Genomic DNA, 103,000 nt, shown 5'->3' on the forward strand with positions numbered 1-103,000 from the left:
TGCTCGGTGGTGACTTCGGCGGTCAGCATGTTTTCGCTGCGCGTCAACGCGAGGACCTGCAGGTGCGCGCCCGTAGAGCCTGCCAGCAACAACGTGTCGCCATTGACACTGGCGCTGACGTGCTCCAGCGCCCGCGCCTGCTCATCCAGCACGAAAGGCTGTTCGCCATAGGGGTAGTCGATGGCCGGCGTAATGGTTTTCTTGTTGCCGGGGTAGGTGATCTTGTAGGTATGGGTGAACACCAACGCCTGGCCATTGGACAACCCCAGCATCACCATCGGGCTGCCTGGCTGATCGGTACCGATCGAAGACACCTGTACGCCGGCAGGGATGGGCAAGTCGACGCGTTCGAGCGCTGCGCCGGTCTTGGTATCGAAGAACAGCACCTGGCCCTTGTCCGAAACCCGCATGCCAACCAGGTTCTGCTCCTCGAGGGCGATCATCAACGGCTTGCCCGCCTCCTCTTTGAGCCAGGCAGGCTGCAATGCCTGCCTGCTGGTCAGCTCGGCGCCCTGGAACAACGGCAGTACCACGTACGCCAGGTAAAAGAAGATCAAGGTGATCGCAGCCAGCACTGCCAGCCCGCCTACCAGCACGTACCAGCGCGTCAGGCGGTCCTTGAGCGCACGCAGGCGGCGCTTGCGCTGCAACTGCGGGGTATTGAAATCGATGCGTGCAGGCTGGGAATCTTGGGTCATTGTGGAGTTGGCCAGATCATTCATGGGGCACACCCTAGCGGTCCCGTATGACAAAAACATGACAATGCAGTGACGCACGAAAGCCCGAAGCACAGTAAGGCTGGCCCCGGGCTGGGAGTGCTGAAGAGGCTAGCCCAACGGCTTGCCCCTGCAGGGTTCGATTACTGCTTGGCGACGTTGCCGGCGTGGGACAGGCCCAGGTCGGCCAGGGTCTTGTCGACGACTTTGGCAGGCAGCGGGATGTAGCCATCCTTGACGACCACCTGCTGGCCGGCCTGCGACAGTACCAGCTTCACGAATTCGGCCTCCAGCGGGGCCAGCGGCTTGTTCGGTGCCTTGTTGACGTAAACGTACAGGAAGCGCGAAAGCGGGTAGCTGCCGTTCAGGGCGTTGGTCTCGTTGTCCTCGACGAACTCGCCGCCGTCTTTCTTGGCCAGCGGCACGGTCCTGACGCTGGCCGTCTTGTAGCCGATGCCCGAGTAGCCAATGCCATTGAGCGACGAGCTGATGGACTGCACCACGGAGGCGGAACCGGGTTGCTCATTGACGTTGGGCTTGAAGTCCCCTTTGCACAGGGCTTCTTCCTTGAAGTACCCATAAGTGCCGGACACCGAGTTGCGGCCGAACAGCTGGATCGGCTTGTTGGCGAGGTCGCCGGTTACTCCGGCATCGCCCCAAGTCTTGATCTCGGCCTTGCCACCACACAAACGAGTCGAGGAGAAGATGGCATCGACCTGGGCCATGGTCAGGCCCTTGATCGGGTTGTCCTTGTGCACGAACACCGCCAGGGCGTCGACCGCAACCGGGATGGCGGTCGGTTTATAGCCGTACTTCTGCTCGAACGCCTGCAATTCGACGTCCTTCATCTTGCGGCTCATGGGGCCGAGGTTGGCGGTGCCTTCGGTCAGCGCCGGTGGCGCCGTGGAAGAGCCCGCTGCCTGAATCTGGATGTTGACGTTCGGGTATTCCTTTTTGTAAGCCTCGGCCCACAGGGTCATCAGGTTCGCGAGGGTATCGGAGCCGACGCTGGAGAGGTTGCCCGAAACACCCGTGGTCTTGGTGTAGGTCGGGATAGCAGGATCGACAGCGGCCACTGCGTTGGCGGTTGCAACGCCAGCGGCGGCAAAGGTAAGGGCCGCCATCAAACGCTTCAATTTCATGCCTTGCTCCTAGCTGGAATGGGGGTGCTGAGAGGGAACGGGGGCCAGTATCTGCAGCGCGCATGAACACGATATGACTTGATTGTGACAATTGGATGAAATGCCATCATCGTGTCGAAGCGCTGCCTGCAGGGAGCAAGTGTCAGTGGGCAAGGCGATTCAACGCTTTTTGGCGAGCAAGTACAGACCTACCGAAAAGCCGACCACGCACAGTACAGCCACATAGTAAGCAGGCGCCATGGGGCTGACTTTCAGAAGCCCGGTTACCGCCATCGGCGTCAGGCCGCCGAAGATGGCATAGGCGACGTTGTAGGAAAACGACAAGCCGCTGAAGCGCACCGCAGCCGGGAATGCCTTTACCATCACATAGGGCACTGCGCCGATCACACCCACGCACAAGCCGGTCACCGCATACAACGGGAACAACAGCTCCGGCCGCGTTGGCAAGCTGTGGTAGAACGCCCAGGAACTGACCAGCAACATCAGGCTACCGATGACGAACACACGGCCTGCACCGAAGCGATCGGCCAGGCTACCGGCGCCAATGCAACCCAGGCTCAACAGCACGATCGCCAGGCTGTTGGCCTTGAGCGAGTCGGTAGGGCTGATGTGATAGATGCTCTGCAGCAAGGCTGGTGTCATGAGGATCACCACCACGATGCCTGCCGACAACACCCAGGTCAGCAACATGGACAGCACGATGGGCCCGCGATGATCGCGCAGCACGGCCCGAAGCGGCAGCCCTTCGGCCAGGGCCTTGCGTTGCTGCATTTCTGCGAATACCGGGGTTTCATGCAGCCAACGGCGCAGGTAAACCGAAAACAGACCGAACACGCCGCCCAGCAGGAACGGGATTCGCCAGGCATAGCTGGCCACTTCTTCAGCGCTGTAGACGCTGTTGATCAAGGTCGCGACCAGCGAGCCCAGCAAAATACCGGCAGTCAAACCGGCAGTGAGCGTGCCGCAGGCATAACCGGTATTGCGCGCCGGCACATGCTCCGAGACGAATACCCAGGCGCCTGGCACTTCCCCGCCGATGGCCGCCCCCTGGATCACCCGCATCAACAGCAACAGGATCGGCGACCACAGGCCAATCTGCGCGTAGGTCGGCAACAGGCCCATGATCAAGGTGGGCAGGGCCATCATGAAGATGCTCAGGGTGAACATCTTCTTGCGGCCCAGCAGGTCGCCAAAATGCGCCATGATGATGCCGCCCAGGGGCCGTGCCAGATAGCCTGCGGCGAAAATGCCGAACGTCTGCATCAACCGCAGCCACTCGGGCATGTCGGCCGGAAAGAACAGCTTGCCAACCACGGTGGCGAAGAACACAAAAATGATGAAGTCGTAGAACTCCAGCGCACCGCCCAGTGCAGATAGTGAAAGGGTCTTGTAGTCACTGCGGGTCAGCGGCCGCGGGGCCTGCTCGATACTGCTCGGCGCGGAAGTCATCACGGTTATTCTCTTTATAGGGCAAGGCCACACGGGATGCGGCTTGTTCAAGGCGAAGGCGAAGATAGCAAATTGCCGGACACGGCTGAAAGCGACACGCAATCCTTACCGACCTGCAAGAACGCATGGTCGTCGCTCGCGTAGATGCTCTATATACTGGCGTTTCGTACGAAATGTGTCTTGCTAGCGTGGGATATTGTGCGAAAACACCGGTCACTATACTCAGACGGTTTCGAAGCATTTCCCACGGCCGTCCCGTCATACGAATCGGCGTAGTATGTTGTCAGCTGAATCGTTTACCGGCCTAAGCGCCGCATCCAAGAAAAGCGTCACGGGTCAGAGGCCCCCACCGCATGATTGAGCTCGAACAAGAAGATCCAATTCCGCAGGGCGACCTTGCTCTGCAGATCACCGCACTGCCACGGGAAACAAACGGCTTTGGCGATATCTTCGGCGGCTGGCTGGTCGCCCAGATGGACCTGGCAGGTACCGCCATGGCCAGCCGTGTTGCCGGTGGCCGCGTTGCCACCGTGGCGATAGATCGCATGGCGTTTCTGGTACCGGTGGCCGTGGGCGCACAGTTGTCTTTCTATACGCAGACGCTGGAGATCGGACGCAGCTCCATCCAGATGATGGTCGAAGTATGGAGCGACGATCCACTGTCCAGCGAATGGCGCAAGGTGACCGAAGCCGTCTTCGTCTTCGTCGCCATCGATGGCAGCGGCCGTACCCGTTCCGTCCCTCGTCGCTGAGGCCTGCCGGCGGTAAACTCATTGCCTGCGACCGGGTCCAAGGCCCACTGGCAACTAATGAGATGACGCAATGGCCACCTTCCAGGTATCGACCGAGCAACATGGCGAGCTTCACTGCTGGCGTATCCGCAGCAGCTTCGCCGAACTACTGATCGCCCGCCAGGGTGCGCAGGTCCTCAGCTATCAGCGCACTGGCGAGCCGCCATTGCTCTGGTTGAGCGACGAGGCCATTTTCCGCCAGGGGAAGTCGGTTCGGGCAGGGGCGCCTGTGTGCTGGCCCTGGTTCGGCAACCTGCAGCGCAACCCCGAAACCGTGCAGTCCATGTACCACGCTGAACACGCGCCAGCCCATGGGCTTGTCCGGACGCGTGACTGGCAATTGCTGGGCGTTGAGGAAGTGGGCGAAAGCCTGCGGATCGAGTTCGAAATGGCCGAAGCGCAAGGTGGGTTGCCCGGGTGGCCGCACACTGTGGAGCTCAAGCTGGTGGTCGTGCTGGACGCGGCGTTGACGCTGCAACTGACCAGCCGCAACCTTGGCCATAGCCCGGTCACCCTCAGCCAGGCCTTGCACAGTTACTTTGCAGTCAGTGATGTGCGCCAGGCCGAGGTCCACGGTGTCGAAGGTTTGTCTTACATCGAAACCCTGTCCGACTGGCAACAGCGCCATCAGGAGGGCGCGCTGGTGTTTAGCGGCGAGACGGACCGGATCTATCTGAATACGCCGCAAACGTTGACCATCGTCGACCCGTCCTGGGGCAGGCGGATCATCCTGACCAGCAGCCGATCCCGTTCAGCGGTGATCTGGAACCCCTGGACCGCACGGGCCAAGGAATTACCGGACATGGCCGATGACGGCTGGCAGCGCATGCTGTGCATCGAGACGGCGAACGTATGGGATGACGTGGTGCAGTTGCAGCCCGGGGCCAGCAGCTCGCTGGGGGTCAGGATCGATTGTGAAGTGATCTCAAAGGCCTAGTCCCACACACGCCTCAAAGATCGGCGTCCACCACTACCCGCACCTTCGCGGCGTCCAAGGCATAGGCCGCGTCGGCCAGGTCGTTGCTGACCTTTTCCACCTTCAGCGTGCCGCTGACCCACACCGGTGTGTAGATGTCATCGATCTTCAGCCCTTTTGGGTAGCGCACCAACACCAGCTGGTTAGGTGGTGGTGGCGGGACGTGGATGCACGCACCAGGGTAGGGCACCAGAAAGAACAGGGTGCTGTTGCCCTTTGCATCGCTTTCAAGCGGCACAGGGTAGCCGCCCAGGCGAATGTCCTTGCCGTTGAGGGCAGGCACGGTTTTGGTCGAGTACATGACCGCAGGCAACCCCTTGCTCTGCTTCAAGCCGCCTTTGGCGGTGAAGGTACCCATGGCTTCAGGGGAGTTGTGGTCGATTTCAGGCATCTGCTCGAGTGCCTTTTGGTCCGACTTGGGCATCAATTCCAGCCAGTCGGTCTCGGGCAGTTCGGCATGGGCCAGGGAACTGGCCGACAACAGGAGGGCAATGAAGAAGGCACGCATGGAATGCTCGGCAACTCGGGATGAATTGCCGGCATTCTAACCAGTATTCAGCGTTTCTTGATGAATCCGTAGATCACCAGGAGGATGATGGCGCCTACCAGTGCACCAAAGAAGCCGGCTGCCTGACCTGCCTGATAGATACCAAGCGCCTGACCGCCATAGGTGGCCAACAGCGAGCCAGCGATACCGAGCAGGATGGTCATGATCCAGCCCATGCTGTCGTCGCCCGGTTTGATGAAACGAGCCAGCAAGCCGACGATGAGGCCGATGAAAATGGTTCCGATGATACCCATGGCAATCCCCTTGCAGTAAAGATGGAACACGCCAAAGCCTAGGCTGCGCTTTGGCGTGTTGCCACTTCAGAGGGCCCGCCGGATGCAGAAGTTCGAATTGACGCTCGATCAGTTGCCGATCAGCGCCTGCACTTGCGCAATCTTGTGCTCGAGCGTGGCCATGTCCTGGCACCGCAATGTGGCATGTCCGACCTTGCGCCCGGCCTTGAACGCCTTGCCATAGTGGTGCAGGTGGCAGTCGTCGATGGCCACGACCTGCTCCACTGGGGGAACTTCACCGATGAAGTTGAGCATGGCGCTCTCGCCGACCTTGGCCGTGGAACCCAATGGCAAACCGGCGATGGCACGCACGTGGTTTTCGAACTGGCTGCACTCGGCGCCTTCGATGGTCCAGTGCCCGGAGTTGTGCACGCGCGGTGCAATTTCATTGGCCTTGAGCCCGCCGTCGACCTCGAAGAATTCGAACGCCATGACCCCGACATAATCGAGTTGTTGCAACACGCGACCGACGTAGTCTTCAGCCAGCGCTTGCAGCGGGTGCGCCTGACTGGCGACCGACAGGTGCAGGATGCCGCTGTTGTGCGTGTTGTGCACCAGCGGGTAGAACCGTGTTTCGCCATCGCGGGCCCGGACAGCGACCAGCGATACTTCACCGGTAAAGGGTACGAAGCCTTCGAGCAGGCACGGCACGTTGCCCAGTTCGGCAAAGGTGCCTACCACGTCCTGCGCGGTGCGCAGGACTTTCTGGCCCTTGCCGTCGTAGCCCAACGTCCGGGTCTTGAGCACCGCTGGCAGACCGATGCTCGCCACTGCGGCGTCTAGGTCTGCCTGCGACAGGATGTCGGCGAACGCAGGGGTGGGGATCCCCAGGTCACGGAACATGCTTTTCTCGAACAAACGGTCGCGGGCGATGCGCAGGGCCTCGGCACTTGGGTACACCGGCACGAACTGCGAAAGAAAAGCCACGGTCTCGGCCGGAACGCTCTCGAACTCGAAGGTAACCAGGTCAACCTGGTCGGCCAGCTGGCGCAGCTGCTCCTGGTCGCTATAGCCTGCGCGCAGGTGCTCGCCCAGAGAGGCGGCACAGGCATCAGGCGCCGGGTCGAGGAAGGCGAAGTTCATGCCCAGCGGAGTACCCGCCAGTGCTAGCATGCGACCCAGCTGGCCGCCTCCGATTACACCGATTTTCATGGGTTGAACCTCAAGCCTGACGCGGATCTGGGTTATCCAGCACGGTGTCGGTCTGTTCCGTGCGGAACTGCTTCAACGCCGCGTGGTACTGAGGGTGCTTGGCGCCGAGGATGCTGGCCGACAACAGCGCGGCATTGATCGCGCCCGCGCGGCCGATGGCCAGCGTGGCAACCGGCACGCCGGCCGGCATCTGCACGATCGACAGCAGCGAATCAACACCTGAAAGCATCGACGACTGCACGGGCACGCCCAGCACCGGCAGGTGGGTCTTGGCCGCGCACATGCCAGGCAAGTGGGCCGCACCACCGGCACCGGCGATGATCACCTCGATGCCCCGGCCGTCAGCTTCTTCGGCGTACTGGAACAGCAGATCCGGCGTACGGTGGGCGGAAACCACCTTCACCTCGTAGGGAATGCCGAGTCTTTCCAGCATATCGGCGGTGTGGCTAAGGGTGGACCAATCGGACTTGGAGCCCATGATCACGCCAACCAGTGCACTCATCGTCGAGCCTCTCCTGCAAGCGCCTTCTGGCGCGCTAAAAGCAACAAGCCACGCAGGTGGACCGGCGTGGCTTGTCATACGGATTATGAATCGACCAGGTCGGCCGAAGGCGCAGGATTGTAGCGTATTCATGAAGGGAGCGCCCACCCCCATAAGCACATGCCGGATCAAAGGGCAAGCTGTCTCGCGGGACAAGTTTTTCCCGCTGCTGCCTGGGCGCTGCACGCTGAATGCTAGGGCCTTCAATCAATGACCCAGGCAGGTGCACATGACTATTCCACGCCTCTCAACGATCTCGCTTGCCCTTCTGTTCAGTGTGCAGGCATTGAACGCTTCGGCAGCCCGTTCACTGACCGTCAACGTCTATATTCATGACGACTTGGCCGACATGCAGGACGCTCAACTGCACAACGACTACTTTGAGCATTGGCTTAAGGAAATGCGCCGTTTTACCGATCACCCCATTGAAGTGATCTTTCAGCGAAACGTACCTCTTATCACCGATATTGCGTATGCAGGCATGCCATCGTCGCAAATACTGGAAGTGTTTACCGACGGCATCCATGAAAAAACGCGGCATAGCCCTTTTTCATTCGTGGACAAACACCTGCTGCTAACCCGCGACAGTTACGATCGAAGCGGTTGGAACTACACCGCTGGACTTGCCTACACGAAGCAGAACACGGCTATCTCATCAATCGCCGCGTATGGCGCTCCCGCCCATGAAATCGGCCACATGCTGGGCGCTACCCACGAAGATGCCGAACTTAAGTTCAACGGCTGGGTATGCGAAACCTACACTCACCCACGGGTAACCGCTCGCTCGAACTGCTATCGCTACAGCGACAAGAACCGCGCAACCATCGCGGATTATCTGAAATACAATTCAAAATGATGCCTCGCCTTGGACGCTGGTCGACTCCAGTTTGCGCCACAGCAAGCGCACGTTGGCCTTGCGGACCAAGGCGCAGCGATACAGGCGAATTTCCAGCGGCACGTGCCACTGGCTGCCACCGCAGATCGCAAGTTCCCCACGCTCCAGTTCACCGCGCATGGACAGTCGCGGTACCCATGCCACCCCCATCCCCTCCAGGGCCATGCTCTTGAGGCTGTCAGCCATGGCGGTTTCATAGACGGTGGTGTAGCGCAGATTGCGCTGGCGCAGCAGCAGGTTCACCGAACGGCCAAGGAAGGCGCCGGCGCTGTAGGCCAACAATGGCACGCTGGTTTCACCCTCCAGGGTGAACAACGGTTTGCCTGCGGCATCCACGGCACAAACGGGCAACATCTCGGTGGTGCCCATGTGCAGCGAGGGAAAGATTTCGGCGTCCATCTGCAAGGCTGCATCAGGGTCGTAGAACGCTAGCATCAGGTCGCAGCCGCCTTCCCTCAAGGCATGCACTGCATCGCCGACGTTGGTGGCAACAAGCCGGGTGGCGATGTTCAGCCCATCGTTGCGCAGCTGGGCCACCCAGCGCGGGAAGAAGCCCGACGCGAGCGAGTGCGCGGCCGCCACTTGAATCACTTCGCCCTGGCCACCCTCGAGATGATGCAAATGGCGAAGAATTTCGCTCAGTTGGTCGACAACCGTACGGGCTGTTACCAAAAACAGCTGGCCCGCCTCTGTCAGCTCGATAGGGGTGCGGGAACGGTTGACCAGGGTAAGCCCCAAGGCTGCCTCCAGGCTACGAATCCGGCGGCTGAAGGCCGGCTGCGTCACGAAGCGCCGCTCCGCCGCCTGGGAAAAACTGCGGGTTGAGGCCAGGGCACTAAAGTCCTCCAGCCATTTGCTTTCAAGGTTCATTGGGCCGCTCCCCTGCCGTGCACCAAAATGGAACACGCTCGAAAATCAATCGGCGTCACATCTATCACTATGCCGTTTGTGCATAGGTTAGCGTGCAACAGCATTGGCCGCAAAAACACCTTAGGGCCTAGGATTGGCGCCATTCCGGCATGTGCCGGGTCAAACTCGAGATGATATTTATCATGTCCGCTGCTGCATCGTTCCGCGTCGAAAAAGATCTGTTGGGCACCCTTGAAGTTCCTGCCGATGCCTACTACGGCATCCAGACCCTGCGCGCTGCCAACAACTTCCACCTCTCTGGCGTCCCCCTATCGCACTACCCCAAGCTGGTCGTGGCCTTGGCCATGGTCAAGCAGGCGGCTGCCGATGCCAACCGTGAGCTGGGCCACCTGAGCGATGCAAAGCACGCTGCCATCAGTGCAGCCTGCGCCCGTCTGATCAAGGGCGACTACCACGAGCAGTTCGTGGTCGACATGATTCAAGGGGGTGCCGGTACCTCCACCAATATGAACGCCAACGAAGTCATCGCCAACGTTGCGTTGGAGGCCATGGGTCACCAGAAGGGTGAATACCAGTACCTGCACCCCAACAACGATGTGAACATGGCGCAGTCGACCAACGACGCCTACCCCACCGCTATTCGCCTGGGCTTGCTGCTGGGCCACGACGCCCTGCTGGCCAGCCTCGACAGCCTGATCCAGGCCTTTGCTGCCAAAGGTAAAGAGTTCGACCACGTACTAAAGATGGGTCGTACCCAGCTGCAGGACGCCGTGCCGATGACTCTGGGCCAGGAATTCCGCGCCTTTGCCACCACCATGACCGAAGACCTCAACCGTCTGCGCTCGCTGGCACCTGAGCTGCTCACCGAGATCAACCTGGGTGGCACCGCGATTGGCACCGGCATCAACGCCGACCCGGGCTATCAAGCTCTGGCCGTACAGCGTCTGGCAACCATCAGTGGCCAGCCACTGGTACCGGCTGCCGACCTGATCGAAGCCACCTCCGACATGGGCGCCTTCGTACTGTTCTCCGGCATGCTCAAGCGCACCGCGGTCAAGTTGTCGAAGATCTGCAACGACCTGCGCCTGCTGTCCAGCGGCCCGCGTACCGGCATCAACGAGATCAACCTGCCGGCTCGTCAGCCAGGCAGCTCGATCATGCCAGGCAAGGTAAACCCGGTGATTCCTGAAGCCGTGAACCAAGTGGCCTTCGCCATCATGGGCAACGACCTGGCCCTGACCGTCGCGGCCGAAGGCGGCCAGCTTCAGTTGAACGTGATGGAGCCGTTGATCGCCTACAAGATCTTCGACTCGATTCGCCTGCTGCAACGCGCCATGGACATGCTGCGCGAGCATTGCATCGTCGGCATCACCGCCAACGAACAGCGCTGCCGTGAACTGGTCGAGCATTCGATTGGCCTGGTCACTGCCCTGAACCCTTATATCGGCTACGAAAACGCCACCCGTATCGCTCGCGTTGCCCTGGAAACCGGCCGCGGTGTGCTTGAACTGGTGCGCGAAGAGAAGCTGCTGGACGACGCGATGCTCGACGACATCCTGCGCCCGGAAAACATGATTGCCCCGCGTCTGGTTCCGCTCAAGGCCTGACCAGCACGTTGTAACCGTCTCACCAGGTCGAGGGACTAGACACCTCTCAACCTTTCCTAAGCCCGGGCGCATGCTTCGGGCTTTTTTTTGCCCGCCCGGTGCCGGTTGGCAGGCATTGACGGCACTCGGCATACAACTTGCTCGGTAATGCGTCCCAGACCTACGGGACCACCCAGCATGCTGCACAGCCACCTGACCACCCTCAACGCGGTTTCGCTGATTCTCAACGTCTTCCAGGCTCAAGGCTGCGAAGCCTCGGAGCTGCTGGCCGGGAGCGGCATAGGCCCAGCGGACCTTGGCCATGCCGATGCACGCATCACGACCCAGCAGGAACTGCAGGTCTGTGCCAATGCCGTGGCACGTCGGGAGGATATTGGCCTGGAGTTGGGCCAGCGCATGCGCGTGTCTTCCTACGGCATGCTGGGGTACGCGCTGCTGTCCAGTGCCACTTTGGGTGACGCCCTGAGCCTGGCATTGGAGTATCCGGCACTGCTGGGAACAGTTTTTACCTTGCGTCTGGTCGACGACGGCCACCGTGTCTGGCTCAGCGCCAGCGATTATCGGGACAGCCCTGCGCTCAGCGCTTTCAACGCCGAATTCTGCATGGTGTCGTTGAAGGTTATCTGCGACGACTTGCTAGGCCTCGATCTGCCGCTGCTCGGGGCTCGCTTCGAGCACCTGCGCCCGGATTACCACGCGTGCTACAGGCGCATGTTCCAGTGCCCGACCACCTTCGCCTCCCATGACAATGCCTTTGCCTTCGAGCGGCACTGGCTAGACGCGCCACTTCCCCTGGCCGATCCGATCACCCACAAGGCCATGAAAGAGCGATGCCGACGCCTGAACCTCGAGTTCACCGGCCGGCAGGCATGGCTGGGGCGCGTCCGCCAACTGCTTGTCAATCAACTGGAAGCGGCGCCGGGCCTGGAGGGCCTGGCACGGCAGATGAACTGCTCGTCCCGTACGCTTCGCCGTCATTTGCAGGCGCTGGGCAGCAGCTATCAGCAATTGCTCGATGAGTTGAAGTTCGAACGGGCCAAGGAACTGCTCGCCGACGGGCACATGCCGATCCACCGCATTGCCGAAACGCTTGGGTACAGCGAGACGGCCAGTTTCCGTCATGCCTTTGTGCGCTGGAGTGGCGTGGCGCCGACTCGGTTTCGTGGCTGACCCTGCTGCTAGGCCCAGGGAAACTGCCGCGAAGATGAAGGTGGTCGACGTTGGCCATATCTATCCTCTTTTGGCCGATTCGGACGTTCTCGCTAAGCGGCCCCGTTCGTGACAATGGATGCACGCCAGTACCCACCGGAGAACAACAATGCTGACGATCTATTCCGATGATCACCGTCTGCACCATGGCCGCTGCGAGCTGATCGACGGCAAGCTCATGCCTTGCTTCGAAATGCCCTCGCGTGCCGATCACGTCCTGGCCCAGGTACGCAAACGCGAGCTGGGTGAGGTCAGAGGCCCTGACGATTTTGGCCGTGCGCCGTTGCTGCGCGTACACAGTGCCGACTACCTCGACTTCTTCGAAGGTGCCTGGGCGCGCTGGGCAGCCATGGGCCAGGAGGGCGATCTGCTTCCCTATACCTGGCCTGCTCGCACGTTGCGGGCGGTCAAGCCCACCGGGTTGCACGGTGAGCTGGGTTACTACAGTTTCGATGCAGGGGCGCCCATCACGGCAGGCACCTGGCAGGCCGCCTACAGCGCAGCCCAGGTCGCGCTCACGGCGCAAGCGGCCATCGAGCAGGGTGCCCACGCCGCGTTCGCATTGTGTCGTCCACCGGGGCACCACGCGGCAGGCGACGTCATGGGGGGCTACTGCTACCTGAACAATGCAGCCATCGCTGCCCAGGCCTTCCTCGACCAAGGGCGAGCAAAGGTGGCCATCCTCGACGTGGACTACCACCACGGCAATGGTACCCAGGACATTTTCTATAGCCGCGCCGATGTTTTCTTCGCCTCCATTCACGGTGATCCTCAGGATGAGTTCCCCTTCTTCCTGGGCTATGTCGACGAAACCGGAGCGGGTGCCGGCGAGGGCTGCAACGTGAATTATCCGCTACCGGCAGGCAGTGACTGGTCGACCTGGCGGGCAGCTCTGGAAGACGCTTGCGAGCGCATCGCCGCGTATGAGCCGGAGGTAGTGGTGGTATCGCTGGGGGTGGACACGTTCAAGGACGATCCGATCTCCCAGTTCAAGCTCGACAGCCCTGATTACCTGGAGATGGGCAAGCGCATCGCGCAGCTCGGCAAGCCCACCCTGTTCGTGATGGAAGGTGGCTATGCCGTGGAAGAAATCGGCATCAACGCCGTCAACGTGCTCGAAGGCTTCCAACGCGCACAACCCGGAGCTCGATAATGGCCACCCTCAAACAGCTACTCGCCCCTCTCGTTGCTGCAGTACTGTGCGCGGGTACCCTGCCCGCCCAGGCCGAACAGCGCACGCTGCGCGTGTACAACTGGTTCGATTACATCACCCCGCAGACGCTAACCGACTTCCAGAAGGACAGCGGTGTGAAGCTGGTGTATGACATCTTCGATACCAATGAAGCGCTGGAAGCCAAGTTGCTGACCGGCAACTCTGGTTACGATGTGGTGGTGCCATCTAACGTGTTTCTGGCCAAGCAGATCGAGGCCGGCGTGTTCCAGCCGCTCGATCGCAGCAAGCTGCCGAACTGGCAACACCTGGACCCGGCCCTGATGAAGCTGATCGAGGCCAACGACCCCGGCAACCGCTTCGCCGTGCCGTACATGTACGGCACCATACTGATCGGCTTCAACCCGGCCAAGGTCAAGGCTGCCCTCGGCGACAATGCGCCGGTGGACAGCTGGGACCTGATCTTCAAGGAAGAGAACATTGCCAAGCTCAAGCAATGTGGCGTGGCCCTGCTCGACTCGCCTTCGGAAATTCTGCCGCTGGCCCTGCAGTACCTGGGCTTGCCACCCAACAGTGACAAACCGGCCGACTACAAGAAGGCCGAGGCGCTGATGCTGAAGATTCGCCCGTCTATCACCTACTTCCACTCCTCGAAGTACATGGCAGACATCGCCAATGGCGACATCTGCGTAGCAGTGGGCTACAGCGGCAGCTTTTCTCAGGCCGCCAACCGCGCCCGCGAAGCCAAGAACGACGTGGTGGTGGACATGCGCCTGCCCAAGGAGGGCGCACCGATCTGGTTCGACATGCTGGCGATACCGAAAAACGCAGCCAACCCGGAAGACGCCTATAAGTTCATCAATTACCTCCTGCGGCCGGAGGTGATTGCGCCGATCAGCGACTTTGTCGGGTACCCCAACCCGAACAAGGATGCGACCGACAAGGTGAACCCAGCGATTCGCAACAATCCCAACCTGTACCCGACGGCAGAGGCAATGACCAAGCTGTACACCCTCAAGCCATTGGCGCGAGATGCAGAGCGTGCGCGGACCCGCGCATGGACCAGAATCAAGTCCGGGACCTGAGTCGCCTGCTTCGCGGGTAAACCCGCTCCCACAGGTACAGCGCTGACCTTGAGTGCTGTGCAGATCCTGTTGGAGCGGGTTTACCCGCGAAGTGGCCGCCAAGCCTTGCGCAGTTTCATCAAGGCCTCGGCAATTTCCCCTTCCGGCACCGCTGCAAACCCCAGCACCAGCCCTGCCCGCTTATCCACAGGCACCTCGCTGTCCGCCAACCAGAAATTGCTTAGCGCCGTCACCTCTATACCCACCGCCTCAGCCTTGGCTACCAGTTCCTGCTCACGCGCAAAGTTATCCACATCCACCTTCACATGCAGCCCGGCCGCCACTGCCGGCATGGCACCCAACCCGGGAATATCCACAGGCCAGCCGGCCTTGAGCACATTGCGCCGGCTCAACGCCGCCTTGCGCATGCGCCGGATATGCCGCTGAAAGTGCCCACGGGCCATGAACTCGGCCATCACGCACTGGCTGCTGAGCTCGGAATGCCGCACCGCCAACGCCTTGCCCTGGCTGAACGCTTGGGCCAGCGGCGGCGGTAGCACCAGGTAACCCAGGCGCAGCGCCGGGAAGGCGATTTTGCCGAAGGTGCCGACATACAGCACCCGCCCGTGAAGGTCGAGCGCTGCAAGCGGGGCCAAGGGCGCGCCACGGTATCGGTACTCACCGTCATAGTCGTCCTCGATAATCCAGGCGTCGTTACGCTCGGCCCAGGCCAGCAGTGACAGGCGACGCGCCAGGCTCATGGTCACCCCGGTCGGGTACTGATGAGCAGGCGTCACGTAGGCCAGCCGGCAATCCTCCAATTGCGCTAGCCGAGTGCAATCCATCCCCTCTTCATCCACCGCTACACCACGCACCCGGCCACCCGCCAGTACGAAGGCATGACCGGCTGCCCGATAGCCCGGGTTTTCCACAGCCACACCGTCGCCTGGTTGCAGCAGCAACTGTGCACAAAGGCTGATGGCCTGTTGTGCACCACTGGTGATCACAATTTGTTCAGCCATGCAACTCAGCCCACGCGAGCCTCGCAAGTAGGCAGCGATGAGTTCGCGCAGCATCGGCTCGCCCGCCGGGTCGCCATAACCCAGTTGAGCGGGGCTCGGATGACGCCAGAAACCCGCCTGCAGCTTGGCCCAGACGTCAAACGGGAACAGGTCGAATGCGGGAATACCGACGCGGAAAGCACGCGGCTGACCGCTTCTTGGCGGCGGCAAGTGGTTGGTTTTCAACCGCTGAAAAGCGTCACTGAAACACCGTTTGCTGGATAAATCCTCAGTATCATTTACTGAAAATGTGGATAAGTCTGTTGATAACCCATGGGATAAGCCTGTGGATACTCGTGTGGATAGTTTTGGTAGCCGACTTACGTAAGTACCATCACCCACCCGGCTTTCGATGTAGCCCTCGGCGTACAACTGGTCATAGGCTCGCACCACACTGTTGCGTGATAGCCCCAGCATGGTGGCCAACTCACGGGTGGCCGGCAGCCGGGTTCCGCTGCTCAGGCGCCCATCCAGCACCCGCGCTCGCAGCGCCTGGTACAGCTGCTGGCTAAGCCCGCGGCGGTGATCCAAGGCGATCCCGGAAGGGTCGAAAGGCAAAACGAGGGGGCTATCACTCATGGTATTGGACCTATCAAAACAGGCAGTAATGGCTCTTACCCAGAACCAATAGCCTGCTTAGGATGGCACCATTGCACAAGGAAACCGAGCATGTACAACAGCAAACCTCACCAGGAAGACGACCTCGGCCGCCTGCATCAGCATATGCTCGATACCCGCCTGGCCGTGCTGGTCAGCCAAGGAGAACAAGGCTTGTTGGCCACACACCTGCCGGTGCTGGTCGATACCGGCGAAGGCAAGCTAGGGACCGTCTATGCGCACCTGGCACGGGCCAACCGCCAATGGGAGGACCTGGCACAAGGTGGCGAAGCCCTGCTGGTCTTCCCCGGCGCCGATGCCTATGTCAGCCCCGGGTACTACCCAAGCAAAGCCGATAACCCCAAGGTCGTGCCGACCTGGAACTACCTGGCAGTACACGCTTATGGTCCGGCCGAGATAATCCAAGACCCAGCAGCGTTGCTGACTATCGTCAGCCGCCTGACCGAGCGCCACGAACAAGGCCGCAACGAGCCATGGAGCGTCACCGACGCCCCGGCTGACTACCTCGACGGCATGCTCCGCGCCATCGTCGGTATCCGCCTGCCCATCGCCCGCCTGCAAGGTGCGCGCAAGCTCAGCCAGAACCGCTCCAAACAAGACATCGCCGGCGTGCGCGAAGGCCTGACCGCCAGCCCCGATCAACTGGATAACCAACTCGCAGCGCACATGCGCCAGCTTTGAAGGAATAGCCCATGCCCAGCGTTACCCTGCGCCCTGTCACCGCTCAAGATCACGCCGCCTGGCACGCCCTGTGGCAAGCCTACCTGCACTTCTACGAAACCGAGTTGGCAGATGACGTCAGCCTGAGCACCTGGCAGCGCCTGCTCGACCCGAGTGAGCCGACCCATTCGGCACTGGCCTGGGTGGATGGCAAGGCGGTGGGGATGGTCAACTTCATCTACCATCGTTCCAACTGGAGCATCGAGAACTCCTGCTACCTACAGGACCTGTACGTCGACAGCGCGCAGCGTGGTCTGGGCGTTGGTCGCCAGCTGATCGAGCACGTCTACACCACAGCCAAGGGCGATAACTGCATTAAGGTGCACTGGCTGACCCACGAAACCAACGCCACCGCCGTCAGCCTGTATCAGCAGGTTGCCGAGCGCTCGGGCTTTATCCAATTTCGCAAAGGCTTGTAGGCTGAACATGACAGACGCATTGAACTGGAAACCCGCCGCAACGCCCCAGGCCGAGCCCATCAAGGGCCGCTTCATCCGCCTGGAAAAGCTCCACCCTGCGCGCCATGGCGACGACCTCTGGGAAGTGCTGCAGGGCCCAACCGCCGACCCGGTGCTATGGGACTACCTGCCTTATGGCCCGTTCACCGAGCGTGCCGCCTTCGACCGCTGGCTGGACGGCAACGCCGCAGGCCGCGACCCGCTGTTCTACGCCGTCATCGACCGTACCACCGGCCAGGCTCAGGGCATTCTCAGCCTGATGTCGATTGTGCCCGACCACGGCCGGATCGAAATCGGCCACATCGCCTTCGGCGCCGCCATGCAGCGCACCCCTAAGGGCACCGAGGCGGTGTACCTGCTGGGTAAGCTGAGCTTCGAACTGGGCAACCGCCGGCTGGAGTGGAAGTGCAACAACGCCAACGCCCGCTCCAAGCGCGCGGCAGAGCGCTTTGGTTTCACCTTCGAAGGGGTGTTCCGCAAGCACTTGGTGGTGAAGGACCACAACCGCGATACGGCCTGGTATTCGATTACCGATGATGAGTGGCCGCAGGTGGCTACCGGGTTTGAGCGGTGGTTGAGTGATGAGAATCAACAGCCAGAGGGCCAAGTAGAAACCCTCGAGGCTTGCCGCAAAGACTGATTTTTGCGCTGGCTTCACCGGCCCTATCGCCGGCAAGCCAGCTTCCACAGGATTAACTCGATGTCGGAACCTGCGGCGATCCTATGGGAGCGGGTTACCCGCGAAGAGGCCGGTGAATCCAGCAAAGAAAAAGGGGAGCATCCGCTCCCCCGAGGTAAACCGCTTATAGATTAGGGTCTGAATCAGCCCTGGATCTCGATCAGGATCTCACCCGGCGTGACACGGTCGCCCTTGGCCACGTGGATTGCCACGACCTTGCCGGCTATGGCCGCCTGCACTTCGGTCTCCATCTTCATGGCTTCGGTGATCAGCACGGCCTGGCCGGCCTTGACCATGTCACCCTCCTTGACCAGCACATCGACGATGTTGCCGGGCATGTTGGTACTCACGTGACCCGGCTCGCTAGCCTGCTTGCGCTTGCTGCCGCCGCCGCCAACGAACTCGTTAAGGGGTTCGAACACCACTTCTTCCGGCATGCCGTCGATCGACAGGTAGAAGTGGCGCTTGCCTTCGGCTTTCACACCAACGCCAGTGATGTCGACGCGGTAGGTTTCACCGTGCACGTCGATGACGAACTCGGTCGGGACGCCTTCACCGCCTGGCGCAGAAACGGCGCCAGCCTCCGGAATTGGCAACAACGCTTCCGGGGTAAGGGTGCCGGCTTCGCGTTCTTCGAGGAACTTGCGACCAATGTCCGGGAACATGGCAAAGGTCAGCACGTCCTCTTCGCAACGGGCCAAGGCACCGATGTCGGCACGCAGCTTGGTCATCTCTGGCTTGAGCAGGTCGGCCGGGCGCACGTCGATCACTTCTTCGCTGCCGATCGCCTGGCGGCGCAGCTGCTCGTTGACCACGCCAGGGGCTTTACCGTAACCGCCTTGCAGGTACAGCTTCACTTCGTTGGTGATGGTCTTGTAGCGCTCGCCGGCCAGCACGTTGAAGAACGCCTGGGTGCCAACGATTTGCGAGGTCGGCGTCACCAGCGGCGGGAAGCCGAGGTCTTCACGCACACGCGGGATCTCTGCCAGCACTTCGTTCATGCGGTTGAGCGCGCCCTGCTCTTTCAGCTGGTTGGCCAAGTTGGAAATCATGCCACCCGGCACCTGGTTGACCTGCACGCGGGTATCCACGGCGGTGAACTCGCTTTCGAACTGGTGGTACTTCTTGCGCACGGCGTAGAAGTACAAGCCGATTTCCTGCAGCAGTTCCAGGTCCAGGCCGGTGTCGAACTCGCTACCCTTGAGCGCAGCAACCATCGACTCGGTACCCGGGTGGCTGGTGCCCCAGGCGAAGCTGGAGATGGCGGTATCGATGTGGTCGGCGCCGTTTTCCACAGCCTTGAGCTGACACATGGCGGCCAGGCCGGCGGTGTCGTGCGAGTGAATGAAGACAGGCAGCGATTGCTCGGCTTTGAGCGCCTTGACCAACTCGCCCGTGGCAAACGGGGTCAACAGGCCGGCCATGTCCTTGATGGCGATCGAGTCGCAACCCATGGCCTCCATTTGCTTGGCCTGGTTCACGAACGCCTCGATGGTGTGCACCGGGCTGGTGGTGTAGGCGATGGTCCCCTGGGCGTGCTTGCCCGAGGCTTTGACCGCCTCGATGGCCACACGCAGGTTACGCACATCGTTCATGGCGTCGAAGATGCGGAATACGTCGATGCCATTGACGGCGGCCTTGGCGACGAATGCCCTGACCACATCGTCGCTGTAGTGACGGTAACCCAGCAGGTTCTGGCCGCGCAGCAGCATTTGCAGGCGCGTGTTGGGCAGTGCTGCACGCAGTTTGCGCAGGCGCTCCCACGGGTCTTCCTTCAGAAAGCGCACGCAGGCATCGAAGGTGGCGCCCCCCCAGACTTCCAGCGACCAATAACCGACCTTGTCGAGTTTCTCGCAGATCGGCAGCATGTCTTCGGTGCGCATACGGGTGGCCAGCAGAGACTGGTGGGCGTCGCGCAGGATCGTATCGGTTACGTGAATCTTCTTGGACATTGTTATCTCCTCGTCGCGGCAAGCTTCACGCCTCAGCCGGCCTGCACAGACGCGTTGGCGCTGGCTGGCAATCTGGGTTTCGCAGCTTGCTGCTGTATTCAAATGCCTGCGTGGGCGGCGATGGCGGCAGCGATGGCCAGGGCCAGCTCTTCGGGTTTGCGCTTGATCGAATAGTTGGTCAGTTCCGGGTGGGTCTCAACGAAGCTGGTATTGAACTGACCGCTACGAAATTCCGGGTTACGCAGGATTTCCTGGTAATACGCCGCAGTGGTCTTGACCCCTTGTACACGCATGTCATCCAAGGCCCGCAGGCCCCGATCCATGGCCTCTTCCCACGTCAATGCCCACACCACCAGCTTCAGGCACATCGAGTCGTAGAACGGTGGAATGGTGTAGCCGGTGTAAATGGCGGTATCGGTACGCACACCGGGGCCACCTGGCGCGTAATAACGAGTGATCTTGCCAAAGCTGGGCAGGAAGTTGTTCTTCGGGTCTTCGGCATTGATGCGAAACTGCAGGGCGTAACCACGGTGCTGGATATCTTCCTGCTTCACCGACAAAGGCAGGCCCGATGCGATGCGGATCTGCTCACGCACGATATCGATACCGGTAATTTCCTCGGTGATGGTGTGCTCGACCTGCACGCGTGTGTTCATTTCCATGAAATACACTTCGCCATCGGCCAGCAGAAACTCAACGGTACCGGCGTTCTCGTAGTCCACCGCCTTGGCTGCACGTACTGCCAAGTCGCCGATGTACGCGCGTTGCTCTGGGGTAAGTTGCGGGCTCGGTGCAATTTCGATGAGCTTCTGGTTACGGCGTTGGATGGAGCAGTCGCGCTCGAACAAGTGCACGACATTGCCGAAGCTGTCGCCGAGAATCTGCGCCTCGATGTGCTTAGGGTTGACGATGCACTTTTCCAGGAACACTTCCGCCGAACCGAATGCCTTGGTGGCCTCGGAAATCACGCGCGGGAAGTTCTGCTCCAACTCTTCGCGACTGTTGCAGCGGCGAATACCACGGCCGCCACCACCCGACGTCGCCTTGAGCATTACTGGGTAACCAATACGATCACCTTCACTGAGCGCCTCGTGAATGTCGGCGACGTTGCCCTCTGTGCCTGGGGTGACCGGAACGCCCGCGGCGATCATGGTGCGGCGCGCTTCGGTCTTGTCGCCCATGCGGCGAATGACGTCGGCAGCAGGCCCGATGAACTTGACCCCGCGCTCGGCGCAGATCTCGGCCAACTCCGCATTTTCCGAGAGAAAGCCATAGCCCGGGTGCAAGGCATCGCAGCCCGTTTCCACTGCCAGGTTCACCAACTTGCGAGGATTCAAATACCCGGCCAGTGGCTCTGCGCCAATGCTGTAGGCTTCGTCTGCACGCTTCACATGCAGCGCATGCCGGTCGGCGTAGGAAAAGATCGCTACCGAGCGGATGCCCATTTCGGCGCAAGCGCGCACGATCCGAACTGCAATTTCACCTCGGTTGGCGATCAGGATTTTTTTTATCACTGGATTCTTCCCAAAGCCGTATGAACAGTCGACACGGTTCTACCGGTCGGCGCGTGGCCTGTTGTTGTTTGGCCAGTCGCAGATTCACCCTAGCGCTGTAGGTCGATAAACAAAAATCAATATTTGTTAGGGGCAGTATTAGCAAAAGCTTATAGTGAAGTTACAAGGTATTGCCGACGAGTCGAATAAAATGCGTAAGTCCTTGATGCGTATGACATTGCGTCAATTGCAGGTCTTCAATGAGGTGTGTGATCTTCGCTCATATAGCCGCGCGGCCGAAGAGATGGCGCTCACGCAACCCGCCGTTAGTCTACAGATCCGTCAACTCGAAGAGCTGATTGGCCAGCCGTTGTTCGAATACGTGGGCAAGAAGTTGTACCTCACGGAAGCCGCCGAAGCGCTGCAACGTGCCAGTCACGACATCTTCGGGCGGCTGGAGAGCCTGGATATGCAGTTGTCGGACATGCAGGGGTCATTGCAAGGGCAGTTGAAGCTGGCGATCGAGTCCAGCGCCAAGTATTTCGTGCCGCATCTGTTCGCGGCATTCAAGCGGCGGCACCCGGAAGTCAACCTGACCTTGACCGTCGTCAACCGGGCACAGGCCATCAGGCGACTGTCCGATAACCGTGATGACCTGATCATCATGTCCATGGTGCCGCAGGACATGGGGCTGGACTTCCTGCCGTTCCTGAATAACCCGATCATCGCCGTCGCGCCGCCTGAGCATGCCCTGTGTAGGCTGCCGCGGCTGCGCCTGCAAGACCTCGAGCCCCATACGCTGCTGATACGCGAACAAGGCTCAGGCACCCGCAAGGCTTGCGAGGAGTATTTCAAGGAAAAGCGCGTGCATTTCACCCAAACCCTCGAAGTGGCTTCGGCCGATGCCCAGCGTGAATGCGTGATAGCCGGGTTGGGTATCGCATTGTTGACCCGCCATGCCGTGAACATGGAGCTGGCCACGGGAAACCTGGTAGAACTGCCTGTCGAGGAGTTGCCGCTGTACCGCAGCTGGTGCGTGGTTCAATCCAAGGCCAAGCGACAATCGCCGGTCGCACTCGCCTTTCAGGCCTTCATACGCAGCGAGCGGTCATTGATCAGCGCATTGGTCGAGCGTTTTTCGGGTCAGTCGTCGCTGCTGCCTGCCAGGCAGTGAGCCCTTCGAAGTCAGGATAATCAGCGACATCACGCAAGAGTTGCCGTTGGTCACAGTAACTTTCGATAGCGCGGCGGTACTCCATGCGTCGCTGGTCCTTTTCCTGCTGTTTGCGAGCCTTGGCGTTGGGTTGGTAGATGCCGTCGTGGTCACGAGCCATTGCCTGATTCCCGGGAAGGATGCGGAAGGCTCAGAATGACCCGATGGTTTTACCGTTTGAAGGCGCGATGATGACAGCGTCGTGAACGATGATGGCGCCGTCCCGTGGAACCGAAGCAGGCTTCAGTCGTCATGGGCTTTGATCGACTTGGGCGACAGTCGCAGGCTACGCAGGCTGCGCTTGACGCTCTTGAGGTGATTGACCAAGCTTGGACCGCGCGCCATGGCAACGCCCATGGCCAGCACGTCGATGACCACCAGGTGAGCAATGCGCGAGGTCAGAGGCGTATAGATCTCGGTGTCTTCATGAACGTCGATGGCCAGGTTGACCGTGGACAGCTCGGCCAGCGGGGTCTGGCTGGGGCACAACGTGATCAGGTTGGCGCCGCTTTCACGGACCAGGTTGGCCGTGATCAGCAAGTCCTTCGAGCGGCCTGATTGCGAAATGCACACCGCTACGTCGCCAGGCTTGAGCGTCACGGCGGACATCGCCTGCATGTGCGGGTCAGAGTACGCCGCCGCGCTGAGCAGCAAACGGAAGAACTTGTGCTGGGCATCGGCTGCCACGGCCCCGGACGCGCCGAAACCATAGAACTCCACACGCTGCGCCTGCGCCATGGCGCTGACGGCCTGCTGAAGCGCCTGTGGGTCAAGGTGCTCGCGCACCTCCATCAAGGTATGCAGGGTCGTGTCGAAGATCTTGAGGCTGTAATCGGCGACGGAGTCGTCTTCATGAATAGCAAACTGACCAAAACTAGCCCCGGCGGCCAGGCTCTGCGCCAGTTTCAACTTCAGGTCTTGAAACCCCGAGCACCCGATAGCCCTGCAGAAACGAACGATGGTCGGTTCACTGATACCGACGCTATGTGCCAGGTCAGCCATCGAACTGTGCATGACGGCGGCCGGGTCCAGCAGCACGTGATCGGCCACTTTCAGTTCCGATTTGCGCAGCAGGTGGCGCGATTGGGCGATATGTTGCAACAGATTCACGGGCTGGACTCGGTTATGATCGGCTGGCCGGGTTGTAGCTTTCTTGTAGTTATACTACATGGACGGCAACCCGCCCAGTTAAACGAACGTGGAGCGTGGTGGTTTGACTATTCCTTGCGACATTCTGGTCTTTGGCGGCACGGGCGACCTGGCCCTGCACAAGTTGCTGCCCGCGCTCTACCACTTGTTTCGTGACAATCGCCTCGACCCTGCCGTGCGGGTAATCGCCCTGGCTCGGCGCCCTCTGCCGCGCAGTGACTACCTCAAGCTTGCAGAGCGGCATTGCCGGGCACAGATCGCTCTTCGCGACTTTGACGAAGACATCTGGCGACGCTTTTGTGCCCGGGTCGACTACTTCGCGATGGATGCGACCCAGAGTGCTGATTTCGTTCGGCTGGCACGCTACCTGGGCGAGCCCGGGGGCTTGATGCGCGTGTTCTATCTCGCCACCGCGCCTTCGCTGTTCGCGCCCATTGCCAGCCATTTGCATACCGCAGGGCTGGCCGACAGCGAAGCGCGTATTGTGCTCGAGAAACCGATCGGGCACTCCTTGTTGTCGGCCACTGCCATCAATGAAGCGATCGGAGCGGTGTTCGAAGAGCGGCAGGTGTTCCGTATCGATCACTACTTGGGCAAGGAAGCCGTCCAGAACCTTATGGCCTTGCGCTTTGCCAACGCACTCCTTGAGCCGGTGTGGCGCAATGGGCAGGTCGATCACGTGCAGATCAGTGTCGGTGAGACCTTGGGCGTGGAGAACCGTGGTGGCTACTACGACCGAGCAGGGGCCATGCGCGACATGCTGCAGAACCATCTGCTCCAGCTGCTCTGCCTGGTGGCCATGGAGCCGCCTGCGCAGTTCGAAGCCGAGGCCGTGCGTGATGAGAAAGTGCGAATTCTCCGAGCGCTTCAGCCGATTACCGGACAAGACGTCCAGGAGAAAACTGTTCGTGGCCAGTACGGGGCCGGATATATCGGCGGTCAGGAGGTAGGCGCGTATTACTTTGAAAAGGACGTCGATAACGACAGTGATACCGAAACCTTCGTCGCCATCGAAGTGCACATCGACAACTGGCGCTGGGCTGGCGTGCCCTTCTACTTGCGCACGGGCAAGCGCATGGCCCGGCGCTCCTCGCAGATCGTCATCCAGTTCAAACCTGTACCGCATGCGCTGTTCGAGGGTGGCCAGGTCAACCAGCTGTTGATTCAGTTACAGCCAGACGAGCGCATCAGCCTGCGCATGATGACCAAGATCCCCGGCAAGGGCATGCGCCTGGAGCCGGTCGACCTGGACCTGAACCTGGCCCAGGTCTTCAGCAAGACACGTCGCTGGGAAGCCTACGAACGTTTGTTGCTGGACGTGCTGGAAGGCGACTCGACCCTGTTCATGCGACGCGATGAGGTCGAAGCCGCCTGGGCGTGGGTGGATCCCATCATCAAGGGCTGGGAAGCGCATTTCCAGACTCCGCGCTCGTACCCTGCCGGGAGCAATGGTCCTGAGCAGGCCAACAGCCTGCTCGCCCGCCATGGCAGAAACTGGCACGGGTGAAGCGTTGCCCAATCGTAGCCCAGCTTTGATACGGAGACAGTAGCGATGCGCATATGCGCTACTTTCACCATCAAGGAGGCTCCCATGAGCACACTCAAAGACTTCGTTGCTTACAACCAGACCGCAGGCGGTCAGAAATCCTTCCGGGTTCACGGTGTCGTCACCGTGCCAAGTCCGGCGTTCGAGCCGGTACTAGTCGAGCCGGCAATTCGCCACCGGGGCGGCTGGGAGGTTCTGCAACTCAAGCTGGTGGACACTGGGGTCATCGCCAATGCTGTATTGACCGAGAAGACTGTCGAATACCTGCGTGAAGGGCCGTGTGTTTTCAAGATGCTGGAGATCATCCATGCAGATGGCAGCCTGCGCATCGCAATCGAAGACCTCCAGGCGCTCGACTGATGTAGCCAGCCAGTGCGCCAAAGATGGCGCCCTGGTGTGACCCAGGCGCCCTTGTCGCGATGAACGGCAGGGGCCCAAGGTGAATATTCATACAGTAGATGTTTGCCCCTGGCTCAGCGTCCCCCTAGAATGGCGAGATGAGCACAGATGACCTTTCCCTCCTGCTGAATTCCCTCAATGATGCCCAACGCCAGGCTGTAGCGGCTTCGGTCGGGCGTCAACTGGTGCTTGCTGGCGCCGGTTCCGGTAAAACCCGTGTGCTGGTGCATCGCATCGCCTGGCTAATCCAGGTGGAGCAGGCATCCCCGCACTCGATCCTGTCGGTGACCTTCACCAACAAGGCTGCTGCTGAAATGCGCCACCGGATCGAGCAATTGTTGGGCATCAACCCTGCAGGGATGTGGGTGGGGACATTCCACGGTCTGGCGCATCGGCTGTTGCGTGCCCACTGGCAGGAAGCGGGGCTAGTGCAGAACTTCCAGATTCTCGACAGCGACGATCAGCAGCGCCTGGTTAAACGGGTGATGCGCGAGCTAGGGCTGGACGAACAGAAGTGGCCGGCACGCCAGGCCCAATGGTTCATCAACGGCCAGAAAGACGAAGGCCTGCGCCCGCAGCACATTCAGCCAGGTGGCGACCTGTTCCTGACCACCATGCGCGATGTCTACACCGCGTACGAGCAGGCCTGCGAGCGCGCCGGTGTCATCGATTTTTCCGAGTTGCTGCTGCGCGCCCTGGATTTGTGGCGCGATCACCCAGGCCTGTTGGCCCACTACCAACGCCGCTTCCGTCACGTGCTGGTCGATGAGTTCCAGGATACCAACGCCGTGCAGTACGCCTGGCTGCGTCTGCTGGCCCGTGGGGGCGACAGCCTGATGGCGGTGGGGGACGACGATCAGTCGATTTACGGCTGGCGCGGCGCCAAGATCGAGAACATCCACCAGTACACGGCCGACTTCCCAGATGCCGAGTTGATCCGCCTGGAGCAGAACTACCGCTCCACCGGGGGCATCCTCAAGGCTGCCAACGCCCTGATTGCCAATAACAGCGGGCGCCTGGGCAAGGAATTGTGGACTGACATGGGTGAAGGTGAACCCATTACGCTGTACGCCGCCTACAACGAACACGACGAAGCACGCTATGTGGTCGAGACCATTGAAAGCCTGATCAAGCAAGGCAACGCGCGTGACGAAATCGCTATTCTGTATCGCTCGAACGCCCAGTCACGGGTGCTCGAGGAAGCCTTGCTGCGCGAGCGGATTCCCTACCGTATCTATGGTGGCCAACGCTTCTTCGAGCGTGCAGAGATCAAGAATGCAATGGCCTACCTGCGACTGATTGAAGGCCGCGGCAACGATGCGGCGCTGGAACGCGTGATCAACGTGCCGCCGCGCGGCATTGGCGAGAAAACCGTCGAGGCCATTCGCGAGCATGCACGTCACAGCCAGGTCTCGATGTGGCAGGCGATGTGCCAGCTCATCGCCGCAAAAGCGCTCAAGGGCCGGGCTGCCAGCGCGCTGGGTGCGTTCATCGAGTTGATCGACGGGCTTGCGGCCAAGGTCGAAGACATGCCGCTGCATACCATGACGCAGACCACCATCGAACAGTCCGGGCTGATCATCTATCACCAGGAAGAAAAAGGTGAAAAGGGTCAGGCACGGGTGGAAAACCTTGAGGAACTGGTTAGCGCAGCGCGCAACTTCGAATCGACCGAAGAGGACGCCGACCTCTCCCCACTGTCCGCCTTCCTTGGTCACGCCTCGCTCGAAGCCGGCGACACGCAAGCTGACGAGCACGAGGACAGTGTGCAGCTGATGACCTTGCACAGTGCCAAAGGTCTGGAGTTCCCCTACGTGTTCCTGGTGGGCATGGAGGAAGGACTGTTCCCGCACAAGATGAGCCTGGAGGAGCCAGGTCGTCTTGAGGAAGAACGCCGCCTGGCCTACGTGGGCATTACCCGCGCCATGCGTCAGTTGGTCATGACGTATGCCGAGACAAGACGGCTCTACGGTAGTGAGACCTACAACAAGGTGTCTCGCTTCGTACGCGAGATTCCGGCTGGTCTGGTGCAGGAAGTACGTTTGTCGAACAGTGTCAGCCGCCCGTTCGGCACTCCGAAGACAGCCCTCAACAGCCACCTGTTTGCCAATGCGGATATCCCCGAAACCGCATTCAACCTCGGCCAGCGCGTGCAGCACTCCGTTTTCGGTGAAGGGGTCATCCTGAACTTCGAAGGCTCCGGGGCCCAGGCTCGTGTACAGGTCAACTTTGCCGAAGGCAGCAAATGGTTGATGGTGGGCTACGCCAAGCTTGAAGCAATCTGAGGACAGGCCGTCAGTCCAGGGGCGAACTCAAGTAGGAACGCCTGCGTCGTTGCCTGCTCAAATAAGTCATATCAAGCAAAAGCTCGAAACATTATGTCGCTGGTCATATGCCTTGGAACATGTGCACCATGACGCGCGTGCAATCCACAACAGGGGATATCCCATTTATGCAACGTTTTCTTAGCATCGCACTGGCGCTCTGCGTCGGCCTGACGCTGAGCCTGGACGCCAACGCCAAGCGATTTGGCGGCGGCAAGAGCGCTGGCTCCGCGCCTATTCACCAGACCCGTCAAGCTACGCCGAACACGCCTGCTGCCGCGCCGACCGCTCCTGGCCGCGCACCGGCCGCCGCCAGTGGTGCTTCGCGCTGGCTGGGCCCCCTGGCGGGCTTGGCCGCCGGTGGTCTGCTGGCATCCATGTTCATGGGTGACGGCTTCGAAGGCTTCCAGATCATGGACTTCCTGATCATCGCGCTCATCGCCTTCCTGGTGTTCCGCTTCATCGCCGCACGGCGACGTCAGCAGCAGCCGCACATGGCCATGCCTGGCAATGCCCCCATGCAACGTGAAGTGCATGGTCAGGCCGCACAGCCAAACATCTTCGGCGGTTCGGCTGCACCGGCGGCAGCGCCATCGCCTGTCATCAACGCGCCAGCCTGGTTCAACGAACAAAGCTTCCTGGCAGCTGCCCGTAACCACTTCCAGTCGCTGCAGCAGCACTGGGACGCCAATGAAATGGACAAGATCGCCGAGTTCGTGACCCCGCAGATGCTCGAGTTCCTTAAGCGCGAGCGTGCCGAGCTGGGTGATGGCTTCCAGTCCACTTACATCGACAACCTTGATGTACAGCTGGACGGCGTGGATGAGCGTGACGACCGTACTGACGCTACCCTCACCTTCCGTGGCGTATCGAAGAATTCGCGCTTCGACCAAGGTGAACAGTTCAGCGAGAGCTGGCACATGGTACGCGCCAAGGGCGAGAACCAGCCTTGGCTGGTCGCGGGTATCCGTCAGAACGGGTAATCCAGCCCTGCTATTCAAAGCAGTTGTTACGTGGGGCCGCTTCGCGGCCCCAACAATTCTGGCTCGCCGCAAGTATTCTTCAAAACAGTTAACCCTGTCCTGCTGTCCAAAAAAAACCTCGGGTTTGCCCCGTGATGCTGCTCACTTGGCGCTGCCCTGCGGCCCGACGATTACAAGTGAACAGTGTTCCGGGCCTCCCCGGGGTTTTTGCTTTTGCCATAGCGCACTACTAGGGTATAACCCGCAGCGTTGTCATCTAGGTCAGAGGAAGTGAATCGTGGAAGAAGTGATCGAACAACTCCGTGAAGCCAACGAGCCAGTACCGGTCCCCCTTGAGCTTCCAGACGAGGATCAGTTGGTTGAAATCGAAGAGCAGCTGTTCATCAACATTCCGTTCGTGTTCAAGGAATTTCTGCTGAACGTCAGCGACGTCGTCTATGGCTCGCTGGAACCTGTCACAGTGACTGACCCGCAGTCGCACACCTACCTTCCGGACGTTGCAGCAAATGCCTGGGACGCCGGGGTGCCTCGGGAACTGATTCCGCTGTGCCAGGACGGCGACAACTACTATTGCGTCGAGGAAGATGGCACCGTGGTGCTGTGGGATGCCGATGAGGAACTTGTCGGTGAGGACAGCTGGGAATCGGTTTGGCATTGGGCACGGGACGTCTGGCTAGAGAGCTGATCAGGCTCACCCTCACCTCGGTCTAAGGACCTTGCGGGCCGTGAGCACGGCCCGCCTGCAGCGTTCGCCACAGGGTCAGTGGCCGTTGTCCCGGTTGTTCTCCAGCGTTTCCAGCAACGCAATCTGCATGCGTGTATGCACCCGGATGAACCAACGCCACAGCAAGGCGACCACCACCGCTGCCACTATGGCAATGATCAGCAGCAGTTCATTAGTGGGAAGAATGCTCGCCGACAACGCCGACAGCAGCAAAAAGATCACCAGCAGCGAAATCAGCGGAATGACTTCTGCAATCACGCGCCGTACGCGCTGAGTATGGCGCCCGGCCATTTCCGGTTTGACGCCCATCTCAGCCAGCAGCATCGATAGGGCCTTGAGTTTGCGGTAAGCCGCGATCAGAAATGGTAGCGAGAGCAGTAGCGCAGCCCCCCAGATCACCGCCTTCTGCTGGCTCACATCGCTCACCCACTGACTGAGCCAAGTGCCAAGCCGCCCTGCGAAGTAACCGCCGCTGAAGAATATGGCGATGACCAATGCCAGGTTCACACCTACCTGCAACAGTATGCGCCGTATCATCGCCGCTACCATGGCACTCTGGCCCTGGGGTTGGATATTGCGCAGCCATTCCCCGTACAAGGACAGCACACGAGCCAGCCGCCCAGGCACTACGTTGCCCAGTTTTATCGACAGCGGATCAGCGGCGCGAATCAGATAGGGCGTCAGTAGCGTGGTGATGGCCGAGACGGCGACTGCCACCGGGTAGAGAAAGTCGCTGGTCACCTGCAGGGTCATCCCCAAGGCCGCAATGATGAAGGAAAACTCGCCAATCTGAGACAGGCCCATACCTACCCGCAACGACGTGCGCCCGTCGTTGCCCGCGATGAAAGCGCCCATTCCACAGGACAGCATCTTGCCCAATACAACGGCCAAGGTGATGACCAAAATCGGCCAGGCGTAGTCGACCAATACCTGCGGATCAATCATCAAACCGATCGCGACGAAGAATATAGCGCTGAACAAGTCCCTGACGGGTTCGATCAAACGCTCGATCTTCAGCAACTGCCGCGACTCGGCCATGATGGCACCAATCAGGAAGGCCCCCAGGACCATGCTGTATTCGAGTTTCACGACCAGCAGGCAAAAACCGAAGCACAGACCCAGCACTGTGATCAGCAGCATCTCGTTGCTTTCGAACTTGGCCACATAAGCCAGTACGCGCGGTACCAACAGAATGCCAATCACCAAGGCAACAATCATGAACAGCGACAGCTTGCCGACGGTTGAAAATACCTCTCCCGAACTGACGGTGCCGCTGACGGCGATACCCGAAAGCAATGCGATGATGCCGATACCCAGTATGTCTTCGACAATCAACACGCCGAATATCAGCTGTGCAAACCGTTCGTTCTTCATCTTCAGGTCATTGAGAGCCTTGACGATGATCGTGGTCGAGGAAATGGCGAGAATGGCGCCCAGAAACAAGGAGTCCATGGTGTTCCAGCCGAACCAACGCCCAATCTCGAAGCCGATCCAGATCATCAGCACAATTTCCAGAAAGGCGGCTATGAAGGCCGTGGCGCCCACTTTGAACAGCTTACGCAGACTGAACTCAAGGCCTAGGCAAAACATCAGGAAGATCACGCCGAGCTCGGCGAGGGTTTTGATGGTGTCTTCGTCGTGAATGAGACCGAAGGGGGGCGTGTGAGGGCCTATGATGAAACCGGCGACGATATAGCCGAGGACCACTGGCTGCTTGAAACGATGAAAAACAATGGTGACCACGCCTGCAACCAGCATGATGACCGCCAGGTCCTGAATGAAGCTGATGGCATGCATGACGTGATTCTCCTTCTCTCGTCTTGGGCTGTTCTACCAGGCAGACCGCGCCTGCGCCGAGGCGGGCCCAAGCAAGCAGCGAGTACACACTGTATTCATTGAAAGACTGCCCATGTTGCATGGGCGTACTCAGATTAACATCGCGTCTTCCCATGAACCGTCGATGCAATATGATGAAACAGATCGGCTGCTATAAGGCCGTCACTGGCGTAAACAGCGTGACGCCTCAAAGCATGGGAGCGTCCCGTTAAACGCAGGCTGCCGCCTCATCAGAACAGAGCCCCTGCTAGCCTTTGGCGCGATTGCGCGCAATCTTACCGTGAGCATTTTATGGAACCTGGAAACGCCCAACTGAGCATGACCGTCTTGATGACACCCGACATGGCGAATTTCTCTGGCAACGTACATGGCGGCACGCTGCTCAAGTACCTCGACGAAGTCGCGTATGCGTGTGCCAGCCGCTATGCAGGCTCCTATGTAGTCACGCTGTCAGTCGACCAGGTCATCTTTCGCGAGCCGGTGCATGTGGGCGAGTTGGTAACTTTCCTGGCGTCGGTGAACTACACCGGCAATACCTCCATGGAGGTCGGTATCAAGGTTGTTACCGAGAACATTCGTGAACGCTCGGTGCGCCATTCCAACAGCTGCTTTTTCACCATGGTGGCCGTGGACGATAATCGACGGCCAGTCTCGGTCCCGCCGCGCCAACCGCAGAGTAGCGAGGAGAAACGCCGATTCCTGCAAGGCCAGCAGCGACGGCAGATTCGCCAGGAACTGGAAAAACGCTACCAGAACCTGAAAACCGACGGCGTCTAAGCGCTCAACAGCCTCGCTTCAAAACGCACGCGCGGGTGGGCTATGCGGTCCTGGGCACGTATCAGCTGTAGCTCGTAACTGGCGCAGGCTTGAGTTTCCAGCAGTACTTCGTGTACGGCGGAGGCTGCAAACTCGAATGCCTGCTCCCAGCTGTCGCCAAGCAGTACCCGCGCCATGAACAGACCGGAAGTCAGGTCACCCACGCCCACCGGTTGCTTCGGGAAGGCCAGCAGTGGGCGGCGCAGGTGCCAGCTGTGTTCGGCAGTCACCAACAGCATCTCGAACTGGTCCTCTGCGCGTCCTGGGTAAGCCAGATGCTTGACCAGCACAACCTTGGGCCCTTTGAGCAAAAGACTGCGCGCCATGCCTACGCAATCCTCCAGTGATGCGGCGCGCCGGCCACAGAAGCTGTCTAGCTCCAGCTGGTTGGGGCACAGAATGTCAGCCTTGGTGATCGCTTGCTCCAGCAGAAACTGGCTGACCTGCGGCGATACGATGCACCCTTTCTCAGGATGACCCATGACCGGATCGCACAAGTATAAGGCCCGCGGGTTGACGGCCTTGATTCGCGCCACGCCTTCCAAAATCGCGCGCCCCTGTTCGGCACTGCCGAGGTAGCCCGAGAGCACGGCATCACACTCCCCCAGCTCACCGATGTTGGAAATGCCTTCCACCAACGCAGGAATTTGCGTTGGAGCAAGCACGTCTCCGCTCCACTGGCCATACTGGGTGTGATTGGAGAATTGCACCGTGTTGAGCGGCCACACATTGATGCCGACACGCTGCATGGGAAATACCGCAGCGCTGTTGCCGGCATGGCCGAAGACCACATGAGACTGGATGGCGAGCAGGTGCGGGGTACGTTTCATGCGAGTCATTTCCAAAGCTGTTCAAGAATCATGCAACGCGCAGTATGAACGTGATTGCCACCTGTACGACAGGCCAAGGACGCAGTTAAGCTGGATCGATCTGTTTGGAGCCTACGCACATGTTGACCCTGGAGAATCTGTTTGTCCTGATGGTGATGGCCACGGCAGGCGCTTGGTTGTGGCACAACCACGGTCTGCGCGAGAAGGCCTTGGAAAGGGTCAAACAACATTGCGCAAAGCTTGACCTTCAGTTGCTGGATGACGCCGTCGCGCTCAAACGTATTGCCTTCGTGCGTGATGCCAACGGTCGCAAGCGTCTGGCACGCATTTACGGCTTCGAATTTACCGTGACGGGAGAGCAACGTCACCCTGGTACCGTGACTCAGTTCGGCGCGCACAGCGTGCAGATAGAGCTTGCACCCTACCCCTTCGAAATCAAGACGCCCCCACGCGCAGACAATGTGATCGAAATGCAGCAGTGGCGCCAACAACATGACCGTTGGCACAACTGATCAAGGCATAAGGCACTCCTGCACGCGGGCTTGCAGCTCGTCCACAGGCTGAGGCCTTTCGAAAATCAACTCCAGGCGACTGTCGGCTGCCCATTCACTGGGCTGCCAAGGTGCCAACTCACCTTCTAGTGCATTGAAGGAGCGCCTTCCTTGTGCAGTGTGGATAACACCCTTGGCACGTCGCCACGCCAACGTCTTCAGCAGCTCATCTACTGCCTGTGGATAAAACTGCTGTGCGGGGTGCCAGCGCCAGCCTATGCTCCACCCATCCTCTCCTTGAAATACCTGGCGTATCGGCTCACGCCGGTTCGTCCAAAGAGCCAGCGGTGCCTTTGGCAGATTGTCGACAATCCCGATATTGGTGTTAGGGCTGTCAACAATCTGGTTTTGATAAACAGGTAGGCATTTGAAAGGAAGCCGACCCTGCGTCGTCCATATCAACCTTTTGCCTAAAAATTCTTGATTTATCAACAGCTTGAAATCTTTATCCACAGCCTCGGATTTATTGATAACTAGCGTCTCACAGGCTTCCAATGCCGCTGATTGGGCAGTTGATAGTTGCTTGCCAATACACAGAGACGCGGGTGTAGCAACGACTACCAACGGCTGAACTGTCAGCACATCGTGCCAAGGCGCCTGGGCCAATTGATCAAGCAATTGAAGGGGATGGCCCAGACCGGATGGTTCTATGAACAGCCTGTGCGGCTCGCACTGGCGCAGAAGCCTGCCCAGGCCTACCTGGAACGGCACCCCATTGACACAGCACAAACAGCCCCCTGCCACTTCGGCTATCGCGATGCCGTTCCGGCTTGTGGACAAAAGTGCCGCATCCAGCCCTACTGCCCCGAATTCGTTGACCAATACGGCCCAGCGTTCGTGATCAGGCTTCTGCTGAAGCAGGTGATGAATCAGTGTGGTCTTGCCGGCCCCCAGCGGGCCAGCAATGACATGGGTGGGAATATTGCGGAGCATGAGGGTTCTTCAAGCGAACGGTTTGCTCAACTATGCGCTGTCAGGCTAGCCAGTCAAGCGTCAGCAACAGCCGGGGTGGCCCTGAAGGGGAACGATGTACGACGCCTGCGCCTTCATTGCCCTCCCAGCGCTCGCCCTTGAATAACGCCACGTCACCAGCATTCAGGCGCATCACCTTATCCACAGCGGCATAGCCTGTGGACAATGCAGTTCGCGCCACTTCCTGCTCCGGCACATACTCACTACCCGGTCCCGCATACGTTGTAATCAGTCTCAGCGGAACGTTATCCACATGGAAGCATGGGCACATCGGACTGGTCAGTGCACGTACGCGCAAACCCACGCGGCGCGCGCCAAGCAAGCAGCTATAAGCCGACACGAGCCATGTGACATCCGCGACGAAAGCGTCATAGCCGTAGATATCCACAGCCTCCTGCAGCAGCGCGTCGATCACTGGGACCTGATGCTCATCGACCTCGAGCACCCGCTGATCCGCTAACGATCCACTAAGCCCCGCCACAACTTCTGCAAAGTCGTGAAGCTGAGGCGGAAGTTGTCGCTGCCAGACAGCGAGATTGACACCGTCCTGCAGGACTTGCGCCATTGCCTGGGGAGTCTGGCCAAACACCTGACGGATATCCACAGCCTCTGGCTTACTCACGCTGCCACCTGCTCGTCCCAGGGGCCGAATGGATCGGGAAAACGCAACCAGCCCATGGGCTCGAGTGCCATTTCTTCATCCGTCAACAGGCACTGATCAAGAGCTGTGGATAATTGAGCCACATCCAGATCTTGACCTATGAACACCAACTCCTGCCGGCAGTCGCCAGTATCTGGCAACCAATGTTCAAGAATGGCTGCAACGTTATCCACATCCTCCGGCCACTGTTCGCGGGGTACGAAACACCACCAGCGACCAGCCAGACCATGGCGCATCATGCCGCCTGCCTGAGACCAACTGCCCGCTTCTTTATATTTGCTCGCCAACCAAAAGAACCCTTTAGAACGTAGTAACCGGCCATTACTCCAGGGCGTGTGGACAAAGTCATGGAACCGCTGCGGATGAAAAGGCCGCCGTGCGGTCCAGGTGGTCGCTTGGATGCCATATTCTTCTGTTTCCGGTGTGTGTTCACCGCGAAGCTCCTTCAACCAGCCGGGCGCTTGCGCTGCCTGGTCGAAGTCGAACAAGCCGGTGTTCAGAATCCTGGCAAGGGGAACCTGACCCATGACCATTGGAATGATCTGAGCTCGGCGGTTCAAGCTACGGAGGATGGCTGAAAGCTCTTCCCGTTCGGCCTGACTGACCAGATCGATTTTGCTCAACAGCAATACGTCAGCAAACTCTACCTGCTCAATCAGCAAGTCGCTGATCGAGCGTTCATCGTCTTCTCCCAATGTCTGGCCACTGCTTTCCAGGCTCTGCGCGGCTTGATAATCACGCATGAAATTCAAGGCATCCACTACGGTGACCATGGTGTCGAGACGCGCCAGATCCGACAGGCTGCGGCCTTGCTCATCACGGAAGGTAAAGGTTTCAGCCACAGGCAGAGGTTCTGAGATACCAGTCGATTCAATCAGCAGGTAATCGAAGCGCCCCGCCTCGGCCAGGCGTGCAACCTCTTCAAGCAGATCTTCACGCAGCGTGCAGCAGATGCAGCCATTGCTCATCTCCACCAGCTTTTCTTCGGCCCGGTTAAGGGTGATATTGCGCTGGACTTCGCTGGCGTCAATGTTGATCTCACTCATGTCATTGACGATGACCGCGACACGAAGATCTTCGCGATTGCGCAGAACATGGTTGAGAAGCGTGCTTTTCCCTGCGCCCAAAAACCCGGAGAGCACAGTGACAGGAAGACGATTGGACATGGCAAAACCTCATCACACAGGCGCATTCGAAACGATGCATTGCATAATGTTATAAAGTAACAATACAATTTAGCCAAGTGGTTCCTGACGAGAGCTCTGTGTAATGAATAGAAAACGACCAGCCCATTTCACGGCGCATTGCTGACGACTCAGCCGCTACCTCACTGCGCCCATCCGCAGTGGACCCAATGTTCCACATACACGCATAGCCTTGGAAATCCCATGTCCCATCCCCCGCTTCCCGACGTCGCTGCACAGCATCTGAATTCCACCACACCATTGGACTGGGTAGGGATGTGCGGTATAGCCATGCCGATGCAGATCGGGGGTCGTCTGGTAGCAGCTACGGTAGATGCGGGTGTGGACCTTGTGGATGGCAGCTCACGCGGCATACACATGTCGCGTCTGTACCTGGCGCTTGAAGATCTTGAACAGGAGCCGCTGCGTCCGCTGCTGCTGCGTCGGCTTTTAGCGAGTTTTCTCAACAGTCATGATGGGCAATCGTCTGCGGCATACGTGCGATTGAGCTATCAGCATTTGCTTAAACGGCCTGCCTTGGTTAGTCCTCTTGCCGGGTGGAAAAGCTATGACGTCGAGATCCATGCACGGATCGAACATGAAATGTTCCACGTGGAACTATCCGTTTCGATACCCTACTCGTCTACATGCCCTTGTTCAGCGGCGCTGGCTCGACAGCTTATTCAGCGACAGTTTCAAGTGCGATTTGGCACAGGAAACGTGGATAGTGATGAGGCCGTTGCGTGGCTGGGCACTTCGGAAGGCATCGTGGCAACGCCTCACAGCCAGAGGAGCATGGCGAAGATAAGTGTCAGGCTCGAGGATAATCATCCTGATCTCCCCATAACCGAGGTGGTAGACAAGGCCGAGCAAGCCTTGGGCACTGCGGTACAAACCGCCGTGAAGCGCGCCGATGAGCAAGCATTCGCCCTGGCAAATGGACAAAATTTGATGTTTTGCGAGGACGCAGCCAGGCGAGTTTATGCGGCGCTAAGGGCTATGGAATGGAGTAAAGCGTTCAAAGTGCGCGTGGAACATGCTGAAAGCCTGCATGCCCACGACGCCGTAGCAACTGCCCAGTGGCAGTGGAACATCACGTCCGAGGCTTGACCGTACCGCAGTCATTGCCCAGCCATACCGCACGTGTATTCATGCTGCCCTGCTGCTGAACACCCGACGCATTGAAAGTGCCACTTACTTGAGTAGTGAATTCCTTGTCACTCAGGAAGGTAGCCTGGCCATTGCCCTGGGCCTTGGGGCAGCTGAACTGAAACTTCCAAACGTTGCCGGTGCGATCGGTAATCTTCTGAGTACAGCCGGACTTTGGATCCTGCAGGGGAATGTCATTGGTTGCCACCTGCTGAGGGGTAAGACAGGAACGCACCCCTTTACCACCCACAGTGACACCTTGCTTGGCAAGCATGCCTTCCATCATCGCCCTTTGATCGGGCGGTAGGTTCTTCAACTGGCTGAGCATGAAATCCATATCAGGTAGCGGCTTGCCATCGACCTGCATATTGCTGGTAGTCAGCTCCCACAAGCCGGGTTGAAGCATTTGAGCCTGGGCCGTGACGCTACTTGCGCACAAGGCCAGCGCCAGCAACGGCATACGAATTTTCATGGAAAACACACTCCTGGAAATGCCGGTCACCCCGACGATGTTTGAGTTAGACGTTGAAACGAACCGCTTGTTGCAGGCGAACCACGTTCGTGTTCTGTTACCTAAGGTGTATTCGACAAGCAGGATGCATATGGATTACCACAGCCCCCTTTTTTTTGGCTATCTACTTGGCGTGATTCATCTGCTAGGTATTATCGCCGCGCTCCATGCGTTGTTCACAGTCCGTACTGCTCAAGGCGCCATCGCTTGGGCCATGCCGCTTTTCTTCATTCCTTACCTGACGCTCATTCCTTACCTGATATTCGGTGCGCGCTCCTTCAATGCCTACATAAAGGCCAGGCGCCAGGCCAATCAGGAAATGCATGTCGCCATGGCCAGCCTGAATTGGCGCCCTTGGGTCGAAGAAGCTCTCGCCGCTCGCGCATCGGACAGCTACGCTGCCTTGCGCGCAATGCCCAAACTCAGCCGAATGCCGTGCCTGGCCAATAATCAGGTCGAGCTGTTGATTGATGGCAAGCGCACCTTCGAGGCGGTGTTCGAAGCCATCGAGAAAGCGACGCGCGTTGTACTGGTGCAGTTTTTCATCATCCATGACGATGAACTTGGGCGGGCCTTGCAACAGATACTGCTACGCAAGGCGGCCGAAGGCGTTCAGGTGTTTGTGCTTTATGACGGTGTCGGCAGCCATTCCCTGCCCCGCCGCTACAGCCAGCGGCTTCGTGCAGGAGGTGTGCAGATACATGCATTCGCTACCCGTCGAGGCTTGTTCAATCGCCTCCAAGTCAACTTTCGCAATCATCGCAAGATCGTCGTGGTTGATGGCTTGGTCGGCTTTGTGGGTGGTCACAATGTCGGCGACGAGTACCTGGGCGCTAACCCCAAGCTTTCCCCCTGGCGTGATACTCATGTGCAAATCAGTGGGCCAGTGCTAGCGTGCCTGCAGGAATCGTTCGCTGAAGATTGGTACTGGGTAACTCGGCAGTTGCCTCCCCTGATCCTCCAGGACAACTATCCGGATGACGGCGTTCTGTGCCAGGCATTGGCCAGTGGCCCTGCAGACTCCAAGGAAACCTGCTCGCTGTTCTTTCTGGAGGCTATCCACTCGGCCAAGCATCGCGTCTGGGTAACGAGCCCGTATTTCGTTCCCGATGAAGCGGTATTCGCTGCCCTGCGGCTAGCAGCCCTACGCGGGGTAGATGTGCGTGTCCTGATTCCGTCTCGACCAGACCACAAGATCGTGTACGCCGCCTCCAGCCTGTTCGCATTCGAAGCGGTAAGCGCCGGTGTACGCATGTTCCGCTATCAGCCTGGGTTCCTGCACCAGAAGGTCGTGTTGGTGGATGACGACATCAGCGCTGTCGGCAGCGCCAACCTGGATAATCGATCGTTCCGTCTGAACTTCGAGATCACCTTGCTCACCATCGACAAGGCATTCGCCGATACGGTCGAACGCATGCTCAACGAAGACTTTGCCAATGCGCGAGAGATAACGGTTGAGGAAACCGAGGCCACCCATCGGCTACAGCAGGTGGGCATGCGCATCGCAAGGTTGATTTCACCGGTGTTGTAAAACGCGCCAAGCTTCACCGACCTCACTCCTGGAGCGAGTTCGGTGAAGCTTGGCACACAGGAGGTGAGCGCTAACGGTAGAGATGCTCACGCGTCCAAGGTAGATCATGATGGCCATCCGCGTAGGGCTTGACCGCCAGTATCTGATGCAGATTGATCCAGCCTTTCTCGAACGCATAGGCGCAACCTGCCAAATAAAGACGCCAGATACGCAGTGTCTTTTCCGGCACTAAAGCAGCCGCATTGTGCAGCTGGTTTTCCAGGTTCTCGCTCCAGTGGTGCAGAGTCTTGGCGTAGTGCATGCGCAGGCTTTCCACGTCGACCACTTCCAATCCAGCCTCACAGACAGCGGCGCTGATCATCGACAAGTGGGGCAACTCACCGTGCGGGAATACGTAGCGGTCGATGAATTCTCCAGCGCCTCGACCCACCGGGCGGCCATCCACATGCTTGGCCGTGATGCCATGGTTCATGACGAGGCCGCCTTCGCGCACTGCGCCGAATAGCGTCTTACAATACAGCGGGAGGTTGGCATGACCGACATGCTCGAACATGCCCACGCTGACGACCTTATCGAAGCGCCCGTCTTGTGGCAGGTCGCGGTAATCAAGAATCTGCAGGTCTACACTGTCGCCCAGGCCTTCGGCCTCCACACGCTCCCGGCCGAGCTTGAGCTGCTCTTTGCTCAACGTGATGCCAAAGACTTTCGCCCCATATTCACGTGCAGCGAAGCGCGCCAGACCTCCCCATCCACATCCCACATCCAGCAAATAGTCACCGGTCGCCAGGCGCAGCTTGCGGCACAGGTGATCGAACTTGTCTTGCTGGGCCTGTTGCAGTGTGTTGTCCGGCTCACGGAAATAGGCGCAGGAATAAACCATGTCCTGGTCCAGCCATAACCGGTAAAAGTCGTTGGACACATCGTAGTGGTAGGAAATGGCTTCGGCGTCGGTTCGCTTGTCATGGGCCAGGCGCTGGGGAGCGTGATCGCGATCGTCGGGCAGCAGTGCTTCGCTGAGCTCGTCGCAAACACGGATAGCCTCGCCGATGTCGCCTTCGAGCTCGAGCTTGCCTTCCACGAAAGCGGTACCCAGCTCATCCATGCTGGGATGGGTGAGCTGGGAAATGAGCTGAGGCTCCTTGACCAGAATGGTCACTTGCGGGCTGGGGCCCAAGTCGAAATGGTTGCCGTCCCACAATTTCAAACGCAACGGCAGGTGTAGACTCTGCAAAGCCGGCGGAAGCTGATCAAGCATGTAACCCTTCCTTCCCATGTACGGGGCAAGACCCAAGACATTTCGAAAGCCACCGGTTCAGCGTAGACCATCTGTAGGAACTGTCTGTAAAACGAACGTTGCAAGCGGGGTCTACAGTTTCAGATTCAGGGAAACGAATGCTGATCGACCAGGTGCCGGCGAGAACATCGCCTGGTCCTCACCGCCCCAGAAGAAGTTGTCGTACCAAACGTATTCGTATTTGCGATCCAGCAGGTTCTTGACCTGCACATCGACGCTGGCAGCGGACGTGATGCGGTAGCTGACGCTGGCGTCCGCGACGACAAACCCACCGTATTTGCCTTGCTCGTTGAGCTCGTCTATGTAGTAGCTCCCCTGTGCCCTGCCCTGCAGACCGAACTTCCAGTCATCGTTATAACGATAATCGACACCCACGGTGCTCACGTACCGAGGCGTGGAGAACACCTCCTTACCCGAGAGTGATTGCCCGGCAGCAGAAAACGCCTTGATCACTTTGGCTTCCTGGATGGCGTGGGAGGCATAGACAGTCCACTGATCATCCAGCTGGGCATTGATCTGCAAATCCACACCGCGGCGGCGCGTTTCACCCAGCCCGACCGTGGTCCCGGTACTGGGCATGTTTGCTACTTCATCGGTAGCATCCTGCTGCCAGATCGCGACCCGCGCTTGGGCGCCCTCGAACGGTCTGAACTTGATACCGACTTCTTTGCCTGTGTTGATCGACGGATCGTATGAAGGCTGCCCTGGGGTCAGGTAGGCGGGCTCGGTAGAGCCGGTGAGTATCTGGAAGGTACGCCCCCAATTGGCGTAAACGTCGATATCGGGAGTAACGCTGTAAATGACGCTCAGCTTGGGCTGTCGGATCCAGCCGTAGTCTTGCAGCGAGCCTTTGACGCCACCCAAGAGCTGCGTATTGCCGGTGAACTTATCCACCCGCATGGCCGGTATGATCTTCAGTGACTCGATGGGCTGGATAACGGCCTGAACATAGGCACCGGTGTTGCGCAGGGTGTAGCGATCGTCATTCTGCACGCGCGCCGGTACGGTATCGAAGTTGGTCGGAAGGCTGAAGCTGTAGCGCTCGCGACCGTAGCGGTTGTCCTGTTCCTCGTAGTTGACACCGCCGTCGAGGGTAAGGTGCTCGTTCACGCGCCATGTCAGGTTATTGAGCATGCCCGTCTGCTGTTCGTCCCATTGCCGACGCTGACGGGGCGCGTTACCGGGGCGGTAGTCCGTGAAGGTGATGGTGCGGTCATCGTTGTAGTCGTTGTAATACAGCTTGCTGCTAAGGCTCAGGTCATCATTGAGCTGCCAATCCGCGTGCAGGCTGAGATGCTTCATGTCGCGGTCATCACCGTCATTGGCGTTCTTTGCCGGTGATTGCGTGCGGCTAACGTGCATCTGTTCACGGGTTAGAAACCCGGACTCCTGAGCCTGGTGATGGTACAGGCGCGCGATCAGCCCAATGCGGAAATTCTGCTCGTCGTTGCTAACGAACCACTTACCTCCCAGCGCATATTTGTTCGAGTTGCTGTGATCGCGGTAGCCATTGCTGTCCTGCTTGGCAAGGAAGTAGTTCTGGGCAAAATTCCCCTCCTCGCGCCCGACCGCCAACTGCACCTCACGGGTGTCGAAGCTGCCATAGGTCAGCCGGCTATCTATATAGTTGCCGCCTTGGCGCGTGGCGAAGTTGATGTTGCCCGCGATGTTGTGCAACCCGTAACGCGGGTCGTTCGTGCCCCGGACCACTTCGATGTAGTCGATATCCAGGGGAAAGATCATGTCGATGAAGCGCTGGTTGCCGCTGTTGACGTTGCTCGGGATCCCATCGATCAGCGTCTTGATACCGTTGATGTACCCTTCGCCGTTGAAAGCGCGGAACGTTACCTTGCCCGATTCGGCCCCCTGCCCTGTTTCGGTGAGCTGAATGCCCGGCATTTGGCCCAGCAGCTGCCAGCTGTTCATGACGTTCTTGTCCTCGACCTGATCACCGCCCAGCACATCGACCGAAGTGAGCACGTTCTCGGTGCTCAGCGCCACCTTGGCGTCTTGCGTGATGTTCACGGCGCCAAGGGTGATTGTGGAACTGCCGGGTTGGTCGGCGAACAGTTCAGGGGTAACCATTACCGTGAACATGGCAAGGGAGGCCGGGGTGACTCGCATGGGTGCTCCTGGGTGAGTAGACAGGGAAGAGATCAGGTGCCGGTAAGCTCGCTAAAAAGTGCTGAGCCTTTAGACGTTATATCATAACCAATTAAACGTTATGATATATCAACTCAATTCCATCTATCTGATGTTAAAGCACCGAGATTCGAGAGGGCCGCAGGAAGTATTGGGTGTATGGTTTCGGCCCAACCAACTCTGAAGCGCAAGAGCATGAAAAATCGCCAATAAAAAACCCCCGTGAAAAACGGGGGTTTTGACTGCCGATCGATCAGATGATCACCGACCGTATTTCACGGCTTCTGCTCGACGTTAAGCTGGCACTGTCGAAAAGCTGCCCTCACTCCACCGTCACCGACTTCGCCAAATTCCGAGGCTGGTCAACATCAGTCCCCTTGAGCACGGCGACATAGTACGAGAGCAACTGCAAAGGAATGGTGTACAGAATCGGCGCCAGCGCATCCGCGATATGTGGGACCGGAATCACATGGGTCCCTTCGCCATTGCTCAACCCGGCTTGCTCGTCAGCGAAGACCACCAGCTCACCGCCGCGTGCACGCACCTCCTGCAGGTTGGACTTGAGCTTCTCCAGCAGTTCGTTGTTCGGCGCAACGGTCACCACCGGCATGTCGTTATCCACAAGCGCCAGCGGACCATGTTTGAGCTCGCCCGCGGGGTAGGCTTCGGCGTGGATATAGGAGATTTCCTTGAGCTTGAGCGCACCTTCCATGGCCACCGGGTATTGAGCGCCGCGGCCCAGGAACAAGGTGTGATGCTTGTCAGCGAACAACTCGGCGATTTTCTCGACGGTTGCGTCCATGGCCAATGCTTCACCCAAACGTGTTGGCAGGCGGCGCAGTTCCTCGACCAGTTCAGCTTCGACGCCCTTGTCCAGGGTGCCGCGCACCTGGCCCAAGGCCAAGGTCAGAAGCATCAACGACACCAGCTGGGTGGTGAAGGCCTTGGTCGAAGCGACGCCGATTTCCGGGCCGGCCAGGGTCAGCAATGTCAGGTCGGATTCCCGAACCAGCGAGCTGATGCCCACGTTGCAGATCGCCAGGCTGCCAAGGAAGCCCAGCTCCTTGGCGTTGCGCAGCGCTGCCAGGGTATCGGCGGTCTCGCCCGACTGGGAGATGGAAACGAACAGCGTATCGGGCTGCACGACCACCTTGCGGTAACGGAACTCGCTCGCCACCTCTACCTGGCAAGGGATCCCAGCCAGGCTTTCCAGCCAGTAACGTGCAACCATGCCGGCGTGATAGCTGGTACCACAGGCTACGATCTGCACATTGCGCACTTTGCCAAACAGCTCGGCTGCCTGCGGACCGAATGCCTGTACCAGGACATGGTCATGGCCCAAGCGACCTTCCAATGTGCGTTGCACCACCCGCGGCTGCTCGTGGATTTCCTTAAGCATGAAGTGACGGTACTGGCCCTTGTCAGCGGCCTCGGCGCCTTCGTGGTACTGCACGGTTTCACGCTGCACAGGATGGCCATCGTGGTCCCAGACGGCGACGTGGTCGCGACGGATCTCGGCGATATCGCCCTCTTCGAGATACATGAAGCGATCGGTGACCTGCCGCAGGGCCAGTTGGTCAGAGGCAAGGAAATTTTCACCGAGGCCCAGGCCAATCACCAACGGGCTGCCGCTACGCGCAGCGACCAGGCGGTCAGGCTGGCTTTTGCTGATCAATGCCAGGCCATAGGCACCGTGCAGGCGCTTGACCGCAGCCTTCAAGGCGTCTGCCAGGTCGGGAATGCCCTTGAGGAGATGGTCGATCAGGTGGACGATCACTTCGGTATCGGTCTGGGACACGAAGGCATAGCCCAATCCCTTCAGTTCCTCGCGCAGTTCCTCGTGGTTCTCGATGATGCCGTTGTGCACAACGGCCACGTCATGGCCTGAGAAATGCGGGTGGGCATTGGTTTCGGTAGGCGCGCCATGGGTTGCCCAGCGCGTATGCGCGATGCCGAGCCGTCCTGCGATTGGCTCGAGCGCGACGGCTGCTTCAAGCTCGCTGACCTTGCCGATGCGGCGACGGCGTTGCAATTCGCCCTCGGGCGTCAGCACCGCCAGGCCTGCGCTGTCATACCCACGGTATTCAAGACGCTTCAGGCCCTCGATAAGGATGGCGGTAATGTTGCGTTCGGCCACAGCACCTACAATTCCACACATGCTTGGTTACTCCTGACTGATAGCGGCGCAGATCAGATTGACGCCGCGTGCTTTAATTTGTGCGCGTGCCTGTTCGCACAGGCGTTCGTCCGAGATCAGGGTGTGCACCCTGCCCCACGGCAGTTCGAGGTTGGGAATCTTGCGGCCGACCTTGTCCGACTCAACCATCACGATCACCTCACGGGCGACCTCGGCCATGACGCGGCTCAGACCCAGCAATTCGTTGAATGTGGTGGTACCGCGTTCCAGGTCGATGCCATCGGCCCCGATGAACAACTGGTCGAAGTCATACGAGCGCAGAACCTGTTCGGCCACCTGGCCTTGAAAGGACTCGGAATGCGGATCCCAGGTGCCACCTGTCATCAGCAGCACCGGCTCGTGCTCGAGTTCGCTGATGGCCCGGGCAACATTGAGCGAATTGGTCATGACCACCAGGCCCGGCTGGCGACCGAGTTCAGGGATCATGGCGGCGGTGGTACTGCCGCTGTCGATGATGATCCGGGCGTGTTCGCGGATGAGGTTCACAGCGGCACGTGCAATGGCACGCTTGTAGGCCGACACGGGTTGCGCCGGCTCCGCCAGCAACTCCTGCGGCATGGTTACAGCCCCGCCGTAGCGGCGCAGCAACAAACCATTGCTTTCCAGTGCCGCCAGGTCCTTGCGGATAGTGACCTCGGACGTGTCAAACCGTCTCGCCAGCGCATCCACGCTGACCTCGCCCTGCTCCGCGAGTAGGGCGAGTATGTTATGGCGGCGTTGTGGCGTGTTTCGTTTCGACATCGGCGCTTTAAGTTTCGTTTCGAAAGATAATGATCGCAATCAAAACCTAAATGCGCGGATCCGTCAACCCCGTCGTCTCGCTGTGGATAACCATACCCAGCCGTATGGCCAGCGTTAGCCAGCTAATGCCTGGGAAATAAAAAGGCCGGCTTGTTATGCACAAGGCCGGCCTCGAGAGAGCTTTGGATAATCAGGGCTTCTTGATCTTCTCTGGACGCTTCCACCCCGAAACGTTGCGCTGGCGAGAGCGTGCTACCGCCAATTCACCTGCTTCTACACACTGAGTAATCGTCGAGCCCGCAGCAGTCGTGGCCCCGGCCTTGATCTCCACAGGCGCGACGAGGGCGCTGTTGGAACCGATGAAGACGTCTTCGCCCATGACCGTCTTGAACTTGTTGGCCCCATCGTAATTACAGGTGATGGTGCCCGCACCAATATTAGTGCGGGCGCCGATTTCGGCATCACCCAAATACGACAGATGCCCAGCTTTGGCGCCTTCACCAAGATGGGCATTCTTCAGCTCAACGAAGTTACCCACATGGGCCTTTGCATCGAGTACGGTCCCCGGACGCAAGCGTGCAAATGGACCTGCATCACTCCCCTCGCCCATGACGGCACCCTCTAGGTGACTGTTGGCCTTGATCACGGCACCTTTGCGCAGCGTGCAATCCTTGATCACACAGTTAGGACCAATCTGCACATCGTCTTCGATGACAACCTTGCCTTCCAAAATGACGTTGATGTCGATCAGCACATCCCGGCCGACCGTCACTTCGCCCCGGACATCGAAACGCGCAGGGTCACGCAAGGTCACACCCTGCGCCATCAGGCGGCGGGCCTCACGCAACTGGTAGTGACGCTCCAGTTCGGCAAGCTGACGGCGGTCATTGGCACCCTGCACTTCCATGGGATCGTCAGGTTGCTCGGTGGCGACCAACAGGCCATCAGCGACTGCCATGGCGATCACATCAGTCAGGTAGTACTCGCCCTGGGCATTGTTGTTCGACAAGCGGCCCATCCAATCTGCCAAGCGAGCGCCAGGAAGCGCCAGGATGCCGGTGTTGCCTTCGCGAATGGCTTTCTGTGCCTCGTTAGCGTCCTTGTGCTCGACGATTGCCGTTACCTGCCCATGCGCATCACGCACAATGCGGCCATAGCCCGTCGGATCTTCGAGCGTAACCGTGAGCAAACCCAGTTGCTGCTCGCTGGCTTTGGCCAACAAGCGTTGCAAGGTCGGCACTTCGATGAGCGGCACGTCGCCGTACAGCACCAGCACGGTGTCCGCGGACAGTGCTGGCAAAGCTTGCGCCAAGGCATGCCCCGTACCCAGTTGCTTGTCCTGCATGACAAAGTTGAGGTCGTCACCTGCCAGTCTCGCTTGCACCAACTCTGCCCCATGGCCTATCACCACGTGGATGCCCTGCGGCTGAAGCTGGCGAGCGCTGTGGATAACATGACCGAGCATGGAGTTGCCCGCTACCGGGTGCAATACCTTGGGCAGCGACGAGCGCATGCGGGTGCCTTGGCCGGCGGCAAGAATAACGATATCGAGGGACATGACTGGCTACCAATCCTGGGCGGTCAGTTGCTTGACCGAAAGGGGAAAATCGAAAAAAGAAAAAGGGTAGCCGAGGCTACCCTTTTACTCAATCGCAACACAAATGATGGCCGCAGCCGATCACTTGCCTCTGCGCATTTGCTGGACAGTACGCAGCTGAGCCGCAGCCTCGGCCAGACGTGCGGCAGCAGCGCCGTAGTCGAAGTCCGAGCCTTTGGTGTTCAGCGCGTTCTCGGCAGCCTTGAGGGCTTCCTGAGCCTGAGCTTCGTCCAGGTCGGCAGCACGTTGCACGGTGTCGGCAAGAACCTTCACCATGTTCGGCTGCACTTCGAGGAAGCCACCGGAGATGTAGTACACCTCTTGAGTGCCACCCTGCTTGGTCAGCGTGATCGGACCCGGCTTGAGATTGGTGATCAGCGGGGCGTGGCCTGGTGCGATACCCAGATCGCCCAAGTTGCCGTGCGCTACTACCATCTCGACCAGACCGGAGAAGATTTCTCCTTCCGCGCTGACGATATCGCAATGGACTGTCATAGCCATCTGCTTGCCTCAACCTGATTAGCGCCCCTTGCGGGGCGCCGGGATTACAGTTTCTTGGCTTTCTCGATCGCTTCGTCGATGCTGCCGACCATGTAGAACGCTTGTTCTGGCAGGTGGTCGTAGTCACCTTTGAGGATGCCGCTGAAGCCAGCGATGGTGTCTTTCAGGGAAACGTACTTGCCTGGCGAACCGGTGAAGACCTCGGCCACGAAGAACGGCTGCGACAGGAAGCGCTGGATCTTACGAGCGCGCGCTACCAGTTGCTTGTCGGTCTCGGACAGCTCGTCCATACCCAGGATCGCGATGATGTCCTTCAGCTCTTTGTAGCGCTGCAGAACATACTGAACCTGACGGGCAGTTTCGTAGTGCTCGGTACCGATCACGTTCGGGTCCAGCTGGCGCGAAGTCGAGTCCAGTGGGTCAACCGCTGGGTAGATACCCAGGGAGGCGATGTCACGGGACAGAACGACGGTGGCGTCCAAGTGGGCGAAGGTGGTCGCTGGCGACGGGTCGGTCAAGTCATCCGCAGGCACGTAAACGGCCTGGATGGAGGTGATCGAACCTTCCTTGGTCGAAGTGATACGCTCTTGCAGAACGCCCATCTCTTCGGCCAGGGTCGGCTGGTAACCTACTGCCGAAGGCATACGGCCCAGCAGTGCGGATACTTCGGTACCGGCCAGGGTGTAACGATAGATGTTGTCGACGAACAGCAGAACGTCGTTACCTTCGTCACGGAATTTCTCAGCCATGGTCAGGCCAGTCAGCGCAACGCGCAGACGGTTTCCTGGTGGCTCGTTCATCTGACCGTAGACCAGCGCTACTTTGTCGAGAACGTTGGAGTCCTTCATCTCGTGGTAGAAGTCGTTACCCTCACGAGTACGCTCACCCACACCGGCGAACACGGAATAACCGCTGTGCTCGATGGCGATGTTACGGATCAGTTCCATCATGTTCACGGTCTTGCCGACACCGGCACCACCGAACAGACCAACTTTACCACCCTTGGCGAACGGGCAAACCAGGTCGATAACCTTGATGCCGGTTTCCAGCAGATCGTTGCCGCCTGCCTGGTCCGCGAACGAAGGCGCCTTCTGGTGGATACCACGACGCTCTTCTTCACCGATCGGACCGGCTTCGTCGATTGGGTTACCCAGGACGTCCATGATGCGGCCCAGGGTAGCCTTACCGACAGGAACGGAGATGGCCGCGCCGGTATCGACGACGTCCAGACCGCGCTTCAGACCTTCGGTCGAGCCCATCGCAATGGTACGAACCACGCCGTCGCCCAGCTGCTGCTGAACTTCCAGGGTGGTTTCCGCGCCTTGTACTTTCAGCGCGTTGTAAACACTCGGCACGACGTCACGTGGGAATTCCACGTCGATGACGGCGCCGATGATTTGAACGATACGTCCGCTACTCATAGCTGGATCCTCTGAATTTTTGAACCGTTAAACCGCGGCAGCGCCGCCGACGATTTCCGAGATCTCCTGGGTGATCGCAGCCTGACGCGCCTTGTTGTAGATCAGCTGGAGTTCGCTGATCAGGTCACCGGCGTTGTCTGTGGCGTTCTTCATGGCGATCATCCGGGCTGCTTGTTCAGCAGCATTGTTCTCGACCACCGCCTGGTACACCTGCGACTCCACGTAACGCACCATCAAGCCGTCCAGCAGCTCTTTTGCGTCGGGTTCGTACAGGTAGTCCCAGTGATGCTTGAGTTCCTGATCCGGGGTTGCCACCAACGGTACCAATTGCTCGACCGTCGGCTTTTGGGTCATGGTGTTGATGAACTTGTTCGAAACCACCGAGAGGCGATCGATACGGCCATCGAGGTAGGCGTCCAGCATGACCTTGACGGAGCCGATCAAGTCATTGATCGATGGCTCTTCGCCCAGGTGGCTGATCGCGGCTACTACGTTGCCGCCAAAGATACGGAAGAAAGTCGCACCCTTGCTGCCGATCACGCACAGGTCGATTTCCACGCCCTGTTCGCGGTTTTCGTTCATGTCCTTGACCAAGGCCTTGAACAGGTTGGTATTCAAGCCACCGCACAGACCACGGTCACTGCTCACCACGATGTAACCGGCGCGCTTTACAGGGCGCTCGATCATGAACGGGTGGCGGTATTCCGGGTTGGCGTTGGCCAGATGACCGATCACCTGGCGGATACGCTCCGCATAAGGACGGCTAGCAGCCATGCGCTGTTGTGCCTTGCGCATTTTGCTGACCGCCACTTTTTCCATGGCGCTGGTAATTTTTTGCGTGCTTTTGATGCTCGCAATCTTACTGCGAATCTCTTTTGCGCCTGCCATGTATCACCTATCAGGTTAGCAAGCGGGGGCCTGGGCCCCCGCTGCGGCTTACCAGGTCTGGGTGGCCTTGAACTTCTCGATACCGGCTTTCATGCCTGCATCGATTTCGTCGTTGAAGTCACCCTTCACGTTGATCTTCGCCATCAGTTCGGCGTGATCACGGTGGAAGAAGGCGATCAGTGCTTGCTCGAAGCTGCCGACCTTGGAGACTTCTACGTCGGTCAGGAAGCCACGCTCAGCGGCGTACAGCGACAGGGCCATGTCCGCGATGGACATCGGCGCGTACTGCTTCTGCTTCATCAGCTCGGTAACGCGCTGACCATGCTCCAGCTGCTTGCGGGTCGCTTCGTCCAGATCGGACGCGAACTGGGCGAATGCCGCCAGTTCACGGTACTGAGCCAGTGCGGTACGAATACCACCGGACAGCTTCTTGATGATCTTGGTCTGAGCGGCACCACCTACACGCGATACCGAAACACCGGCGTTCACTGCAGGGCGGATGCCCGAGTTGAACATGGCCGATTCCAGGAAGATCTGACCGTCGGTGATGGAAATCACGTTGGTCGGAACGAACGCCGAAACGTCGCCAGCCTGGGTTTCGATGATCGGCAGAGCGGTCAGGGAACCGGTCTTGCCAGTGACTGCGCCGTTGGTGAACTTCTCGACGTATTCTTCCGAAACGCGCGATGCACGCTCCAGCAGACGGGAGTGGAGATAGAACACGTCGCCTGGGTACGCTTCACGTCCTGGTGGACGACGCAGCAGCAGGGAGATCTGGCGGTAGGCAACAGCCTGCTTGGACAGGTCATCGTAGACGATCAGGGCATCTTCACCGCGGTCACGGAAGTACTCGCCCATGGTGCAGCCGGAGTACGGCGCCAGGAACTGCAGTGCAGCCGATTCCGAGGCGCTGGCGGCAACAACGATGGTGTTGGCCAGGGCACCGGCTTCTTCGAGCTTGCGCACGACGTTGGCGATGGTCGACTGCTTCTGGCCGACGGCCACGTATACGCAGAAGATACCGCTGTTTTTCTGGTTGATGATCGCATCGACCGCCATGGCAGTCTTACCGATCTGACGGTCACCGATGATCAGCTCACGCTGGCCACGGCCAACCGGGATCATGGCGTCGACCGACTTGTAGCCAGTCTGTACAGGCTGGTCTACCGACTTACGCCAGATCACGCCTGGAGCAACTTTCTCGACCGCGTCGGTCTCGGTGTTGTTCAGCGGACCTTTGCCGTCGATCGGGTTACCCAGTGCGTCCACGACGCGACCCAGCAGTTCCTTACCAACCGGAACTTCCAGGATGCGACCGGTGCACTTGGCGCTCATGCCCTCGGCGAGGGAGGTGTACGCACCCAGTACCACTGCACCTACGGAGTCTTGCTCCAGGTTCAGTGCCATACCGTATACGCCGCCCGGGAACTCGATCATTTCGCCGTACATAGCGTCGGCCAGACCGTGGATCCGTACGATACCGTCGGAAACGCTTACGACGGTACCTTCGTTACGGGCTTGGGAGCCGACATCGAGCTTCTCGATGCGGCCCTTGATGATTTCACTAATTTCGGAAGGATTGAGTTGCTGCATTGCTCTGCTGCCCCTTCAAACTCAAGATTTCAATGCTTCGGCCAGTTTCGCGATCTTGCCGCGAACAGAGCCATCGATTACCAGGTCGCCGGCGCGGATGACGACGCCGCCGATCAGGCTGGCATCCTCCGACGCGTGCAGGCGCACTTCCCGGCTGAGCCGTGCACTGAGAACCTTGGCGAGTTTGTCTTGCTGTTCTTGGTTCAACGCAAAAGCACTGGTGACTTCCACGTCCACGGATTTCTCTTGTTCTGCCTTGTACAGGTCGAACAGAGCGGCAATCTCCGGCAGAAGCAGGAGACGGTCGTTTTCCGCGGCAACATGAATGAAATTCTGTGCCGATGCATCGAACTTGTCACCGCAAACGTCAATGAATGCGGCGGCCTTTTCTGCGCTTGTCAGTCGCGGGGCCTTGAGCAGGCGCTGCATGGTGTCGTCTTCGGACACTGCAGCAGCCAGGCCGAGCATGGCTGACCAATTGGCCAGTTGCTGATGGGCCTGGGCATGCTCAAAGGCAGCCTTAGCGTAAGGTCGGGCCAACGTGGTCAGTTCTGCCATGATCGCCCTCGCTTAAATTTCAGCGGCCAGTTTGTTAACCAGCTCTGCATGCGCGTTTTGATCGATTGTGGCGCCAAGGATCTTTTCAGCACCGCCAACAGCCAGGGCACCCACTTGGGCACGCAGGGCGTCTTTGACGCTGTTCAGTTCCTGTTCGATCTCGGCCTGAGCCTGAGCCTTCACACGGTCAGCTTCGACACGAGCCTGTTCACGGGCTTCGTCTACTAGCTGAGCAGCGCGTTTCTTGCTTTGCTCAATGATTTCAGCTGCCTGTGCCTTTGCTTCACGCAGTTGCTGACCCACTTTCTCTTGGGCCAGCTCCAGGTCGCGAGCTGCGCGGTTGGCAGCGTCCAAGCCGTCTGCAATCTTCTTTTGACGCTCTTGCAGAGCAGTGATGACCGGAGGCCATACGTACTTCATGCAGAAGAGTACAAAAATCAGAAAAGCAACGGATTGGCCAATCAGGGTTGCATTAATGTTCACGCCAACACCTCGCTCGGTCTTTGTCCATCACACCCATCAACTCGTCGAAACGAGTGATTAGCCGGCGATTTGACCAACGAAGGGATTCGCGAAGGTGAAGAACAGAGCGATACCAACACCGATCATGGTGACGGCGTCGAGCAGACCGGCAACGATGAACATTTTGACCTGCAGCATCGGAACCATCTCAGGCTGACGAGCAGCGCCTTCCAGGAATTTGCCGCCCAGCAGGCCGAAACCAATGGCGGTACCCAGAGCACCCAGGCCGATCAGCAGAGCAACAGCGATAGCGGTCAGACCAACTACAGTTTCCATCTTTCCTCCCGACTTTTACGTCGTATTGGTTAGGTTTTTTAGTTTGAAGCGGTAAAACGAATCGTTTGGTACAGCATGCCCTTGCGGACTTTTTAAGCCCTCCCCCCAAACGAGCGGGGAAGGCTATCAGACACGCCAGGCGGTCTTAATGGTTATCTTCGTGAGCCATCGACAAGTAGACGATGGTAAGCATCATGAAGATGAAGGCTTGCAGGGTGATGATCAGGATGTGGAACACAGCCCACGCCCATTGCAGCACGATACCCAGGCCGCTGAGCCACAGGATGCCGGCGCCGAACATCACGGCAATCAGGATGAACACCAGCTCGCCGGCGTACATGTTGCCGAACAGACGCAGCGCCAGCGAGATCGGCTTGGCGATCAGGGTCACGAATTCCAGCAGGAAGTTGACCGGGATCAGCAGGATCTGCAGGAAGATATTCTTGCTGCCGAACGGGTGCAGGGTCAGCTCACCGATGAAGCCACCCAGGCCTTTGACCTTGATGCTGTAGAAGATGATCAGCGCAAACACGCAGAAGGCCATGGCCAGGGTCGCGTTCGGGTCGGTGGTCGACACGGCGCGGAACGGAATGTGCGGATCACCCGAGATCAGGATGGCCAACTGAGGAATCCAGTCGACCGGTACCAGGTCGATGGCGTTCATCAGGAATACCCAGACGAAGATGGTCAGCGCCAGCGGCGCGATCACCGGGCTACGGCCGTGGAAGGAGTCCTTCACGCTGCCGTTGACGAAGTCCACCAGCACTTCGACGAAGTTCTGCAGGCCGCTCGGTTGGCCAGAAGTCGCCTTCTTGGCCGCCATGCGGAAGATGAACAGGAAGATCAGACCCAGTGCGACGGACCAACCCAGGGTATCCACGTGGAATGCCCAGAAGCCCATAGCCTTGGCTTCTGCAGCCGAATGGGCGAAGCCCCAGCTGCCGTCTGGTAGTTGACCGTAAGTCAGGTTCTGCAAGTGGTGCTGGATATAGCCCGAAGCGGTTTCTGCTGCCATGGTTGCCTCAAACGCCCTAAGGTCTCGAAAGTCTTTTATTCATCAGCAGGGGCGCGAACCAGCTGACCAAAAGGGTCAACACGAAGACGCCGAATACTGCCAGCGGCGCCAGTGGCTTCACTCCTGCGAAGGTCAGTGCGAAGAGCACTGCCGTCAAAATCATCTTGCCTGCCTCGCCAGCGTAGAACGACTTGACGATGGCCTGCGCCGCCCGAGCTCCGCTAAAGCGAAAAGCCTTCCAGGCGAAATAAACATTGGGCAGCCAGGCAATCAGGCCTCCGCAGAGCCCTGAATATCCGCTGACCGTCCCAGCCAACTGCCACAACACCAAGGTTGCCAGCAGCAGCACGACGAATTGCGTCAGCAATACCGGAAAAACCGCCCAGCGATGGAAAGGCAACCGGTTTGGCGTGCGGATTTCCATCACAACTGCTCCCCGTGAATCGGCCTGCCAGTCAGCGATGACTTGGCATAATTTGTGCCGACAAAATGCGCGCAGAGTATAGGGGTGGATTAACCCCTATTCAACTATTCGTAGTGATTTCCGATTGCGCGCTACAACAGGAATTGTTTCAGCGAATGTGTGCGAGTACGCCCTGCAACTCATCGAGCGAGTTATAGCGAATCACCAGTTGGCCCTTGCCTTTAGCGCCGTGGCGAATCTGTACAGCCGAGCCCAAACGCTCTGCAAGCCGCTGTTCCAGGCGTGCAATGTCCGGATCAGGTTTGCCGGGTTCTACCGGATCAGGCTTGTCGCTCAGCCATTGGCGCACCAGCGCCTCGGTCTGACGTACGGTCAGCCCACGTGCGACAACATGACGCGCCCCTTCCTCCTGGCGATTCTCTTCCAGGCCTAGCAAAGCCCGTGCGTGACCCATCTCCAGGTCACCATGGGCGAGCATCGTTTTGATCGCTTCAGGCAACGTGATCAACCGCAGCAGGTTGGCCACGGTCACCCGCGACTTGCCCACGGCATCGGCCACTTGCTGCTGGGTCAGCTCGAACTCCTGCTGCAACCGCTGCAGGGCCAGCGCTTCTTCCAGAGGGTTCAAGTCCTCGCGCTGGATGTTTTCGATCAGGGCCATGGCAATGGCCGCTTCGTCAGGGACCTCGCGGACCATGGCCGGAATGGTGTCCAGACCGGCTTGTTGAGTCGCGCGCCAGCGCCGCTCACCGGCGATGATCTCATAGCGCTCATCGCCAACCGGGCGCACCACGATCGGTTGCATCACGCCGTGGCTGCGGATCGAGTGAGCCAGTTCTTCGAGCGCCTGCGGGTCCATGTCGCGACGTGGCTGGTACTTGCCCCGTTGAATCAACTCGACGGGCAGGTGCTGAAGCTCCTTGAGGTCGATCTTTACAGCCTGCTCTTCGAGCGCGCTCACGGATGGACCGCTGAGCAGCGCATCCAACCCACGTCCGAGACCCCGTTTCTTGACGGCCATGCGGATTCCTTAAGTTGCTTGTGCAGTGCGGGACTGGCGGCGTTGACGACGAACCAGTTCTCCGGCCAGGGCAAGGTAGGCCTGTGCGCCGCGCGATTGCTTGTCGTAGGCCAATGCCGGCATACCGAAGCTGGGTGCTTCGGCCAGGCGGATGTTTCGCGGAATGACGGTATCGTACAACTGCGAACCGAAATGCTCCTTGAGCTGCGCCGATACATCGTTGTTCAGGCTCAGCCGCGGATCATACATGGTTCGCAGCAACCCCTCGATCTTGAGCGCGGGGTTCAACTTGGCAGCGATCCGCTTGATGTTGTCCACAAGGTCGCTCAGCCCTTCCAGCGCGTAATACTCGCACTGCATGGGGATGATCACGCCATCGGAAGCCACCAAGGCATTGAGCGTCAGCATCGACAATGAAGGCGGGCAGTCGATGAGGATGAAATCGTAGTTATCACGAATGGGCGCCAGCGCATTACGCAGGCGGCTTTCCTTGACCTGCATCTCCAGCAGCACGACTTCGGCAGCGGTCAGGTCACGGTTGGCCGGCAACAGCTGGAACCCACCATGCTCGGAATAGTGCATGGCCTGGGCCAGGTCACACTCTCCGATCAGCAGGTCGTACACAGAGTGCTCGAGCTCGTGCTTGTCCACGCCGCTGCCCATGGTGGCATTGCCCTGCGGATCGAGGTCGATCAGCAGCACACGACGCTTGGTCGCCACCAGCGAGGCAGCGAGATTGATACAGGTGGTGGTCTTGCCCACACCACCTTTCTGGTTCGCGATTGCGAATACCTTAGCCATTGATGCGTCTGTTCCCAATCAAGCCTTGCGGCGCAGTATCAGCAGATGACGTTGGCCCTGGCAACCCGGAACGGTCAGGGCCTGCTCGCTTTCCACTGTGAAGTCTGCGGGCAATGCTACCAGTTCATCGGCAGGATGCAGCCCCTTCATTGCAAGCCACTGCGTCCCGGTGTCGCCCAGGTGGCGGGTCCAGTTGGTGAAATTCTCCATGCTGCTGAAAGCGCGGGAGATGATGCCGTCGAACGGCTGGGCCGGCGTGTACCCCTCGACCCTGCTGTGGATAACCGTAAGGTTGTCCAGCTTGAGCTCCATTTTCACCTGGGTCAGAAAGCGCGTCTTCTTGCCATTGGCATCCAGTACGGTGATCCGCTTGTGGGGATGCAGGATAGCCATGGGCACACCTGGCATGCCTCCGCCGCTGCCGACATCCAGCCAGTTACTGCGCTCGCTGTGGATAAACGGCATCACGCTGAGGCTGTCGAGCAGGTGACGCGAAACCATTTCATCCGGATCCCGGACGGCGGTGAGGTTGTAGGCCTTGTTCCACTTGATCAACAGGGCCAGGTAGCCCAGCAGTTTTTCATGGTGTTCAGGGCTCAGGGGCACAGCCAACTGGCGGGCACCTGTGGACAACTCTTCGGCATGTTGGGAGGTAACCAGGGAACTCAAACGCTTTGCTCCAGCTCGCGGCCTGCACCGCGTTTTTTCAGGTGGATGAGCAACAGGGAAATGGCCGCCGGCGTCACGCCTGGAATGCGCGAGGCCTGCCCCAGGGTTTCGGGACGGGTCTGGCTGAGCTTGCCCTGAATCTCTTTGGACAGCCCCGAAATCGTGGCGTACTCGATATCCACAGGCAGGCGCGTGTCCTCACTGGCGCGCAGCCGCGCGATTTCGTCCTGCTGACGGTCGATGTAACCCGCGTATTTGGTGCGAATCTCGACCTGCTCGGCGACCTGTGGATCGATCGACTCACCGCCGGTAGCCGCCATTAACCCTGCATAGTCGATTTCGGGTCGTGCCAGCAGGTTCAGCAGGCTGTACTCGTGGCTCAATGGCGTACCAAACTTGTCCACAACGGCTTGGCCTTGCTCGGTGTTGGGCCTTATCCAGGTCGATTTCAGCCGCTGCTCTTCTTTTTCGATACCGTCGCGCTTGGTGCAGAAGGCGGCCCAGCGCTCGTCGTCGATCAACCCCAGCGCTCGCCCTTTTTCTGTGAGACGCAGGTCGGCGTTGTCCTCCCGCAGGATCAACCGGTATTCGGCCCGGGATGTGAACATGCGATACGGTTCTTGAGTGCCCAAGGTGATCAAGTCGTCGACCAGCACGCCGATGTAGGCTTCATCGCGCCGCGGACACCAGGCCTCGCGGCCCTGAGCGCGCAGTGCGGCGTTGGTCCCGGCCAACAGGCCTTGCGCACCGGCTTCTTCGTAACCGGTGGTGCCGTTGATCTGGCCAGCGAAGAAAAGACCACCAATGACTTTGGTTTCCAGGCTGTACTTCAAGTCGCGCGGATCGAAGTAGTCATATTCGATGGCGTAGCCTGGGCGGACGATATGCGCGTTTTCCATGCCCCGGATCGAGCGCACCAACTCCAGCTGCACATCGAAGGGCAGCGAAGTGGAAATACCGTTGGGGTAGAGCTCGTGAGTGGTCAGGCCTTCAGGCTCGATGAATACCTGGTGGCTTTCCTTGTCCGCAAAGCGGTGGATCTTGTCTTCGATCGACGGGCAGTAACGTGGCCCTACCCCTTCGATGACCCCCGAGTACATGGGCGAACGGTCAAGGTTCGAAGCGATGATGTCATGTGTCCGGGCGTTGGTGTGAGTGATATAGCAGCTCACCTGGCGCGGATGCATGCCCGCATTGCCCATGAACGACATCACCGGGATAGGCGTATCGCCGGGCTGCTCGGTCATGACCGAGAAATCCACGGAGCGACCGTCGATACGAGGCGGCGTACCTGTCTTCAGGCGGCCGACGCGTAGCGGCAATTCACGCATGCGATGCGCCAACGCGATGGAGGGCGGATCCCCTGCGCGTCCTCCCGAGTGGTTCTGCATACCAATATGGATCAGGCCGCCCAGGAAGGTGCCGGTGGTGAGCACGACCGAGTTTGCAAAGAACCGCAGCCCCATCTGGGTGACCACGCCTTTGACTTCATCCTGTTCAACGATCAGGTCGTCACAGGACTGCTGAAATATCCACAGGTTGGGCTGGTTTTCCAAAATCTCACGCACAACCGCCTTGTAGATGGCGCGGTCAGCCTGTGCACGCGTGGCGCGAACGGCTGGGCCCTTGCGGTTATTCAACACGCGAAACTGAATGCCACTCTTGTCGGTGGCCAGCGCCATGGCGCCGCCCAGGGCATCGATTTCCTTGACCAGATGGCTTTTGCCGATGCCACCAATGGCAGGGTTGCAACTCATGTGCCCGAGGGTTTCCACGTTGTGGGTCAGCAGCAGGGTTTTGACACCCATGCGTGCAGACGCAAGCGCAGCCTCGGTACCGGCATGGCCGCCGCCGATGACGATCACTTCAAAACGGGAAGGGAAATCCACCACGCACCTCGTGCCTGTTGTGCAAATAGAAAAGGTAAGCCGACAAGTATAGGGACATCACCCCCCTCATTGAAACCGTCTGAGCAAATTTTGATCAGGCTGTGGATGAATGGCACACAACAGAAATCAACGAAGATAGATTTATAAAAGCTTTGTTTTTATGTTTATTCTTATGCACAGCGATATCTGTGGATAAGGTCTTCAAGACCAGGAAACGCGTGTTGTACAGAGATCCTGAACCCTGTGCTTTAACCCCGCTGAGCCTTTTGGATAACAGGGAATAGCCTGTGGATGAAATGCAGGGTTACCCACAGGGCGATTTATCCTCAAGAAAAATTAGCGCTTATCAACGGAGCTCAGATAGGGTTTTCCACAGGGCTTAGCGGCTACCGTTCCTGGCTGTCCCTTCGCTGGAGGCTTATTTCAAGCCAAAAAAAACCGCCCCTAAAGGGCGGTTGGCTGGTCCGGGACCAGGTTGTTTGTTACTTGCCGATGCAGAAACTCGAGAAAATCCGCCCCAACAAGTCGTCGGAACTGAAGGCCCCGGTGATTTCCCCAAGCACCTGCTGCGCCTGACGCAAGTCCTCTGCCAGTAATTCACCTGCACCTGCGAGGGTCAGCTGCGCACGACCGTGCTCAAGGTGCTCACTGGCCTGGCGCAAGGCATCCAGGTGCCGTCGACGGGCGCTGAAACCACTCTCGGCGGTTTGTTCATAGCCCATGCAGGCCTTGAGATGGTCGCGCAACAGCTGCAGCCCCCCACCCTCTCCTTTGGCGCTCAGCGTGATGGTGGCTTGTCCATCTTCACCCTGGTGCAGCGCTACTGGCTCCCCACTCAGATCCGCTTTATTGCGTATCAGGGTTACCCGTGCTGGATCCGGACGCTGGTCCAGAAACTCGGGCCATAAAGCAAAGGGATCGTCAGCTTCAGGGGCTGTGGAGTCCACAACCAGCAATATCCGGTCTGCCTCGCCTATCGCTTGTAGCGCTCGCTCGACACCGATCTTTTCCACATGATCATCTGTTGAACGTAGCCCAGCTGTGTCCACCACGTGAAGCGGCATGCCGTCGATGTGGATATGTTCGCGCAGGGTGTCCCGGGTCGTGCCGGCGATATCCGTTACGATCGCCGCTTCACGTCCCGCTAGCTGGTTGAGCAGACTCGACTTGCCTGCATTGGGTCGCCCAGCGATGACCACTGTCATGCCATCACGCAGCAAAGCCCCTTGGCCCGCCTCACGCAGCACTGTGGATAAATGATCCCTCACGGCATCGAGCATCGACAGCACGTGGCCATCGGCCAGGAAGTCGATTTCTTCCTCGGGAAAATCAATGGCGGCCTCCACGTAGATGCGCAGCGCGATCAACGCTTCGGTGAGGCTGTGGACATGTCTGGAAAATTCGCCCTGCAGCGATCGCAGTGCATTTCGCGCTGCCTGGCTGGAGCTGGCTTCGATCAAGTCGGCGATGGCCTCGGCTTGAGCCAGGTCAAGCTTGTCATTGAGAAATGCCCGCTCGCTGAACTCCCCTGGCCTGGCCAGGCGACACCCCAGTTGTACACAGCGCTGTAGCAGCATATCCAGGACCACGGGGCCGCCATGGCCTTGCAACTCAAGTACATCTTCACCGGTGAATGAGTTGGGCCCCGGAAAGAACAGCGCGATACCTTCATCCAGTACCACCCCCTCCTCGTCGCGGAATGGGCCGTAATGAGCATGACGCGGTTGCAGGCTGCGGCCGGTTATCCACTGGCCCGCCTGGGCAGCCAGTGGTCCTGACAACCTCACGATGCCTACGCCGCCGCGGCCTTGGGCAGTTGCGATGGCGGCAATGGTTTCACGCACAGTATTCATGCTGGGGAGCCTCTACGACAAATACGACAGATAGCAAAAACGCCCCACGAGGGGGCGTTTTATTCACAAGCTAGCGTAGCAGCCCGTCAGGCAGCCGCTTTCTTGTTGGCGGCCTCGATGCTGCGCGTGATGTACCACTGCTGCGTGATGGACAGGCAGTTGTTCACAACCCAGTACAGCACCAGACCGGCTGGGAACCACAGGAAGAAGAAGGTGAAGATGATCGGCATCATTTTCATCACCTTGGCCTGCATCGGATCCGGCGGGGTCGGGTTCAGGCGCTGCTGAATGAACATGGTAGCGCCCATGATGATCGGCAGGATGAAGAACGGATCCTTGATCGACAGGTCGGTAATCCACAGCATCCAAGGTGCCTGACGCATCTCGACGCTTTCCAGCAGTACCCAGTAGAGGGCCAGGAATACTGGCATCTGGACCAGGATTGGCAAGCAACCGCCCAGCGGGTTGATTTTCTCTTTCTTGTACAGCTCCATCATCGCCTGGGACATCTTCTGGCGATCATCGCCAAAGCGTTCCTTGAGCGCTGCGAGCTTGGGCGAAACAGCACGCATACGTGCCATGGAACGGTAGCTGGCAGCGGACAGCGGGAAGAACAGGCCCTTGATGAGCATGGTCAGCACGATGATCGACCAGCCCCAGTTACCCAGCAGGCTGTGGATATGTTGCAGGAGCCAGAAGATCGGCTGTGCGATGAACCACAGGAAACCGTAGTCGACGGTCAGCTCCAGGCCTGGGGACAACTCCTTGAGCTTGGACTGGATCTTGGGACCGGCATACAACATGGCGCTGGTTTCGGCCTTGCCGCCCGCAGGTACGCTGATAGCCGGGCCGGTGTAGCCGATGATGTAGTTGCCCTGGCTGTCCTTGCGGGTTTGCACCACATTGTTGTCAGACTTGGCCGGGATCCATGCGGTCACGAAGTAGTGCTGAAGCCATGCTACCCAACCGCCGGACACATTTTCTTTCAAACTACCTTTGTCGATGTCCTTCATCGAGACCTTTTTGTAGGGCTCCGAAGGTGTCCACAGGGCCGCACCCAAGTAGGTCGCGGTGCCGGTGGCAGTGCTCGACGACGGATCGGAACTGGCATCGCGCTTGAGCTGGGCGAACATGTTGCCGCTCCAGGCCTGGCTGCTCTGGTTGTCGATCAGGTAGCTGACGTTCAGGTCATACTCGCCGCGCTTGAAGCTGAAGCGCTTGATGTAGTTGACCCCGTTGTCGCTGAACTTCAGGTCTACCACCAACTGGTCCTGACCATCGGCCAACTGATAACGCTTCTGATCAGCAGCGTAGAGGGGGCGACCGGTCGAACGGGCATCTGGACCGTTGGCACCGGTCAACCCGCTTTGCGCGAGATAGACGCGCTCTGCACCGTTGTCGAACAGCTGGAACGGGATATCCGGATGGTCCTGACGGCGTGGATACAGCGGCAGGTTCAGTTGGACGACGTCACCACCTACCGGATCGATAGCCAAGTCCAGCACATCGGTCTTGACCCGGATCAGATCCTTGCTGTCAGCCACGGGTGCCAGATCGGCAGTGCGGGTTTCAGCAGTGGCGCTTGGCACATCGGCGCTGGCACCAGCACCGGCATTGCCGGCAGGTACGCCATCGGGCAAACCAGGGTTGTTCGTGCTGGCAGCAGTATTCTGAGTCGGCAGGGCAGCCTGGCCGTAGTCCTGGTTCCATTTAAGGACCATGACGTAGGACACGATTGCCAGGGCGACGATCAGGATCGTGCGTTTAATATCCATGATTACTCGGCTATCGAAGAAGTTCGGGAGGAAGGAGCGGGTGGAACGGGGTCGAAACCGCCGTCGTTCCACGGATGACAACGCCCCAGGCGACGAACGGCTAGCCATCCACCACGCCAGAGACCGTGGTTTTCGATGGCTTCGTAGGCGTAACAAGAGCAACTGGGGTAGAAACGGCAGTGGCTGGCCATCAGAGGACTAATGGCATAACGGTAAAACTGGATCGGAACGAGTGCCAGTTTACGCATCTTGGCTGCTTACCCCTGCGCAATCGGCGGAGACTGCTGGTGCCGGTCGGCTGCGCGCCAGGCGTTTCCAGAGTTTGCCGAAGTGTTGGTGCAATTCCGGGTTTTCTATCTCACCCAATCCCTTGCGCGCGACGATCACGATATCCAACCCGGCAAGTGAATGCTGGTTCAGACGAAAGGAATCGCGCATCAAGCGCTTGAGGCGGTTGCGTTGAACGGCGAGCTTGACGCTTTTCTTGCCAATCACCAGGCCTAGGCGCGGGTGATCCAGACCGTTCTCGCGAGCAAGGATCAGCAGGTTTTTCCCTGGAACCTTGCCGGTTGGGGAGTCGAAGACCGCTTTGAAATGCCGGGGTGTAAGCAGTCGCTTTTCCCGACTGAAGTCCTGACTCACCACCTGTGCCGAAAAATCAAATGGCCAGACGCTTACGGCCTTTGGCACGACGACGCGACAGAACAGCGCGGCCGTTCTTGGTAGCCATACGGGCACGGAAACCGTGAGTGCGCGCGCGCTTGATGGTGCTTGGTTGGAAAGTACGTTTCATGGCGTGTTACCTGGGTTTGTCGACGACGGGCCGGGATGGCCCCCTTTTAAGAGACCGGCGATTCTAGAGAAAGCAAGCCCATAGGTCAATTTCCAACCAACCTTTCCTTTAGGTGTGGGATGAACGGGCGTAGGCCTGGGCTAGCGGCACGGACACTTATATGGAGCTCGGTAAGGCAACACCGCTCAACATGAAAAATAAGAAAGACATATAAAAAGCTTCTTTGAAGATCTTAATACTCTTAAGTGGATAACTTTCTGTGGATAACCTGCTGCAGGCCTTGAATTCAGAGATGTACAGCATTTTTAAACCCTGTTTGAAAGCCGTGCTACAGCTGTTGCAGGCTTGAATTTAAGCTGTGTATAAGTATGGGTTTTATGCACAGGCAGGTTATACACAGGGCGATTCATAGGGTTGTGCATAGCCTTCAGGCCTAGTTATGCACAAGGCTTATGCACAGTGTATAAGTGGTGTTTCGGTTATTTAGTGGCTGGTTTGCCATGAATGCCGACGTGTCTGCATGTGGATAACTGAGCGCGTGCCCGGTACAATGGCCGTTTGTTTCAGCCTTCGTGGCTTTCAAGCTCAGGGGATATCCGTGTCAGTGGAACTTTGGCAGCAGTGCGTGGAGCTTCTGCGCGATGAACTGCCTGCCCAGCAATTCAACACCTGGATCCGTCCGTTACAGGTCGAAGCCGAAGGCGACGAGTTGCGCGTCTATGCGCCTAACCGTTTCGTTCTCGATTGGGTCAATGAAAAGTACCTGGGGCGTTTGCTTGAGCTTTTGGGAGAAAAAGGCACGGGCATAGCCCCCGCGTTGTCGCTGCTTATTGGCAGCCGGCGCAGCTCTGCGCCCCGTGCAGCACCTAATGCCCCGGTAAGCGCGGCTGTTGCAGCCTCCCTGGTTCAAACGACGCCCAAGGCCCCCGCCGTCACGCCGTCCGAGCCTGCTCCAACGGCGACACTTGACCCCGCGCCTGCAAACGCCAACGATGTGGTCGAGCCTTCTTCTAGGGATAGCTTCGATGCCATGGCCGAACCTGCTCAGGCCCCCACGGGTAGGACGGAGCAGCGCACGGTACAGGTAGAGGGTGCCCTCAAGCACACCAGCTACCTGAACCGCACATTCACGTTCGACACCTTTGTGGAAGGCAAGTCGAACCAGCTGGCCCGTGCTGCCGCCTGGCAAGTTGCCGACAACCCCAAGCACGGTTACAACCCATTGTTCCTTTATGGCGGTGTGGGCCTGGGTAAAACCCACCTCATGCATGCCGTGGGTAACCACCTGCTTAGAAAAAACCCGAATGCCAAGGTGGTGTACCTGCATTCCGAGCGCTTCGTCGCCGATATGGTCAAGGCACTTCAGCTCAATGCGATCAACGAGTTCAAGCGCTTCTACCGCTCGGTCGATGCGTTGCTCATTGATGACATTCAGTTTTTCGCGCGCAAGGAGCGTTCACAGGAAGAGTTTTTCCACACCTTCAACGCATTGCTTGAAGGTGGCCAGCAGGTGATTCTCACCTCCGATCGGTATCCCAAGGAAATCGAAGGGCTCGAGGAACGCCTTAAATCGCGCTTTGGCTGGGGCCTCACGGTGGCCGTAGAGCCGCCGGAACTGGAAACGCGCGTCGCGATCCTGATGAAAAAGGCCGATCAGGCCAAGGTGGAGCTGCCGCACGATGCCGCCTTCTTCATCGCTCAGCGTATTCGGTCGAACGTGCGTGAGCTCGAGGGCGCCCTGAAGCGAGTGATTGCTCATTCGCACTTCATGGGGCGCGACATCACCATCGAATTGATCCGCGAATCCCTGAAGGACCTTCTGGCATTGCAAGACAAGCTGGTGAGTGTGGATAACATCCAGCGTACGGTGGCCGAGTACTACAAGATCAAGATCTCTGATCTGTTGTCCAAACGCCGGTCCCGTTCGGTGGCACGTCCACGCCAGGTGGCGATGGCGCTCTCCAAGGAGTTGACCAACCACAGCTTGCCAGAAATCGGCGACATGTTTGGTGGGCGCGACCATACGACTGTGTTGCATGCCTGCCGCAAGATCAATGAACTGAAAGAATCCGACGCGGATATCCGCGAGGACTACAAGAACCTGCTGCGCACGCTGACGACCTGAGGGGCGTCAGCGCAGCCATATGAAGGCAAGGGACAAGACCATGCATTTCACCATTCAACGCGAAGCCTTGCTCAAACCTCTGCAACTGGTGGCAGGTGTCGTCGAGCGCCGGCAGACGTTGCCGGTGCTTTCCAATGTTTTGCTGGTCGTACAAGGCCAGCAACTGTCGCTGACCGGTACCGACCTTGAGGTTGAACTGGTTGGCCGTGTGCAACTGGAAGAACCTGCCGAGCCTGGCGAGATCACTGTCCCAGCCCGCAAGTTGATGGACATTTGCAAAAGCCTGCCCAGCGACGTGCTGATCGACATCAAGCTCGATGAGCAGAAACTCCTGGTCAAGGCCGGGCGTAGCCGCTTCACACTGTCGACATTGCCTGCCAATGATTTCCCGACCGTTGAAGAAGGCCCTGGCTCGCTCACGTGCAATCTGGAGCAGAGCAAACTGCGTCGATTGATCGAGCGCACCAGCTTCGCCATGGCCCAGCAAGACGTCCGTTACTACCTTAACGGTATGCTGCTGGAGGTTTCGCGAAATACCCTGCGCGCCGTTTCCACGGATGGTCATCGCCTGGCCTTGTGCTCGATGAGTGCACCGATCGAACAGGACGACCGCCACCAGGTAATCGTGCCGCGCAAAGGTATTCTTGAGCTTGCTCGCTTGCTGACCGAGCCTGAAGGCATGGTTAGCATCGTGCTTGGCCAGCACCATATCCGCGCAACGACAGGTGAATTCACATTCACTTCCAAGCTCGTCGACGGGAAATTCCCCGACTACGAGCGCGTGCTGCCCAAGGGTGGTGACAAACTGGTAATCGGCGATCGCCAAGCTTTGCGCGAGGCATTCAGCCGCACCGCTATCCTGTCCAACGAAAAGTACCGCGGGATTCGTTTGTTGCTTGCTGCCGGCCAGTTGAAGATCCAAGCCAATAACCCCGAGCAGGAAGAGGCTGAGGAAGAAATCAGCGTCGATTACGACGGCAGCTCGCTTGAGATTGGTTTCAACGTTAGTTATCTGCTGGATGTGCTGGGCGTGATGACTACTGAGCAGGTACGCCTGATTTTGTCAGACTCCAATAGCAGTGCATTGCTGCAGGAGGCAGGCAATGACGACTCTTCGTACGTTGTCATGCCGATGCGGCTGTAAGCAAAGCAGGCCCAATGTCACTTAGACGTATCATCGTCACCGGGGTGCGAAATCTGCACCCGGTGACGCTCTCCCCCTCCCCGCGTATCAACGTGCTCTATGGCGATAACGGGAGCGGCAAGACAAGTCTTCTCGAAGCCGTTCATTTGCTCGGTCTGGCTCGATCCTTTCGCAGTACGCGCTTGAACCCGGTGATCCAGTATGAGCAAGCGTCTTGTACGGTATTCGGAGAGGTGCTCCTCGCCGAAGGAGGTAACTGCAACCTCGGGGTGTCTCGCGAACGTCAGGGTGATTTCACCATCAGGATCGATGGGCAGAATGCGCGTAGCGCGGCACAACTTGCTGAATTGCTTCCATTGCAGCTCATCAACCCAGATAGCTTTCGGCTACTGGAAGGTGCCCCAAAAATCAGGCGGCAGTTCCTGGATTGGGGTGTGTTCCACGTGGAACCCCGTTTCATGCCTGCGTGGCAGCGCCTGCAGAAGGCCCTCCGGCAGCGGAACTCATGGTTGCGGCATGGTACACTTGACCCAGCTTCGCAAGCCGCTTGGGACCGAGAGTTGTGCTTGGCCAGCGCCGAAATAGATGAGTACCGCCGCGAATATATCAAGGCCCTGAAGCCTGTATTCGAAAAGACCCTGAGCGAGTTGCTTGAACTCGACGGTCTGACCTTGAGCTATTACCGAGGCTGGGACAAAGACCGTGAACTGCAGGATGTGTTGGCTGCTTCTATTCTCCGTGACCAACAGATGGGACACACGCAGGCGGGTCCGCAACGGGCAGATTTGCGACTTCGATTAGCTGCAAACAACGCAGCAGACATCCTGTCCCGTGGCCAACAAAAGCTGGTGGTATGCGCATTGCGGATAGCTCAAGGTCATTTGGTTGGCCAAGCGCGACGCGGCCACTGCATTTATCTCGTGGACGATTTGCCATCGGAGCTCGATGAGCAACATCGCCGTGCACTGTGTCGCTTGCTTGAAGAATTACGCTGCCAGGTATTCATCACCTGTGTAGATCATGAATTATTGAGGGAAGGCTGGCAGACGGAAACGCCGGTTGCTTTGTTCCACGTGGAACAGGGCCGTATCACCCAGACCCACGACCATCGGGAGTGAAGGCATGAGCGAAAATCAGACGTACGACTCCTCCAGCATCAAGGTGCTAAAAGGTTTGGATGCCGTGCGCAAGCGTCCCGGCATGTACATTGGCGACACCGATGATGGTAGCGGCCTGCACCACATGGTATTCGAGGTGGTCGACAACTCCATCGACGAAGCCCTGGCCGGCCATTGCGACGACATCACAGTAATTATCCACCCTGATGAATCCATCAGCGTGCGTGACAACGGCCGTGGCATTCCGGTCGATGTGCATAAAGAAGAAGGCGTGTCGGCAGCAGAAGTCATCATGACGGTGCTGCACGCAGGCGGTAAGTTCGATGACAACTCCTACAAGGTATCCGGTGGATTGCACGGGGTAGGTGTTTCGGTCGTCAACGCATTGTCCGAGCAATTGATACTGACGGTACGTCGCAGCGGCAAGATCTGGGAGCAGACGTATGTCCATGGTGTGCCTCAGGCGCCGATGGCGATCGTTGGCGAGAGCGAGACGACCGGTACTCATATTCACTTCAAGCCGTCCGCTGAGACATTCAAGAATATTCACTTCAGTTGGGACATCCTGGCCAAGCGAATTCGTGAACTGTCTTTCCTGAACTCGGGCGTTGGCATTCTGCTGAAAGACGAGCGAAGTGGTAAGGAAGAGTTCTTCAAATACGAAGGCGGCCTGCGGGCGTTCGTCGAGTACTTGAATACCAACAAGACGCCGGTAAACGCTCAGGTGTTCCACTTTAGCGTGCAGCGTGAAGACGGTGTGGGCGTAGAAGTTGCTCTCCAGTGGAACGACAGCTTCAACGAGAACCTGCTGTGCTTTACCAACAACATCCCGCAGCGTGATGGCGGTACGCACTTGGTAGGCTTCCGTTCTTCGTTAACCCGCAGCCTGAACAGCTACATCGAGCAAGAAGGCCTGGCAAAGAAGAACAAGGTTTCGACCACCGGGGACGACGCCCGTGAAGGCCTGACTGCAATCATTTCGGTCAAGGTGCCCGATCCCAAGTTCAGCTCGCAGACTAAAGACAAGCTGGTTTCGTCGGAAGTGAAAACCGCTGTCGAGCAGGAGATGAACAGGTACTTCTCCGATTTCCTGTTGGAAAACCCGAACGAAGCCAAGGCTGTCGTCGGGAAAATGATCGATGCTGCGCGTGCTCGTGAAGCTGCCCGCAAAGCGCGTGAGATGACCCGCCGTAAGGGTGCACTGGATATCGCGGGCTTGCCAGGCAAGCTGGCTGACTGCCAGGAGAAGGACCCTGCCCTATCTGAACTCTATCTGGTCGAGGGTGACTCCGCAGGCGGCTCTGCGAAGCAGGGGCGTAACCGTCGGACCCAGGCCATTCTGCCGCTCAAAGGCAAGATCCTGAACGTGGAGAAAGCTCGGTTCGACAAGATGATCTCGTCCCAGGAAGTGGGGACATTGATCACTGCGTTGGGCTGCGGCATTGGTCGGGAAGAGTACAACATCGAAAAACTGCGGTATCACAACATCATCATCATGACCGATGCTGACGTTGACGGTTCGCACATTCGTACGTTGCTGCTGACCTTCTTCTTCCGCCAATTGCCGGAGCTGGTCGAGCGCGGTTACATTTACATCGCCCAGCCACCGCTGTACAAGGTCAAGCGCGGCAAGCAGGAGCAGTACATCAAGGACGATGAGGCCATGGAAGAGTACATGACCCAATCGGCCCTGGAAGACGCCAGCCTGCACCTGGACGAGTCCGCGCCACCGGTATCCGGCGTGCAACTGGAAGCCCTGGTCAACGAGTTCCGCGGTGTGATGAAGACCCTCAAGCGTCTGTCGCGCTTGTACCCGCAGGAGCTAACCGAGCACTTTATCTATCTGCCTGAAGTCACCCTCGAGCAGCTGGGTGATCATGCCGTGATGGAAGCCTGGAAGAACCAGTTGCACGAGCGCCTGAATTCGACCCAGAAATCGGGCCTGGTCTACAAGGCCAGCCTGCGTGAAGACAAGGAACGTAACGTATGGCTGCCTGAGGTGGAAATTACCTCCCACGGGCTTGCCAGTTACATCACGTTCAACCGTGACTTCTTCGGCAGCAACGACTACCGCACCGTAGTCAACGTAGGTGCCAAGCTGTCCAGCCTGTTGGGCGAAGGCGCTTATGTGCAGCGTGGCGAGCGTCGCAAAGCCATCGTCGAGTTCAAGGAGGGCCTGGACTGGTTGATGAACGAGACCACCAAGCGCCATACCATCCAGCGCTATAAAGGGTTGGGCGAGATGAACCCGGATCAGCTGTGGGAAACCACCATGGACCCAACAGTGCGCCGGATGCTGAAGGTCACGATTGAAGATGCAATCGCGGCTGACCAGATCTTCAACACCCTGATGGGTGATGCCGTTGAACCGCGCCGTGACTTCATCGAAAGCAATGCACTGTCGGTTTCCAACCTGGACTTCTGATTAGCCTCGACCGTCACATGACCGGGTAGCTTCGAAATTCGAGTTTAACCGGTCATCATCAAGCCCGCGCCAGCGGGCTTTTTATTTCCCGATCTTTGGGTAGGCAAGCTCACCCCCATCGGCTCAAGGGTAAAGCTCAGAACGGACTTGCCGTGGGTCGCACGATCAGTTCACTGACATCCACCTCTGCCGGTTGCGCAACCGCATACGCTATCGCTTGAGCGATGGCTGAAGCAGGTATTGCGACCTTGCGAAACGCCTGCATCTCCGCTCGGCCGCCTGCATCTGAAATGCTATCGGCCAGCTCCGACTCGGTGACGCCTGGCGCGATCAGCGTCACCCGAATGTCGCCCCCTACTTCCTGACGCAGACCTTCAGAAATCGCACGTACTGCATATTTGGTGGCGCAGTACACCGCAGCGGTTGGGCTAACCGTATAGGCGCCAATGGATGCGATATTGATGATCTGCCCTGCACGCTGTCGCTGCATTACTGGAAGCGCCGCGGCGATGCCATGCAGCACGCCTCGAATGTTCACGTCAATCATCTGGTCCCACTCTTGGACCTTGAGTGCTTCGAGTTTTGAAAGCGGCATGACCCCAGCGTTATTGATGAGGACGTCAATGCGACCGTGCAGCGACATGGCGAAATCAACGAAGGACTGCATGCTGTCCAAGCGCGTGACATCCAGCGCCTGTACATCGGCTGTACCTCCCGCCAAGCGAAGCTCGTTGGCGACCGCATGTAGGCGATCAATGCGACGGGCACCCAGCACTACGCTGGCGCCTTTGCTTGCGAGCAAGCGGGCTGTTGCTTCACCGATACCGCTGCTGGCCCCGGTGATGACGACGACTTTGCCTTGAATACCGTCCATATGTCGCTCCTGCTTCAGCTTGGAAAAGCCACCTTGATGGCAGCGGGTGAACCCAAGATTAGGAGGCATGAGGTGGTACGGGTTATGCGATTTCTGCCAATCGCTTGCATGATTCTGCAAGAGCGACGTGCGACGAGGGCGAGCAATGCCCCGGGTTCGGCTTGCGTGCAGGGCGTCAATGTACGTCGGCAATGCCCGCTGCTTTCAAGCGCCGATACAACGTACGTTCGCTGATACCCAACTGCTTGGCCAGCTCACTGCGCGACCCCTTGAAATGACTGAGCACCTGTATGAGATCTGCCGGTCGACTTGCGTAGGCGCGCACTTCGGCAGGTAGCGACACCACGTCTTCTGGCAAGTGTTCCGGCTCAATGACGCCTTCATCGGCAAACAGACGTGCCCGCTCCAGGATGTTGCGTAGCTCGCGGATGTTCCCCGGAAACGGATACATCCTCAGTTGATCAAGTGCTGCATCACCGAGCGTGGGCGCGCTGGGCCCTGCGATTCTTTTCAGCAGGCTTTGGATCAACAGAGGCAAATCCTCGCTACGCTCGCGCAGTGCAGGCATGCGGATGGGGAAACCACTGATCCGATAGTACAGGTCCTCCCTGAACGTCCCGTCGGCCACCATCTGCCTCAAGGGTTTATGGGTTGCCGACACCAGTCTGAAGTCCGAATGCACGGTGCGCAGGCTACCTACTGGCCGGAAGCTGCCGGTTTCGATCAAGCGCAACAGCTTGACCTGCATGGCCAAGGGCACCTCACCTATCTCGTCCAGGAACAGCGTACCGCCATGGGCAGCTTCCGCCAGGCCGGTCTTGCGCTGGTGCGCACCGGTGAATGCGCCCTTCTCATAACCGAACAGTTCGCTTTCGAAAAGCGCCTCCGTCAGGCTGGTGCAATCGACCACGACCAAGGGCCCATCGGCTCTGGGGCTGCCCATGTGCAATGCGCGCGCGAACAGTTCCTTGCCGGTGCCGGACTCACCCTGGAGCAAGACAGGGATGTCAGCCGGCGCCGCGCGTTGCAAGCTGGCCAATGCCGCCTTGAATGCAGGTGCCTGGCCCACTAGGCCCTGTTCCTGAGGCTGGGCAGATGCGATGACGATACGGGTGAGCCGTTCGACGAAAGCAATCACCCTGCCCTGCTCATCCAGGATCGGCCGAAGTTCGACATCCACATGTTCCGGCCCGCGTGGGGTGTGATGCACATGCAGCACACGCTCGGGCACCTTGCTGGACCAGGCCTTGCGCATCGGGCAGTCCTCGCCGGCCTGGTCGCAGGGAACGTGGTAATGGTGTGAGACCTTGTGACATTTCTGCCCAAGCGGCGCCTGCTGGTCCTGGCCGAACTGACGTCGATAAGCGGCGTTGGCGGCCAGAATGTTGTAGTCGGTGTCCAGCACGATGGCGGGCAGTACGTCGTGCTCCAGGAAAGACACCAAGGCAAGCACGGAAGGGTGAGGTTCGGACATGACGGCACCAGTCGGATAACGAGTTCGAGGGTAGCAAGGACTGCCAGCTGCTGCCATCGACTGACACCTGACTGCCACTGTTCACTGCCAACGAAGCTGCCATTTGCCTGTCACTCCGCCAATTCTGGGCTCCAGGCGAGTATCAGTGGGGTGGCATGCATCTTGATGGGGATAGGTATGGCGCCCTCTGGAAAAATGCAGCCAACGAGGGGGAGCCGAATGGGAGACTTGAATGATCATTGGCAATAACTTTCACGTGGAAGCGTTCTTCGACAGCGCCACCTCAACCATCAGCTACCTGGTCATGGATGGCGAAACGCGTGCTTGCGCCTTGATCGACAGCGTTCTGGATTACGACCCGAAGGCTGGGCGCGTGACCACAGCCTCTGCAGATTGCCTGATCGAACGCGTGAAAGCGCTTGGCGCCCAGGTGCAGTGGATATTGGAAACCCATGTGCATGCAGATCACCTGTCCGCTGCTGCCTACCTCAAAGACAAGCTGGGAGGCCGCATTGCAATCGGCGCTTGCATCACCCAGGTCCAGAAAGTCTTCGGCAGTTTGTTCAACGCTGAACCTGGCTTCGCCCGTGATGGCAGCCAGTTCGACGTCCTGTTCGACGATGGAGACATTTTCCAGATAGGCAATCTGCAGGCTCAAGCCCTGCATACCCCTGGGCATACGCCTGCCTGCATGAGCTACCTCATCGAGCATGAAGGCGAGTCGGCAGTCTTCGTCGGCGACACGCTGTTCATGCCGGACTACGGTACTGCGCGATGCGACTTCCCTGGCGCCGATGCTCGGACCCTGTATCGGTCGATCCACCGCCTCCTGGCCCTTGGAGATGGCACCCGGCTGTTCATGTGCCACGACTACCTGCCCGAAGGGCGCGAGCTGCGGTACATGACCACCGTGGCCGAGCAGCGCACTCAGAACATTCACATCCACCAGGGTATCGACGAAGACAGCTTCGTTGCCATGCGCCAAGCGCGTGATCGAACGCTGGACATGCCTGTCCTGATCCTGCCCGCCGTCCAGGTGAACATGCGCAGCGGCCAGTTCCCAGCGCCTGAAGCCAATGGGGTGCGCTACCTGAAGATTCCCCTCAATTCGCTGTAGTCAGGCACATCCCATAACCAGACAGTCAGGATCAACCATGCCCGCCGTGCCCTCTTCCGTCCCAGCCTTTCATCACCAGATCATCATCATAGGCGCCGGTGCTGCTGGCATTGCGACGGCGTCCAGCCTCCTCAAGCGCGACCGCTCGCTGGACATTGCCCTGATAGACCCCGCCGAGGTCCATTACTACCAACCCGGCTGGACCATGGTCGGTGCTGGGGTCTTCGATGCCCCGAGCACGGCTCGGCCGATGTCGTCCGTCATCCCTCGCGCGGTGCGCTGGATCAAGTCACAGGTGCAAGGGTTCGATGCACATTGTCGCAAGGTCCTGCTGGCAGATGGCAGGGCTTTCACCTATGAACAGCTGGTGGTCTGCCCCGGATTGAAGCTGGATTGGACGGCCATCGATGGGCTGGCCGATACCCTGGGCGAGCATGGCGTCACGTCCAATTACCGCTATGACCTGGCGCCCTATACCTGGGAGTTGGTGCAAGGCCTCAGGCAAGGCCGCGCCGTGTTCTGCCAGCCGCCCATGCCCATCAAATGCGCTGGCGCACCGCAAAAAGCGCTGTACCTTTCGTGCGACCACTGGCTGCGCCAGGGCCGACTGGGCACCGTACGAGCCAGCTTTTTCAATGCCGGCAATGCCTTGTTCGGGGTGCCGGCCTATGTGCCTGCCTTGATGGCGTATATCGACAAGTACTCGGTAGACCTCAACTTCGGCCATCGGCTGATCGCGGTGGATGGACCGAAGCAGCAGGCTGTGTTCGCCCATACGTTTGCGGATGGCACTCAGCACCTTCGCACCGAGCCGTTCGACATGCTGCATGTGGTACCGCCGCAGGTCGCCCCCGACTTCATTCGTCACAGCTGCCTCGCCGATGGCGCTGGCTGGGTGGATGTGGATCCCGCGACCCTGCGCCATCGTACCTTCGCCCATGTGCACGCCCTTGGGGACGTGATCAATGCCAGCAACGCGAAGACGGCAGCCGCTGCACGCAAGCAAGCGCCGGTGGTGGCCAACAATGTATTGGTGGCCCTGGGCCGACGCACGGGCCTGGCGCACTATGATGGCTACGGGTCCTGCCCACTGACGGTCGAGCGCGGCAAGATCGTGCTGGCCGAGTTTGGCTATGGTGGCGCGCTCAAGCCGAGCTTTCCCCAATGGCTCCTTGACGGCCGCAAACCCACACGGCTGGCCTGGCTGCTCAAAGCTCGCCTGCTACCACCCTTGTACTGGCAAGGCATGCTCAAGGGCCGTGAATGGCTGGCCAAGCCGGTAGCAAGCACGACCGAGGCAGCCCAGTGATCAATCAGGCGTGGCTCAGTACAGGCCTAGGCACGATCATCGGCGCGGTCTTGGCACTGACCGGTGCCGGTGGCGGCATCCTTGCGGTTCCGTTGCTGGTGTTCGGCCTGGGACTTTCGATGGCGCAGGCCGCCCCGATCGGTTTGCTGGCTGTGGGGCTGTCGGCCGCGGTGGGTGCCGGCTTGGGCTTGCGCCAGGGCGTGGTGCGCTACCGTGCGGCCCTGTTCATCGCAGCAGTGGGCATCGTGTTCACGCCCCTGGGGCTGATGCTCGCGCACCGCTTGCCCAACGCACCGCTGCAACTGATGTTTGCGGGCATCCTGATCTACGCGTGCATGCGCACCTGGTTGAAGGCTCGTCAGCAATTGAATGGCGCAGACTCAGGTGCACATCGCTTCATCGAGCCCTGTGTACTCAACCCTCTGCAGGGCCGGTTACGCTGGACGCTTCCGTGCGCTCGGGCGCTTGCCGGCACCGGGGCGCTGTCGGGGTTGCTGTCAGGCCTGCTGGGGGTGGGCGGCGGCTTTGTCATCGTCCCTGCCCTGCGGCGCTACACCAACTTGCGTATGGTCAGCATCGTCTCTACCTCCCTGGCAGTCATCGCGCTAGTCGCCTTGGGCAGTGTCGCTACCGCCACCCTTGCAGGGAGCATGCGCTGGCAGGTGGGTGCGCCATTTGCGCTAGGTGCGGTACTGGGCCTGCTGGTAGCCCGGCCACTGGCGGCAAGGCTGGAGGGCCCCCGCCTGCAACAACTGTTCGCCATCGCAGGCTGGGCCGCAGCGGCGTTGTTGATCAGCAGAGCGCTAGGGGGCTAGCAGCGCATCCTGCTCGGCGGCACACAGGTTCAGCAGGTAATCCCATACCACGCGCAGGCGCACGGATTTATGCAGTTCGCGCCGGGTGCAGATCCAATAACTGCGCTGGATGGTTTCCCCCGGCAGCACCCTAACCAGCGTTGGGTCGTGCCGCGCCATGTAGTTGGGTAGCACGGCGATACCCAGCCCAGCACGCGCCGCCGCTTGCTGGGCAATCACGCTGGTACTGCGAAATACCACGTTCGGCGATCGGCAGAAGCTGTTGAGAAACAGCAGCTCCTGACTGAACAGCAAGTCGTCCACGTAGCCGATCCAACTGTGCCGCGCCAGGTCTTCGCGGTTGCGCAATGGCGCGGCACGCTCCAGGTACGCTGCGCTGGCATAGAGGGCCAGCCGGTAGTCGGTCAGCTTGCGGGTGATCAGCAAGTCTGCACTTGGCCTTTCCAGGTGAATGCTGATTTCCGCTTCACGGTTGAGGATGCTGACGAAACGCGGCACCGCAACCAACTCCACTTCCAGGCCAGGGTAGCGCTCGAACAGCTCATTCATCCGTGGCGTGAAGAACATGATGCCGATCCCCTCCGTGACGCCGAGGCGGATCTTGCCCAGCGGCGTGATGGCCTGGGTGATTTCCTCCTGCGCCAGCAAGGCGGTGTTCTCCATGGCTTCGGCATGTTTGAGCAGTGCCTGACCAGACGGCGTCAGCTCATACCCCTGCGCATGCTGAACGAACAACGCAGTGCCCAGGCTCTGCTCGATACGCTCGATGTGACGCGCAACGGTGCTGTGGGTCGTCTCCAGACGCTTGGCGGCCGTCAACAAGCGCCCGCTGCGCTGCAACTCCAGGAAAAACCGCAAATCATTCCAATCGAACATGCTGGTCCTTGCATATCTGTATCGAACACCCAGGTGATAGGTGCCGACGCTCCACGAGGCGTCGCTGTGCTTAAACGCACAACGGGTGCGCGAAATCGCGTGTTTCTTCCGCGAAATTACTCACTAAGCTGGTTGGGGACAAGAACAAAAACAGGCCCTGAGGTCCTCTATGTCATCAGTCGATTCTGCCTACGACTATGTGATCGTGGGTGCCGGCCCCGCTGGCTGCTTGCTGGCAAACCGGTTGTCTGCCGACCCGTCATGCCGGGTGCTGCTGCTCGAAGCCGGTGGGCGGGATAACTACCCTTGGATTCACGTGCCAGTGGGCTACCTGTACTGCATCGGTAACCCGCGCACGGACTGGTGCTTCAAGACCGAGGCCCAGCCTGGGCTGCAAGGTCGATCGCTGGGTTACCCTCGTGGCAAGGTCCTGGGCGGGTGCTCTTCGATCAATGGCATGATTTACATGCGTGGCCAGGCAGCTGACTACGATCACTGGGCTAGCCTAGGCAACCGGGGCTGGGCCTGGAAAGACGTGTTGCCGCTGTTCAAGCAAAGCGAAAGCCACCATGGCGGTGCCAGCGAACACCATGGTAGTAGCGGTGAATGGCGTGTAGAGCGCCAACGCTACAGCTGGCCGATCCTCGACGCTTTCCGCGATGCAGCCGAGCAGACGGGTATTACCAAGGTCGATGACTTCAATACGGGTGACAACGAAGGCTGTGGATATTTTCAGGTCAACCAGCGCAGTGGTGTTCGCTGGAACGCATCCAAAGCCTTTTTGCGCCCCATCAAACACCGCCCTAACCTGAGTGTCCTGACCGATGTGCAGGTGGACCAGGTGCTGCTCAGCAACACGCGTGCTCGCGCAGTTAAAGCCTATTGGCAGGGCAGCTGGCACGAGTTCTCGGCGCGACGAGAGATTGTGCTGTGTGCAGGTGCAGTAGGCTCGCCCGGCATCCTGCAACGCTCGGGCATTGGTCCACAGCAGTTGCTGGAGGGCTTGGGTATCGGGGTGCGCCATTCCGTACCGGGTGTGGGTAGCAACCTGCAGGATCACTTGCAACTACGGCTGATCTACCAGATCGGCAACGCACGTACCCTCAACCAGATGGCCAATAGCCTGTGGGGGAAGATGGGCATGGGCCTGCGCTACCTGTACGATCGCAGCGGTCCGCTGGCCATGGCCCCGAGCCAGCTGGGCGCATTCGTGCGTTCAAGCCCCGACCAGGCCACTGCGAACTTGCAGTACCACGTGCAGCCTCTGTCACTGGAGCGTTTTGGCGAGCCGTTGCATCAGTTTCCAGCCTTCACGGCTTCGGTGTGCAATTTGCGGCCACTGAGCCGTGGACGTATCGATATTCGCAGTGCAGACATGCACAGCGCGCCCTTGATCGACCCCAATTACCTCAGCGACCCCCAGGACCTGCGCGTCGCCGCCGACGCCATTCGTCTCACCCGGCGCATTGTGCAGGCCCCTGCCCTTGCCGCCTTTGCGCCCAAGGAATATCTGCCAGGGCCTGCCCTGCAGACCGAAGAACAGCTGCACGAAGCGGCGGGCAAGATAGGCACGACGATCTTCCATCCCGTAGGGACCTGCCGCATGGGCAATGGCCCTATGGATGTGGTCGATGACCAGCTTCGTGTTCATGGCATCCCAGGCCTTCGCGTGGCAGACGCATCGATCATGCCCCAGATCACGTCGGGCAATACCTGTTCACCTACCCTGATGATCGCCGAGAAGGCGGCGCAGCTTATTTTGAAAGGAGTAGCCACTACGACCTTCCTCAACCAGGATGCAGTACCAACACCCTGACCGGGTGTGCAATACGACAGCGCGTAGTCGGACGCTGTCGGCAGTGGAACAACAAGAATAATCACTGTGGCCTGCGGGCCGAGGACAGCAACGATGTCGGATTACATCCAAGAGCAGGATGCGGCCGCCAGCCGCCCCAGTCGTCGTGAAGAACGCAAGATCATCTTCGCGTCATCGCTCGGTACGGTTTTCGAGTGGTACGACTTTTTCCTCTACGGCGCCCTGGCTGCCGTGATCAGCAAGCAGTTTTTCGCGGGCGTCAACGACACCACCGCGTTCATTTTTGCACTGATGGCGTTTGCCGCGGGCTTTCTGGTGCGACCGTTTGGCGCGCTGGTGTTCGGCCGCCTGGGGGACATGATCGGGCGCAAGTACACCTTTCTCATCACCATCGTGCTGATGGGACTGTCCACGTTCGCCGTTGGCCTTTTGCCCACCTATGCCAGCATCGGCATCGCAGCGCCGATCATCCTGGTCGTGCTGCGCATGCTGCAAGGCCTGGCGCTGGGCGGTGAGTACGGCGGTGCAGCCACCTACGTGGCCGAACATGCACCACCTGGCAAGCGGGGGTTCCATACTGGGTTCATTCAGTCCACCGCCACCTTGGGTCTGTTGCTGTCATTGCTGGTGGTACTGGGCAGCCGTTACGTGAGTGGTGATCAGTTCGAAACCTGGGGCTGGCGGCTGCCGTTTCTGCTGTCCATCGTGCTGTTGGGGATCTCGACCTGGATTCGGATGAGCATGCACGAGTCACCGGCTTTCGTGAAAATGAAGGCACAGGGCAAGGTCAGCAAGTCGCCAATTCGTGAGTCATTTACGTCTTGGCCAAACCTGAAGGTCGTGCTCACTGCGCTGTTCAGTATCAATGCGGGCCAGGCTGTTACCTTCTATACGGCACAGTTCTACGTGCTGTTTTTCATGACCCAGATGTTGAAGATGGACCCGGCCCAGGCCAACACCCTGCTGATCATCAGCGTGGTGATCGGGGCGCCGTTTTTCGTGTTCTTTGGATGGCTGTCCGATCGGATTGGGCGCAAACCGATATTGATGCTGGGCCTGCTGTTGGCCACGGTGCTCTACTTCCCCTTGTTCAAGGCCCTTAGCTTCTACGCCAACCCGCAGATCGACACCGCCAGCCGCCAGGCACCCATCGTCGTCACCGCTGACCCGAAAGGTTGCACCTTCCAGTTCGACCCTGTGGGCAAAGCCCGCTTCGATAGCCCTTGCGACAAGGTAAAGACCTTCCTGGTCAAGCAGGGCTTACCCTACAACTCGGTAAGCGTTGATGGCAGCGACGTGGTCGTGAGCATCGGCGACAAGACCATCAATGGCTATGACGAAGCGGCCATGCGTGCGGCGGTCGAGCAGGCCGGGTACCCCGCCAAGGCTGATCCGGCCCAAGTCAACAGCGTGATGGTGGTGGTGTTGATTGTGGCCATGATCCTGATCGCCACCATGACCTATGGACCGCTGGCTGCCGTGATGGTCGAGCTGTTCCCTACGCGTATCCGGTACACCTCCATGTCCTTGCCCTATCACATCGGCAATGGCTGGTTCGGCGGTTTCCTGCCCACGGTATCGTTCGCTTTGGTGGTCTACACCGGGGATATTTTCTACGGGTTGTGGTATCCGGTACTGGTCACAGGCATCAGCCTGGTAGTGGGCATCTTCTGTCTCAAAGAGACCAAGGATGTGGACATCGACAAGGTGTGATTCGCTAAACCGCAGCCATAAAAAAACCGGCTCTAAAAGCCGGTTTTTTTATGCCGTGAAAAAACTTATGCACGTTTTTCCAAAAAATCAATAAAGAACAAATATGCAGCAAATTCATAGGCTTAGCTAATTTTCGCAACAGCTAATCCATAATTTGCTCACACGTTATCCACAAGCGGCTCAGGCCTGGGCCTGCGTGCTTTCTTCGACCTGCGCAAGAGAGCCCAGGCCCCGTTGGGTGGCTTCGTTCCAGGCTTGGGCGCGGTCATTGAGTTCGGCGATGGCGCGAGGGCCTGTGCCGTTGGCGTACATGGGTTCGCCGATCACCACTTCGATGGTGCCAGCGTGCTTGCCCCAGCCATTCTTCGGCCAGTACTTGCCGGCATTGTGGGCAATGGGTAATACCGGTAGCCCAGCGTTTACCGCCAGCGCCGTTCCGCCTCGAGAGAACTTGCCCACCGTGCCAAAAGGTACGCGTGTGCCCTCCGGGAAAATCAGGACCCAGGTTTTCTGCTTGAGCAGTTCATCGCCCTTCTTGGCCACCTGGCGCAAGGCTTCCTTGGGGTTGTCGCGGTCGATGGCAATGGGGCGCAGCATGGCCATGGCCCAGCCAAAGAAAGGCACATACAGCAGTTCACGCTTGAGCACTTGGCTGAGCGGCGAGAAATACTGGGACAGGAAAAACGTCTCCCAGGTGCTCTGGTGATTCGACAAGATCACGCAAGGCTCGGCTGGCACGTTTTCAGCGCCGGTAATCTTGTAATCGATGCCTACGATGACGCGTGCCAGGAAAATAGCGCAGCGGCACCAGTACACATTGATGAATCTGTAGCGCTTGGGGAACGACAGAAATGGCGCAACGAAGAAGCTCAGCGAGCACCAGAGCAGCGAACTGGTACCCAGCAGCAGGTAAAAAAGAAAGACTCTGATCGCCTGCAGGATCGACATAGTGGTTCGTACCATTGCGGGACTTGCCCGCTTTTAGAAAAGTGCGCCCAAAGGCGCACCGTTTAGATAAGTGCTCTGGCGATGGCAGCCAGATCGTCATAGATCAGGGTTGAGGCCGGAACGCCCTTCTCAAGGGTGCGTTCGCCTTTGCCTGTCTTTACCAGAACAGGTTGTGCATCGACGGCCAGCGCAGCCTGTAGGTCACTTTGGCTATCGCCCACGAACCAGACGCCCTCAAGGCTTGCCTGGTAATGCTCGGCGATGGCCTGCAACAGGCCCGGCTTGGGCTTGCGGCAGTCGCAGCCTTCATCGGGGCCATGCGGGCAATACACGATATGCCCCACCTCACCGCCCTGCTCGGCCACCAGCATGCGCAAGCGCGCATGCATGGCCTCGAGCGTCGCGATTGGGTAATAACCACGGGCGATACCGGACTGGTTGGTGGCCACGGCCACCGTCCAGCCCGCTTTGCTCAACTGCGCGATCGCCTCGATGGCGCCAGGGATGGGCACCCATTCATCCAGCGACTTGATATAGGCGTCGGAGTCCTGGTTGATGACCCCGTCACGATCGAGAATCAGCAGTTTCAAGGCCTACCCCAGCAGCGAAATGTCGGCCACACCCAGGAACAGCCCACGCAGACGGCTGAGCAGGGCATATCGGTTGGCACGTACCTTGGCGTCCTCGGCATTGACCATCACGGCCTCGAAGAAGGCATCGACCGGGTCACGCAGTGCGGCAAGGCGCGCCAGCGACTCGCTGTACTGGCGTGCAGCAGCCATCGGTTGCACAGCCTGATCGGCTTGCTGGATGGCCGAGTACAGCGAGAACTCGTTGGCGTTGTCGAAGTACTTGGGCTCGACCTGTTCGGCGATGGCGCCTTCTGCCTTGCTCAACAGGTTCGACACGCGCTTGTTGACGGCGGCCAGTGCCTCGGCTTCGGGCAGCTTGCGGAAGGCCTGGACAGCCTGAACGCGCTGATCGAAGTCCAGTGCAGAACCCGGCTGAAGCGCGCGAACCGAAAGGTAGGTGGCGACGTCGATGCCTTCGTCTTCGTAACGAGCACGCAGCCTGTCGAAGATGAACTCCAGCACCTGGTCAGCCAGCCCGGCAGCCTTGACCTTGGCCCCGTATTGCTTGACCGCGAACTGCACGGCACCGGTCAGGTCCAGGTCCAGCTGCTTCTCGATCAGGATACGCAGCACGCCCAGTGCGGCGCGGCGCAGGGCGTACGGGTCCTTGCTGCCGGTTGGCAGCATGCCGATGCCGAAGATACCCACCAGGGTATCGAGCTTGTCGGCGATGGCGACGGCAGCACCGGTCAAGGTCTGAGGCAGTTCTGCACCAGCACCGCGTGGCATGTACTGCTCGTTCAGCGCCAGCGCCACATCCTGCGGTTCATCGTCGTTGAGCGCGTAGTAGTAGCCGGCTACGCCCTGCATCTCTGGGAACTCACCGACCATTTCCGTGGCCAGGTCGCACTTGGACAGCAAGCCGGCACGCGCGGCCCGTTGAGCATCGCCGCCAATCAAGGGCGCAATGAACGCTGCCAGTTTCGATACTCGCTCGGCCTTGTCATAGACCGTACCCAGCTGGGCCTGGAATACCACATTCTTCAAGCGCTCGTTGAAGGTTTCCAGCGGTTGCTTCTTGTCCTGCTTGAAGAAGAACTCGGCGTCGGTCAGGCGCGGACGCACGACCTTTTCATTACCCTGCACGATCTGCTTGGGGTCGCGGCTCTCGACGTTGGCCACGGTGATGAAGCGCGGCAGCAGCTTGCCTTCGCTGTCGAGCAGGCAGAAGTACTTCTGGTTGTCCTGCATGGTGGTGATCAAGGCTTCTTGCGGCACCTCCAGGAAACGCTCTTCGAACGAGCACACCAGCGGTACCGGCCACTCGACCAGCGCGGTCACCTCGTCCAGCAACGCGGGCGGCACGATAGCGGTGCCTTCCTGCTGCATGGCCAGCTCGGCGGTGCGTTTGGCGATCAGGTCGCGACGCTCACTGAAATCGGCCAGCACGTAGGCCTTGCGCATGTCTTCGACATAGTTGGCCGGGGCGCTGATGGTGACGTTTTCCGGATGGTGGAAGCGGTGCCCGCGCGATTGGCGGCCGGCTTTCTGGGACAACAGGGTGCAGTCGACCACCTGATCGCCCAGCAGCATCACCAGCCATTGGGTCGGACGCACGAACTCTTCACGGCTTGCCGCCCAGCGCATGCGCTTGGGAATAGGCAGGTCGTTGAGCGAGTCTTCGACGATGGTCGGCAGCAGGCCTGCGGTCGCCTTGCCGGGGATGTGCTGGGAGAAGCGCAGCTTGGGGCCGCTACGGTCGATGTCGGCCAGCTCCACACCGCACTTCTTGGCAAAGCCCAGTGCAGCCTGGGTCGGCTCGCCTTCTGCGTTGAAGGCCGCTTGCAGGGGCGGGCCATCGATGTTGATGCTGCGGTCAGGCTGCTGCACATCGAGTTGACGGATCAGCACCGCCAGGCGACGCGGCGCGGCGTAGACCGATTTGCCGGTGTAGTTCAGGCCAGCAGCTTGCAGGCCTTTTTCGATACCGGCCAGGAACGCGTCGCCCAGGGTCGCAAGGGCCTTGGGTGGCAGCTCTTCGGTGCCCAGTTCTACCAGGAAATCTTGAGCACTCATTGTGCAGCCTCCAGCTTAGCCAACACTTCGTCACGCAGTTCGGGGGTCGCCATCGGGAAGCCCATGCGCGCACGGGCCTGCAGGTAGCTTTGCGCCACGTCGCGGGCCAGGGTTCGCACCCGCAGGATGTAACGCTGGCGCTCGGTCACCGAGATGGCGCGACGGGCATCGAGCAGGTTGAACGTATGGGATGCCTTGAGGACCATTTCATAGGTCGGCAACGGCAGCTCCAGCTTGATCAGGCGGTTGGCTTCGCTTTCGTAGAAGTCGAACAGCTCGAACAATTTCTCGACGTTGGCGTGCTCGAAGTTGTAGGTCGACTGCTCCACTTCGTTCTGGTGGAACACGTCGCCGTAGCTGACCTTGCCGAACGGACCATCGGCCCATACCAGGTCGTAGACCGAGTCCACGCCCTGGATATACATGGCCAGGCGCTCCAGGCCATAGGTGATTTCACCGGTCACCGGGTAGCATTCGATACCACCGACCTGCTGGAAGTAGGTGAACTGGGTCACCTCCATGCCATTGAGCCAGATTTCCCAGCCCAGGCCCCAAGCGCCGAGGGTTGGCGATTCCCAGTTGTCTTCGACGAAGCGAATGTCGTGCACCAACGGGTCCAGACCGATGGCCTTCAGCGAGCCGAGGTACAGCTCCTGGAAGTTGGCCGGGTTGGGCTTGAGCACCACCTGGAATTGATAGTAATGCTGCAGGCGGTTGGGGTTTTCGCCATACCGCCCGTCGGCAGGGCGACGGCTTGGCTGCACGTAGGCGGCGTTCCAGGTTTCTGGACCCACTGCGCGCAGGAAGGTAGCGGTGTGGAAAGTGCCGGCGCCTACTTCCATATCGTAGGGCTGAAGCACCACACAACCTTGCTCGGCCCAGTAGTTCTGCAGGGCGAGGATCAGGTCTTGGAAGGTACGCACGGCTGGCGTAGGCTGGCTCACGAAATTCACCTGTATCTGGGGATGCGGATGTAAAGAGCGGGAGTATAACCTGATTCGCCTCGCCCTCTACTCATTGGAGCCTTATGCCACGCTGCTTTTGGTGTACCGACGATCCGTTGTACCAGGCCTACCATGACCAGGAATGGGGAACGCCCCAGCGTGACCCGGCGTTGCTGTTCGAGATGCTTTTGCTCGAAGGGTTCCAGGCAGGGCTTTCCTGGATCACCGTGCTGCGCAAGCGCGAGCGCTACCGTGAAGTGCTGGAGGGCTTCGATCCTGCGAAACTCGCGGTGATGAGCGACGAGCGCATCGAGGCGTTGATGCAGGATGCCGGCATTATCCGCAATCGGCTCAAGCTCAAGGCTGCCAGGCGCAATGCCCAGGCCTGGCTGGCTGTGGATAACCCCGCCGAGTGGCTATGGTCGTTCGTCGGCGGCGCCCCGAAGATCAATCATTTCAACACGCGCAGCGAAGTCCCGGCCGTGACCGAAGAAGCCCAAGCCATGAGCAAGGCGTTGCGCAAGGCCGGCTTCACCTTCGTCGGCCCGACCATCTGCTATGCCTTCATGCAGGCAACCGGCATGGTCATGGACCACACCACCGACTGTGATCGCTACGCCGCCTTGTCCCACTGAAGGGTTACAATGCCCGTCTTGCTGAAATAAGGAACTCGCCTGTGGAAAAGTTCAAGGGCGCCCTGATGGTCGGGGTGCTGCGACTGTTCGCCAAGTTGCCTTGGGGTGCGGTGCAACGCGTCGGGGCCGGCATCGGCTGGCTGATGTGGAAAATACCCAATGGCTCGCGCAACGTGGTGCGCATCAACCTGGCCAAATGCTTCCCCGAGATGGACCCGGTTGCCCGCGAGCAGCTGGTCGGCCAGGCACTGCGGGACATCGGCAAATCCTTCGTCGAAAGCGCCTGCGCCTGGATCTGGCCCCCACACCGTTCGCTGGAACTGGTCAAGGAAGTGCATGGGCTTGAAGTGCTGGAGCAGGCCCTGGCTTCAGGAAAGGGGGTTGTGGGTATCACCAGCCATTTGGGCAATTGGGAAGTGCTGAACCACTTCTATTGCAACCAATGCAAGCCGATCATTTTTTACCGGCCACCCAAGCTCAAGGCGGTGGACGACCTGCTGCGCGAGCAGCGTGTGCAGATGGGCAACCGCGTGGCACCTTCGACCAAGGAAGGCATCCTCAGTGTGATCAAGGAAGTTCGGCGCGGTGGCCAGGTCGGCATCCCGGCCGACCCCGAGCCGGCCGAATCGGCGGGTGTATTCGTTCCCTTCCTGGGCACTGAGGCGCTGACCAGCAAGTTCGTGCCGAACATGCTGGCTGGCGGCAAGGCAGTCGGGGTTTTCCTGCATGCCCTGCGTCTGCCTGATGGCTCAGGCTTCAAGGTGTTTCTGGAAGCCGCGCCGGAGGCGATGTATAGCACCGACGTGCACGAGTCGGCGGCCGCGATGAGCAAGGTGGTCGAGCGGTATGTGCGCGAGTATCCCAGCCAGTACATGTGGAGCATGAAGCGCTTCAAGAAGCGTCCGGCAGGTGAGGCGCGCTGGTATTGAGGCGCGCATCGCCAGCAGCGGCTGTCTGGCAGCCGATGCGTCGGCGCTAGCGAGCTCAGCGTTTGTCGAGTTTCTTGAGAAACACCGTCATCTCTTTCTCGGCCTGCTTGTCACCATGGGCCTGCGCCGACGCGATGCCGTCTTCCCAGGCCTTGCGCGCCGCTGGCAGGTCCGCCAGCAACTGGTAGGCCTTGCCTAACAACTTCCAGGCTGCCGAGTACTTGGGGTCCTGCTCGACACAGCGAGCCAGGTGCACTGCAGCCTGCGCGCCATTGCCTTCGTCGAGCCAAGCCTTGCCCAAGCCAAAGCGCAGCAATGGGTTATCCACACCCTTGGCCAGCATGTTTTCCAACGATTGGCGCATGTCCCGCCTCCTAGAAGAAACTCAAGCCGACGTGGAACAGCTTTTCCACATCCCGAATGTGTTTCTTGTCCACAACGAATAGGATCACGTGGTCACCTGATTCGATGACTGTCGTGTCGTGCGCGATGAGCACACTGTCGTGGCGAATGATGGCACCGATGGTCGTGCCTGGGGGCAGGGTTATGTCCTCGATTGCCTTGCCCACCACCTTGCTCGACTTCGCATCACCGTGGGCCACCGCCTCGATGGCTTCGGCTGCACCACGACGCAGCGAATGCACGCTCACGATATCGCCACGGCGCACATGCGCCAGCAAAGTGCCGATGGTGGCCAATTGCGGGCTGATGGCAATGTCGATTTCACCCCCCTGCACCAGGTCTACATAGGCCGGGTTGTTGATGATCGTCATGACCTTGCGTGCACCCAGGCGCTTGGCCAGCAGGGACGACATGATGTTGGCTTCGTCATCGTTGGTCAGAGCCAGGAAGATATCGGTGTCGGCGATGTTTTCTTCCAGCATCAGGTCCTTGTCCGATGCGCTGCCCTGCAGCACCACGGTACTGTCCAACGTATCGGACAGGTAGCGGCAGCGTGCCGGGTTCATCTCGATGATTTTTACCTGGTAGCGGCTTTCGATGGCTTCGGCCAGGCGCTCGCCTATCTGCCCGCCGCCAGCGATGACGACACGCTTGTTGGTTTCATCGATGCGGCGCAGCTCACCCATGACCGCCCGGATATCCTTTTTGGCGGCGATGAAGAACACCTCGTCATCGGCCTCGATCACCGTGTCACCGCGCGGTGTGATCGAGCGGTCACGGCGGAAGATCGCCGCCACCCGGGTTTCCACATGGGGCATGTGCGCGCGTATCTGGCGCAGCTGCTGGCCGACCAGCGGGCCGCCGTAGTACGCCTTCACGGCCACCAACTGCGCCTTGCCCTGGGCGAAGTCGATAACCTGCAACGAACCGGGCTGTTCGATCAGGCGCTTGATGTAGTGGGTGACGACCTGTTCTGGGCTGATCAGCACATCGACCGGGATGTGGTCGTTGTCGAACAGTTCTTCGCGGGTCAGGTAGGCCGACTCGCGCACCCGGGCGATTTTTGTCGGTGTGTGGAACAGCGAGTAGGCCACCTGGCACGCGACCATGTTGGTCTCGTCGCTGTTGGTCACGGCAACCAGCATGTCGGCGTCCTCGGCGCCTGCCTGTCGCAACACCGTAGGCAGCGACCCACGCCCCTGCACAGTGCGGATATCCAGGCGATCACCCAGGTCGCGCAGGCGGTCGCCATCGGTGTCGACCACGGTGATGTCGTTGGCCTCGCTGGCCAGGTGCTCTGCAAGCGTTCCGCCCACCTGGCCGGCGCCCAGGATGATGATCTTCATCCGCTACTCCCCAGTGTGCTCAACCGCGCGAGGCGGCAATCTTGATCAGCTTGGCATAGTAGAAACCGTCGTGGCCGCCTTCCTGGGCCAACAACTGGCGCCCATGCGTCTGGCGCAGGCCCGCTTCGGTGGCCAGGTCCAGCTCGCGTGCGCCTGGCGTGCGCGCCAGGAAGGCGCCGATCACCTCGGTATTTTCGGTCGGTAGGCTGGAGCAGGTGGCGTACAGCAGCATGCCGCCCACTTCCAGTGTCGGCCACAGGGCATCGAGCAACTCGCCCTGCAAGACCGCCAGCGGCGCGATGTCTTCGGCCTGGCGGGTGAGCTTGATGTCTGGATGACGACGGATGACGCCAGTGGCCGAGCAAGGAGCGTCCAGCAGGATGCGCTGGAACGGTTTGCCGTCCCACCAGCTGGCCGTGTCGCGGGCATCGCAGGCGATCAGCTCGGCGTCGAGCCTCAGGCGGTCGAGGTTTTCGCGCACACGCACCAGGCGCTTGGCTTCAAGGTCGATGGCCACCACGTGAGAGAGCCCGGCTTCGGCTTCCAGCACGTGGCAGGTCTTGCCCCCTGGGGCGCAGCATGCGTCGAGCACGCGTTGACCGGGCGCCAGCTCCAGCAGGTCGGCGGCCAGTTGCGCGGCTTCGTCCTGGACGCTGATCCAGCCCTCGGCAAAGCCCGGCAGGCCGCGTACATCCTGCGGCTCGGCCAGCACGATACCGTCACGGCTATACGCGCAGGCCTGGGCCTGGACGCCTGCATCGGCGAGCAGCTTAAGGTAGCCGTCGCGGCTGTGATGGCGGCGGTTGACGCGCAGGATCATCGGCGGGTGCGCATTGTTGGCGGCGCAGATGGCTTCCCACTGATCCGGCCAGAAGGCCTTGAGCGCCTTTTGCAGCCAGCGTGGATGGGCGGTGCGCACTACCGGGTCGCGCTCCATGTCGGCCAGCATGGCTTCGCCGTCGCGCTGTGCACGGCGCAGCACCGCGTTCAGCAGCCCCTTGGCCCAGGGTTTTTTCAGCTTGTCGGCGCAACCCACGGTTTCACCAATGGCGGCATGAGCCGGGATGCGGGTATAGAACAACTGGTACAAGCCAATCAGCAACAACGCCTGCACATCGGCATCGGCGGCCTTGAAGGGCTTTTGCAACAGCTGCGCTGCCAGCAGGTCCAGGCGTGGCTGCCAACGGGCGGTACCAAAGGCCAGGTCTTGGGTCAGCCCGCGGTCACGGTCCTCGACCTTGTCCAGTTGCGCGGGCAGGGAGCTGTTGAGGGAGGCCTTGCCGCTGAGCACAGCGGCAAGGGCACGGGCGGCAGCCAGGCGTGGGTTCATTGGCCGAGCACCTTGCCTGGCGTGAATTTCTCTTTGCGGCTGTTGAACAGGTCAGCGAAGGCCAGCGCTTTGCCACCCGGCAATTGCAGACGGGTCAGGCTGAGCGCCTGCTCGCCGCAAGCAACCACCAGGCCGTCTTTGCTTGCCGCCAGGATTTCACCGGGTGCGCCCTGCCCTGTGGCCAGGCACGCACCCAGCACCTTCACGGTTTCCCCGTCGAGCGTGCTGTGGCAAATCGGCCAAGGGTTGAATGCCCGAATCAGGCGCTCCAGCTGTTCAGCTGGCAGGGACCAGTCCAGACGCGCTTCGTCCTTGTTCAGCTTGTGCGCATAGGTGGCCAGGGCGTCGTCCTGCGTCTCGCCGTGCAAGGTGCCATCGGCCAGCCCGGCGATGGCCTGGATGACGGCCGCCGGCCCCATTTGCGCCAGGCGATCGTGCAGGCTGCCGCCGGTATCAATGGCGTTGATCGGGGTGACGACCTTGAGCAGCATGGGGCCAGTGTCCAGGCCCGCTTCCATGCGCATGACGGTCACGCCGCTTTCGGCATCGCCCGCCTGCACTGCCCGCTGAATCGGGGCCGCCCCGCGCCAGCGTGGCAGCAGGGACGCATGGCTGTTGATGCAGCCAAGGCGCGGGATGTCCAGTACCGCCTGGGGCAGGATCAGGCCGTAGGCAACCACGACCATCAGGTCGGGTGCCAAGGCTGCCAATTGTGCCTGGGCCTCGGCATTGCGCAGGCTTGGCGGCTGCATCACCGGGATGTCATGGGCCACGGCCAGCGCCTTGACCGCGCTGGGCATCAGCTTCTGACCGCGGCCTGCCGGGCGATCGGGCTGGGTGTAGACGGCCACGACTTCGTACGGGCTGTCGAGCAAAGCCTTGAGGTGTTCGGCGGCAAACTCGGGGGTGCCTGCAAAGACGATGCGCATGGTGTTCTCGCTGCAAAAAGAAAAAGGCTTGCCGGAGCAAGCCTTCTGGAAGGTGGGAATCAGGCTTGCTGGCGGTGCTGTTTTTCCAGCTTCTTCTTGATTCGATCCCGCTTGAGCTGTGACAGGTAGTCGACGAACAGCTTGCCATTGAGGTGATCGAACTCGTGCTGCACGCACACCGCCAGCAGGCCTTCGCATTCCAGCTCGAACGGTGTGCCGTCACGATCCTGGGCCTTGACCCTCACGCGCAGGGGCCGATCGACGTTCTCGTAGAAGCCCGGCACTGACAGGCAACCTTCCTGGTACTGGCCCATGTCATCGGTCAGTTCCTCGACCGACGGGTTGATGAAGACGCGAGGTTCGCTGCGGTCTTCGCTGAGGTCCATCACCACGACTTGCTGGTGCACGTTGACCTGGGTCGCAGCCAGGCCGATGCCAGGGGCTTCGTACATGGTTTCAAACATGTCGTCGATCAGCTGGCGCAGGGCGTCGTCGAACGCCGTCACCGGTTTGGCGATGGTGCGCAGGCGCGGGTCCGGGAATTCGAGAATGTTCAAAATGGCCATAAGGTCAGGCAGTCACTGTGCGTTTGGTTGAAAACTGAACACACATAATAAAGGGAAACGCGGACTTCGGCACCTGGCAACCTCGTCTAGGGTGACTATTGGCGTGATAGCCCCCAGCCAATGGACAGCTTTTCAAAGTGTTACTCACAGAGTTATCCACAGGTTGCGCAGCCTGAATCAACCGTTTCGCATCAAGGATGATTGCCGATGTCTGATTGCTCCTTATCTACTTGCCCGCCTGCAGAACTGGAGGCGCGGTTGCGCCTGCACTGCCTTCCCGAGACCGGCTTGCGCCGCTTTTCTACCCTGATCGAGGCCTTCGGAAGTGCCTCATCGGCGCTCAGTGCCCCCGGTGCTGCCTGGCGCGCACTGGGCATCCCCCATGTCAGTATCGATGCAAGGCGCAGCCCTCAAGTGCGGGATGCGGCCAGTGCTGCAATGCGCTGGCTAGAGCGTCCGGGCCAGCAATTGCTGATGTGGGACAGCCCAGACTACCCCGCGCTGCTCGCCGAAATTGACGATGCCCCGCCGCTGCTGTTCGTGGCGGGGAACGTTTCGCTGCTCAGCCGCCCACAGCTGGCGATCGTGGGCAGCCGCCGCGCGACGCCGCCGGCGGTGGACACGGCTGGCGCGTTTGCCAGGTACCTTGCCCAGGCAGGCTTCGTCGTCACCAGTGGCCTGGCGGTAGGCATCGATGGTGCCGCTCACCGTGCTGCGCTACAGGCTGGCGGGGCCACGATAGGCGTACTGGGCACAGGGCTTGAAAAACTTTATCCACAGCGGCACAAGCCGTTGGCCCAGGCGATGATCGATAACGGCAGTGCACTGGTGTCGGAGTATCCGCTCGACGCCGGGCCGCTGCCGGGTAACTTTCCCCGGCGCAACCGCATCATCAGCGGTCTTTCGTTAGGCGTGCTGGTGGTAGAGGCCAGCCTGGCCAGTGGCTCGTTGATCACGGCCCGGCTCGCCGCCGAGCAGGGCCGTGAGGTCTATGCCATTCCCGGCTCCATTCATCACCCCGGCGCCAAAGGCTGTCACCAGCTGATCCGCGACGGCGCCCTGCTTGTCGAAAGCGTCGAGCAGATACTCGAAACCCTGCAGGGCTGGCAGAACCTGCCTCCGGCAGCTGCAGACACCTTCGATCACCCACTGCTGGCGCTGCTGCACGCTTCACCGCAGACCACCGAAAGCCTGGCCCATTGCAGTGAGCAGCCGCTGGCAGAAGTACTGGCGCAGCTCACCGAATTGGAGCTCGATGGCCGGGTCAGCAATCAAGCGGGGCGTTGGTTTGCCCGCGCGGGCTGAGTAAACTGCGCCCAGGCAACATTCCCAGTGGAGAAACATCAATGGTGAGCAGTTTTCGTGTGCAACAAGCCGCACGTGAAATCCGGGCAGGCGCAGTGATCGCCTACCCGACGGAGGCGGTCTGGGGCCTGGGCTGCGACCCGTGGAACGAGGACGCGGTCTATCGGCTGCTGGCACTGAAGTCGCGACCTGTGGATAAGGGGTTGATCCTGGTCGCCGACAACATCCGCCAGTTCGACTTCCTGTTCGAAGACTTCCCCGAAGACTGGATCGACCGGATGGCCAGCACCTGGCCTGGGCCCAACACCTGGCTGGTGCCGCATCAGGATCTGCTACCTGAATGGGTGACCGGGCAGCACGACACCGTAGCGCTTCGCGTCAGCGACCACCCCGTGGTGCGCGAGCTGTGCGCGTTGGTCGGGCCGTTGATCTCCACGTCGTGCAACCCTGGCGGGCGCCCTGCGGCGAAGACCCGGCTGCGGGTGGAGCAGTACTTCCACGGACAACTGGATCTGGTGCTAGGTGGGGCGTTGGGCGGGCGGAAGAACCCGAGTTTGATTCGCAATCTGGCTACCGGTGAAGTGGTGCGGCCGGGTTGATGCGCCTGCGGGCCATGCTGTTGGCCAGGCTTGGACCGAGCGCCTGAGCCATCCCCCTCATGACGGCTTGGGTTTTTCTGATTTTTGCCAAGGCAGTTGTTTGATATTCGGTTTGGGAAATATCCTACGAGCCGCGTCCCCTGCCATCACCTTCTCAGTAGGAACCGCTGCCCGTAGGCTTCAGCTGTCGCCAAATACCTTGGCGATCGGGTGTGGTAACCCGGATGTACCTGGGGCGTCACAGCTATGGCAGCTGTGCGCGGGAGGCGTCATGCCTGCCGGGAGCGCTCCAGCCCGGTTTACCACCTCGCGTACAGCTGCCGCCTTAACCGTGTGGTAACGGCTTGGCGCCAGCTTCATCGTCTGGAGCAAGCCATGAAAAAAATCGTACCTGATCCACCCCTTCCTTCTACTTCCGCCCACCCATTCGGCCGCTGCGACGCAGGTCACGAGCCGCTGTTTGCAGTCAACCCGAACATTTCCGCCGAGGACGCTCTGGTCCACGTAGCCCTGTACCTGCGTAGCGCCTACGAAACCGGCTACAAAGCCCTGGATTACATGCGAGAAGAAGGCCGTGGCATGTTCTGGTCGAACCTGCATGCGATTGAAATGGCAGAGGGCGTGGTCGAGGCCATCCTGGATGGCATCGAGTCGAATCCGCCGTCGCAGAAGAAGGTGTGAGGGCTGACAGGTGTTCGCCTTTAGGTTTTTAGCGCCTGTGAGATCGAGCGCCGCCCGCGCGGCGCTTCGCGGGACAAGCCCGCTCCCACATTTGTTGCTACGTGCCGAACCTGTCAGGCCATGGTTGACCGCCTTGGTGTATGGCTTGAGGCAGGCGGAGCGGCATCAATGCCCACCTTGAAATCCAGTCATGCCAACAAGGCTGACAACCATGGACTCACAGACATGGCCACGTTGCAACAAATGTGGGAGCGGGCTTGTCCCGCGAAGCGCCGCGTGGGCGGCGCTCGATCTTCGCAACACTACAAAAACCAAGGCAAGCACCTGGTCGCCATAACGCGACCTTCTGCCAATCAAGGCAACAACACATTGGACCCCACATTGTTGCAACGTGCCGAACCTGTCAGGCCATGGTTGACCGCCTTGGTGTATGGCTTGAGGCAGGCGGAGCGGCATCAATGCCCACCTTGAAATTCAGTCATGCCAACAAGGCTGACAACCATGAACTCACAGACATGGCCACGTTGCGACGAATGTGGGAGCGGGCTTGTCCCGCGAAGCGCCGCGTGGGCGGCGCTCGATCTTCGCAACACTACAAAAACCAAAGCAAGCACCTGGTCGCCATAACGCGACCTTTTGCCAATCAAGGCAACAAAACAGTGGACCCCACAGTCCGCCGCGCCGACAGCTCGCTCTGGGCCTTGGCCGCTTCGCTGAGCGGGTAGCGCTGCTGGATATCCACCGTCACTTTGCCGCTGGCAATCATGGCGAAGAGGTCATCAGCCATGGCCTGGGTGTTCTCGGCGTTGTTGGCATAAGTCGCCAGGGTCGGCCGTGTGACGTACAGCGAGCCCTTCTGCGCCAGAATCCCCAGGTTCACCCCACTCACCGCACCCGAGGCATTGCCGAAGCTCACCATCAACCCCCGCGCTTGCAGGCAATCGAGCGACGTCAGCCAGGTGTCGGCGCCCACCCCGTCATACACGACTGGGCATTTCTTGCCGTCGGTCAGCTCCAGCACCCGTTTGGCGACATCCTCCTGGCTGTAGTCGATGGTGGCCCAGGCGCCCAAGGCCTTGGCCCGCTCGGCTTTTTCGGCAGAGCTCACGGTACCGATGAGCTTGGCACCCAGCGCCTTTGCCCACTGGCACGCCAGCGAACCCACACCGCCTGCGGCCGCATGGAACAGGATTACATCGCCAGGTTGCACAGCGTAGGTCTGCTTGAGCAGGTACTGCACGGTCAGGCCCTTGAGCATGACGGCGGCAGCCTGTTCGAAGCTGATGGCCTCTGGCAGCTTGACCAGGTTGGCCTCAGGCAGCGTGTGCACCTCGCCGTAGGCGCCCAATGGGCCCCCGCCATACGCCACGCGGTCGCCGACCTTCAATCGGGACACGCCAGGGCCCACGGCCTCGACCACCCCTGCCCCTTCGGTACCCAGGCCCGAAGGCAGGGACGGCGGCGCGTACAAACCGCTGCGGAAATAGGTATCGATGAAGTTCAGGCCCACAGCGTGGTTGCGCACGCGCACTTGCTGAGGCCCAGGGTCAGCGGGCTCGAAGTCAACCCACTGCAGCACTTCGGGGCCGCCGTGCTGGCTGAACTGGATACGCTTGGCCATCTCGTACTCCTGGATTCGGGATCGGGAAAGGGGCCTCTATCGGACGCCTTTGCTTGACTGCCGTCAACTGCGGGACGCTGGCAGGCGGTGTTATGCTACGCGCCACTTGTTTCCTGCCCGCTCCTGGTGACCCGATGATTAGCCGCACCGAGGCTGTGAAAGCCTATCTGCTCGACTTGCAAGACCGCATCTGCTCAGCCCTGGAACGCGAAGACGGCGGCGCCCGCTTCGTCGAGGACGCCTGGGTGCGCGAAGCGGGTGGCGGGGGCCGTACGCGGGTGATCGGCGAAGGCACCGTCATCGAGAAAGGCGGGGTGAATTTCTCCCATGTGTTCGGCACCGGGTTGCCGCCTTCAGCCAGCGCCCATCGGCCGGAGTTGGCTGGGCGCGGTTTCCAGGCGCTCGGGGTGTCGCTGGTGATCCACCCGCATAACCCCCACGTGCCTACTTCCCACGCCAACGTGCGGTTTTTCATCGCCGAGAAGGAAGGCGAAGAGCCGGTCTGGTGGTTCGGCGGTGGCTTCGACCTGACGCCGTATTACGGTGTGGAGGAAGATTGCGTGCACTGGCATCGAATCGCGGAACAGGCGTGCGCGCCTTTTGGCGCCGATGTTTACCCACGCTACAAGGCCTGGTGCGACCGGTATTTTCACCTCAAGCACCGGGGTGAGCCCCGTGGCATCGGCGGGCTGTTCTTCGATGACCTGAACGAGTGGGACTTCGATACCTGCTTCGCCTTCATCCGCGCCATCGGCGATGCCTATATCGACGCGTACCTGCCCATCGTGCAGCGCCGCAAGGGTACGCCCTATACCCCACAGCAACGGGAATTCCAGGAGTTTCGCCGGGGCCGTTACGTCGAGTTCAACCTGGTATACGACCGTGGCACGTTATTCGGGCTGCAGTCTGGCGGGCGCACCGAGTCCATCCTCATGTCGCTGCCACCGCAGGTACGCTGGGGCTACGACTGGAAACCCGCGCCAGGCAGCGAAGAGGCGCGGCTGACCGAGTACTTCCTGCAAGACCGTGACTGGCTCGGCCAGTAAGCCTGTAACCATTCAAGGAGCCGTCATGGACCAGTACGTCGTTTTTGGCAACCCGATCGGCCACAGCAAGTCGCCGCTGATTCATCGCCTGTTCGCCGAACAGACCGGCCAGGACCTGGAGTACGCCACGCTGCTGGCGCCGCTGGACGACTTCAGTGACTGCGCGCGCGGCTTCTTCAAGCAAGGCAGCGGTGCCAACGTCACCGTGCCATTCAAGGAAGAAGCCTATCGCCTGTGCGACAGCCTTACCCCGCGCGCGCGTCGTGCAGGCGCGGTGAACACGCTCAGCAAGCTGCACGACGGTACTTTGCAGGGGGACAACACCGACGGTGCGGGGCTGGTCCGTGACCTGACCGTCAATGCCGGTGTGGAACTGGCAGGTAAACGCATCCTTGTCCTCGGTGCCGGCGGCGCCGTGCGCGGGGTGCTGGAGCCGCTGCTGGCGCATAACCCGCAGTCGCTGGTGATCGCCAACCGCACGGTGGAGAAGGCCGAACGCCTGGCCGAGGCGTTCGATGAACTGGGGCCGGTGGTGGCCAGCGGGTTCGCCTGGTTGCAAGAGCCGGTGGACGTGATCATCAATGCAACCTCGGCCAGCCTGGCCGGTGAGCTGCCACCGATTGCCAGCAGCCTGATCGAACCCGGTCGCACGGTGTGTTACGACATGATGTATGGCAAGGCGCCAACGCCGTTCTGCCAGTGGGCCGCCGAACATGGCGCTGCCAAGGTGCTGGACGGTCTGGGGATGCTGGCCGAACAAGCCGCCGAAGCCTTTTATGTGTGGCGCGGTGTGCGGCCGGACACTGCTCCGGTTCTCGCTGAACTGCGCCGCCAGCTGGCGCGGGGCTGACAGCAAGCTGGGCGCCTGAGCGGCGCTTGGTGTGGCTGCTCAGTCCTCGAACCGGATTGGGCAACGCGCCGGGCCTTCGAGCTTGTGCAACTCTTCGATTACCTGTGGCCTGGCGCCGCGCAAGGTCAGGCTGCCGCCCGTTCGCTGCAGCCGCCTCGCCTCGCGGTGCAGCATGTCCACCCCTGAATAGTCGATGAAGTTGACCTGCCGCGCATCCATGACCACCTGCGGGCCCTGGCAGCGCTGCAGGCGTACTTGCAGGTAATGCGCGGCACCGAAGAAGATCGAGCCGCCTACACGCAAGATGTCCGCATCGCCTTCGCGGCTCTGGTGGATGCGCGGACGCGAGGTGCGCTTGAGGTAGAAGAACAGGGAAACCAGCACACCGGCATAGATGGCCGTCTGCAATTCCAGGAGCAAGGTGGCCGCTGCCGTCAGCGCCATGACCACGAACTCGGCACGGCTCACACGCAGCAATGCGCCGATGGCCTTGCGATCAACCAGCCCCCAGCAAATCAACAGAATGCTGCCAGCCATCGCCGGAATCGGCAGGTGCGCGATCAGCCCGGCACCGGCGACGGCGAACACCGCTACCCACAGCGCCGAGAACACCCCGGCCATGGGTGAGCGCGCGCCTGCGTCATAGCTCAGGCCCGATCGGGTGAACGAGCCCGATGAGAGGTAGCCGGAAAAGCACGCACCGACGATGTTGGAGAGCCCTTGGGCTCGTATTTCCCGGTCGGCGTCAATCAGTTGCTCGGAGCGCGCAGACAACGAACGGGCGATGGACAAGCTGGTCACCAGCCCCAGCATGCCAACGGCCACGGCGCTGGGGAGCAGGCGCAGTATCAGGTCCATGTCCAGCAGCGGCACGGCACTCAGAGGTGGCAGGCGCCCCTCGAACGCCGGTACACGCGGCACGTGCTCGAACACGCCGGGCAGCAGCCACGCCAGCAGGCTGACGGCCAACAGACTGATCAACAGGCTAGGCCAGCGGGGGCGCCATAGTTTCAGCGCCATGCCCACTGCAACGGTAAGCGCCCCCAGTATCAAGGACGGCACATCCATTTCGCCGGAATGGCTGGCCAAGTCCTGAGCCGTCTTCAAGGCGGTGGCCTGGCTGGGCAAATCCAGCCCGAGCAGGTTGGGCAGCTGCCCCAGCGCGATGACCACGGCAGCCCCAACGGTGAAGCCGATCACTACCGAATGCGAGACGAAATTGACCAAGGCCCCGAAACGCAGAAGCCCCAGCAGCAACTGGAAGACACCGCCCAGAAAGGTCAGCAGCAGCACAAGGGTGATGTAGTCATCGCTTCCTGCTACTGCCAACGGGCTGACACTGGCGTAAAGCACGATGGAAATGGCCGCCGTCGGTCCGCAGATCAGGTGCCAGGAGGACCCCCACAGGCAGGCGATCAGCACCGGGACGATGGCTGCATACAGCCCATATTCCGCTGGCAGGCCGGCGATCAGGGCATAGGCGATGGATTGCGGGAGCGCCAGGATGGCGCCGCTCAAACCTACCAGCAGGTCCTGACGCAAGCTGCGGGGCGTCTGGCGCGGCAGCCAGGCTAGAAAGGGCAGCAGGCGTATGAGGCGATGCATAGGGTGGTCAAATCCCCAGGATGTGTCTGTTCTGGAGAGGTGATCTGTTTCACGAATCAACCGCAGACAGATCCGCTCTCCACTCGCTGTTTACAATGTTTGTTTCACGGCCGCGACGGCGTCTGCACCCGCTTTGGTGGTCACGCCGTTCAGCCAGCCATCCAGTGCCTCGGGGTGCGCTTTTACCCAGGCCCTGGCCGCCTCGTCGAAGCTGATCTTCTTATCCACAACCTCGGCCATGATGGTGTTTTCCATGTCCAGCGTGAAGCTCAGGTTGCTCAGCAACTTTGCCGCGTTCGGGCAGGCTTGTGGATAACCCTTACGTGTCAGCGTGAACACGTCGCCTTTGCTACCGAACCACTTCTCGCCACCGGTCAAGTAATGCATGTTCAGCTTCACGTTCATGGGGTGCGGCGTCCAGCCGAGGAAGGCTATGTACTGCTGTTTCTTGACCGCTCGATCCACCTGGGCCAGCATGGCCTGCTCGCTGGACTCCACCAGTTTCCATTTGCTCAGGCCGAAGGCATCACCCTTGATGATCTCTTGCAGCGAGAGATTGGCCGGCGCGCCTGAGCCAATGCCGTACAGCTTCCTGCCAAACTGATCGGCGTGCTTGTTCAAGTCCGCGAAATCACGTACCCCGCCTTTCCACACATAGTCCGGCACCGCCAGGGTGAATTCGGTTCCTTGCAGGTTACGCGAGAGCTGCTGCACATCCCCGTTGGCGACGAACTTGTCATGGAAGCCTTGGTGCGCAGGCATCCAGCTCCCAAGAAAGGCATCGACTTGGCCATCCTTGAGCCCGCCATAGATGATCGGCACCGCCAGGCTCTCCACCTTCACCTGGTACCCCAGGGGTTCAAGCAACAGCCGGGCCACTGCGTTGGTGGTGGCGATGTCACTCCACCCGGGGTCGGCCAGCTTGACGGTTGAGCATTGCGCGTTGTTATCGGCGGCCTGGGCGTTAAGCGTACTCAGGCTGACGGCTAGCGCGAACAAGGTAGCAGCGAACGTATGCATGGCGGGCTCTCTTTTCAATCCAGTGGGGCGGGCTGTGGATAACGTGCCTTGCGCTCGAGGTCGTCAAGATCGATGTGGTTGCGCATGTACTGCTGACTGGCGTCCACCCAAGGTTGGTGATCCCAGCTGCTCAACTTGCCAATGGCCAGTGACTGGGCCACCAGACGGCGACGTCGCTGGCTGGCCAGCACCTGCTTGCGCAGGCCGGGTATGTCCCAGCGCTGGCGCGCCTCGGTGACGAACCCCTGCAGCAATGCCTGATGATCCGGGCTGGTAGCCAGATTCTCCCGCTCGTACGGGTCGCGGCTCAGGTCATAGAGTAGACAGGGGTCGTCCTCGCTGTACACGAACTTGTAGGAACCGCGGCGGATCATCATGAGCGGGCCGACGGTACCCTCGGCCATGTATTCACCAATCACTTCGTCGTGACCACCCTGCCCTCGCAGATGGCCAAGCAGTGAGCGGCCGTCCAGGTGAAGGGATTTATCCACAGCCCCACCTGCCAGCTCGACCAGGGTAGGCAGCAGGTCGCAGGTCGAGACGGACGCACTGACGCGGCCGGCCGCGAAGCGTTGCGGGGAATGGATCAGGAGCGGTACACGGGCTGACATCTCGAACCAATGCATTTTGTACCAGAGGCCGCGCTCACCCAGCATGTCGCCATGGTCGCCCGAGAACACGATCAAGGTGTCGTCGGCGAGGTTGCATTCCTCAAGGGTGTGCAGCAATTGACCGATATTGTCGTCGATGTAGCTGCAAGCGCCGAAGTAGGCCCGCCGGGCATCGCGGATTTTGTCCACAGGGAGCGGTTTGTCCCAAAGGTCGTAGACCTTGAGCAATCGCTGGGAGTGGGGATCGAGCGAGGCTTGGCTATCCGTGTGCTTGGGTAACGGGATATCCACACCGTCGTAGCGATCCCAGTAGCGTTTGGGGATGGTGTAGGGATCGTGAGGGTGGGTCATGGACACTGTCAGACAGAACGGGCGGCCGTCGTTTTCACGGACATGGTCATACAAATACTGACGCGCCTTGAACACCACTTCCTCGTCAAAATCCAGCTGGTTCGTACGCACGCATGGCCCGGCGTGCAGCACCGAGGACATGTTGTGGTACCAGCTTGGTCGCACGTCAGGCTCATCCCAATTCACGGCCCAGCCGTAGTCGGCCGGGTAGATATCGCTGGTCAGGCGTTCCTCATAGCCGTGCAGTTGATCAGGCCCGCAGAAGTGCATCTTGCCGGACAGCGCCGTGCGGTAGCCCAGGCGGCGCAGATAGTGGGCGTAGGTGGGGATATCGGCGGGGAAGTCAGCCGCGTTGTCATAGGCCCCAATACGGCTAGGGAGCTGACCACTGACAAGGGTGAAACGCGAGGGGGCGCACAGCGGGCTATTGCAGTAAGCCGAATCAAACACCACGGCCTGTGCAGCCAGACGAGTGAGATGAGGCATCTGTATGGGTGAGTCGGCGTAGATGGGCAGCAAGGGTGCTGCCATCTGATCGGCCATGATGAACAGGATATTAGGGCGTTTCATGCAAGCTCCCATCGTTGAAGGTTATGCGCAATGCTTGCCTACCACGATGCGGCGGTGCATAACGTGGGTAAAGCCCCTTTAGGGCAATGCGTGGGATTAGCCAGGCTTATGTTTGAACACCTTGCTGGATTGTCGTTGGATACCTTACGCGTGTTCGAGGCGGCCGCCCGCTTGCGCAGCTTTACGGCAGCTGCCTTGGAGCTGGGCACCACGCAACCGGCAATCAGTCAGCAGGTAAAACGCCTGGAGGCGCAACTGGGCGCGCGGCTGTTCGACCGCATCTACCGGGGCATCGAGCTGACCGAGGCGGGCCAAGTGTTGTTCGAGTACGCCAGCCAGGGGTTGCAAACCATGGACGATGGCGTGGCCCGCGCAAGCGGGCGCCATCAGCGTGAAGTACTTCAGGTGGCGACGGATTTTGCATTCGCTGCGTTCTGGTTGATACCCCGTCTGCAGCGCTTTCATGAAGCGTATCCACAGGTCGATGTGAGCCTGGTGACGGGTGAGCGAAGCCAAGGCATGTTGCGCCCGGATATCGATGTGGCGGTGCTGTTCGGCGATGGGCGTTTTCATCAAGGCGAGAGCCGTTGGCTGTTCGATGAGGAGGTTTTCCCGGTATGCAGCCCTCGCCTTGTCCATGGCAAACCCTTGTCTGCCGCGGCTTTGCAGCGTTTGCCGCTGCTGCATCTCAAGGGTGAGCAGGCGAGCCGGTGGTTCGACTGGGCAGGTGTCTTTCGCGGGCTCGGGGTGACCAGCGCGCCGCCTGCGGGGCAGCTGCGGTTCGACAACTACACGTTGTTGATCCAGGCCGCCATCGCGGGCCAGGGCATGGCGATCGGCTGGCGGCATCTGGTGGATGGGCTGGTCGACCAAGGGTTGCTGTGCCGGCCGTTGGAGGGCACCTTGCGGTCGGCACGTGGGTATTACGCCGTATTGCCGCCGCGCAAGCGTCGCGGGGCGTTGATCGCACGCTTCGTGGATTGGCTTGAGCACGAGCGTTGCCTCTGAGATGCTGGGCCCGCTTGTGGCATGTTGTCAGAATCGACGCACATCAGGAGTAGCTGTGCAGAGAATCAAGGGTTATCACGCCCACGTGTACTACGACGCCTCCACCTTGGAGCAGGCGCGAGCCTTGTGCGAGGAGGCAGCCGCGCTGTTTCCGGTCACCATGGGGCGTATGCACACCAGGCCTGTTGGGCCGCATCCGGACTGGAGCTGTCAGTTGGCGTTCGAGCCTGAGCTTATTGGCGTGGTGCTGCCCTGGCTGGCGTTGCACCGCAAGGGGCTGGTGGTCTTTTTGCACCCGCTTACCGGGGATGAGCTGGCAGACCACCGCGATCATGCGATCTGGATGGGGGCGCTGCGGCCTCTGGACTTGTCGGGTTTTGGCGAAGGGCGTTAATTGGGCGATCCAATCTTAGGCGCGTTCTTGCCGGAGCGGCCGCGATGCCTGCGAAGCAGCCCCCAGGATTTCAGCTTCGCAGCTCATATTGCTGGGGCCGCTA

General features: G+C 59.7%; 96 protein-coding genes (1 of these 96 only partly in view). 38 read left to right on the forward strand and 58 right to left on the reverse strand.

From position 1 onward, the window contains the following. The 3 genes from ACF8R3_RS19245 to ACF8R3_RS19255 all read right to left on the reverse strand — a co-directional run. Positions 1 to 722 carry the 5' portion of an ABC transporter permease subunit gene (locus ACF8R3_RS19245; protein WP_058638811.1) on the reverse strand. 1,567 nt of this gene lie to the left of the window's left edge, so the window shows 722 of its 2,289 coding nt (coding positions 1-722); its start codon is at positions 720 to 722; its stop codon lies off the left edge, out of view. Positions 723 to 859: 137 nt separating this feature from the next. Beyond that, positions 860 to 1,858 (reverse strand): phosphate ABC transporter substrate-binding protein PstS, encoded by a 999-nt coding sequence (locus ACF8R3_RS19250; protein WP_023532412.1) that lies wholly within the window; start codon positions 1,856 to 1,858, stop codon positions 860 to 862. A 159-nt stretch (positions 1,859 to 2,017) separates the two neighbouring features. Continuing rightward, on the reverse strand, positions 2,018 to 3,307 hold the full coding sequence (locus ACF8R3_RS19255) for an MFS transporter (RefSeq protein ID WP_392516038.1): 1,290 nt from the start codon (positions 3,305 to 3,307) through the stop codon (positions 2,018 to 2,020). 353 nt (positions 3,308 to 3,660) lie between these two features. Here ACF8R3_RS19255 and ACF8R3_RS19260 point away from each other — a divergent pair, with 353 nt between their 5' ends. Both ACF8R3_RS19260 and ACF8R3_RS19265 read left to right on the forward strand, forming a co-directional pair. After that, positions 3,661 to 4,059, forward strand: coding sequence for an acyl-CoA thioesterase (locus tag ACF8R3_RS19260; RefSeq protein WP_003253317.1), 399 nt, complete (start codon positions 3,661 to 3,663; stop codon positions 4,057 to 4,059). 70 nt (positions 4,060 to 4,129) lie between these two features. Next, the gene (locus tag ACF8R3_RS19265) at positions 4,130 to 5,035 is read left to right on the forward strand and encodes a D-hexose-6-phosphate mutarotase (RefSeq protein WP_392516022.1); all 906 of its coding nucleotides are present in this window, start codon (positions 4,130 to 4,132) and stop codon (positions 5,033 to 5,035) included. Positions 5,036 to 5,048: 13 nt separating this feature from the next. On the opposite strand, the gene ACF8R3_RS19270 is transcribed toward ACF8R3_RS19265, so the two are convergent. From ACF8R3_RS19270 to purE, 4 genes are all read right to left on the reverse strand, one after another. Then, the gene (locus ACF8R3_RS19270) at positions 5,049 to 5,582 is read right to left on the reverse strand and encodes a DUF3299 domain-containing protein (RefSeq protein ID WP_058638808.1); all 534 of its coding nucleotides are present in this window, start codon (positions 5,580 to 5,582) and stop codon (positions 5,049 to 5,051) included. A 47-nt stretch (positions 5,583 to 5,629) separates the two neighbouring features. Continuing rightward, a complete protein-coding gene (locus tag ACF8R3_RS19275) occupies positions 5,630 to 5,875 on the reverse strand; it encodes a GlsB/YeaQ/YmgE family stress response membrane protein (protein ID WP_058602748.1) in 246 nt (81 codons plus the stop codon). A 108-nt stretch (positions 5,876 to 5,983) separates the two neighbouring features. Next, the gene (locus tag ACF8R3_RS19280) at positions 5,984 to 7,066 is read right to left on the reverse strand and encodes a 5-(carboxyamino)imidazole ribonucleotide synthase (RefSeq protein ID WP_058638807.1); all 1,083 of its coding nucleotides are present in this window, start codon (positions 7,064 to 7,066) and stop codon (positions 5,984 to 5,986) included. Between the two features lie 10 nt (positions 7,067 to 7,076). Beyond that, positions 7,077 to 7,568 (reverse strand): 5-(carboxyamino)imidazole ribonucleotide mutase, encoded by a 492-nt coding sequence (gene purE, locus ACF8R3_RS19285; RefSeq protein ID WP_058638806.1) that lies wholly within the window; start codon positions 7,566 to 7,568, stop codon positions 7,077 to 7,079. A gap of 268 nt (positions 7,569 to 7,836) precedes the next feature. Here purE and ACF8R3_RS19290 point away from each other — a divergent pair, with 268 nt between their 5' ends. Next, complete coding sequence (locus tag ACF8R3_RS19290) at positions 7,837 to 8,463, forward strand: hypothetical protein (RefSeq protein WP_196185254.1); 627 nt, start codon at positions 7,837 to 7,839, stop codon at positions 8,461 to 8,463. On the opposite strand, the gene ACF8R3_RS19295 is transcribed toward ACF8R3_RS19290, so the two are convergent. Beyond that, positions 8,455 to 9,372, reverse strand: coding sequence for a LysR substrate-binding domain-containing protein (locus tag ACF8R3_RS19295; RefSeq protein ID WP_058638804.1), 918 nt, complete (start codon positions 9,370 to 9,372; stop codon positions 8,455 to 8,457). The two genes, ACF8R3_RS19290 and ACF8R3_RS19295, sit on opposite strands and share 9 nt — an antisense overlap. Before the next feature lie 182 nt (positions 9,373 to 9,554). On the opposite strand from ACF8R3_RS19295, the gene aspA reads away from it, so the two are divergent. The 4 genes from aspA to ACF8R3_RS19315 all read left to right on the forward strand — a co-directional run bounded on the left by aspA (position 9,555) and on the right by ACF8R3_RS19315 (position 14,444). Beyond that, positions 9,555 to 10,979: an aspartate ammonia-lyase gene (gene aspA / locus ACF8R3_RS19300; RefSeq protein ID WP_058602745.1), complete on the forward strand. Its 1,425-nt coding sequence runs from the start codon at positions 9,555 to 9,557 to the stop codon at positions 10,977 to 10,979. Between the two features lie 177 nt (positions 10,980 to 11,156). Then, positions 11,157 to 12,149, forward strand: a complete 993-nt coding sequence (locus ACF8R3_RS19305) for an AraC family transcriptional regulator (protein WP_196134661.1) — start codon at positions 11,157 to 11,159, stop codon at positions 12,147 to 12,149. A 148-nt stretch (positions 12,150 to 12,297) separates the two neighbouring features. Continuing rightward, entirely contained in the window at positions 12,298 to 13,341 is a 1,044-nt protein-coding gene (locus tag ACF8R3_RS19310) for a histone deacetylase family protein (RefSeq protein WP_392516023.1), read from the forward strand. Beyond that, positions 13,341 to 14,444: a polyamine ABC transporter substrate-binding protein gene (locus tag ACF8R3_RS19315; RefSeq protein WP_392516024.1), complete on the forward strand. Its 1,104-nt coding sequence runs from the start codon at positions 13,341 to 13,343 to the stop codon at positions 14,442 to 14,444. Before ACF8R3_RS19310 ends, ACF8R3_RS19315 begins: the two co-directional genes overlap by 1 nt. A gap of 80 nt (positions 14,445 to 14,524) precedes the next feature. On the opposite strand, the gene ACF8R3_RS19320 is transcribed toward ACF8R3_RS19315, so the two are convergent. Continuing rightward, on the reverse strand, positions 14,525 to 16,063 hold the full coding sequence (locus tag ACF8R3_RS19320) for a PLP-dependent aminotransferase family protein (protein WP_392516025.1): 1,539 nt from the start codon (positions 16,061 to 16,063) through the stop codon (positions 14,525 to 14,527). Between the two features lie 90 nt (positions 16,064 to 16,153). Between ACF8R3_RS19320 and ACF8R3_RS19325 the strand changes: the two genes are divergently transcribed. The 3 genes from ACF8R3_RS19325 to ACF8R3_RS19335 are packed head-to-tail and all read left to right on the forward strand — an operon-like array spanning position 16,154 to position 17,920. Beyond that, positions 16,154 to 16,783, forward strand: coding sequence for an FMN-binding negative transcriptional regulator (locus ACF8R3_RS19325; RefSeq protein WP_078479364.1), 630 nt, complete (start codon positions 16,154 to 16,156; stop codon positions 16,781 to 16,783). Between the two features lie 11 nt (positions 16,784 to 16,794). After that, positions 16,795 to 17,241: a GNAT family N-acetyltransferase gene (locus ACF8R3_RS19330; protein ID WP_058638792.1), complete on the forward strand. Its 447-nt coding sequence runs from the start codon at positions 16,795 to 16,797 to the stop codon at positions 17,239 to 17,241. Between the two features lie 7 nt (positions 17,242 to 17,248). Next, complete coding sequence (locus ACF8R3_RS19335) at positions 17,249 to 17,920, forward strand: GNAT family N-acetyltransferase (protein ID WP_196125155.1); 672 nt, start codon at positions 17,249 to 17,251, stop codon at positions 17,918 to 17,920. A 182-nt stretch (positions 17,921 to 18,102) separates the two neighbouring features. Here the strand turns inward: ACF8R3_RS19335 and oadA are convergent, their stop codons facing one another. Both oadA and ACF8R3_RS19345 read right to left on the reverse strand, forming a co-directional pair. Then, complete coding sequence (oadA, locus tag ACF8R3_RS19340; protein ID WP_058602737.1) at positions 18,103 to 19,911, reverse strand: sodium-extruding oxaloacetate decarboxylase subunit alpha; 1,809 nt, start codon at positions 19,909 to 19,911, stop codon at positions 18,103 to 18,105. Positions 19,912 to 20,009: 98 nt separating this feature from the next. Then, the gene (locus ACF8R3_RS19345; RefSeq protein WP_392516026.1) at positions 20,010 to 21,425 is read right to left on the reverse strand and encodes an acetyl-CoA carboxylase biotin carboxylase subunit; all 1,416 of its coding nucleotides are present in this window, start codon (positions 21,423 to 21,425) and stop codon (positions 20,010 to 20,012) included. Between the two features lie 190 nt (positions 21,426 to 21,615). Here ACF8R3_RS19345 and ACF8R3_RS19350 point away from each other — a divergent pair, with 190 nt between their 5' ends. Continuing rightward, positions 21,616 to 22,578: a LysR family transcriptional regulator gene (locus ACF8R3_RS19350; protein WP_058638789.1), complete on the forward strand. Its 963-nt coding sequence runs from the start codon at positions 21,616 to 21,618 to the stop codon at positions 22,576 to 22,578. On the opposite strand, the gene ACF8R3_RS19355 is transcribed toward ACF8R3_RS19350, so the two are convergent. After that, a complete protein-coding gene (locus tag ACF8R3_RS19355; protein ID WP_078479366.1) occupies positions 22,520 to 22,738 on the reverse strand; it encodes a PA3496 family putative envelope integrity protein in 219 nt (72 codons plus the stop codon). The two genes, ACF8R3_RS19350 and ACF8R3_RS19355, sit on opposite strands and share 59 nt — an antisense overlap. 122 nt (positions 22,739 to 22,860) lie before the next feature. Next, complete coding sequence (gene hexR / locus ACF8R3_RS19360; RefSeq protein ID WP_023532857.1) at positions 22,861 to 23,727, reverse strand: transcriptional regulator HexR; 867 nt, start codon at positions 23,725 to 23,727, stop codon at positions 22,861 to 22,863. Positions 23,728 to 23,830: 103 nt separating this feature from the next. Here hexR and zwf point away from each other — a divergent pair, with 103 nt between their 5' ends. From zwf to ACF8R3_RS19385, 5 genes are all read left to right on the forward strand, one after another. Next, positions 23,831 to 25,273: a glucose-6-phosphate dehydrogenase gene (gene zwf / locus ACF8R3_RS19365; RefSeq protein ID WP_078479367.1), complete on the forward strand. Its 1,443-nt coding sequence runs from the start codon at positions 23,831 to 23,833 to the stop codon at positions 25,271 to 25,273. Positions 25,274 to 25,357: 84 nt separating this feature from the next. After that, positions 25,358 to 25,672, forward strand: coding sequence for a hypothetical protein (locus tag ACF8R3_RS19370; RefSeq protein WP_058638788.1), 315 nt, complete (start codon positions 25,358 to 25,360; stop codon positions 25,670 to 25,672). A 137-nt stretch (positions 25,673 to 25,809) separates the two neighbouring features. Then, positions 25,810 to 27,996 (forward strand): DNA helicase II, encoded by a 2,187-nt coding sequence (gene uvrD, locus ACF8R3_RS19375; protein ID WP_058638787.1) that lies wholly within the window; start codon positions 25,810 to 25,812, stop codon positions 27,994 to 27,996. Positions 27,997 to 28,163: 167 nt separating this feature from the next. Beyond that, positions 28,164 to 29,018: a Tim44 domain-containing protein gene (locus ACF8R3_RS19380; RefSeq protein ID WP_058602732.1), complete on the forward strand. Its 855-nt coding sequence runs from the start codon at positions 28,164 to 28,166 to the stop codon at positions 29,016 to 29,018. Positions 29,019 to 29,295: 277 nt separating this feature from the next. After that, positions 29,296 to 29,703 carry an SMI1/KNR4 family protein gene (locus ACF8R3_RS19385; protein ID WP_023532298.1) on the forward strand — a complete coding sequence of 136 codons (408 nt, stop codon included), beginning with the start codon at positions 29,296 to 29,298 and terminating at the stop codon, positions 29,701 to 29,703. Positions 29,704 to 29,778: 75 nt separating this feature from the next. Here ACF8R3_RS19385 and ACF8R3_RS19390 read toward each other — a convergent pair whose 3' ends face one another. Next, complete coding sequence (locus ACF8R3_RS19390) at positions 29,779 to 31,539, reverse strand: cation:proton antiporter (RefSeq protein WP_058638786.1); 1,761 nt, start codon at positions 31,537 to 31,539, stop codon at positions 29,779 to 29,781. Positions 31,540 to 31,869: 330 nt separating this feature from the next. Between ACF8R3_RS19390 and ACF8R3_RS19395 the strand changes: the two genes are divergently transcribed. Further along, positions 31,870 to 32,355: an acyl-CoA thioesterase gene (locus tag ACF8R3_RS19395; protein ID WP_023532667.1), complete on the forward strand. Its 486-nt coding sequence runs from the start codon at positions 31,870 to 31,872 to the stop codon at positions 32,353 to 32,355. Here the strand turns inward: ACF8R3_RS19395 and pdxY are convergent. Continuing rightward, on the reverse strand, positions 32,352 to 33,224 hold the full coding sequence (pdxY, locus tag ACF8R3_RS19400; RefSeq protein ID WP_058638785.1) for a pyridoxal kinase PdxY: 873 nt from the start codon (positions 33,222 to 33,224) through the stop codon (positions 32,352 to 32,354). The genes ACF8R3_RS19395 and pdxY overlap by 4 nt on opposite strands. A gap of 119 nt (positions 33,225 to 33,343) precedes the next feature. On the opposite strand from pdxY, the gene ACF8R3_RS19405 reads away from it, so the two are divergent. Beyond that, a complete protein-coding gene (locus tag ACF8R3_RS19405; protein WP_058602729.1) occupies positions 33,344 to 33,736 on the forward strand; it encodes a DUF3301 domain-containing protein in 393 nt (130 codons plus the stop codon). Here the strand turns inward: ACF8R3_RS19405 and ACF8R3_RS19410 are convergent, their stop codons facing one another. The 3 genes from ACF8R3_RS19410 to zigA are packed head-to-tail and all read right to left on the reverse strand — an operon-like array spanning position 33,737 to position 36,574. Further along, entirely contained in the window at positions 33,737 to 34,708 is a 972-nt protein-coding gene (locus ACF8R3_RS19410; RefSeq protein ID WP_392516027.1) for a CobW family GTP-binding protein, read from the reverse strand. It abuts the gene before it with no gap. 40 nt (positions 34,709 to 34,748) lie between these two features. Beyond that, positions 34,749 to 35,369 carry a DUF1826 domain-containing protein gene (locus tag ACF8R3_RS19415; protein ID WP_329602546.1) on the reverse strand — a complete coding sequence of 207 codons (621 nt, stop codon included), beginning with the start codon at positions 35,367 to 35,369 and terminating at the stop codon, positions 34,749 to 34,751. Continuing rightward, positions 35,366 to 36,574 (reverse strand): zinc metallochaperone GTPase ZigA, encoded by a 1,209-nt coding sequence (zigA, locus tag ACF8R3_RS19420; protein ID WP_392516028.1) that lies wholly within the window; start codon positions 36,572 to 36,574, stop codon positions 35,366 to 35,368. The genes ACF8R3_RS19415 and zigA overlap by 4 nt, the downstream gene beginning before the upstream one ends. A gap of 222 nt (positions 36,575 to 36,796) precedes the next feature. Between zigA and folE2 the strand changes: the two genes are divergently transcribed. Beyond that, positions 36,797 to 37,702, forward strand: a complete 906-nt coding sequence (folE2, locus tag ACF8R3_RS19425) for a GTP cyclohydrolase FolE2 (protein WP_392516029.1) — start codon at positions 36,797 to 36,799, stop codon at positions 37,700 to 37,702. On the opposite strand, the gene ACF8R3_RS19430 is transcribed toward folE2, so the two are convergent. Next, entirely contained in the window at positions 37,686 to 38,213 is a 528-nt protein-coding gene (locus tag ACF8R3_RS19430) for a DUF3617 domain-containing protein (protein WP_058602724.1), read from the reverse strand. The genes folE2 and ACF8R3_RS19430 overlap by 17 nt on opposite strands. A 130-nt stretch (positions 38,214 to 38,343) precedes the next feature. Between ACF8R3_RS19430 and cls the strand changes: the two genes are divergently transcribed. Next, complete coding sequence (cls, locus tag ACF8R3_RS19435) at positions 38,344 to 39,783, forward strand: cardiolipin synthase (protein ID WP_196185264.1); 1,440 nt, start codon at positions 38,344 to 38,346, stop codon at positions 39,781 to 39,783. 70 nt (positions 39,784 to 39,853) lie between these two features. On the opposite strand, the gene cfaB is transcribed toward cls, so the two are convergent. The 23 genes from cfaB to rpmH all read right to left on the reverse strand — a co-directional run bounded on the left by cfaB (position 39,854) and on the right by rpmH (position 63,753). Then, positions 39,854 to 41,038 (reverse strand): C17 cyclopropane fatty acid synthase CfaB, encoded by a 1,185-nt coding sequence (gene cfaB, locus ACF8R3_RS19440; RefSeq protein ID WP_196185265.1) that lies wholly within the window; start codon positions 41,036 to 41,038, stop codon positions 39,854 to 39,856. Positions 41,039 to 41,149: 111 nt separating this feature from the next. Beyond that, entirely contained in the window at positions 41,150 to 43,201 is a 2,052-nt protein-coding gene (locus tag ACF8R3_RS19445; RefSeq protein ID WP_196185266.1) for a TonB-dependent receptor, read from the reverse strand. A 340-nt stretch (positions 43,202 to 43,541) separates the two neighbouring features. Continuing rightward, positions 43,542 to 45,377, reverse strand: a complete 1,836-nt coding sequence (glmS, locus tag ACF8R3_RS19450; RefSeq protein WP_392516030.1) for a glutamine--fructose-6-phosphate transaminase (isomerizing) — start codon at positions 45,375 to 45,377, stop codon at positions 43,542 to 43,544. 6 nt (positions 45,378 to 45,383) lie between these two features. Continuing rightward, the gene (locus ACF8R3_RS19455; RefSeq protein WP_058602719.1) at positions 45,384 to 46,157 is read right to left on the reverse strand and encodes a DeoR/GlpR family DNA-binding transcription regulator; all 774 of its coding nucleotides are present in this window, start codon (positions 46,155 to 46,157) and stop codon (positions 45,384 to 45,386) included. A 190-nt stretch (positions 46,158 to 46,347) separates the two neighbouring features. Continuing rightward, entirely contained in the window at positions 46,348 to 47,715 is a 1,368-nt protein-coding gene (gene glmU / locus ACF8R3_RS19460; RefSeq protein ID WP_144963829.1) for a bifunctional UDP-N-acetylglucosamine diphosphorylase/glucosamine-1-phosphate N-acetyltransferase GlmU, read from the reverse strand. A 120-nt stretch (positions 47,716 to 47,835) separates the two neighbouring features. Then, positions 47,836 to 48,255, reverse strand: coding sequence for a F0F1 ATP synthase subunit epsilon (locus ACF8R3_RS19465; protein ID WP_023532701.1), 420 nt, complete (start codon positions 48,253 to 48,255; stop codon positions 47,836 to 47,838). 44 nt (positions 48,256 to 48,299) lie between these two features. Then, complete coding sequence (gene atpD, locus ACF8R3_RS19470; RefSeq protein ID WP_023532615.1) at positions 48,300 to 49,676, reverse strand: F0F1 ATP synthase subunit beta; 1,377 nt, start codon at positions 49,674 to 49,676, stop codon at positions 48,300 to 48,302. Positions 49,677 to 49,703: 27 nt separating this feature from the next. Further along, the gene (gene atpG / locus ACF8R3_RS19475; RefSeq protein ID WP_023532742.1) at positions 49,704 to 50,564 is read right to left on the reverse strand and encodes a F0F1 ATP synthase subunit gamma; all 861 of its coding nucleotides are present in this window, start codon (positions 50,562 to 50,564) and stop codon (positions 49,704 to 49,706) included. A 48-nt stretch (positions 50,565 to 50,612) separates the two neighbouring features. After that, on the reverse strand, positions 50,613 to 52,157 hold the full coding sequence (gene atpA / locus ACF8R3_RS19480; RefSeq protein ID WP_023532736.1) for a F0F1 ATP synthase subunit alpha: 1,545 nt from the start codon (positions 52,155 to 52,157) through the stop codon (positions 50,613 to 50,615). A 21-nt stretch (positions 52,158 to 52,178) separates the two neighbouring features. Then, a complete protein-coding gene (locus ACF8R3_RS19485) occupies positions 52,179 to 52,715 on the reverse strand; it encodes a F0F1 ATP synthase subunit delta (protein ID WP_023532623.1) in 537 nt (178 codons plus the stop codon). A gap of 12 nt (positions 52,716 to 52,727) precedes the next feature. After that, entirely contained in the window at positions 52,728 to 53,198 is a 471-nt protein-coding gene (locus ACF8R3_RS19490) for a F0F1 ATP synthase subunit B (protein ID WP_011536505.1), read from the reverse strand. Positions 53,199 to 53,255: 57 nt separating this feature from the next. Then, positions 53,256 to 53,513: a F0F1 ATP synthase subunit C gene (gene atpE / locus ACF8R3_RS19495; RefSeq protein ID WP_003097235.1), complete on the reverse strand. Its 258-nt coding sequence runs from the start codon at positions 53,511 to 53,513 to the stop codon at positions 53,256 to 53,258. A 145-nt stretch (positions 53,514 to 53,658) separates the two neighbouring features. Then, positions 53,659 to 54,528 carry a F0F1 ATP synthase subunit A gene (atpB, locus tag ACF8R3_RS19500; protein ID WP_023532311.1) on the reverse strand — a complete coding sequence of 290 codons (870 nt, stop codon included), beginning with the start codon at positions 54,526 to 54,528 and terminating at the stop codon, positions 53,659 to 53,661. Positions 54,529 to 54,544: 16 nt separating this feature from the next. Beyond that, complete coding sequence (locus ACF8R3_RS19505; protein ID WP_023532288.1) at positions 54,545 to 54,952, reverse strand: F0F1 ATP synthase subunit I; 408 nt, start codon at positions 54,950 to 54,952, stop codon at positions 54,545 to 54,547. A 148-nt stretch (positions 54,953 to 55,100) separates the two neighbouring features. After that, complete coding sequence (locus ACF8R3_RS19510; protein ID WP_058602715.1) at positions 55,101 to 55,973, reverse strand: ParB/RepB/Spo0J family partition protein; 873 nt, start codon at positions 55,971 to 55,973, stop codon at positions 55,101 to 55,103. Positions 55,974 to 55,982: 9 nt separating this feature from the next. Beyond that, positions 55,983 to 56,774 carry a ParA family protein gene (locus tag ACF8R3_RS19515; RefSeq protein WP_023532809.1) on the reverse strand — a complete coding sequence of 264 codons (792 nt, stop codon included), beginning with the start codon at positions 56,772 to 56,774 and terminating at the stop codon, positions 55,983 to 55,985. A gap of 18 nt (positions 56,775 to 56,792) precedes the next feature. After that, complete coding sequence (rsmG, locus tag ACF8R3_RS19520) at positions 56,793 to 57,443, reverse strand: 16S rRNA (guanine(527)-N(7))-methyltransferase RsmG (protein ID WP_058602714.1); 651 nt, start codon at positions 57,441 to 57,443, stop codon at positions 56,793 to 56,795. Further along, on the reverse strand, positions 57,440 to 59,332 hold the full coding sequence (gene mnmG / locus ACF8R3_RS19525; RefSeq protein ID WP_058603070.1) for a tRNA uridine-5-carboxymethylaminomethyl(34) synthesis enzyme MnmG: 1,893 nt from the start codon (positions 59,330 to 59,332) through the stop codon (positions 57,440 to 57,442). The genes rsmG and mnmG overlap by 4 nt, the downstream gene beginning before the upstream one ends. Positions 59,333 to 59,814: 482 nt before the next feature. Next, complete coding sequence (mnmE, locus tag ACF8R3_RS19530; protein ID WP_058638773.1) at positions 59,815 to 61,185, reverse strand: tRNA uridine-5-carboxymethylaminomethyl(34) synthesis GTPase MnmE; 1,371 nt, start codon at positions 61,183 to 61,185, stop codon at positions 59,815 to 59,817. 86 nt (positions 61,186 to 61,271) lie between these two features. After that, on the reverse strand, positions 61,272 to 62,960 hold the full coding sequence (yidC, locus tag ACF8R3_RS19535; RefSeq protein WP_392516031.1) for a membrane protein insertase YidC: 1,689 nt from the start codon (positions 62,958 to 62,960) through the stop codon (positions 61,272 to 61,274). Positions 62,961 to 62,962: 2 nt separating this feature from the next. Then, positions 62,963 to 63,208 carry a membrane protein insertion efficiency factor YidD gene (yidD, locus tag ACF8R3_RS19540; protein WP_078477749.1) on the reverse strand — a complete coding sequence of 82 codons (246 nt, stop codon included), beginning with the start codon at positions 63,206 to 63,208 and terminating at the stop codon, positions 62,963 to 62,965. Further along, positions 63,201 to 63,605 carry a ribonuclease P protein component gene (gene rnpA / locus ACF8R3_RS19545; RefSeq protein WP_058603069.1) on the reverse strand — a complete coding sequence of 135 codons (405 nt, stop codon included), beginning with the start codon at positions 63,603 to 63,605 and terminating at the stop codon, positions 63,201 to 63,203. The genes yidD and rnpA overlap by 8 nt, the downstream gene beginning before the upstream one ends. 13 nt (positions 63,606 to 63,618) lie before the next feature. Beyond that, entirely contained in the window at positions 63,619 to 63,753 is a 135-nt protein-coding gene (gene rpmH, locus ACF8R3_RS19550) for a 50S ribosomal protein L34 (protein WP_003253163.1), read from the reverse strand. A gap of 598 nt (positions 63,754 to 64,351) precedes the next feature. Between rpmH and dnaA the strand changes: the two genes are divergently transcribed. The 4 genes from dnaA to gyrB are packed head-to-tail and all read left to right on the forward strand — an operon-like array spanning position 64,352 to position 70,565. Next, complete coding sequence (gene dnaA / locus ACF8R3_RS19555) at positions 64,352 to 65,878, forward strand: chromosomal replication initiator protein DnaA (protein ID WP_392516032.1); 1,527 nt, start codon at positions 64,352 to 64,354, stop codon at positions 65,876 to 65,878. A 40-nt stretch (positions 65,879 to 65,918) separates the two neighbouring features. Further along, on the forward strand, positions 65,919 to 67,022 hold the full coding sequence (gene dnaN / locus ACF8R3_RS19560; protein ID WP_023532585.1) for a DNA polymerase III subunit beta: 1,104 nt from the start codon (positions 65,919 to 65,921) through the stop codon (positions 67,020 to 67,022). A gap of 14 nt (positions 67,023 to 67,036) precedes the next feature. Next, entirely contained in the window at positions 67,037 to 68,140 is a 1,104-nt protein-coding gene (recF, locus tag ACF8R3_RS19565; RefSeq protein WP_078477750.1) for a DNA replication/repair protein RecF, read from the forward strand. 4 nt (positions 68,141 to 68,144) lie between these two features. Beyond that, positions 68,145 to 70,565, forward strand: coding sequence for a DNA topoisomerase (ATP-hydrolyzing) subunit B (gene gyrB / locus ACF8R3_RS19570; RefSeq protein ID WP_058638771.1), 2,421 nt, complete (start codon positions 68,145 to 68,147; stop codon positions 70,563 to 70,565). A 136-nt stretch (positions 70,566 to 70,701) separates the two neighbouring features. Here the strand turns inward: gyrB and ACF8R3_RS19575 are convergent, their stop codons facing one another. Continuing rightward, on the reverse strand, positions 70,702 to 71,439 hold the full coding sequence (locus ACF8R3_RS19575) for an SDR family oxidoreductase (RefSeq protein ID WP_392516033.1): 738 nt from the start codon (positions 71,437 to 71,439) through the stop codon (positions 70,702 to 70,704). Positions 71,440 to 71,614: 175 nt separating this feature from the next. Next, entirely contained in the window at positions 71,615 to 72,913 is a 1,299-nt protein-coding gene (locus ACF8R3_RS19580) for a sigma-54-dependent Fis family transcriptional regulator (RefSeq protein ID WP_078477752.1), read from the reverse strand. A gap of 232 nt (positions 72,914 to 73,145) precedes the next feature. On the opposite strand from ACF8R3_RS19580, the gene ACF8R3_RS19585 reads away from it, so the two are divergent. The 3 genes from ACF8R3_RS19585 to ACF8R3_RS19595 are packed head-to-tail and all read left to right on the forward strand — an operon-like array spanning position 73,146 to position 76,154. After that, on the forward strand, positions 73,146 to 74,030 hold the full coding sequence (locus ACF8R3_RS19585) for an MBL fold metallo-hydrolase (protein WP_058638768.1): 885 nt from the start codon (positions 73,146 to 73,148) through the stop codon (positions 74,028 to 74,030). A gap of 37 nt (positions 74,031 to 74,067) precedes the next feature. Next, positions 74,068 to 75,339, forward strand: coding sequence for an FAD/NAD(P)-binding oxidoreductase (locus ACF8R3_RS19590; RefSeq protein ID WP_058638767.1), 1,272 nt, complete (start codon positions 74,068 to 74,070; stop codon positions 75,337 to 75,339). Continuing rightward, complete coding sequence (locus ACF8R3_RS19595; RefSeq protein ID WP_392516039.1) at positions 75,336 to 76,154, forward strand: sulfite exporter TauE/SafE family protein; 819 nt, start codon at positions 75,336 to 75,338, stop codon at positions 76,152 to 76,154. The genes ACF8R3_RS19590 and ACF8R3_RS19595 overlap by 4 nt, the downstream gene beginning before the upstream one ends. On the opposite strand, the gene ACF8R3_RS19600 is transcribed toward ACF8R3_RS19595, so the two are convergent. After that, the gene (locus ACF8R3_RS19600) at positions 76,143 to 77,030 is read right to left on the reverse strand and encodes a LysR family transcriptional regulator (RefSeq protein WP_027913298.1); all 888 of its coding nucleotides are present in this window, start codon (positions 77,028 to 77,030) and stop codon (positions 76,143 to 76,145) included. The two genes, ACF8R3_RS19595 and ACF8R3_RS19600, sit on opposite strands and share 12 nt — an antisense overlap. A gap of 169 nt (positions 77,031 to 77,199) precedes the next feature. Between ACF8R3_RS19600 and ACF8R3_RS19605 the strand changes: the two genes are divergently transcribed. Together ACF8R3_RS19605 and ACF8R3_RS19610 are read left to right on the forward strand one after the other, a co-directional pair. Further along, positions 77,200 to 78,846: a GMC family oxidoreductase gene (locus tag ACF8R3_RS19605; RefSeq protein ID WP_058638766.1), complete on the forward strand. Its 1,647-nt coding sequence runs from the start codon at positions 77,200 to 77,202 to the stop codon at positions 78,844 to 78,846. A gap of 93 nt (positions 78,847 to 78,939) precedes the next feature. Then, the gene (locus ACF8R3_RS19610) at positions 78,940 to 80,559 is read left to right on the forward strand and encodes an MFS transporter (protein ID WP_078477756.1); all 1,620 of its coding nucleotides are present in this window, start codon (positions 78,940 to 78,942) and stop codon (positions 80,557 to 80,559) included. Between the two features lie 180 nt (positions 80,560 to 80,739). Here the strand turns inward: ACF8R3_RS19610 and ACF8R3_RS19615 are convergent, their stop codons facing one another. From ACF8R3_RS19615 to glyQ, 4 genes are read right to left on the reverse strand one after another with little or no spacing between them, the layout of a single operon-like run. Continuing rightward, complete coding sequence (locus tag ACF8R3_RS19615; RefSeq protein WP_058638765.1) at positions 80,740 to 81,522, reverse strand: 1-acyl-sn-glycerol-3-phosphate acyltransferase; 783 nt, start codon at positions 81,520 to 81,522, stop codon at positions 80,740 to 80,742. A gap of 47 nt (positions 81,523 to 81,569) precedes the next feature. Beyond that, entirely contained in the window at positions 81,570 to 82,097 is a 528-nt protein-coding gene (gene gmhB, locus ACF8R3_RS19620; RefSeq protein ID WP_392516034.1) for a D-glycero-beta-D-manno-heptose 1,7-bisphosphate 7-phosphatase, read from the reverse strand. Between the two features lie 3 nt (positions 82,098 to 82,100). Further along, a complete protein-coding gene (gene glyS / locus ACF8R3_RS19625) occupies positions 82,101 to 84,155 on the reverse strand; it encodes a glycine--tRNA ligase subunit beta (RefSeq protein ID WP_058602700.1) in 2,055 nt (684 codons plus the stop codon). After that, the gene (gene glyQ / locus ACF8R3_RS19630) at positions 84,152 to 85,099 is read right to left on the reverse strand and encodes a glycine--tRNA ligase subunit alpha (protein ID WP_023532379.1); all 948 of its coding nucleotides are present in this window, start codon (positions 85,097 to 85,099) and stop codon (positions 84,152 to 84,154) included. The genes glyS and glyQ overlap by 4 nt, the downstream gene beginning before the upstream one ends. 83 nt (positions 85,100 to 85,182) lie before the next feature. On the opposite strand from glyQ, the gene ACF8R3_RS19635 reads away from it, so the two are divergent. Both ACF8R3_RS19635 and ACF8R3_RS19640 read left to right on the forward strand, forming a co-directional pair. Next, the gene (locus ACF8R3_RS19635; RefSeq protein ID WP_145254144.1) at positions 85,183 to 85,734 is read left to right on the forward strand and encodes a DNA-3-methyladenine glycosylase I; all 552 of its coding nucleotides are present in this window, start codon (positions 85,183 to 85,185) and stop codon (positions 85,732 to 85,734) included. Positions 85,735 to 85,775: 41 nt separating this feature from the next. Beyond that, positions 85,776 to 86,663, forward strand: a complete 888-nt coding sequence (locus ACF8R3_RS19640; protein ID WP_058638761.1) for a lysophospholipid acyltransferase — start codon at positions 85,776 to 85,778, stop codon at positions 86,661 to 86,663. A 55-nt stretch (positions 86,664 to 86,718) separates the two neighbouring features. Here the strand turns inward: ACF8R3_RS19640 and ACF8R3_RS19645 are convergent, their stop codons facing one another. Genes ACF8R3_RS19645 through def form a run of 5 tightly spaced genes read right to left on the reverse strand, consistent with a single transcriptional unit; the run spans position 86,719 to position 91,236 of the window. Then, positions 86,719 to 87,027, reverse strand: coding sequence for a tetratricopeptide repeat protein (locus ACF8R3_RS19645; protein WP_078477758.1), 309 nt, complete (start codon positions 87,025 to 87,027; stop codon positions 86,719 to 86,721). Between the two features lie 10 nt (positions 87,028 to 87,037). Continuing rightward, positions 87,038 to 88,411 (reverse strand): Trk system potassium transporter TrkA, encoded by a 1,374-nt coding sequence (gene trkA / locus ACF8R3_RS19650; protein ID WP_058602697.1) that lies wholly within the window; start codon positions 88,409 to 88,411, stop codon positions 87,038 to 87,040. A gap of 19 nt (positions 88,412 to 88,430) precedes the next feature. Beyond that, positions 88,431 to 89,741: a 16S rRNA (cytosine(967)-C(5))-methyltransferase RsmB gene (rsmB, locus tag ACF8R3_RS19655; protein WP_392516035.1), complete on the reverse strand. Its 1,311-nt coding sequence runs from the start codon at positions 89,739 to 89,741 to the stop codon at positions 88,431 to 88,433. After that, complete coding sequence (gene fmt / locus ACF8R3_RS19660; RefSeq protein ID WP_058602695.1) at positions 89,738 to 90,670, reverse strand: methionyl-tRNA formyltransferase; 933 nt, start codon at positions 90,668 to 90,670, stop codon at positions 89,738 to 89,740. Before fmt ends, rsmB begins: the two co-directional genes overlap by 4 nt. 59 nt (positions 90,671 to 90,729) lie before the next feature. Continuing rightward, complete coding sequence (gene def / locus ACF8R3_RS19665; protein WP_023532616.1) at positions 90,730 to 91,236, reverse strand: peptide deformylase; 507 nt, start codon at positions 91,234 to 91,236, stop codon at positions 90,730 to 90,732. A gap of 207 nt (positions 91,237 to 91,443) precedes the next feature. On the opposite strand from def, the gene dprA reads away from it, so the two are divergent. The 3 genes from dprA (at position 91,444) to ACF8R3_RS19680 (ending at position 93,821) form a co-directional block, all read left to right on the forward strand. Further along, positions 91,444 to 92,541, forward strand: a complete 1,098-nt coding sequence (dprA, locus tag ACF8R3_RS19670; RefSeq protein WP_392516036.1) for a DNA-processing protein DprA — start codon at positions 91,444 to 91,446, stop codon at positions 92,539 to 92,541. Between the two features lie 41 nt (positions 92,542 to 92,582). Further along, positions 92,583 to 93,140, forward strand: coding sequence for an L-threonylcarbamoyladenylate synthase (locus ACF8R3_RS19675; RefSeq protein WP_027913284.1), 558 nt, complete (start codon positions 92,583 to 92,585; stop codon positions 93,138 to 93,140). A 375-nt stretch (positions 93,141 to 93,515) separates the two neighbouring features. Continuing rightward, a complete protein-coding gene (locus ACF8R3_RS19680; protein WP_058602693.1) occupies positions 93,516 to 93,821 on the forward strand; it encodes a hypothetical protein in 306 nt (101 codons plus the stop codon). A gap of 643 nt (positions 93,822 to 94,464) precedes the next feature. Here ACF8R3_RS19680 and ACF8R3_RS19685 read toward each other — a convergent pair. Further along, entirely contained in the window at positions 94,465 to 95,442 is a 978-nt protein-coding gene (locus ACF8R3_RS19685; protein ID WP_058638755.1) for an NADPH:quinone reductase, read from the reverse strand. 134 nt (positions 95,443 to 95,576) lie between these two features. Between ACF8R3_RS19685 and hemF the strand changes: the two genes are divergently transcribed. Continuing rightward, positions 95,577 to 96,488 carry an oxygen-dependent coproporphyrinogen oxidase gene (gene hemF, locus ACF8R3_RS19690; RefSeq protein WP_144963788.1) on the forward strand — a complete coding sequence of 304 codons (912 nt, stop codon included), beginning with the start codon at positions 95,577 to 95,579 and terminating at the stop codon, positions 96,486 to 96,488. Positions 96,489 to 96,513: 25 nt separating this feature from the next. Beyond that, positions 96,514 to 97,338 carry a shikimate dehydrogenase gene (gene aroE / locus ACF8R3_RS19695; RefSeq protein ID WP_196185281.1) on the forward strand — a complete coding sequence of 275 codons (825 nt, stop codon included), beginning with the start codon at positions 96,514 to 96,516 and terminating at the stop codon, positions 97,336 to 97,338. Between the two features lie 39 nt (positions 97,339 to 97,377). Here aroE and ACF8R3_RS19700 read toward each other — a convergent pair whose 3' ends face one another. The 3 genes from ACF8R3_RS19700 to betC form a co-directional block, all read right to left on the reverse strand. Further along, complete coding sequence (locus tag ACF8R3_RS19700; protein WP_392516037.1) at positions 97,378 to 98,943, reverse strand: SulP family inorganic anion transporter; 1,566 nt, start codon at positions 98,941 to 98,943, stop codon at positions 97,378 to 97,380. Between the two features lie 90 nt (positions 98,944 to 99,033). Beyond that, positions 99,034 to 99,963, reverse strand: a complete 930-nt coding sequence (choX, locus tag ACF8R3_RS19705) for a choline ABC transporter substrate-binding protein (RefSeq protein ID WP_078477762.1) — start codon at positions 99,961 to 99,963, stop codon at positions 99,034 to 99,036. Between the two features lie 14 nt (positions 99,964 to 99,977). After that, complete coding sequence (gene betC, locus ACF8R3_RS19710; protein ID WP_145254173.1) at positions 99,978 to 101,495, reverse strand: choline-sulfatase; 1,518 nt, start codon at positions 101,493 to 101,495, stop codon at positions 99,978 to 99,980. A gap of 108 nt (positions 101,496 to 101,603) precedes the next feature. Between betC and ACF8R3_RS19715 the strand changes: the two genes are divergently transcribed. Together ACF8R3_RS19715 and ACF8R3_RS19720 are read left to right on the forward strand one after the other, a co-directional pair. Continuing rightward, the gene (locus ACF8R3_RS19715; RefSeq protein ID WP_196126618.1) at positions 101,604 to 102,503 is read left to right on the forward strand and encodes a choline sulfate utilization transcriptional regulator; all 900 of its coding nucleotides are present in this window, start codon (positions 101,604 to 101,606) and stop codon (positions 102,501 to 102,503) included. Positions 102,504 to 102,558: 55 nt separating this feature from the next. Continuing rightward, complete coding sequence (locus ACF8R3_RS19720) at positions 102,559 to 102,897, forward strand: DOPA 4,5-dioxygenase family protein (protein WP_197843933.1); 339 nt, start codon at positions 102,559 to 102,561, stop codon at positions 102,895 to 102,897. Positions 102,898 to 103,000 lie beyond the last annotated feature (103 nt).

The sequence above is a fragment of the Pseudomonas sp. FYR_7 genome (assembly GCF_043106155.1).
GTDB lineage: Bacteria > Pseudomonadota > Gammaproteobacteria > Pseudomonadales > Pseudomonadaceae > Aquipseudomonas > Aquipseudomonas parafulva_B.

Bases quoted from the DNA above. Each gene is read 5' to 3' on its own strand.
- ACF8R3_RS19250 (WP_023532412.1), bottom strand. From the start codon at position 1,858: ATGAAATTGAAGCGTTTGATGGCGGCCCTTACCTTTGCCGCCGCTGGC.
- ACF8R3_RS19255 (WP_392516038.1), bottom strand. From the start codon at position 3,307: ATGACTTCCGCGCCGAGCAGTATCGAGCAGGCCCCGCGGCCGCTGACC.
- ACF8R3_RS19260 (WP_003253317.1), top strand. From the start codon at position 3,661: ATGATTGAGCTCGAACAAGAAGATCCAATTCCGCAGGGCGACCTTGCT.
- ACF8R3_RS19265 (WP_392516022.1), top strand. From the start codon at position 4,130: ATGGCCACCTTCCAGGTATCGACCGAGCAACATGGCGAGCTTCACTGC.
- ACF8R3_RS19270 (WP_058638808.1), bottom strand. From the start codon at position 5,582: ATGCGTGCCTTCTTCATTGCCCTCCTGTTGTCGGCCAGTTCCCTGGCC.
- ACF8R3_RS19275 (WP_058602748.1), bottom strand. From the start codon at position 5,875: ATGGGTATCATCGGAACCATTTTCATCGGCCTCATCGTCGGCTTGCTG.
- ACF8R3_RS19280 (WP_058638807.1), bottom strand. From the start codon at position 7,066: ATGAAAATCGGTGTAATCGGAGGCGGCCAGCTGGGTCGCATGCTAGCA.
- purE (WP_058638806.1), bottom strand. From the start codon at position 7,568: ATGAGTGCACTGGTTGGCGTGATCATGGGCTCCAAGTCCGATTGGTCC.
- ACF8R3_RS19290 (WP_196185254.1), top strand. From the start codon at position 7,837: ATGACTATTCCACGCCTCTCAACGATCTCGCTTGCCCTTCTGTTCAGT.
- ACF8R3_RS19295 (WP_058638804.1), bottom strand. From the start codon at position 9,372: ATGAACCTTGAAAGCAAATGGCTGGAGGACTTTAGTGCCCTGGCCTCA.
- aspA (WP_058602745.1), top strand. From the start codon at position 9,555: ATGTCCGCTGCTGCATCGTTCCGCGTCGAAAAAGATCTGTTGGGCACC.
- ACF8R3_RS19305 (WP_196134661.1), top strand. From the start codon at position 11,157: ATGCTGCACAGCCACCTGACCACCCTCAACGCGGTTTCGCTGATTCTC.
- ACF8R3_RS19310 (WP_392516023.1), top strand. From the start codon at position 12,298: ATGCTGACGATCTATTCCGATGATCACCGTCTGCACCATGGCCGCTGC.
- ACF8R3_RS19315 (WP_392516024.1), top strand. From the start codon at position 13,341: ATGGCCACCCTCAAACAGCTACTCGCCCCTCTCGTTGCTGCAGTACTG.
- ACF8R3_RS19320 (WP_392516025.1), bottom strand. From the start codon at position 16,063: ATGAGTGATAGCCCCCTCGTTTTGCCTTTCGACCCTTCCGGGATCGCC.
- ACF8R3_RS19325 (WP_078479364.1), top strand. From the start codon at position 16,154: ATGTACAACAGCAAACCTCACCAGGAAGACGACCTCGGCCGCCTGCAT.
- ACF8R3_RS19330 (WP_058638792.1), top strand. From the start codon at position 16,795: ATGCCCAGCGTTACCCTGCGCCCTGTCACCGCTCAAGATCACGCCGCC.
- ACF8R3_RS19335 (WP_196125155.1), top strand. From the start codon at position 17,249: ATGACAGACGCATTGAACTGGAAACCCGCCGCAACGCCCCAGGCCGAG.
- oadA (WP_058602737.1), bottom strand. From the start codon at position 19,911: ATGTCCAAGAAGATTCACGTAACCGATACGATCCTGCGCGACGCCCAC.
- ACF8R3_RS19350 (WP_058638789.1), top strand. From the start codon at position 21,616: ATGCGTAAGTCCTTGATGCGTATGACATTGCGTCAATTGCAGGTCTTC.
- ACF8R3_RS19355 (WP_078479366.1), bottom strand. From the start codon at position 22,738: ATGGCTCGTGACCACGACGGCATCTACCAACCCAACGCCAAGGCTCGC.
- ACF8R3_RS19370 (WP_058638788.1), top strand. From the start codon at position 25,358: ATGAGCACACTCAAAGACTTCGTTGCTTACAACCAGACCGCAGGCGGT.
- uvrD (WP_058638787.1), top strand. From the start codon at position 25,810: ATGAGCACAGATGACCTTTCCCTCCTGCTGAATTCCCTCAATGATGCC.
- ACF8R3_RS19380 (WP_058602732.1), top strand. From the start codon at position 28,164: ATGCAACGTTTTCTTAGCATCGCACTGGCGCTCTGCGTCGGCCTGACG.
- ACF8R3_RS19390 (WP_058638786.1), bottom strand. From the start codon at position 31,539: ATGCATGCCATCAGCTTCATTCAGGACCTGGCGGTCATCATGCTGGTT.
- ACF8R3_RS19395 (WP_023532667.1), top strand. From the start codon at position 31,870: ATGGAACCTGGAAACGCCCAACTGAGCATGACCGTCTTGATGACACCC.
- pdxY (WP_058638785.1), bottom strand. From the start codon at position 33,224: ATGAAACGTACCCCGCACCTGCTCGCCATCCAGTCTCATGTGGTCTTC.
- ACF8R3_RS19405 (WP_058602729.1), top strand. From the start codon at position 33,344: ATGTTGACCCTGGAGAATCTGTTTGTCCTGATGGTGATGGCCACGGCA.
- ACF8R3_RS19410 (WP_392516027.1), bottom strand. From the start codon at position 34,708: ATGCTCCGCAATATTCCCACCCATGTCATTGCTGGCCCGCTGGGGGCC.
- zigA (WP_392516028.1), bottom strand. From the start codon at position 36,574: ATGTCCAATCGTCTTCCTGTCACTGTGCTCTCCGGGTTTTTGGGCGCA.
- folE2 (WP_392516029.1), top strand. From the start codon at position 36,797: ATGTCCCATCCCCCGCTTCCCGACGTCGCTGCACAGCATCTGAATTCC.
- ACF8R3_RS19430 (WP_058602724.1), bottom strand. From the start codon at position 38,213: ATGAAAATTCGTATGCCGTTGCTGGCGCTGGCCTTGTGCGCAAGTAGC.
- cls (WP_196185264.1), top strand. From the start codon at position 38,344: ATGGATTACCACAGCCCCCTTTTTTTTGGCTATCTACTTGGCGTGATT.
- cfaB (WP_196185265.1), bottom strand. From the start codon at position 41,038: ATGCTTGATCAGCTTCCGCCGGCTTTGCAGAGTCTACACCTGCCGTTG.
- ACF8R3_RS19445 (WP_196185266.1), bottom strand. From the start codon at position 43,201: ATGCGAGTCACCCCGGCCTCCCTTGCCATGTTCACGGTAATGGTTACC.
- glmS (WP_392516030.1), bottom strand. From the start codon at position 45,377: ATGTGTGGAATTGTAGGTGCTGTGGCCGAACGCAACATTACCGCCATC.
- ACF8R3_RS19455 (WP_058602719.1), bottom strand. From the start codon at position 46,157: ATGTCGAAACGAAACACGCCACAACGCCGCCATAACATACTCGCCCTA.
- glmU (WP_144963829.1), bottom strand. From the start codon at position 47,715: ATGTCCCTCGATATCGTTATTCTTGCCGCCGGCCAAGGCACCCGCATG.
- ACF8R3_RS19465 (WP_023532701.1), bottom strand. From the start codon at position 48,255: ATGGCTATGACAGTCCATTGCGATATCGTCAGCGCGGAAGGAGAAATC.
- atpD (WP_023532615.1), bottom strand. From the start codon at position 49,676: ATGAGTAGCGGACGTATCGTTCAAATCATCGGCGCCGTCATCGACGTG.
- atpG (WP_023532742.1), bottom strand. From the start codon at position 50,564: ATGGCAGGCGCAAAAGAGATTCGCAGTAAGATTGCGAGCATCAAAAGC.
- atpA (WP_023532736.1), bottom strand. From the start codon at position 52,157: ATGCAGCAACTCAATCCTTCCGAAATTAGTGAAATCATCAAGGGCCGC.
- ACF8R3_RS19485 (WP_023532623.1), bottom strand. From the start codon at position 52,715: ATGGCAGAACTGACCACGTTGGCCCGACCTTACGCTAAGGCTGCCTTT.
- atpE (WP_003097235.1), bottom strand. From the start codon at position 53,513: ATGGAAACTGTAGTTGGTCTGACCGCTATCGCTGTTGCTCTGCTGATC.
- atpB (WP_023532311.1), bottom strand. From the start codon at position 54,528: ATGGCAGCAGAAACCGCTTCGGGCTATATCCAGCACCACTTGCAGAAC.
- ACF8R3_RS19505 (WP_023532288.1), bottom strand. From the start codon at position 54,952: ATGGAAATCCGCACGCCAAACCGGTTGCCTTTCCATCGCTGGGCGGTT.
- ACF8R3_RS19510 (WP_058602715.1), bottom strand. From the start codon at position 55,973: ATGGCCGTCAAGAAACGGGGTCTCGGACGTGGGTTGGATGCGCTGCTC.
- ACF8R3_RS19515 (WP_023532809.1), bottom strand. From the start codon at position 56,774: ATGGCTAAGGTATTCGCAATCGCGAACCAGAAAGGTGGTGTGGGCAAG.
- mnmE (WP_058638773.1), bottom strand. From the start codon at position 61,185: ATGAATACTGTGCGTGAAACCATTGCCGCCATCGCAACTGCCCAAGGC.
- yidC (WP_392516031.1), bottom strand. From the start codon at position 62,960: ATGGATATTAAACGCACGATCCTGATCGTCGCCCTGGCAATCGTGTCC.
- yidD (WP_078477749.1), bottom strand. From the start codon at position 63,208: ATGCGTAAACTGGCACTCGTTCCGATCCAGTTTTACCGTTATGCCATT.
- rpmH (WP_003253163.1), bottom strand. From the start codon at position 63,753: ATGAAACGTACTTTCCAACCAAGCACCATCAAGCGCGCGCGCACTCAC.
- dnaN (WP_023532585.1), top strand. From the start codon at position 65,919: ATGCATTTCACCATTCAACGCGAAGCCTTGCTCAAACCTCTGCAACTG.
- recF (WP_078477750.1), top strand. From the start codon at position 67,037: ATGTCACTTAGACGTATCATCGTCACCGGGGTGCGAAATCTGCACCCG.
- gyrB (WP_058638771.1), top strand. From the start codon at position 68,145: ATGAGCGAAAATCAGACGTACGACTCCTCCAGCATCAAGGTGCTAAAA.
- ACF8R3_RS19575 (WP_392516033.1), bottom strand. From the start codon at position 71,439: ATGGACGGTATTCAAGGCAAAGTCGTCGTCATCACCGGGGCCAGCAGC.
- ACF8R3_RS19580 (WP_078477752.1), bottom strand. From the start codon at position 72,913: ATGTCCGAACCTCACCCTTCCGTGCTTGCCTTGGTGTCTTTCCTGGAG.
- ACF8R3_RS19585 (WP_058638768.1), top strand. From the start codon at position 73,146: ATGATCATTGGCAATAACTTTCACGTGGAAGCGTTCTTCGACAGCGCC.
- ACF8R3_RS19590 (WP_058638767.1), top strand. From the start codon at position 74,068: ATGCCCGCCGTGCCCTCTTCCGTCCCAGCCTTTCATCACCAGATCATC.
- ACF8R3_RS19600 (WP_027913298.1), bottom strand. From the start codon at position 77,030: ATGTTCGATTGGAATGATTTGCGGTTTTTCCTGGAGTTGCAGCGCAGC.
- ACF8R3_RS19605 (WP_058638766.1), top strand. From the start codon at position 77,200: ATGTCATCAGTCGATTCTGCCTACGACTATGTGATCGTGGGTGCCGGC.
- ACF8R3_RS19610 (WP_078477756.1), top strand. From the start codon at position 78,940: ATGTCGGATTACATCCAAGAGCAGGATGCGGCCGCCAGCCGCCCCAGT.
- ACF8R3_RS19615 (WP_058638765.1), bottom strand. From the start codon at position 81,522: ATGGTACGAACCACTATGTCGATCCTGCAGGCGATCAGAGTCTTTCTT.
- glyS (WP_058602700.1), bottom strand. From the start codon at position 84,155: ATGAGTGCTCAAGATTTCCTGGTAGAACTGGGCACCGAAGAGCTGCCA.
- ACF8R3_RS19635 (WP_145254144.1), top strand. From the start codon at position 85,183: ATGCCACGCTGCTTTTGGTGTACCGACGATCCGTTGTACCAGGCCTAC.
- ACF8R3_RS19645 (WP_078477758.1), bottom strand. From the start codon at position 87,027: ATGCGCCAATCGTTGGAAAACATGCTGGCCAAGGGTGTGGATAACCCA.
- trkA (WP_058602697.1), bottom strand. From the start codon at position 88,411: ATGAAGATCATCATCCTGGGCGCCGGCCAGGTGGGCGGAACGCTTGCA.
- rsmB (WP_392516035.1), bottom strand. From the start codon at position 89,741: ATGAACCCACGCCTGGCTGCCGCCCGTGCCCTTGCCGCTGTGCTCAGC.
- fmt (WP_058602695.1), bottom strand. From the start codon at position 90,670: ATGCGCATCGTCTTTGCAGGCACCCCCGAGTTTGCCGCCGAACACCTC.
- def (WP_023532616.1), bottom strand. From the start codon at position 91,236: ATGGCCATTTTGAACATTCTCGAATTCCCGGACCCGCGCCTGCGCACC.
- dprA (WP_392516036.1), top strand. From the start codon at position 91,444: ATGTCTGATTGCTCCTTATCTACTTGCCCGCCTGCAGAACTGGAGGCG.
- ACF8R3_RS19675 (WP_027913284.1), top strand. From the start codon at position 92,583: ATGGTGAGCAGTTTTCGTGTGCAACAAGCCGCACGTGAAATCCGGGCA.
- ACF8R3_RS19680 (WP_058602693.1), top strand. From the start codon at position 93,516: ATGAAAAAAATCGTACCTGATCCACCCCTTCCTTCTACTTCCGCCCAC.
- ACF8R3_RS19685 (WP_058638755.1), bottom strand. From the start codon at position 95,442: ATGGCCAAGCGTATCCAGTTCAGCCAGCACGGCGGCCCCGAAGTGCTG.
- hemF (WP_144963788.1), top strand. From the start codon at position 95,577: ATGATTAGCCGCACCGAGGCTGTGAAAGCCTATCTGCTCGACTTGCAA.
- aroE (WP_196185281.1), top strand. From the start codon at position 96,514: ATGGACCAGTACGTCGTTTTTGGCAACCCGATCGGCCACAGCAAGTCG.
- ACF8R3_RS19700 (WP_392516037.1), bottom strand. From the start codon at position 98,943: ATGCATCGCCTCATACGCCTGCTGCCCTTTCTAGCCTGGCTGCCGCGC.
- choX (WP_078477762.1), bottom strand. From the start codon at position 99,963: ATGCATACGTTCGCTGCTACCTTGTTCGCGCTAGCCGTCAGCCTGAGT.
- betC (WP_145254173.1), bottom strand. From the start codon at position 101,495: ATGAAACGCCCTAATATCCTGTTCATCATGGCCGATCAGATGGCAGCA.
- ACF8R3_RS19715 (WP_196126618.1), top strand. From the start codon at position 101,604: ATGTTTGAACACCTTGCTGGATTGTCGTTGGATACCTTACGCGTGTTC.